This window comes from Sphingomonas sp. GW822-FHT03G08, from assembly GCF_058801135.1.
The window spans coordinates 966,352-1,078,210 of sequence record NZ_JBXAMZ010000001.1; the positions used below are offsets into that span (position 1 = coordinate 966,352).

111 protein-coding genes, 1 tRNA gene, 1 other RNA gene and 1 riboswitch (2 of these 114 running past the window's edge) are annotated in these 111,859 nt (G+C 66.7%); of the genes, 53 read left to right on the forward strand and 60 right to left on the reverse strand.

Annotated elements, in window-relative coordinates:
• Positions 1–214, forward strand: partial view of a hypothetical protein gene (locus tag AC1RJ5_RS04190; RefSeq protein WP_269574968.1) — the 3' end only. 395 nt of this gene lie to the left of the window's left edge; only the last 214 of its 609 coding nucleotides appear in the window; the start codon falls outside the window, past its left edge; it ends in the stop codon at positions 212–214.
• Between the two features lie 51 nt (positions 215–265).
• Here AC1RJ5_RS04190 and AC1RJ5_RS04195 read toward each other — a convergent pair whose 3' ends face one another.
• Positions 266–1,462 carry an exo-beta-N-acetylmuramidase NamZ family protein gene (locus AC1RJ5_RS04195; protein ID WP_269574967.1) on the reverse strand — a complete coding sequence of 399 codons (1,197 nt, stop codon included), beginning with the start codon at positions 1,460–1,462 and terminating at the stop codon, positions 266–268.
• 116 nt (positions 1,463–1,578) lie between these two features.
• On the reverse strand, positions 1,579–2,115 hold the full coding sequence (locus tag AC1RJ5_RS04200) for a DOMON-like domain-containing protein (RefSeq protein ID WP_493111879.1): 537 nt from the start codon (positions 2,113–2,115) through the stop codon (positions 1,579–1,581).
• 51 nt (positions 2,116–2,166) lie between these two features.
• On the opposite strand from AC1RJ5_RS04200, the gene AC1RJ5_RS04205 reads away from it, so the two are divergent.
• Positions 2,167–3,021 carry a DMT family transporter gene (locus tag AC1RJ5_RS04205; RefSeq protein WP_493111881.1) on the forward strand — a complete coding sequence of 285 codons (855 nt, stop codon included), beginning with the start codon at positions 2,167–2,169 and terminating at the stop codon, positions 3,019–3,021.
• A gap of 112 nt (positions 3,022–3,133) precedes the next feature.
• Here the strand turns inward: AC1RJ5_RS04205 and AC1RJ5_RS04210 are convergent, their stop codons facing one another.
• On the reverse strand, positions 3,134–3,880 hold the full coding sequence (locus tag AC1RJ5_RS04210) for a glucose 1-dehydrogenase (RefSeq protein ID WP_493111883.1): 747 nt from the start codon (positions 3,878–3,880) through the stop codon (positions 3,134–3,136).
• 104 nt (positions 3,881–3,984) lie between these two features.
• Between AC1RJ5_RS04210 and AC1RJ5_RS04215 the strand changes: the two genes are divergently transcribed.
• The 3 genes from AC1RJ5_RS04215 (at position 3,985) to AC1RJ5_RS04225 (ending at position 6,021) form a co-directional block, all read left to right on the forward strand.
• Complete coding sequence (locus AC1RJ5_RS04215; protein WP_269574963.1) at positions 3,985–4,332, forward strand: ArsR/SmtB family transcription factor; 348 nt, start codon at positions 3,985–3,987, stop codon at positions 4,330–4,332.
• Positions 4,333–4,366: 34 nt separating this feature from the next.
• Positions 4,367–5,593: a tyrosine--tRNA ligase gene (tyrS, locus tag AC1RJ5_RS04220; protein ID WP_269574962.1), complete on the forward strand. Its 1,227-nt coding sequence runs from the start codon at positions 4,367–4,369 to the stop codon at positions 5,591–5,593.
• Positions 5,594–5,700: 107 nt separating this feature from the next.
• Complete coding sequence (locus tag AC1RJ5_RS04225; protein WP_184167193.1) at positions 5,701–6,021, forward strand: PilZ domain-containing protein; 321 nt, start codon at positions 5,701–5,703, stop codon at positions 6,019–6,021.
• 35 nt (positions 6,022–6,056) lie between these two features.
• Here the strand turns inward: AC1RJ5_RS04225 and recG are convergent, their stop codons facing one another.
• Together recG and AC1RJ5_RS04235 are read right to left on the reverse strand one after the other, a co-directional pair.
• Positions 6,057–8,114, reverse strand: coding sequence for an ATP-dependent DNA helicase RecG (recG, locus tag AC1RJ5_RS04230; protein ID WP_493111886.1), 2,058 nt, complete (start codon positions 8,112–8,114; stop codon positions 6,057–6,059).
• Positions 8,115–8,415: 301 nt separating this feature from the next.
• The gene (locus tag AC1RJ5_RS04235) at positions 8,416–8,634 is read right to left on the reverse strand and encodes a hypothetical protein (RefSeq protein ID WP_184167199.1); all 219 of its coding nucleotides are present in this window, start codon (positions 8,632–8,634) and stop codon (positions 8,416–8,418) included.
• Between the two features lie 192 nt (positions 8,635–8,826).
• On the opposite strand from AC1RJ5_RS04235, the gene AC1RJ5_RS04240 reads away from it, so the two are divergent.
• From AC1RJ5_RS04240 to AC1RJ5_RS04255, 4 genes are all read left to right on the forward strand, one after another.
• Complete coding sequence (locus AC1RJ5_RS04240) at positions 8,827–9,093, forward strand: FAD assembly factor SdhE (RefSeq protein WP_184167202.1); 267 nt, start codon at positions 8,827–8,829, stop codon at positions 9,091–9,093.
• Between the two features lie 98 nt (positions 9,094–9,191).
• Complete coding sequence (gene mfd / locus AC1RJ5_RS04245; RefSeq protein ID WP_493111889.1) at positions 9,192–12,647, forward strand: transcription-repair coupling factor; 3,456 nt, start codon at positions 9,192–9,194, stop codon at positions 12,645–12,647.
• Positions 12,648–12,740: 93 nt separating this feature from the next.
• Entirely contained in the window at positions 12,741–14,246 is a 1,506-nt protein-coding gene (locus tag AC1RJ5_RS04250) for a protoglobin domain-containing protein (protein WP_493111891.1), read from the forward strand.
• A 401-nt stretch (positions 14,247–14,647) separates the two neighbouring features.
• A complete protein-coding gene (locus AC1RJ5_RS04255; RefSeq protein ID WP_269574959.1) occupies positions 14,648–15,019 on the forward strand; it encodes a hypothetical protein in 372 nt (123 codons plus the stop codon).
• A gap of 255 nt (positions 15,020–15,274) precedes the next feature.
• Here the strand turns inward: AC1RJ5_RS04255 and AC1RJ5_RS04260 are convergent, their stop codons facing one another.
• Together AC1RJ5_RS04260 and AC1RJ5_RS04265 are read right to left on the reverse strand one after the other, a co-directional pair.
• Positions 15,275–15,661, reverse strand: a complete 387-nt coding sequence (locus AC1RJ5_RS04260) for a hypothetical protein (protein ID WP_269574958.1) — start codon at positions 15,659–15,661, stop codon at positions 15,275–15,277.
• Positions 15,658–17,640, reverse strand: a complete 1,983-nt coding sequence (locus AC1RJ5_RS04265) for a putative bifunctional diguanylate cyclase/phosphodiesterase (protein ID WP_184167214.1) — start codon at positions 17,638–17,640, stop codon at positions 15,658–15,660. Before AC1RJ5_RS04265 ends, AC1RJ5_RS04260 begins: the two co-directional genes overlap by 4 nt.
• Positions 17,641–17,681: 41 nt before the next feature.
• On the opposite strand from AC1RJ5_RS04265, the gene moaA reads away from it, so the two are divergent.
• The 3 genes from moaA (at position 17,682) to AC1RJ5_RS04280 (ending at position 19,612) form a co-directional block, all read left to right on the forward strand.
• Positions 17,682–18,698, forward strand: coding sequence for a GTP 3',8-cyclase MoaA (gene moaA / locus AC1RJ5_RS04270; RefSeq protein ID WP_493111894.1), 1,017 nt, complete (start codon positions 17,682–17,684; stop codon positions 18,696–18,698).
• Entirely contained in the window at positions 18,695–19,465 is a 771-nt protein-coding gene (locus AC1RJ5_RS04275; RefSeq protein ID WP_184167221.1) for an NAD kinase, read from the forward strand. Before moaA ends, AC1RJ5_RS04275 begins: the two co-directional genes overlap by 4 nt.
• A gap of 72 nt (positions 19,466–19,537) precedes the next feature.
• Positions 19,538–19,612: transfer RNA gene (locus AC1RJ5_RS04280), tRNA-Asn, on the forward strand.
• Between the two features lie 175 nt (positions 19,613–19,787).
• Here the strand turns inward: AC1RJ5_RS04280 and AC1RJ5_RS04285 are convergent.
• Positions 19,788–20,432 carry a sensor histidine kinase gene (locus AC1RJ5_RS04285; protein WP_493111896.1) on the reverse strand — a complete coding sequence of 215 codons (645 nt, stop codon included), beginning with the start codon at positions 20,430–20,432 and terminating at the stop codon, positions 19,788–19,790.
• A 349-nt stretch (positions 20,433–20,781) separates the two neighbouring features.
• On the opposite strand from AC1RJ5_RS04285, the gene AC1RJ5_RS04290 reads away from it, so the two are divergent.
• From AC1RJ5_RS04290 to AC1RJ5_RS04305, 4 genes are all read left to right on the forward strand, one after another.
• A complete protein-coding gene (locus tag AC1RJ5_RS04290; protein WP_493111898.1) occupies positions 20,782–21,864 on the forward strand; it encodes an AraC family transcriptional regulator ligand-binding domain-containing protein in 1,083 nt (360 codons plus the stop codon).
• Between the two features lie 57 nt (positions 21,865–21,921).
• Complete coding sequence (locus AC1RJ5_RS04295) at positions 21,922–22,938, forward strand: adenosine deaminase (RefSeq protein ID WP_184167230.1); 1,017 nt, start codon at positions 21,922–21,924, stop codon at positions 22,936–22,938.
• 32 nt (positions 22,939–22,970) lie between these two features.
• On the forward strand, positions 22,971–23,447 hold the full coding sequence (locus tag AC1RJ5_RS04300; protein ID WP_493114636.1) for a phosphoribosyltransferase: 477 nt from the start codon (positions 22,971–22,973) through the stop codon (positions 23,445–23,447).
• Between the two features lie 123 nt (positions 23,448–23,570).
• Positions 23,571–24,182: a CC0125/CC1285 family lipoprotein gene (locus AC1RJ5_RS04305; RefSeq protein ID WP_184167233.1), complete on the forward strand. Its 612-nt coding sequence runs from the start codon at positions 23,571–23,573 to the stop codon at positions 24,180–24,182.
• Between the two features lie 523 nt (positions 24,183–24,705).
• Here the strand turns inward: AC1RJ5_RS04305 and secA are convergent.
• The 5 genes from secA to AC1RJ5_RS04330 form a co-directional block, all read right to left on the reverse strand.
• A complete protein-coding gene (secA, locus tag AC1RJ5_RS04310; protein WP_269574954.1) occupies positions 24,706–27,447 on the reverse strand; it encodes a preprotein translocase subunit SecA in 2,742 nt (913 codons plus the stop codon).
• Positions 27,448–27,565: 118 nt separating this feature from the next.
• The gene (locus AC1RJ5_RS04315; protein ID WP_269574953.1) at positions 27,566–27,826 is read right to left on the reverse strand and encodes a hypothetical protein; all 261 of its coding nucleotides are present in this window, start codon (positions 27,824–27,826) and stop codon (positions 27,566–27,568) included.
• Positions 27,827–27,947: 121 nt separating this feature from the next.
• The gene (locus tag AC1RJ5_RS04320; RefSeq protein WP_269574952.1) at positions 27,948–28,721 is read right to left on the reverse strand and encodes a TylF/MycF/NovP-related O-methyltransferase; all 774 of its coding nucleotides are present in this window, start codon (positions 28,719–28,721) and stop codon (positions 27,948–27,950) included.
• 56 nt (positions 28,722–28,777) lie between these two features.
• Positions 28,778–29,074, reverse strand: coding sequence for a hypothetical protein (locus tag AC1RJ5_RS04325; RefSeq protein WP_342251424.1), 297 nt, complete (start codon positions 29,072–29,074; stop codon positions 28,778–28,780).
• A 115-nt stretch (positions 29,075–29,189) separates the two neighbouring features.
• Positions 29,190–29,822, reverse strand: a complete 633-nt coding sequence (locus AC1RJ5_RS04330; protein WP_269574950.1) for an energy transducer TonB — start codon at positions 29,820–29,822, stop codon at positions 29,190–29,192.
• A 73-nt stretch (positions 29,823–29,895) separates the two neighbouring features.
• On the opposite strand from AC1RJ5_RS04330, the gene argJ reads away from it, so the two are divergent.
• Positions 29,896–31,122, forward strand: a complete 1,227-nt coding sequence (gene argJ, locus AC1RJ5_RS04335; protein ID WP_342251122.1) for a bifunctional glutamate N-acetyltransferase/amino-acid acetyltransferase ArgJ — start codon at positions 29,896–29,898, stop codon at positions 31,120–31,122.
• Between the two features lie 47 nt (positions 31,123–31,169).
• Here the strand turns inward: argJ and trxA are convergent, their stop codons facing one another.
• From trxA to ahcY, 9 genes are all read right to left on the reverse strand, one after another.
• Positions 31,170–31,490 carry a thioredoxin gene (gene trxA / locus AC1RJ5_RS04340; RefSeq protein WP_184167254.1) on the reverse strand — a complete coding sequence of 107 codons (321 nt, stop codon included), beginning with the start codon at positions 31,488–31,490 and terminating at the stop codon, positions 31,170–31,172.
• A 54-nt stretch (positions 31,491–31,544) separates the two neighbouring features.
• Positions 31,545–34,985, reverse strand: a complete 3,441-nt coding sequence (gene addA / locus AC1RJ5_RS04345; RefSeq protein WP_493111903.1) for a double-strand break repair helicase AddA — start codon at positions 34,983–34,985, stop codon at positions 31,545–31,547.
• Between the two features lie 149 nt (positions 34,986–35,134).
• Positions 35,135–38,068 carry a double-strand break repair protein AddB gene (gene addB / locus AC1RJ5_RS04350; RefSeq protein WP_493111905.1) on the reverse strand — a complete coding sequence of 978 codons (2,934 nt, stop codon included), beginning with the start codon at positions 38,066–38,068 and terminating at the stop codon, positions 35,135–35,137.
• A gap of 188 nt (positions 38,069–38,256) precedes the next feature.
• Positions 38,257–39,018: a nucleotidyltransferase family protein gene (locus AC1RJ5_RS04355; protein ID WP_493111907.1), complete on the reverse strand. Its 762-nt coding sequence runs from the start codon at positions 39,016–39,018 to the stop codon at positions 38,257–38,259.
• Entirely contained in the window at positions 39,015–39,995 is a 981-nt protein-coding gene (locus AC1RJ5_RS04360) for an aminoglycoside phosphotransferase family protein (protein ID WP_493114638.1), read from the reverse strand. The genes AC1RJ5_RS04355 and AC1RJ5_RS04360 overlap by 4 nt, the downstream gene beginning before the upstream one ends.
• Positions 39,992–40,435: a tRNA (adenosine(37)-N6)-threonylcarbamoyltransferase complex ATPase subunit type 1 TsaE gene (tsaE, locus tag AC1RJ5_RS04365; protein WP_493111908.1), complete on the reverse strand. Its 444-nt coding sequence runs from the start codon at positions 40,433–40,435 to the stop codon at positions 39,992–39,994. The genes AC1RJ5_RS04360 and tsaE overlap by 4 nt, the downstream gene beginning before the upstream one ends.
• Positions 40,432–42,771 carry a PAS domain-containing sensor histidine kinase gene (locus tag AC1RJ5_RS04370; RefSeq protein WP_342251118.1) on the reverse strand — a complete coding sequence of 780 codons (2,340 nt, stop codon included), beginning with the start codon at positions 42,769–42,771 and terminating at the stop codon, positions 40,432–40,434. Before AC1RJ5_RS04370 ends, tsaE begins: the two co-directional genes overlap by 4 nt.
• Positions 42,772–42,885: 114 nt before the next feature.
• Positions 42,886–45,876, reverse strand: a complete 2,991-nt coding sequence (locus AC1RJ5_RS04375; RefSeq protein ID WP_269574943.1) for a TonB-dependent receptor plug domain-containing protein — start codon at positions 45,874–45,876, stop codon at positions 42,886–42,888.
• Between the two features lie 230 nt (positions 45,877–46,106).
• Positions 46,107–47,510, reverse strand: coding sequence for an adenosylhomocysteinase (gene ahcY / locus AC1RJ5_RS04380; protein ID WP_184167277.1), 1,404 nt, complete (start codon positions 47,508–47,510; stop codon positions 46,107–46,109).
• Positions 47,511–47,676: 166 nt separating this feature from the next.
• Here ahcY and AC1RJ5_RS04385 point away from each other — a divergent pair, with 166 nt between their 5' ends.
• From AC1RJ5_RS04385 to AC1RJ5_RS04395, 3 genes are all read left to right on the forward strand, one after another.
• Positions 47,677–48,198, forward strand: coding sequence for a WG repeat-containing protein (locus tag AC1RJ5_RS04385; RefSeq protein WP_493111910.1), 522 nt, complete (start codon positions 47,677–47,679; stop codon positions 48,196–48,198).
• Between the two features lie 178 nt (positions 48,199–48,376).
• A riboswitch (cobalamin riboswitch) is annotated at positions 48,377–48,577 on the forward strand.
• 113 nt (positions 48,578–48,690) lie between these two features.
• Positions 48,691–50,991, forward strand: a complete 2,301-nt coding sequence (metE, locus tag AC1RJ5_RS04390; RefSeq protein ID WP_493114640.1) for a 5-methyltetrahydropteroyltriglutamate--homocysteine S-methyltransferase — start codon at positions 48,691–48,693, stop codon at positions 50,989–50,991.
• A gap of 140 nt (positions 50,992–51,131) precedes the next feature.
• The gene (locus AC1RJ5_RS04395; RefSeq protein ID WP_269574941.1) at positions 51,132–51,653 is read left to right on the forward strand and encodes a hypothetical protein; all 522 of its coding nucleotides are present in this window, start codon (positions 51,132–51,134) and stop codon (positions 51,651–51,653) included.
• Positions 51,654–51,657: 4 nt separating this feature from the next.
• On the opposite strand, the gene AC1RJ5_RS04400 is transcribed toward AC1RJ5_RS04395, so the two are convergent.
• Entirely contained in the window at positions 51,658–52,218 is a 561-nt protein-coding gene (locus AC1RJ5_RS04400; RefSeq protein ID WP_269574940.1) for a YqgE/AlgH family protein, read from the reverse strand.
• A gap of 97 nt (positions 52,219–52,315) precedes the next feature.
• On the opposite strand from AC1RJ5_RS04400, the gene AC1RJ5_RS04405 reads away from it, so the two are divergent.
• The 4 genes from AC1RJ5_RS04405 (at position 52,316) to AC1RJ5_RS04420 (ending at position 54,934) form a co-directional block, all read left to right on the forward strand.
• A complete protein-coding gene (locus tag AC1RJ5_RS04405; protein WP_493111913.1) occupies positions 52,316–52,798 on the forward strand; it encodes a peroxiredoxin in 483 nt (160 codons plus the stop codon).
• A 104-nt stretch (positions 52,799–52,902) separates the two neighbouring features.
• Positions 52,903–53,157, forward strand: coding sequence for a hypothetical protein (locus tag AC1RJ5_RS04410; RefSeq protein WP_269574939.1), 255 nt, complete (start codon positions 52,903–52,905; stop codon positions 53,155–53,157).
• Positions 53,158–53,258: 101 nt separating this feature from the next.
• Positions 53,259–54,704 carry an AMP nucleosidase gene (locus AC1RJ5_RS04415; protein ID WP_269574938.1) on the forward strand — a complete coding sequence of 482 codons (1,446 nt, stop codon included), beginning with the start codon at positions 53,259–53,261 and terminating at the stop codon, positions 54,702–54,704.
• Between the two features lie 95 nt (positions 54,705–54,799).
• Positions 54,800–54,934 carry a hypothetical protein gene (locus AC1RJ5_RS04420; protein WP_260396061.1) on the forward strand — a complete coding sequence of 45 codons (135 nt, stop codon included), beginning with the start codon at positions 54,800–54,802 and terminating at the stop codon, positions 54,932–54,934.
• A gap of 54 nt (positions 54,935–54,988) precedes the next feature.
• Here AC1RJ5_RS04420 and AC1RJ5_RS04425 read toward each other — a convergent pair whose 3' ends face one another.
• From AC1RJ5_RS04425 to AC1RJ5_RS04440, 4 genes are all read right to left on the reverse strand, one after another.
• On the reverse strand, positions 54,989–55,795 hold the full coding sequence (locus tag AC1RJ5_RS04425) for an SIMPL domain-containing protein (RefSeq protein ID WP_493111916.1): 807 nt from the start codon (positions 55,793–55,795) through the stop codon (positions 54,989–54,991).
• Between the two features lie 68 nt (positions 55,796–55,863).
• Entirely contained in the window at positions 55,864–57,678 is a 1,815-nt protein-coding gene (locus AC1RJ5_RS04430) for a M2 family metallopeptidase (RefSeq protein WP_493111918.1), read from the reverse strand.
• Positions 57,679–57,735: 57 nt separating this feature from the next.
• Complete coding sequence (locus tag AC1RJ5_RS04435; RefSeq protein WP_269574935.1) at positions 57,736–58,500, reverse strand: alpha/beta fold hydrolase; 765 nt, start codon at positions 58,498–58,500, stop codon at positions 57,736–57,738.
• On the reverse strand, positions 58,481–58,924 hold the full coding sequence (locus AC1RJ5_RS04440; protein WP_269574934.1) for a GFA family protein: 444 nt from the start codon (positions 58,922–58,924) through the stop codon (positions 58,481–58,483). The genes AC1RJ5_RS04435 and AC1RJ5_RS04440 overlap by 20 nt, the downstream gene beginning before the upstream one ends.
• Positions 58,925–59,114: 190 nt before the next feature.
• On the opposite strand from AC1RJ5_RS04440, the gene AC1RJ5_RS04445 reads away from it, so the two are divergent.
• The 3 genes from AC1RJ5_RS04445 (at position 59,115) to AC1RJ5_RS04455 (ending at position 62,260) form a co-directional block, all read left to right on the forward strand.
• Entirely contained in the window at positions 59,115–59,537 is a 423-nt protein-coding gene (locus AC1RJ5_RS04445; protein WP_269574933.1) for a MarR family winged helix-turn-helix transcriptional regulator, read from the forward strand.
• Entirely contained in the window at positions 59,530–60,639 is a 1,110-nt protein-coding gene (locus tag AC1RJ5_RS04450) for an HlyD family secretion protein (RefSeq protein ID WP_493111921.1), read from the forward strand. Before AC1RJ5_RS04445 ends, AC1RJ5_RS04450 begins: the two co-directional genes overlap by 8 nt.
• A 124-nt stretch (positions 60,640–60,763) precedes the next feature.
• Positions 60,764–62,260, forward strand: coding sequence for a DHA2 family efflux MFS transporter permease subunit (locus AC1RJ5_RS04455; protein WP_493111923.1), 1,497 nt, complete (start codon positions 60,764–60,766; stop codon positions 62,258–62,260).
• On the opposite strand, the gene AC1RJ5_RS04460 is transcribed toward AC1RJ5_RS04455, so the two are convergent.
• Positions 62,184–63,530 (reverse strand): DUF418 domain-containing protein, encoded by a 1,347-nt coding sequence (locus tag AC1RJ5_RS04460; protein WP_493111925.1) that lies wholly within the window; start codon positions 63,528–63,530, stop codon positions 62,184–62,186. The genes AC1RJ5_RS04455 and AC1RJ5_RS04460 overlap by 77 nt on opposite strands.
• Before the next feature lie 160 nt (positions 63,531–63,690).
• On the opposite strand from AC1RJ5_RS04460, the gene AC1RJ5_RS04465 reads away from it, so the two are divergent.
• Both AC1RJ5_RS04465 and AC1RJ5_RS04470 read left to right on the forward strand, forming a co-directional pair.
• Positions 63,691–64,341, forward strand: coding sequence for a hypothetical protein (locus AC1RJ5_RS04465; RefSeq protein WP_493111927.1), 651 nt, complete (start codon positions 63,691–63,693; stop codon positions 64,339–64,341).
• Between the two features lie 140 nt (positions 64,342–64,481).
• Positions 64,482–66,320 (forward strand): methyl-accepting chemotaxis protein, encoded by a 1,839-nt coding sequence (locus AC1RJ5_RS04470; RefSeq protein ID WP_493111929.1) that lies wholly within the window; start codon positions 64,482–64,484, stop codon positions 66,318–66,320.
• Positions 66,321–66,402: 82 nt separating this feature from the next.
• Here the strand turns inward: AC1RJ5_RS04470 and AC1RJ5_RS04475 are convergent, their stop codons facing one another.
• Entirely contained in the window at positions 66,403–66,855 is a 453-nt protein-coding gene (locus tag AC1RJ5_RS04475) for a GFA family protein (protein ID WP_342250582.1), read from the reverse strand.
• 4 nt (positions 66,856–66,859) lie between these two features.
• Positions 66,860–67,885, reverse strand: coding sequence for an aspartate-semialdehyde dehydrogenase (locus AC1RJ5_RS04480; protein WP_269574926.1), 1,026 nt, complete (start codon positions 67,883–67,885; stop codon positions 66,860–66,862).
• Positions 67,886–68,045: 160 nt separating this feature from the next.
• On the opposite strand from AC1RJ5_RS04480, the gene AC1RJ5_RS04485 reads away from it, so the two are divergent.
• Positions 68,046–69,479: a patatin-like phospholipase family protein gene (locus AC1RJ5_RS04485; protein WP_493111932.1), complete on the forward strand. Its 1,434-nt coding sequence runs from the start codon at positions 68,046–68,048 to the stop codon at positions 69,477–69,479.
• Here the strand turns inward: AC1RJ5_RS04485 and AC1RJ5_RS04490 are convergent.
• From AC1RJ5_RS04490 to soxR, 3 genes are all read right to left on the reverse strand, one after another.
• Positions 69,476–70,807 carry a DUF418 domain-containing protein gene (locus tag AC1RJ5_RS04490; protein ID WP_493111934.1) on the reverse strand — a complete coding sequence of 444 codons (1,332 nt, stop codon included), beginning with the start codon at positions 70,805–70,807 and terminating at the stop codon, positions 69,476–69,478. The genes AC1RJ5_RS04485 and AC1RJ5_RS04490 overlap by 4 nt on opposite strands.
• 245 nt (positions 70,808–71,052) lie before the next feature.
• The gene (locus AC1RJ5_RS04495; RefSeq protein WP_493111936.1) at positions 71,053–73,272 is read right to left on the reverse strand and encodes a S9 family peptidase; all 2,220 of its coding nucleotides are present in this window, start codon (positions 73,270–73,272) and stop codon (positions 71,053–71,055) included.
• A gap of 101 nt (positions 73,273–73,373) precedes the next feature.
• A complete protein-coding gene (gene soxR / locus AC1RJ5_RS04500; protein ID WP_184167326.1) occupies positions 73,374–73,841 on the reverse strand; it encodes a redox-sensitive transcriptional activator SoxR in 468 nt (155 codons plus the stop codon).
• A gap of 79 nt (positions 73,842–73,920) precedes the next feature.
• Between soxR and AC1RJ5_RS04505 the strand changes: the two genes are divergently transcribed.
• Positions 73,921–74,298, forward strand: a complete 378-nt coding sequence (locus AC1RJ5_RS04505) for a VOC family protein (protein WP_342250577.1) — start codon at positions 73,921–73,923, stop codon at positions 74,296–74,298.
• A gap of 82 nt (positions 74,299–74,380) precedes the next feature.
• Positions 74,381–74,833, forward strand: a complete 453-nt coding sequence (locus AC1RJ5_RS04510; protein WP_493111939.1) for a ferritin-like domain-containing protein — start codon at positions 74,381–74,383, stop codon at positions 74,831–74,833.
• Here the strand turns inward: AC1RJ5_RS04510 and AC1RJ5_RS04515 are convergent.
• Complete coding sequence (locus tag AC1RJ5_RS04515) at positions 74,830–75,411, reverse strand: CGNR zinc finger domain-containing protein (RefSeq protein WP_493111941.1); 582 nt, start codon at positions 75,409–75,411, stop codon at positions 74,830–74,832. The two genes, AC1RJ5_RS04510 and AC1RJ5_RS04515, sit on opposite strands and share 4 nt — an antisense overlap.
• A gap of 86 nt (positions 75,412–75,497) precedes the next feature.
• Here AC1RJ5_RS04515 and AC1RJ5_RS04520 point away from each other — a divergent pair, with 86 nt between their 5' ends.
• Positions 75,498–76,016, forward strand: a complete 519-nt coding sequence (locus AC1RJ5_RS04520) for a lipocalin-like domain-containing protein (protein WP_342250574.1) — start codon at positions 75,498–75,500, stop codon at positions 76,014–76,016.
• A 148-nt stretch (positions 76,017–76,164) separates the two neighbouring features.
• Here AC1RJ5_RS04520 and rplS read toward each other — a convergent pair whose 3' ends face one another.
• Positions 76,165–76,554, reverse strand: coding sequence for a 50S ribosomal protein L19 (rplS, locus tag AC1RJ5_RS04525; protein WP_184167341.1), 390 nt, complete (start codon positions 76,552–76,554; stop codon positions 76,165–76,167).
• Positions 76,551–77,288: a tRNA (guanosine(37)-N1)-methyltransferase TrmD gene (trmD, locus tag AC1RJ5_RS04530; RefSeq protein ID WP_493111943.1), complete on the reverse strand. Its 738-nt coding sequence runs from the start codon at positions 77,286–77,288 to the stop codon at positions 76,551–76,553. The genes rplS and trmD overlap by 4 nt, the downstream gene beginning before the upstream one ends.
• 34 nt (positions 77,289–77,322) lie before the next feature.
• On the opposite strand from trmD, the gene AC1RJ5_RS04535 reads away from it, so the two are divergent.
• Positions 77,323–78,225: an NAD(P)/FAD-dependent oxidoreductase gene (locus AC1RJ5_RS04535; protein ID WP_342250572.1), complete on the forward strand. Its 903-nt coding sequence runs from the start codon at positions 77,323–77,325 to the stop codon at positions 78,223–78,225.
• Here the strand turns inward: AC1RJ5_RS04535 and AC1RJ5_RS04540 are convergent.
• The 7 genes from AC1RJ5_RS04540 to ffh form a co-directional block, all read right to left on the reverse strand.
• Positions 78,222–79,052, reverse strand: a complete 831-nt coding sequence (locus AC1RJ5_RS04540; protein ID WP_493111945.1) for a TIGR04222 domain-containing membrane protein — start codon at positions 79,050–79,052, stop codon at positions 78,222–78,224. The two genes, AC1RJ5_RS04535 and AC1RJ5_RS04540, sit on opposite strands and share 4 nt — an antisense overlap.
• A gap of 6 nt (positions 79,053–79,058) precedes the next feature.
• Positions 79,059–79,637: a glycine-rich domain-containing protein gene (locus tag AC1RJ5_RS04545; protein WP_342250570.1), complete on the reverse strand. Its 579-nt coding sequence runs from the start codon at positions 79,635–79,637 to the stop codon at positions 79,059–79,061.
• 33 nt (positions 79,638–79,670) lie between these two features.
• Positions 79,671–81,140, reverse strand: coding sequence for a serine hydrolase domain-containing protein (locus AC1RJ5_RS04550; protein ID WP_493111947.1), 1,470 nt, complete (start codon positions 81,138–81,140; stop codon positions 79,671–79,673).
• 152 nt (positions 81,141–81,292) lie between these two features.
• Positions 81,293–82,018, reverse strand: coding sequence for a metallophosphoesterase family protein (locus tag AC1RJ5_RS04555; RefSeq protein WP_493111949.1), 726 nt, complete (start codon positions 82,016–82,018; stop codon positions 81,293–81,295).
• A complete protein-coding gene (rimM, locus tag AC1RJ5_RS04560) occupies positions 82,015–82,506 on the reverse strand; it encodes a ribosome maturation factor RimM (protein ID WP_493111951.1) in 492 nt (163 codons plus the stop codon). The genes AC1RJ5_RS04555 and rimM overlap by 4 nt, the downstream gene beginning before the upstream one ends.
• A gap of 3 nt (positions 82,507–82,509) precedes the next feature.
• Entirely contained in the window at positions 82,510–83,037 is a 528-nt protein-coding gene (gene rpsP, locus AC1RJ5_RS04565) for a 30S ribosomal protein S16 (protein ID WP_269574910.1), read from the reverse strand.
• Positions 83,038–83,126: 89 nt separating this feature from the next.
• Positions 83,127–84,623: a signal recognition particle protein gene (gene ffh / locus AC1RJ5_RS04570; protein ID WP_493111953.1), complete on the reverse strand. Its 1,497-nt coding sequence runs from the start codon at positions 84,621–84,623 to the stop codon at positions 83,127–83,129.
• A 267-nt stretch (positions 84,624–84,890) separates the two neighbouring features.
• Here ffh and AC1RJ5_RS04575 point away from each other — a divergent pair, with 267 nt between their 5' ends.
• A complete protein-coding gene (locus AC1RJ5_RS04575; RefSeq protein ID WP_493111956.1) occupies positions 84,891–86,519 on the forward strand; it encodes a putative bifunctional diguanylate cyclase/phosphodiesterase in 1,629 nt (542 codons plus the stop codon).
• A gap of 115 nt (positions 86,520–86,634) precedes the next feature.
• On the opposite strand, the gene AC1RJ5_RS04580 is transcribed toward AC1RJ5_RS04575, so the two are convergent.
• Positions 86,635–87,210, reverse strand: a complete 576-nt coding sequence (locus tag AC1RJ5_RS04580; RefSeq protein WP_269574908.1) for a DUF924 family protein — start codon at positions 87,208–87,210, stop codon at positions 86,635–86,637.
• Between AC1RJ5_RS04580 and mtaB the strand changes: the two genes are divergently transcribed.
• Genes mtaB through AC1RJ5_RS04600 form a run of 4 tightly spaced genes read left to right on the forward strand, consistent with a single transcriptional unit; the run spans position 87,211 to position 91,719 of the window.
• Positions 87,211–88,428 carry a tRNA (N(6)-L-threonylcarbamoyladenosine(37)-C(2))-methylthiotransferase MtaB gene (gene mtaB / locus AC1RJ5_RS04585; RefSeq protein ID WP_342250566.1) on the forward strand — a complete coding sequence of 406 codons (1,218 nt, stop codon included), beginning with the start codon at positions 87,211–87,213 and terminating at the stop codon, positions 88,426–88,428. It begins immediately after the preceding gene.
• Positions 88,425–89,360, forward strand: coding sequence for a signal recognition particle-docking protein FtsY (ftsY, locus tag AC1RJ5_RS04590; protein WP_184167379.1), 936 nt, complete (start codon positions 88,425–88,427; stop codon positions 89,358–89,360). The genes mtaB and ftsY overlap by 4 nt, the downstream gene beginning before the upstream one ends.
• A complete protein-coding gene (gene ispZ / locus AC1RJ5_RS04595) occupies positions 89,353–89,967 on the forward strand; it encodes a septation protein IspZ (RefSeq protein WP_493111959.1) in 615 nt (204 codons plus the stop codon). Before ftsY ends, ispZ begins: the two co-directional genes overlap by 8 nt.
• A 6-nt stretch (positions 89,968–89,973) precedes the next feature.
• On the forward strand, positions 89,974–91,719 hold the full coding sequence (locus AC1RJ5_RS04600) for a chloride channel protein (RefSeq protein ID WP_493111961.1): 1,746 nt from the start codon (positions 89,974–89,976) through the stop codon (positions 91,717–91,719).
• Between the two features lie 52 nt (positions 91,720–91,771).
• On the opposite strand, the gene AC1RJ5_RS04605 is transcribed toward AC1RJ5_RS04600, so the two are convergent.
• Entirely contained in the window at positions 91,772–92,119 is a 348-nt protein-coding gene (locus tag AC1RJ5_RS04605) for a hypothetical protein (protein WP_493111963.1), read from the reverse strand.
• 195 nt (positions 92,120–92,314) lie between these two features.
• On the opposite strand from AC1RJ5_RS04605, the gene AC1RJ5_RS04610 reads away from it, so the two are divergent.
• Positions 92,315–92,827, forward strand: coding sequence for a hypothetical protein (locus AC1RJ5_RS04610; protein WP_493111965.1), 513 nt, complete (start codon positions 92,315–92,317; stop codon positions 92,825–92,827).
• A gap of 64 nt (positions 92,828–92,891) precedes the next feature.
• Here AC1RJ5_RS04610 and AC1RJ5_RS04615 read toward each other — a convergent pair whose 3' ends face one another.
• A complete protein-coding gene (locus AC1RJ5_RS04615; protein ID WP_184167385.1) occupies positions 92,892–93,515 on the reverse strand; it encodes a superoxide dismutase in 624 nt (207 codons plus the stop codon).
• A 293-nt stretch (positions 93,516–93,808) separates the two neighbouring features.
• Complete coding sequence (gene pspF / locus AC1RJ5_RS04620; RefSeq protein ID WP_342250561.1) at positions 93,809–94,849, reverse strand: phage shock protein operon transcriptional activator; 1,041 nt, start codon at positions 94,847–94,849, stop codon at positions 93,809–93,811.
• Between the two features lie 394 nt (positions 94,850–95,243).
• Here pspF and pspA point away from each other — a divergent pair, with 394 nt between their 5' ends.
• The 10 genes from pspA (at position 95,244) to AC1RJ5_RS04670 (ending at position 98,822) form a co-directional block, all read left to right on the forward strand.
• Positions 95,244–95,912, forward strand: a complete 669-nt coding sequence (pspA, locus tag AC1RJ5_RS04625; RefSeq protein ID WP_184167390.1) for a phage shock protein PspA — start codon at positions 95,244–95,246, stop codon at positions 95,910–95,912.
• A 3-nt stretch (positions 95,913–95,915) separates the two neighbouring features.
• On the forward strand, positions 95,916–96,188 hold the full coding sequence (gene pspB, locus AC1RJ5_RS04630; RefSeq protein ID WP_183994719.1) for an envelope stress response membrane protein PspB: 273 nt from the start codon (positions 95,916–95,918) through the stop codon (positions 96,186–96,188).
• On the forward strand, positions 96,188–96,565 hold the full coding sequence (gene pspC / locus AC1RJ5_RS04635) for an envelope stress response membrane protein PspC (protein ID WP_184168326.1): 378 nt from the start codon (positions 96,188–96,190) through the stop codon (positions 96,563–96,565). Before pspB ends, pspC begins: the two co-directional genes overlap by 1 nt.
• A gap of 34 nt (positions 96,566–96,599) precedes the next feature.
• On the forward strand, positions 96,600–96,911 hold the full coding sequence (locus AC1RJ5_RS04640) for a hypothetical protein (protein ID WP_446745996.1): 312 nt from the start codon (positions 96,600–96,602) through the stop codon (positions 96,909–96,911).
• An 11-nt stretch (positions 96,912–96,922) separates the two neighbouring features.
• Complete coding sequence (locus tag AC1RJ5_RS04645) at positions 96,923–97,237, forward strand: hypothetical protein (RefSeq protein WP_269574901.1); 315 nt, start codon at positions 96,923–96,925, stop codon at positions 97,235–97,237.
• Between the two features lie 11 nt (positions 97,238–97,248).
• The gene (locus AC1RJ5_RS04650) at positions 97,249–97,521 is read left to right on the forward strand and encodes a hypothetical protein (protein WP_269574900.1); all 273 of its coding nucleotides are present in this window, start codon (positions 97,249–97,251) and stop codon (positions 97,519–97,521) included.
• Between the two features lie 50 nt (positions 97,522–97,571).
• Positions 97,572–97,697 (forward strand): hypothetical protein, encoded by a 126-nt coding sequence (locus tag AC1RJ5_RS04655; protein WP_260396066.1) that lies wholly within the window; start codon positions 97,572–97,574, stop codon positions 97,695–97,697.
• Between the two features lie 31 nt (positions 97,698–97,728).
• Positions 97,729–98,001: a hypothetical protein gene (locus AC1RJ5_RS04660; RefSeq protein WP_269574899.1), complete on the forward strand. Its 273-nt coding sequence runs from the start codon at positions 97,729–97,731 to the stop codon at positions 97,999–98,001.
• A 23-nt stretch (positions 98,002–98,024) separates the two neighbouring features.
• On the forward strand, positions 98,025–98,270 hold the full coding sequence (locus tag AC1RJ5_RS04665; protein WP_269574898.1) for a hypothetical protein: 246 nt from the start codon (positions 98,025–98,027) through the stop codon (positions 98,268–98,270).
• A gap of 141 nt (positions 98,271–98,411) precedes the next feature.
• On the forward strand, positions 98,412–98,822 hold the full coding sequence (locus AC1RJ5_RS04670; protein ID WP_269574897.1) for a SufE family protein: 411 nt from the start codon (positions 98,412–98,414) through the stop codon (positions 98,820–98,822).
• Positions 98,823–99,136: 314 nt separating this feature from the next.
• On the opposite strand, the gene AC1RJ5_RS04675 is transcribed toward AC1RJ5_RS04670, so the two are convergent.
• From AC1RJ5_RS04675 to AC1RJ5_RS04720, 10 genes are all read right to left on the reverse strand, one after another.
• Positions 99,137–99,445 carry a (2Fe-2S) ferredoxin domain-containing protein gene (locus AC1RJ5_RS04675; RefSeq protein ID WP_493111970.1) on the reverse strand — a complete coding sequence of 103 codons (309 nt, stop codon included), beginning with the start codon at positions 99,443–99,445 and terminating at the stop codon, positions 99,137–99,139.
• Complete coding sequence (locus AC1RJ5_RS04680; protein WP_184167410.1) at positions 99,442–99,978, reverse strand: J domain-containing protein; 537 nt, start codon at positions 99,976–99,978, stop codon at positions 99,442–99,444. The genes AC1RJ5_RS04675 and AC1RJ5_RS04680 overlap by 4 nt, the downstream gene beginning before the upstream one ends.
• A 66-nt stretch (positions 99,979–100,044) precedes the next feature.
• Positions 100,045–100,409: RNase P RNA component class A (rnpB, locus tag AC1RJ5_RS04685), an RNA gene on the reverse strand.
• A 49-nt stretch (positions 100,410–100,458) separates the two neighbouring features.
• On the reverse strand, positions 100,459–100,686 hold the full coding sequence (locus tag AC1RJ5_RS04690) for a hypothetical protein (protein ID WP_493111973.1): 228 nt from the start codon (positions 100,684–100,686) through the stop codon (positions 100,459–100,461).
• A 141-nt stretch (positions 100,687–100,827) separates the two neighbouring features.
• Positions 100,828–101,529, reverse strand: coding sequence for an N-acetylmuramoyl-L-alanine amidase (locus AC1RJ5_RS04695; protein ID WP_493111975.1), 702 nt, complete (start codon positions 101,527–101,529; stop codon positions 100,828–100,830).
• 34 nt (positions 101,530–101,563) lie between these two features.
• Complete coding sequence (locus AC1RJ5_RS04700; RefSeq protein ID WP_184167418.1) at positions 101,564–102,409, reverse strand: CheR family methyltransferase; 846 nt, start codon at positions 102,407–102,409, stop codon at positions 101,564–101,566.
• Positions 102,406–103,437 (reverse strand): chemotaxis-specific protein-glutamate methyltransferase CheB, encoded by a 1,032-nt coding sequence (gene cheB / locus AC1RJ5_RS04705; RefSeq protein WP_269576425.1) that lies wholly within the window; start codon positions 103,435–103,437, stop codon positions 102,406–102,408. Before cheB ends, AC1RJ5_RS04700 begins: the two co-directional genes overlap by 4 nt.
• A gap of 131 nt (positions 103,438–103,568) precedes the next feature.
• A complete protein-coding gene (locus AC1RJ5_RS04710) occupies positions 103,569–103,934 on the reverse strand; it encodes a response regulator (protein ID WP_086129096.1) in 366 nt (121 codons plus the stop codon).
• 83 nt (positions 103,935–104,017) lie between these two features.
• Entirely contained in the window at positions 104,018–104,443 is a 426-nt protein-coding gene (locus tag AC1RJ5_RS04715) for a chemotaxis protein CheW (RefSeq protein ID WP_184167421.1), read from the reverse strand.
• Positions 104,443–106,767, reverse strand: a complete 2,325-nt coding sequence (locus AC1RJ5_RS04720; protein WP_269574893.1) for a chemotaxis protein CheA — start codon at positions 106,765–106,767, stop codon at positions 104,443–104,445. The genes AC1RJ5_RS04715 and AC1RJ5_RS04720 overlap by 1 nt, the downstream gene beginning before the upstream one ends.
• Positions 106,768–106,888: 121 nt before the next feature.
• Here AC1RJ5_RS04720 and AC1RJ5_RS04725 point away from each other — a divergent pair, with 121 nt between their 5' ends.
• Positions 106,889–107,329 (forward strand): hypothetical protein, encoded by a 441-nt coding sequence (locus AC1RJ5_RS04725; protein WP_493111978.1) that lies wholly within the window; start codon positions 106,889–106,891, stop codon positions 107,327–107,329.
• Between the two features lie 12 nt (positions 107,330–107,341).
• Here AC1RJ5_RS04725 and AC1RJ5_RS04730 read toward each other — a convergent pair whose 3' ends face one another.
• Together AC1RJ5_RS04730 and AC1RJ5_RS04735 are read right to left on the reverse strand one after the other, a co-directional pair.
• Entirely contained in the window at positions 107,342–108,412 is a 1,071-nt protein-coding gene (locus AC1RJ5_RS04730; RefSeq protein WP_493111980.1) for a serine hydrolase domain-containing protein, read from the reverse strand.
• A gap of 79 nt (positions 108,413–108,491) precedes the next feature.
• Positions 108,492–109,136 carry a histidine phosphotransferase family protein gene (locus tag AC1RJ5_RS04735; protein WP_184167433.1) on the reverse strand — a complete coding sequence of 215 codons (645 nt, stop codon included), beginning with the start codon at positions 109,134–109,136 and terminating at the stop codon, positions 108,492–108,494.
• Between the two features lie 145 nt (positions 109,137–109,281).
• On the opposite strand from AC1RJ5_RS04735, the gene AC1RJ5_RS04740 reads away from it, so the two are divergent.
• Entirely contained in the window at positions 109,282–110,556 is a 1,275-nt protein-coding gene (locus AC1RJ5_RS04740) for a serine hydrolase domain-containing protein (protein WP_342250555.1), read from the forward strand.
• 2 nt (positions 110,557–110,558) lie between these two features.
• Here AC1RJ5_RS04740 and AC1RJ5_RS04745 read toward each other — a convergent pair whose 3' ends face one another.
• Positions 110,559–110,705, reverse strand: coding sequence for a lmo0937 family membrane protein (locus AC1RJ5_RS04745; protein ID WP_269574889.1), 147 nt, complete (start codon positions 110,703–110,705; stop codon positions 110,559–110,561).
• Positions 110,706–110,853: 148 nt separating this feature from the next.
• Between AC1RJ5_RS04745 and AC1RJ5_RS04750 the strand changes: the two genes are divergently transcribed.
• On the forward strand, positions 110,854–111,859 hold the 5' portion of the coding sequence (locus AC1RJ5_RS04750) for a PAS domain-containing sensor histidine kinase (RefSeq protein ID WP_493111983.1). The gene runs 977 nt beyond the window's last position; 1,006 of the gene's 1,983 nt are visible here — the first part of the coding sequence; the start codon lies at positions 110,854–110,856; its stop codon lies beyond the right edge, outside the window.

The following is a 111,859-nucleotide window of genomic DNA, read 5'->3' on the forward strand; positions in this document are numbered from 1 at the left end:
GGGCGGCCTGATCGTCGATCAGGGCACAACCAACTTCCAGCTCGCGCTCAACAACGAGACCTTTGGCGGCGATCCCGATTACGGGAACTCCAAGTATTTCGCGATGCAATATGAGGTCAACGGCGTCACCGCCTATATCGGCGGCGCGGAAGGCCAGACCCTGTCGCTGGGCCTGATCCCGGCGATCGCAAAGGCGGAACTGGCGGACGCCTGACGGAATTCCGGCGGGTGGTGTTCTCCCTCCCGCCCGCCGGAACCCGTTCGTTCAATAGAGCAGGTGCGGCCGTCGTGCCTCGATCCAGGCAGCCTCGTCGGGCAGCGTCCGCGCGTCGAGATCGCCGGGCTCCGCCGCTGAGTCGTCCACCCATTCGCGCAGGTCAGTGCCGCCGTTGATGACGTCGATCGCCAACTTGTCGAACACATATTCGTACGGGAAATCGCGCCACAGCGGATAATCCCCATAGAGCTTGCGGATCGCCTTGAAGCCCAGCGCCTGCAGCCGCCACGGTCGGAACGCCTGATGGTCATAGGCAGCACCCTCGGCATGGATGAACACGCCCGAGCAAAGCTGCCCCACATGCTTGTGAAACGTCGGCTGGAACCAGAAATCGCGCAGCGTGCATCCCGCCAGCCATTGCGGCGCCAGCGTGTACATGGCGACGATCAGCTTCTTCGCGTCGATATCGGGCGCACCGAACAACTCGAGCGGGCGCGTGGTGCCCCGGCCTTCGGAGAGCAATGTGCCTTCCAGCATCACCGTGCCGGCATAGGCACGCGCCATGTTGACGTTGGCAGCATTGGGGCTCGGATTGATCCAGGGGCGTTCGATCGGCCAGCCGAAGCCGGGCGCGGCGTCGGGCTGCCAGCCTTCCATCTCGATCACCCGATAGTCGACATCGAGGTTGAACTGCCGGATGAACCAATGGCCCATCTCGCCCAGCGTCATGCCGTGGCGCATCGGCATCGGCCCGGCGCCGACGAAGCTCTCCCAGCCTGGAAGCAGCGTCGTGCCCTCCACCGGGCGGCCGGCGGGATTGGGGCGATCGAGCACCCACACGCCCTTGCCATGCTCCGCTGCGGCTTCGAGCACATAGAGCAGCGTGGTGACGAAGGTGTAGATACGGCAACCCACGTCCTGCAGGTCGATCAGGATCGTGTCGAACGTGCCCATCGACTGACCGGTCGGGCGGCGGACCTCGCCATAGAGGCTGAACACCGGCATCCCGTACGTCGGGTCGGTATAGTCCGGCGACTCCATCATATTGTCCTGCAGGTCGCCGCGCACCCCGTGCTGCGGACCGAACACCGCCGAGACGTTGAGCCCGGTCGCGACCAGCGCATCGAGCGAGTGCGTCAGATCCTCCGTCACCGAGGCGGGATGGGCGAGCAGCGCGATGCGCTTGCCTTCGAGGGGGCGACGAAGCTCAGGGTCGGCGAGCAGCCGGTCGATGCCGAATTTCATGCGCTGCTGGATGCGGGGAGTTCGAGCATGACGCAAGCCGGATCGTCGCCCGCTCTCATCGGTTTAGCTTGCTATCCTATAGGGAGAGCGCAACTGGCCCTGCCGCCTGCGCTCCGTCAGAAGGCGCTCGCCTGCGCCTGTGCCGGCAATTCCACCACAAATCCCGCCTCGGCATGGAAGTCCGGCTTTCCAGGGCCATGCTCGGAGGACCAATAGGATTTGGTTCCGTCGCATTCCTCGATCACCGCGGTGATCGCCAGCTGCCACGGGCCTTCGAGCGGCAATTCCACCTCCGCCGCCATCACGCCGCCGGACATCCAGGTGCCTCGCGGGCTGCTAACCGGAGCATCGGCCATGCCTTCGCGGTAGCCGGTGAAGCTGTATGCCGCCCAATCGCCCGAGGGCGCGAAATTGAGCTCGAGATACCCCTCGCCCTCCCCGCGCACGAACGCTTCAAAGCAGGTCGACTTCCACAGTTCGTCGCGCCGCGCCGTCGCCTCCGCGGCCGGCGGAAGCACCAGCTGGTCCAGCGGGCCGAAGACGAAATAGCGCAGGCCCAGCAGCTGCGGGGCAAAACGCGTCACCTTCACTTCGATGCGATCGACCGCACTCGGGAAATCGGGATGCGGGTAAAGTGGAACGCGAAGGTGCATGGTGACCTGGTGGCGGTTTGTACGCGCGCGAAGATGCGTTACGGGCCGCGCGTGTCCAGTCCTTTCTACCAGTCCCGCACCGGTGTCTTCCTGCTCGCCACGCTTTGCTGCGTGCTCTGGGGCAGCGCCTATCCCGCGATCAAGAACGGCTATGCACTGTTCGGCATCGCCAGGGCGGATACCGCCGCGCAGCTGCTGTTCGCCGGCTATCGCTTCGTCCTGGCGGGTACGATCCTGCTCGCTTTCGCTGCGGCAACCGGCAAGCGGGTTTTTGCCCTGAGCGCAGGCCAGTGGCGCCAGGTAGCGCTGCTCGGCCTCACCCAGACCGGCATCCAGTACGTGTTCTTCTATGTCGGCCTCGCCAATGCGTCGGGCGTGAAGTCGTCGATCATGAACGCCACCGGGGTGTTCTTCAGCGTGGTGATCGCCCATTTCCTCTATGCCGACGACCGGCTGAGCAGCCGCAAGGCGCTGGGCTGCCTGGTCGGATTCCTCGGCGTGGTAGTGGTCAACCTGGGCGGCAACGGCCGTCTCGACTTCGATTTCAGCCTGCTGGGCGAGGGCTTCGTCATCATCGCAGCCTTCGTCCTCGCCGCCGCCTCGATCTATGGCAAGCGCATCTCGCGCGACATGGATCCGCTGGTGATGACCGGCTGGCAGCTCGGCATCGGCGGTCTGATCCTCACTTCGGTCGGCCTTGGCGGCAACGGCCATATCGCCACACCCAGCCTGCCTGCGGCCGCGCTGCTGCTGTATCTGGCGCTGTTGTCCTCGGTCGCCTTCGCGCTGTGGAGCCTGCTGCTCAAGCACAATCCCGTCGGCCTGATCGCCGCGTTCAACTTCCTGATCCCGGTGTTCGGCGTCGCGCTGTCCGCGGTCTTCCTCGGTGAATCGCTGCTCCACTAGAGCTATCTCGCCGCGCTGCTGCTGGTCTGCGCCGGCATCTGGATGGTGACGCGACCATCTGCGCCGAAGCCGGTTGCGGGATGAGGCCGGGTCGCCCCATCCCGCCCCAAGCTCAGCGCAGGCCGCCGCTGGCGGTCAGCTTCTCGCCGGTCAGCCAGCGCGCATCGTCCGAAGCCAGGAACACGGCGATCGCGGCGATGTCGTCCGGATAGCCGACGCGGCCGAGCGGGGTCTGGCCGATGATCGCGTCGAAGAATTCCGAACCGACAAAGCCCGCGGCATGGGTGCCCTCGGTCTCGACCACGCCCGGGTTGATCGCGTTGACGCGGATCTTGCGCGGACCGAGCTCATTGGCGAGCACGCCGGTGATCGCGTCCACCGCGCCCTTGGTGCCCGTGTAGACTGCGGACTCCGCCGGGAAGAGGCTGGTGACCGCTGACGAGATGTTGATCACGCTTGCGCCCTCGCCGAGATGCTTAGCCGCCGCCTGGGTGGTGAGCAGCACGCCGAGCACGTTCACGTCGAAGGTGCGGCGATAGAGTTCCTCGGTCGTCGCATCGAGCGAGGCGAATTCATAGACGCCCGAATTGTTGACCAGCACGTCGAGCCGGCCGAATTCCCTGATCGCAGCATCGACCAGCGCCTGCGCCTGGTCGGCCCTGGCGACATCGGCCTGCACGGCGATCGCCTTGCCGCCGGCATCGGTGATGTCGCGCACCACCGCATCGGCGCCGGCCTTGCTCGACGCATAGTTGACCACCACGGCGGCGCCTTCCGCCGCCAGCGACTTGGCGATGCCGGCACCGATGCCCTTGGATGCTCCGGTAACGATCGCGACCTTGTCTGCGAGCTTCGACATGACTGAAATTCTCCATGGGCCGGTCGCCGATATGGCCCCATACTCCCATAGTTCAGGATTTCGGAACTGTTGAACCAAGCTTCAAGAGCCCCTAGATAGAATTCATGCGACCCCTGTTTCACCCTTCGATCGAAGACGTGTCGGTGGAGGCGATCCTCCACGCGCTGTCCGATCCCACGCGCGCGGCGATCTTCGCCCAGGTCGCCGGCCAGGGGTGCGTCCAGGGCTGCTCGACCTTCGCCAGGGTCGGCGATCGCGACATCCCCAAGTCCTCGCTGTCCCAGCATTTCAAGGTGCTGCGCGACGCCGGGCTGATCCATTCGGAGCGCCAGGGCGTCGAGATGCGCAACACGACGCGCTGCGGCGAAGTCGACGCCCGCTTCCCCGGCCTGCTCGCCGCAATTCTCAGCGCGTATGCCGGCAACAAGGACTGCGATACGTCCAAGGCATGACAGGGCCGCTCGGCTCGGCTATGCGGCCCGCATTATGACCGAATTCAAGTCCGATCTGCTCCGCCTGCTCTCCGAACGTGGCTATATCCACCAGGTCACCGACCCGGAGGCGCTCGACGCCCTTGCGACGAAGCAGATCGTCCCCGGCTATATCGGCTTCGACCCGACCGCGCCGTCGCTGCACGTCGGCAGCCTCGTCCAGATCATGCTGCTGCGCCGCCTCCAGCAGGCCGGCCACAAGCCGATCGTGCTGATGGGCGGCGGCACCGGCAAGATCGGCGATCCCTCGTTCAAGGACGAGGCGCGCAAGCTGATGACCGACGAGGTGATCCAGCAGAACGTCGCCTCGATCAAGACCGTGTTCGAGAAATTCCTCACCTTCGGCGACGGCCCCACCGACGCAGTGATGGTCGACAATGCCGAGTGGCTCGACAAGCTCGAATACATCCCGTTCCTGCGCGATATCGGCCGGCATTTCTCGGTCAACCGCATGCTCAGCTTCGACTCGGTCAAGCTGCGCCTCGACCGCGAGCAGTCGCTGTCGTTCCTCGAGTTCAACTACATGATCCTCCAGGGCTATGACTTCCTGGAACTGTCGCGCCGCGCCGCGTGCCGCCTGCAGATGGGCGGGTCGGACCAGTGGGGCAACATCGTCAACGGCATCGAACTCGCCCGCCGCGTCGATGGCACCGAGGTCTACGGCGTCACCACCCCGCTGATCACCACGGCGGACGGCGGCAAGATGGGCAAGACCATGTCGGGCGCCGTCTGGCTCAACGACGACCAGCTCTCGGCGTTCGATTACTGGCAGTTCTGGCGCAACACCGACGACCGCGACGTCGGCCGCTTCCTGCGCCTGTTCACCGACCTGCCGCTCGAAGAGATCGCCCGCCTCGAGGCACTTGAGGGCGCCGGCATCAACGAAGCCAAGAAGGTCCTCGCCAACGAAGCCACCGCCATGTGCCGCGGCCGCGCCGCAGCCGATGAAGCCGCCGAGACCGCCCGCAAGGTGTTCGAGGAAGGCTCGGCCGGCGGTTCGCTCCCGACCTTCGCGGTCGAGGGTACCGGCATCAACGTGGTCGACGCCCTGATCGCGCTCGAGCTCTGCGCCTCCAAGGGCGAGGCCCGCCGCAAGATCGCCGAGGGCGCGATCCGCGTAGACGACCAGGTGGTAAGCGACCCGGCCTATGACATCCCGGTGACGAGCCAGGTCAAGCTCAGCTTCGGCAAGAAGAAGCACGGCCTGCTCGTACCTGCGTAACCTTCCGGATGCTCCGATAAGTCGGTGTTAAGCAGCTTCGTTGCAATGAGATTCACGCGGTAACAGTATCACCGCAACCGTACCTCAAGCGTTTTGTGAGGCGTGGCGTGAGTTTTGGATCGAACCTGGCTTATTCGGAGCCCCGGCGGGAAGGACGCGAAGACGTCTACTACCGCGCGCGCGCGTTCGGTCCCGACGCGAAGCAGCTGAATTTCATCATCGTCAACATCTCGCCGCACGGCCTGATGGCGCGCTGCGAAGACGAGTTCCAGACCGGCGACCGCATCCGCGTGGTCCTGCCGCATGCCGGCACGGTGGTGGCGGAAGTCCGCTGGGCGCTGGGCGGCCGCATTGGCTGCCAGTTCGAGCGCGCGATCGACCTCGCCAGCTATTACGAGCTGATCTCGGTGATGGTGAAAGCGAAGTAGGTTCCCATTCCCCTTCCTTCCAGGGAGGGGAGAATTTACCCCGCCCGCAACAGGCTCACCGCAGCATCCCGCTCGAACAGGTACAGCGCCACCCTCGCCGCCTCCCCGCGCGGCGATCGTAGCGCCCGGTCCTGGTCCTCCAGCAGCCGCGCATCGCCATTCGCTGCCGCGATCAAGGTCGCCAGGCTCTCCGGCGTCGCCAGCCGAAAGGTCTGCTCGCCCGACTGGCGCGTGCCGAGGATCTCGCCCGCGCCGCGCAGTTCGAGGTCGCGCTCGGCGATCAGGAAGCCGTCGGTGGTGTCGCGCATCAGCGCCAATCTCGCCCGCGACGTCTCGCTGAGCTTGTCGCCGCGCAGCAGGATGCAGTGCGACTGCCCCCCGCCCCGCCCGACGCGTCCGCGCAGCTGGTGGAGCTGGGCGAGGCCGAACCGGTCCGCCGCCTCGATCACGATCAGCGTCGCATTGGGGACGTCCACGCCGACCTCGATCACCGTCGTCGCGACCAGCACGCCCAGCTCGCCGCTGGCGAAGCGCGCCATCACCGCGTCCTTCTCCGGTCCCTTCATCCGGCCGTGGACCAGCCCGACCTTGGCGCCGAACTTGGCGGTGAGCGTCGCCGCGCGATGCTCGGCCGCGGCGAGATCGGTCTTCTCGCTTTCCTCGACCAGCGGGCACACCCAATAGGCCTGCTTGCCCGCCTCCAGGTGCCGCCCCAGCCCGGCAACGACCGCGTCCAATTTGTCCTCGGCGATCACCGTGGTCTGGATCGGCTGGCGGCCCGGCGGCATCTCGTCGAGCCGGCTCACATCCATCTCGCCATGCGAAGCGAGCTGCAGCGTGCGCGGGATCGGCGTCGCGGTCATCACCAGCAGATGGGGCGGCACCTGCGCCTTGGCCTGGAGCATCAGCCGCTCGGCCACACCGAAGCGGTGCTGCTCGTCCACCACCACCAGCCCCAGGTCGCGATACGTCACGCCCTGCTGGAAGATCGCATGGGTGCCGACCAGGATGTCGATCTCGCCCGCGGCGAGCCCCATCAGCGTCGCCTCGCGCGCCTTGCCCTTGTCGCGCCCGGTCAGGATCGCGATCCGCACATCGAGCCCGGCGAGCATCCGCGACAGATTCTCGTAATGCTGCCGCGCCAGGATCTCGGTCGGCGCCAGCATCGCGCCCTGCGCCCCCGCCTCGGCGGCGATCAGCAGCGCCATCGTCGCGACCAGCGTCTTGCCCGCGCCGACATCGCCCTGGAGCAGGCGAAGCATCGGCTGGCTCTGCGCCATGTCGCCCTCGATCTCGCGGATCGTCCGCGATTGGGCGCCGGTCGGCGTGTACGGCAGCTGGAGCCTGTCGCGCAGCCGCCCGTCCCCCTGCAGCGAGCGCCCGCGCTTGGCTCGTGCCTCGCCGCGCACCAGCATCAATGCGAGCTGGTTGGCGAACACCTCGTCATAGGCGAGCCGCTCGCGCGCCTTGGCGTCGGCCGGATCGGCATGGATGCGGGTCAGCGCTTCCTTCCAGCCCGGCCATTGGTGCCGCTCCTTCAGGCTCGGCTCGATCCATTCGGGCAGGTCGGGCGCGCGCTCGATCGCCTGGGCGGCCATCGCCGCGATACGCTTCGAGGTGATGCCTTCCGAACAGGGATAGACCGCCTCGCGCCCGCCGCCCTCGGCCTCTTCGGGCACGACGACCTCGGGGTGCACGATCTGCAATTCCTGGCCATATTGGTCGAGCCGGCCGGACACCCAGCGCTTCTCGTTGAGCGGCAGCAGCTTCTTCGCCCAGCCCGAATTGCCGCCGAAAAAGACCAGGCTGACGAAATTGCCATGCGTGTCGACCGCCTGCACCCGGGCGGGCGAGCGCGGGCTGCTGCCGAAGCGATAATTGGCTGCGGTCAGCTCGATCGCGATGATCCGGCCGACATCGGACGCCATCAGCTCGTCGCGCGGGATACGGTCGATGAAACCGGTCGGCAGATGGAAGGCGACATCGACCACCCGCGCCAGCCCGAGCCGCTCCAGCGGCTTGGCGAGCGCGGCGCCAATGCCCTTCAGCGCCGTGACTTCGGCGAAAAGCGGATTGAGAATGTCGGGCCGCATTGGCCCCGACCTAATCGCTGCAACGGCGCGCCGCTAGGGGGCGATATGAGCCAGCCGGGCATTCGGGATGCAAAGCCCGAACCTGGGTCGGGAACGCATGTTCTTATCGTCATCCCCGCGAAGGCGGGAATCCATTCTGGCTGCCCGAAGTCAGTCCCATTGCCCGCAATGGCAATGGATCCCCGCCTTCGCGGGGATGACGGGAGCAATTCCGAAGACTCGTGCAGGCTCTATGGCCAGCCTTAAATCCAGAGCTGGTCCCCGGCCTTCGCCGGGCAACCGAAATGGAAAATCTAGCGCCTCACGCCGCGTTGCGCGCCGGCGCGATCGCCTGGCCGGCCGCCTCGATCGCGGCATGGACTTCGTTGACGGTCGATCCGACCACCACTTCATGCGCGCCGTCGAACGAGAGTACGCCCACATCGTCGCCCGCCATGTTGATCGTCGCCACGGTACGAACCTCGGCGATGTTCACGAGGATCGGATCGCCATTGATCGACTTCAGCATCACGAAACGCATTTGGAACTACCCCTACCCAATGTATCCCCCATCATAGGAAGATCGCCGGCCAATCGGGCTGCAATCGCCCGATAATGGCGCGATTAAGTTGTGGACTGGCGTTTCGCCCCCCACCGACCTATCTGCACATCCCTATTCCCCTCGCCGACTGCGCCGTTTCGCGCTGCCGGCCATTTGCCGTTGAGGACCCGCATGGACCGCGAAATCCGTCTCAAGCGCCTGCACTTCCGCGCATGGCACCGCGGCGTGAAGGAAGCCGACCTGCTGATCGGCGGCTTTTTCGACAAGCATGGCGCCAGCTGGAGCGATGCCGAGATGGACCTGTTCGAGGAACTGCTCGAGGAGCAGGACGTCGACATCATGGCCTGGGCGATGGGCGTCGAGCCTGCCCCCGAACGCTTCGCCGGCACGTTGATGACCGCGCTCAAGGAACTGAACTACGTGCCGATCAGCGAGTAGCCGTCATCCCGGCGAAAAGCCGGGATCTCGTGCGGCTCCTTCCCCGCGCCTTCGCCTGAGATCCCGGCTTTCGCCGGGATGACGAACCAAGAGCCAAGATGCCCGACCTCAAGACCATCCTCTCCGCGCAAAAGCCCCTCACTCTCTCGGGCGCTCCCGCCGGCTTCCTTCCCTGGATGCTGGCCGATCTGGCGCGCACCGGGCGGATGGCCGTGTTCGTTGCGCCCGACGAATCCGCGATGCGCGCCGTGGCCGGCACCGCGCCCTATTTCGCGCCCGAGCTTGAGGTCCTGAGCTTCCCCGCCTGGGATTGTCTTCCCTATGACCGCGCCAGCCCAACGCTGCGCGTCATGGCCGAACGCCTCGCCACGCTTCACGCGCTGCAGAGCAAGAGCGACAAGCCGCGCCTGCTCGTCACCACCGTCAACGCCGTCACCCAGCGCACGCTCACGCCCTTCCGCATCCGCCAGCTCGTCGCCCGCCTCGCCCCCGGCGAGCGCATCGGCTTGGACAAGCTCGCGGTACTGCTCCAGGCGAACGGCTATGTCCGCGTCGACACGGTGAACGATTCCGGCGAGTTCGCGGTGCGCGGCGGCCTGGTCGATCTCTTCCCCTCGGGCGCCGAACAGGCACTCCGCCTCGATTTCTTCGGCGACGAGATCGAGAGCGTCCGCACCTTCGATCCGTCGGACCAGCGCACCACCGGGCGGGTCGATGGCTTCACCCTGCTGCCCGCATCCGAAGCCCTGCTCGACGAGGAATCGGTCAAGCGCTTCCGCACCCGGTACCGCGAAAAGTTCGGCGCCACCGCCACCGGCGATCCGCTCTACCAGGCGATCAGCGACGGCCGCCGCCTCGCCGGCATGGAGCATTGGCTGCCGCTGTTCGAGGATCGCCTAGAGACCCTGTTCGAGCATCTCCCCGACGATGCGATCCTGATCCGCGACGCGGGCGATGCCGGCGCCGCCGAAGCCCGGTTCGAAGCGATCGCCGACTATCAGTCGAACCGCGTCCGCGCCCAGTCGGCCGACCCGGGCAGCTATCGCCCGCTCGCAGCCGATGCGCTCTACCTGGTCGCCAGCGAATGGGAGAAGCGCCTTGCCGACTGGCCGGCGCACACCGCCACGCCCTTCCACGAGCCCGAAAGCGCTACCGTCCTCGACTTCAACGTCGATGGCCCGCGCGATTTCGCGCCCGAACGCGCCGCCGGCACCAATGTCTATGAGGCGGTGGTCGAGCACATCGCCAAGCTGCGCAAGGCGGGCAGGAAGCCGATCCTCGCCAGCTATTCGGGCGGCGCCCGCGAGCGCCTGACCGGGCTGCTCGCCGATCACGGGCTTAAGACCGCGCGCAAGGCGGACAGCTGGCATGAGGCGATGGGCATCGCCGACAGCGCCGTCGCAATGATCGTGCTGCCGCTCGATCACGGCTTCGCCGCGCCCGACGTGTCGGTACTGACCGAGCAGGATATGCTCGGCGACCGTCTCGTCCGCCGCTCGAAGCGCCGCAAGTCGACCGACGCGTTCCTCAACGAGCTGGCGACGCTCTCGCCGGGCGACCTGGTCGTGCACGTCGATCACGGCATTGGCCGCTATGAGGGGCTCACCCAGATCCCGGTGCAGAAGGCGCCGCACGACTGCGTCGCGCTCACCTATGCCGGCGGCGACAAGCTTTACGTCCCGGTCGAGAATCTCGAGGTCCTGAGCCGCTACGGCGCGGGCGAAGAGGGCGCGACGCTCGACAAGCTGGGCGGCGAGGCGTGGCAACGGCGCAAGAGCCGGATGAAGGAGCGGATCCGCGAGATCGCGGGCGAGCTCATCGCCACCGCGGCCAAGCGCGCCACCCGCCCCGCCGAAGTCGCCGAGCCCGATGCCGGCGGCTACCCCGCATTCGTCGACCGCTTCCCCTATGAGGAGACCGACGACCAGGACCGCGCGATCGGCGACGTGCTCGAGGATCTCGCGGCCGGCCGCCCGATGGACCGGCTCATCGTCGGCGATGTCGGCTTCGGCAAGACCGAGGTCGCGCTGCGCGCCGCCTTCGTCGCGGCAATGGCCGGGATGCAGGTCGCGGTGGTCTGCCCGACCACGTTGCTCGCCCGCCAGCACTTCAACAACTTCACCCAGCGTTTCGAGGGCTTCCCGATCAAGGTCGGCCGCCTCTCGCGCCTGGTCGGCGCAAACGAGATGAAGGCGACCAAGGACGGCGCGGCGGACGGCACGATCGACATCGTCGTCGGCACCCACGCAGTGCTCGCCAAGAATGTCGAGTTCAAGCGGCTCGGCCTGGTCATCGTCGACGAGGAGCAGCGCTTCGGCGTCACCCACAAGGAGCGGCTGAAGGCTATGAAGGCGGACGTCCATGTCCTCACCCTCACCGCCACCCCGATCCCGCGCACCCTGCAGATGGCGATGTCCGGCCTGCGCGAGCTGTCGGTGATCCAGACCCCGCCGGTCGATCGCCTCGCGGTGCGCACCTATGTCATGCCCTGGGACCCGGTGGTCCTGCGCGAGGCGCTGCTCCGCGAGCATTATCGCGGCGGCCAGGCCTATTTCGTCACCCCGCGCATCTCCGACCTGCCCGAGATCGAGGAGTTCCTGCGCAACGACGTCCCCGAGATCTCCTATGTCGTCGCCCACGGCCAGATGACGCCGACCGAGGTCGAGGAGCGCATGTCCGCCTTCTACGACCGCAAATACGACCTGCTCGTCTCGACCACGATCATCGAGTCCGGCATCGACATCCCCTCGGCCAACACCCTCATCATCAACCGCGCCGACAAGTTCGGCCTCGCCCAGCTCTACCAGCTGCGCGGCCGCGTCGGGCGCTCCAAGACCCGCGCCTATGCGTACATGACCACCCCCGCCCAGCGGCTGATGACCGAGGCGGCGGAGAAGCGCCTCAAGGTCCTCTCCGACCTGGAGAGCCTGGGCGCCGGTTTCCAGCTCGCGTCGCACGACCTCGACATCCGCGGTGCCGGCAATCTGCTCGGCGACGAGCAGTCCGGCCATATCAAGGAAGTCGGCTACGAGCTCTACCAGTCGATGCTCGAGGAAGCGATCATGGACGCCAAGGCCGGCGGCCTGCGCGACGAGCGCCCGCGCGACCTGTCGCCCCAGATCACCGTCGACGCGCCGATCATGATCCCGGAGGACTATGTCCCCGACCTCGACCTGCGCATGGGCCTCTATCGCCGCCTCAACGACGTCGAGGACCGCGCCGGCATCGAGGCCTTCGCCGCCGAGCTGATCGACCGCTTCGGCAAGCTGCCCGAGGCGACCGAGAACCTGATCACCCTGATCGAGACCAAGCTCAACGCCAAGAAGGCCTGCATCGCCAAGATCGATGTCGGCCCCAAGGGCGCGCTGGTCAGCTTCCACGACGACAAGTTCCCGAACGTCGAGGGCCTGCTCGCCTATGTCGACAAGCTGGAAGGCACCGCGAAGCTGCGCCCGGACATGAAGCTGGTCATCAACCGCGCCTGGGCCACGCCCCAGGCCCGGCTCAACGGCGCGCTCCAGCTCTCGCGCGGACTCGCCAAGGCCGCCGGCTGAATTTTTGATCCGGATCAATATCCTGCGCGCGGCGGCACCGCCCTTGGGTTCGCTCTCCTAGAATAGGGGGGCATCCCAAGGAGAATCCTCGAAGTGACCGATCATCTCTCGTCCCGTCTCGCGTACATGGAGATGGGACCCGCGCAGCGTGCCACGCTTTCCGCCAACAGCACGCTGATCCGCTCGGTAATCGGCAAGGCCCTTGATCGTTTCTACGCCCGTGTCCGCGCCACCCCGGAGACCGCGCGCTTCTTCTCGAACGCCGATCACATGCGCGGCGCCCAGTCGGCCCAGGAAAAGCACTGGGGCCGTATCATGGACGGCAATTTCGACGAGCAATATTATCAGAGCGTCCGCCGCATCGGCGCCACCCATTCGCGCATCGGGCTCGAGCCGCGCTGGTATGTCGGCGGCTATGCGCTGGTGCTGGAGCACCTGATCGAAGCCACGATGGCGCGCACCCCGCTGTGGCGCCGCCTCGTCAATGCCTTCCGCCCCCGCGCCGCCGCCGCCCTGCCCGCCGCGCTGAGCAAGGCCGCCCTGCTCGACATGGAGCTCTCCATCTCGATCTATCTCGAGGAAGAGCAGGTCGCCCGCGAAAAGGCCGTGCAGGCGCTCGACGAGGCGCTGGCCGCGCTCGCCGATGGCGACCTCACCCGCCAGCTCGCCAACATGCCCGCCACCTATGCCTCGCTCGAGCGCAGCTACAACCACACGCTCGCCAAGATGCAGGACATGATCCGCGCGGTCACCGCCGGCTCGCAGCGGATCAACGGCACGATCCACGAGATCGCCCAGGCGTCGGACGACCTCGCCCGCCGCACCCAGGCCAATGCCGCCAGCCTCGAGGAGACCAACGCCGCCGTCTCGCAGATGGACAGCCGCTCGAGCAACACCGCCCGCGCCGCCCAGTCCACCGTCGCCCGCGCCGACCAGGCGATCGCCACCGTCGATGACGGCCGCAGCGTCGCCCATCAGGCGGTCGAGGCGATGAACCGCGTTTCGGAAAGCGCCAAGGGCATCGACACGGTGATCGAGGGTCTCGACAAGATCGCCTTCCAGACCCGCGTCCTCGCGATGAACGCCGCCGTCGAAGCCGGCCGCGCCGGCGAGGCGGGCCGCGGCTTCGCCGTGGTCGCCGACCTGGTCAGCGCGCTCGCGATGCGCGCCGAGGAAGAAGCCGGCCGCGCCCGCGACCAGCTCACCACGACCCAGGCCGAAGTGGTTACCGCGGTGGATGCGGTGATGAAGGTCGATGGCGCGCTCGCCAACATCTCCAGCGATGTCGGCGAAGTCCACGCCCTGCTCGGCACCATGGCGCAGGACAACAAGGCGCAGGCGGTCGCGATCGGCGAAGTCAGCACCGCGATCGGCGCGATGGACCGGGGCACGCAGCAGAACGCCGCGATGGTCGAGGAAACCTCCGCCGCCACCCGCACGCTCGAGCAGGAAGCCGAAACCCTGGCCGAGCTCACCAGCGCCTTCCGCACGGATGCCGCAGCCGCTCCCGCACGCGCGAACGGTCGCCACCCGATCGTCAGCGGCGTGGTGCGCAACCTGCCGGCAGCGGCGGTCTCCGCCCTGCGCGCCCCGAACTGAGACAGGGCAAATCGACCTGTATTTTTGCGTAATTGCGCATGCTGCAACTGCGTTCAGGATGCAGGATGAGATTCTGTCGCTCGGCGTCAGGGCCGAACCTCGGGGGAGGTTTGGCCCCGGTGCGGCTTCTTTGTTTTGAAGCCGACCCGTTTCGGCAGATCTCGTGTTGAACCGATAATCATAAGGCTGCGTATCTGGCCGTGACGGATGTGATTGAATCAGGCGCGCCCCTGAACGGGGCCGCTCGCGAGGAGCTTGGCTTGAGGGAGCCGGACGGTTTCGAGCAACGTCGACTGCTGACCGAAGCGATGGCCCGGCTGTCGCATGCAAGCTCCATTGACGAGCTGGTCACTGTGCTGCGGGATTGCGCGCGCACCATTGCGCGATGCGACGGGGTCACCGTGATCCGTCGCACGGGCAATCGTGTGGCCTATATCGCCGAAGACGCGATGTCCCCGCTCTGGGCAGGCTCGGATTTCCCGATCGAGAATTGCATCTCGGGCCTCGCCATCCTCGAGGCACGCCCGATCCACATTCCCGACATCTACGAGGATGATCGGGTGCCGGTGGACGCCTATCGCCCCACCTTCGTGCGCAGCATGTCGATGTATCCGATCGGGCTGATGGGCCCGAGCATGGCGATGGGCGCCTATTGGAAGGACGCAGGCGCCGCCGATCCGGCGACCAACGCCCTGCTCGCCAGCCTGGCGCGCTATGCCGGCGTCACCCTCAACCGCGTAACCGAAGGCCGCGGCGCGGACCCGGAGGGATAAATCGCGCCGCCGATCCCGATGGACCGGCCTCCCCTTTCCGCCATCTCCCAAGCCGTTCCCCTCACGCCCCGCTCGTCATTTCCTCTCTTCCGCCATTCCGTCTTCCGGCAGTGCCCCCTCCGCCATCCCCGCGAAGGCGGGGATCCATTGTCGCTGAAGGCAATGAGTCCCACCCCGGCCAGCCAGAATGGATCCCCGCCTGCGCGGCGATGACGACAAGAATTCGCAAGGATGGGCAATGGACAGCAGAGCCCCCTATCGGATCTCCAGCACTTCCTCTTCCTCGGCCTCCAGCTCCTCGACCGAGAATTTCTCCCGCTCCATGCTGAATCCGCCGGTGGTGCCTTCGTCGAGCCGCCAGCGCCCATTCGCCTCGGTGCCCTGATCGTCGATCTGGCCCTCGTAGAACACCGCATGGTGCCACCGGCCGCGATATTGCTTCACGAACTGGATCAGCCCGCTGCTCCGCCGCCCGGCAACCGATGCGTTGCGGATGCCGCCCTGCCCGTCCGGCTCGCTGATCGATCCGGAGAACACTCCGCCCGCTTCCTCGAGCACGGCGATGAAGCCATTGTCCTGGTCGCCTCCGGTGCTGGCATAGCGGCCATACCAGACGCCGCTCATCTCGCGCGGATCGCTCATGCCCGGCTCACCAGCTGGGCCAGCGCCGGCACGTCCACCGGACCGGCGCACAGATAGCCCTGGAAATACTGGCAGCCTTCCTTGGCGAGCAGGTCGAGCTGCTCGGCCGTCTCCACGCCCTCGGCGACCACCGACAGCCCCAGCGAGCGCGCCATGTCGATCACCCCGCGCACGACCACCCGGTCACGCGCCGATCCCGTGATGTCCTGGCTCAGCTTGCGGTCGATCTTCAGATAGTCGAGCGGCAGCGCCTTGAGATAGGCCAGGCTCGAATAGCCCGTGCCGAAATCGTCGATCGCCACCCGGCATCCCGCCGCGCGCAGCATGGTGAGCAGCCGCGCCGCCTCCCCCAGGTCGGACATGATTCCGCTCTCGGTGATCTCCACCGTCAGCCGGTTGCGCGGGAAGTTGCTCGCATCGATCCGCCCGAGCAGCGCATCGAGGAACCCCGATCGCGCGACATCCCCGGCAGTGACGTTGATCGACAGCCGCAGCTTGCTCAGCGACATCGGCCAGTTGGCCGCCGCCGCCAGCGCCCGGCGCTGGACATGGTCGGACAGGGTCGCGTCGAGCCCGGCACGCTCCGCGGTCGCGAACAGGGTCTCCGCGCCAAGCTCGCCGAATTCCGGGTGGTTCCAGCGCGCCAGCGCCTCCACGCCGATGATCTGCCCGGTCGCGATCGCCACCTGGGGCTGGAACAGCACGCCGATCTCGCTGCGCTCCAGCGCCCGGTGCAGGCTGTCGACCAGCACGTCGACCGGAGGTGCCCCCTTTTCCAGCGGCACGTCGCCGAGCAGTGCCTCGCTCGCCCGGCGCAGCATCGCGGCGGCGGTGTCTCCCGCCTGGCTCGCCCCGGTCACCAGCCGCGCCCCCAGCGGGGCGATGTCGCCGCCCGCGACGAAGGGCCGGGCCAGCGCATCCTCCAGCCGCGCCGCCGCGGTGCCGATCCGCGCGGCATCCGCATCGTCGCTGGCGACCAGGAATTCCGAACCGCCGATCCGCGCGACGATCGCGCCCTTGCCGAGCGCCTCGCGCGCCACTTCGCCCACCCGGCGCGAGACGCTGCGCAGCAGCTCGTCGCCCACGGTGCGGCCATAGGCGGTGTTGACCGTCTCGAACCGCGTCAGCCCGATCAGCACGATGCCCACCTTGCCGCCCTCGGCCAGCCGGCGGTCGATCCAGCGGCGGGCACTGGGCCCGTCGCGCGCGCCGGTCAGCGCGTCGCGCACCGCCGCATTGGCATCGGGCGCCACGCCCAGCGCCTCGACCAGCGCGTGCAGCCGGTTGGTCTGCGCGTCATATTGCAGGTGCTGCACCACCCGCCCGACGCCGGCCAGGTCGTGCGCGAACGCGGTGGACGGGGTCTCGGCATTGAGGCGGCGCAGCGCGCTGCGTGCCAGCACCCGGTCGGCAAGATCGAGCTTGGCGAAGAAGCTGCGGGTGCCCGGTGCCTCGGGCAGGCCGAGCAGGCTCGCCAGCGCCGGCGTCACCTGGAGCGAGCGCATGCCCGGATCGAAGCGCCAGCCGAGCGGCTCGGCCGGCCCCTTTTCCTGGCCATGCCAGCCCGAGAGCCGCTCGACATGGCGCTGGGCGAAGCGGATCGCATGCGCCATCGCCGCCGAGGACATTGGGCTCGACAGGAAATGCGTCGCGCCGGCGTCGAAGAAATAGCGCATGTGCACCGTGTCGCTCTGCGACACGAGGATCAGCATCGCCGCGCCATGCGCCTCGATCGTCGGGCCCAGGACCTTCGCGGCGTCGAGCCCCTCGGAAAGCGCGCCGCGCGCGTCGATCACCGCGACGGCGGCGCCGCTGCCCAGGAAGCGGCGCTCCAGCGCGTCCGATCGCCGGGCCGCCACGACCCGCCAGCCGCCTCCCGCCGCTGCCGCCGCGACTTCGTCGCGCTGGCGGAAGCTGAGGACGAACACCGGTGCAGCGTCTGCATTGGCGCCTTCGATGACTGTGAAATCTTCAGACATTCCGCCCTCGATAACGCGAACGCTTGCCCACCGCTATCTTCATGCTTACCTGCCTTTACATGGCAGCCGCGTCCGCCTTGATCGATGCCCATGGCCGCGCGATCCAGTATTTGCGGATTTCGGTGACGGATCGCTGCGATCTGCGTTGCCGCTACTGCATGTCGGAGGACATGCGCTTCCTGCCCCGCAGTGAATTGCTGAGCCTCGATGAGCTGGCGCTGATCGCCGATCGCTTCATTGCCCGCGGCGTGCGCAAGATCCGGCTGACCGGCGGCGAGCCGCTGGTGCGCAGCGACACGATCGAGCTGGTCCGCCGCGTCGGGCGGCATCTCGGCCAGGGGCTGGACGAAGTCACGCTGACGACGAACGGCACGCGGCTGGCGGAGCATGCTGCGGCGCTGCGCGATGCCGGGGTGCGCCGGGTCAATGTGAGTCTCGACAGCCGGGATCCCGCGGTTTTCCGCCATGTCACCCGGCATGGGGACGTGGCGAAGGTATTGGCGGGCATTGCCGCGGCGCAGGATGCCGGGCTTGCGGTCAAGCTCAACATGGTCGCGCTCAAGGGGCTGAACGAGGGCGAGGTCGCGCCGATGCTCGCCTGGGCGGTCGAGCGCGGCATGGACCTCACCCTGATCGAGACGATGCCGCTCGGCCAGATCGACGAGGATCGGGTGGATCGCTTCCTGCCGCTGGGCGGGGTGCTCGCCGATCTGCGCGATCGCTTCGATCTCGTGCCCGATACGCATCGCACCGGCGGCCCCGCGCGCTATTGGCGCGTCGCGGGCTCGGACACGCGGCTGGGCCTGATCACCCCGCTCACCGCCAATTTCTGCGACGGCTGCAACCGCGTCCGCCTCGCCACCGACGGAAAGCTCTATATGTGCCTGGGCCACGATGAAGGCGTGGATTTGAAAGCCGCCCTCCGCAGTTCCGAATCCCTCGCCCTGGACGCGGCGATAGATGATTCGCTTCGCCGAAAGCCTGCCCGGCATGATTTCCGCATCGCCGCCGGGGCTGCTCCGGCCACGCGTCGCCACATGAGTGTCACCGGCGGATGAGCCAGTTGCGCGCGCTTTTCGCTTCCCCCACCGAACCCGCCCAGCTCGCCGCGGACGAGTTGCGCGAGGCCTATGAATGGGTGCCGCTGGACCAGGCCGAATCGATCGTCGCCCTGGGTGGCGACGGCTTCATGCTCCAGACCCTCCACACCCTGCTCGAAGGCCGCCGCAACCTGCCGGTGTTCGGCATGAACCTCGGCACGGTCGGCTTCCTGATGAACGACTGGCGCCGTGAAGGGCTGGACGAGCGGCTGGCCCGCGCCAAGCCGTTCAAGGTCAGCCCGCTCAAGATGCACGCGGTCAACACCACAGGTGAGCGATTCGAGCTGCCGGCGATCAACGAAGTCTCGTTCCTGCGCGAGACGCGCCAGACGGCGAAGCTCGAGGTCACGGTCAACGATCGCGTGGTGCTGCCCGAGCTGGTGTGCGACGGCATGCTGATCGCCACGCCTGCGGGCTCGACCGCGTACAACCTCTCGGTCCAGGGACCGATCCTGCCGCTGGGCTCGGGCATGCTGGCGATGACGCCGATCAGCCCCTTCCGTCCCCGGCGCTGGCGCGGGGCCATCCTGCCCGACAAGGCGCGAATCACGATTCGCGTGCTGGAGGCCGACAAGCGCCCGGTCAGCGCGGTCGCGGACCAGCGCGAAGTGCGCGATGTGGCCCGCGTCGATATCGAAATCGACCACCACCGCGACCTCACCTTGCTCTTCGATCCCGAGCATGCGCTCGATGATCGCATTACGATGGAACAATTCGTCGCCTGACCCCTTGCAATCCTCGAAAACCCGCTGCATAGGGCCGCCTCCGCCGCGGTTCACCGCGCGGAAAGATGGTGATCCCTGATAGCTCAGCGGTAGAGCTCTCGACTGTTAATCGAGCGGCCGTAGGTTCGAATCCTACTCAGGGAGCCACCACAAACCCTTCAGAAACAAAGACATTCAGCACCGCAGCGCAATCGCGCATGCGGCTCTTCGCGTTTCCACGCGCCCGAGATCGTTTCCCGATTCCAACGAAAAAGCCCCGCCCGTGAGGGGACGGGCGGGGCTTCAGAGGCCCGGTGGGGGGATGGGCCTCTCGGGGGGTAACTCAGATGAACTCGGGTCCACGCGGCAGGGCGAGAACGAACACGGCGCCCTCCCCCGGCTCGGCAGGTTCGATGGTCAGCGTGCCGTCATGGGCGTCGACGATCGTCTGCGAGATGGCGAGGCCGAGGCCGGTGCCGTCCACCTTGGTGCTGACCATCGGCTCGAACAGATGCTCCTGCACGCCGACGGGAATACCAGGCCCCGTGTCCGCCACGCGGATGCGGACGCGCTCGCCTTCGGTCCAGCTCGAGATCTCGATCTTGCGGACCGGGCTGTTCCACATCGCCTGCGCGGCGTTGAGCAACAGGTTGGAGAGCACCATCTCGATCTGGATGCGATCGGCAAGCACGCAGGTCGATCCCGGATCGAAGCTGCGAACCACCTCGACATCTTCAAGGCACGAAAGCCGGGCGCTGACGGCGTCGAGCATCTCGACCAGGCATTCCGGGCGCACATCGACGCGACCCGTCTTCACGAAGGTGCGCATCCGCAGCACGATGTCCGACGCCCGCGCGGTCTGGGCCGCGGCGTCCTCGATGAAGCCGAGCAGTTCCTCCAGCCCGTGGATGCGCTGGCGGATGACCGAGGCGCAGCCCAGCATATAGTTGCTGGCCGCGGTGAGCGGCTGGGCAAGTTCATGCGCCATTGCCGCTGCCATCGCGCTCATCGCGGTAAGGCGTGCACGTGCGGAAGGATCGCTTGGCGAGCATGGCTCGGGGGGCGAATCATTTGCAGGAAAGCGAACCGAATCGGGCGCTTCAGGCAGCCCATTACCTTCGGCGCCAGCGTTACGCCTGGCGGCCGAAACCCCATCGAACCCCATTTTTTTCTCCGTGCCCCTGGTTTCCTGCCCATGGAAACCGGTGTCCCCGATATTAATACGACAAGCTGCGCCTGACTGCTTTGCATTTCGCGCCAGCTACTTGGCAGTTCACGCCACCAGGCATAGGATTCGCAATGTTCCGGATGCACTCCGGGCATGGGGAGGGTCCTGCATGGCGTCTGCACGTGCGGCCATACTGAGGAACTATGTTTCGGTCGCCCTGGACGTTGGCCTCGATCCTTATCGCATACTTGCCGACACCGGCGTCAGCCCATCACAACTTCGCAATCCTGAGGAAAGACTACCCAGGGGCGCGATCGCCTCGATCCTCGAACGCTCGGCCATCGAGGGGAATTGCCCGCATTTCGCGATGCTTCTCGCCGAACGCCAGGATCTGTCCTCCTTCGGCCCCATAAGCCTGGTGCTGCAGCAGCAGGAAACGCTGGAAGACGCCATCCGCATGCTGGTCCGCTACCAGCACCTGCTCGGCGACCTGCTGACCTTCAACTTCGAGCTCGCCGGCGACAGCGCGCTGGTGCGGACCCAGATCATCAGCAACATCGACTTCGTGCCCCGCCAGGCGCATGAAGCGGTAGGCTCGATCCTGTCGCGCGCCTTCACCGAGATCGGCGGCGAACGGTGGAAGCCGGACTGCCTGCACTTCATGCATGCCGCCCCCCGCTCGCTGGAATTCCATCACCGCATACTGGGCTGTCCGGTGGTCTTCGGGAGCGATGTGAACGGGATCGTCTATAGCCGCGAGGCGCTGCGGGCGCGCAATCCGAGCTACCGCGCCAACCTTGCCGCATACGCCAACAGCTATTTCGAGGCGCAATTCCCTTCGGCCCCGCCACAGAGCCAGACGGACCGCGCCCGCCAGGCGCTCTACCTCCTGCTCGCCTCGGGCAACGCCTCGATCGAGAGCGTGGCGCGCCATCTCAGCGTTTCCCCGCGCACCCTCCAGCGCCGCCTCGAAGCCGAAGGCACCGGGTTCAGCGCGGTGCTGAACGCGGTCCGCAAGGAGCTGGTGGTCCGCCACCTGCTCAACAATGTCCACGCGCTCGCCACCGTCGGCGAGATGCTGGGCTACACGTCGCCGGCCGCGTTCACTCGGTGGTTCAGCTCGGAATTCGGCATGTCGCCCAGCGCGTGGCGACGTTCGAGCAATGACGATCACAAGGATGCCGACCCACCCGACGAAGACGAGTCCGGGCGGGCCGGCCAACAGGGACTGCCCGCACCCCATCCCCTCTGAGGGCAACCGGCGCGCCCTCCCCTTGCGACTCTCTCGCGCGCCTGCGATGTTCCCGCGATGCGAGACCTCGACACTTTCATCGCCGGCCTGCCCAAGGCGGAACTGCACCTTCACATCGAAGGCAGCCTCGAGCCCGAGCAGATGTTCGCCTTTGCCCAGCGCAACAACGTCGCCATCCCCTTCGCCTCGGTGGAGGAAGTGCGCGCGGCCTATGAGTTCTCGAACCTGCAGGACTTCCTCGACATCTATTATGCCGGCGCCGACGTGCTGCGCACCGAGGAGGATTTCCGCGACCTCGCCCTCGCCTATTTCGAGCGCGTCGCGAAGGACGGCGTGGTCCATGCCGAGATCTTCTTCGATCCACAGACCCACACGCACCGCGGCATCCCCTTCGGGGTAGTCGCCAACGGCCTGCTCGCCGGCATGGACGAGGCCGAGAGCCGGCTCGGCATCACCTCGAAGCTGATCCTCTGCTTCCTGCGCCACCTCGACGAGGAAGACGCCTTCAAGACCCTGACCCAGGCCCAGCCCTGGATCGACCGGATCGCCGGCGTGGGCCTCGACTCCTCGGAAGTCGGCCATCCGCCCTCCAAGTTCGAGCGCGTCTTCGCCGCCGCCGCCGCGATGGGCCTCAAGCGCGTCGCCCATGCCGGCGAGGAAGGCCCGCCCGCCTATGTGGAGGAAGCGCTCGACCTTCTCGCGGTTGACCGGCTCGACCATGGCAATCGCAGTCTCGAGGATCCCGCGCTGGTCGCGCGCCTCGCCCGATCGTCGATGACGCTGACGGTATGCCCGCTGTCCAACGTCAAGTTGTGCAACGTCGCTTCGGTCGATGTGCATCCGATCGACCGGATGCTCGAGCTCGGCCTGCGCGCCACGGTCAATTCGGACGACCCGGCCTATTTCGGCGGCTATGTCGCCGACAATTACCGCGCGATCGCGCAGGGCCGCGATCTCAGTCGCCGCGACCTGGTGACGCTGGCGCGCAACTCTTTCCTGGGCTCGTTCCTTTCGGACGACGAAGTCGCCACCCATCTCGCCCGGGTAGACGCCTATGCGGAGGAACACGCTTGAGCATCGTCTTCACCCATTTCACACACGAGGAGATGGTCGCGGGCATCCACGCCATCGCCGGCGAGGCCGAGGCCTGGAACCCCACCCTTCTGGTCGGCATCGGCCGCGGCGGGCTGACGCCGGCGGTATTCCTGTCGCACCGCATGGGCCTGCCGCTGGTCTCGATCGACTATTCGACCAAGATCGCCCAGTTCGGCGAGGAACTGGTATCGGTGCTCGCCCGGCGGACGCGCGACGGCGACCGGCTGCTGTTCGTCGAGGACATCAACGACAGCGGCAAGACGATCGGCGAGCTTCGCGCCGCACTGGCTACCGAGGGCGCGATCGCCAGCCGCATCCGCTTCGCCGTGCTGCTCGACAATATCCGCTCGTCGCAGCAGGTCGATTATCGCTCGCGCCGGATCGACCGTTCGGTCGACAAGGACTGGTTCGTCTTCCCCTGGGAGGCGATGGCCCCGCGCGACACGCTGGCGGAAGACGCCATGGAAGTTCCCGAACGACTCGCGTGAGTTGCCCGTAACCGTTCAGGCGCTGTCAATCGTACTTATGGCACGCTCCGTCGCGGACACATCCCTGTCGGCACGCGTTCGTTCCGTCATAGCAGTGACCAGACCTAACCCTCGGAGAGAAGCATGTTGAGAACTCCCAAGCGCCCCCGGATCGCAGCGCTGGCTCTCATCCTCGCCGGCAGCATCTCGCTGTCCGCCTGTATGACCGCGACCCCCTATCAGCCGGCGACGGGCAACGGCACTGCCGCGCGCAACGGCTATTCGGACACCCAGATCGAAAGCAATCGCTTCCGCGTCAGCTTCGCGGGCAACAGCCTGACGGCGCGCGAGACGGTCGAGCGCTACCTGCTCTATCGGGCGGCGGAGCTCACCCTGCAGCAGGGCTTCGACTATTTCGTGCTCGCGGATCGCGACACCGAGAAGAAGACCGACGTCGTCCGTACGCCGGGCGCATGGGGCGGCCCCGGCTGGGGCGGCGGTCCCTGGGGTTATTGGAGCCCGTCGTGGCGCTTCTATCGCGGCCCGCGCTGGGGCTGGCGCAGCTGGGATCCCTTCTATGACGATCCCTTCTGGCGCGATCGCGACTGGGACTATCGCACCGTCACCCAATATGAGGCCATGGCCGAAGTGGTGATGGGCAAGGGCCCGAAGCCGGCCGACAATGTCCGCGCCTTCGACGCGCACGAAGTGGTCAATCGCCTTGGCCCGTCGATCCAGATGCCGACCGCAAAGTAAGCGGGCACGAAAAAACCTCCCGCCTGCGCGGGAGGGACTTTCGAGAGGGGGGGCCGATCAGCCCTCCCTTTTCTTTTGCCTGAAACCGCGCCCGTTCCAACACCGGCAGCAAGGACGACTCGCGAAAGTACACGAAGTACACGCCAAGAGCCGGTTTCCGCGGCACCGAAGCTGACATACGTCCCGGAGTCGCCGCGCATCACGCAACTTTCCTGCGCGCGCGTGATCCTATTTTTCCAACGGAATCAAAGAGCCGCCGGCCATGAGACCGGCTGCCCGAGCCGAGCCGACGAACTCCTACATTGCAAGGATCGAACCGGCTCCCTGTCCCGCACTTCGTACCCTGCTTCCCCGACGAAGGCCGGGGAACGGGGACATCTGAAAGGCCGCTCGTCCCCAGGAATCGTTATCCCCGCGCAGGCGGGGATCCAGGGTTACAGGCGATGCGCCCTTGGCTCTGGATCCCGCCTTCGCGGGGATGACGGGATTTGGGAGGGCGGACTCAAGGTCCGCCCCAACCGGATCAGGCCACCTGGCCGTGGCAATGCTTGTACTTGCGGCCCGAGCCGCACGGGCACGGCGCGTTGCGGCTGACCAGCCCTTCCCACTGCGCCGGATCGGTGCCGAGATCCTCGGGCGACGGCTGGGGAATCCCCAGCTGCGGCAGCCGCGTGGTGACCAGGCCGGCGGCACCGCCGTCATAGTCATAGGTATCGTCGTCGCCGGTCAGCGGATCGATATGCGTGGTCAGGAAGTCGGGCAGCTGCGGCAGCTCGGGAGCCGGCTCCATGCGGAACTGGGCAAAGGCGAGCGTACGGGTCACGTCCTCGCGGATCTGGCCGAGCATGCGCTCGAACATCGCGAACGCTTCGTGCTTGTACTCGTTGATCGGCGTCTTCTGGGCATAGGCACGCAGATGGACGACCTGGCGGAGCGCATCGAGCATCGCGAGATGCTCCTTCCAGTGGTGGTCGAGATTCTGCAGCAGGATCGACTTCTCGATCTGGCTCCAGGTCTCGGGCTCGAGGTCGGCCGCCTTGGCTTCGACCAGCTGGTCGGCCGCGGTGCGGATGCGCTCCTCGACCATTTCCGGCTCGATCTGCGCTTCGTCGCGGATCCACTGATCGACCGGCGCCTCGACGTTGAGGGTGCCGACCAGCTTCTCCTTGAGCTCCTCGACCTTCCACTGCTCGGGGTAGGAGCCGTGCGGGCAATATTCGCCGACAATGGCGTTGACCGTTTCCGCGCGCATGTCCGCGACGACGTCACCCACCGTCTCGGCATCCATGATGTCCGCGCGCTGCTCGTAGATCACCTTGCGCTGGTCGTTCATCACGTCATCATATTCGACGACCTGCTTGCGGATGTCGTAGTTGCGCGCCTCGACCTTGCGCTGCGCGGTCTCGATCGCCTTGGACAACCACTTCGAGCCGATCGCCTCGCCATCCTCGATATTGTTGCGCATCATCTTGGCGAACAGCGTGTTCGAACCGAAGATGCGCAGCAGATCGTCGTCAAGGCTGAGGTAGAAGCGCGACAGGCCCGGATCGCCCTGGCGACCCGAGCGGCCACGCAGCTGGTTATCGATGCGGCGGCTCTCATGGCGCTCGGTACCGAGCACGAACAGGCCGCCGGCTTCCTTCACCTTCTGCTTCTCGGCATCGATCTCGGCCTTGATCTGCTGGATCGCCGCTTCCTTGGCGGGGCCTTCCTCCATTTCGGAAAGCTCGTCATGGACGCGGAATTCGAGGTTGCCGCCCAGCTGGATGTCGGTACCGCGGCCGGCCATGTTGGTGGCGATGGTCACCGCACCCAGGCGACCCGCCTGCGCGACGATATGCGCTTCATGCTCGTGCTGGCGGGCGTTGAGCACGCTATGCTCCACGCCTTCCTTCTCCAGGAACTCGGAGAGCATCTCGCTCTTCTCGATCGAGACGGTGCCGACCAGCACCGGCTGGCCCTTGGCGGAGTGCAGCTTGATCTTCTTGGCGATCGCCGCGAACTTCTCGTCGAGCGTCTTGTAGAACTCGTCCTCCTCGTCGACGCGCTGCACCGGCAGGTTGGTCGGGATGGTGACGACGTTCATCTTGTAGATGTCGAAGAACTCCGGCGCCTCGGTCGCCGCGGTGCCGGTCATGCCGCCCAGCTTCGGGTACATGCGGAAATAGTTCTGGAAGGTGATCGAGGCGAGCGTCTGGTTCTCGGGCTCGATGTTGACGCCTTCCTTGGCTTCCACCGCCTGGTGCAGGCCGTCCGACCAGCGGCGGCCATCCATCATGCGGCCGGTGAACTCGTCGATGATGACGACCTTGTCGTCCTTCACGATATAGTCGATGTCGCGCTTGAACATCACGTTCGCGCGCAGCGCCTGGTTCAGGTGGTGGACGACCTGGGTGTTCTCGAAGTCATAGAGATTGGCGCCCTGGAGCAGACCGGCGGCCTCGAGCATGCGCTCGACCTTCTCGGTGCCATCCTCGGTCAGCACGATGGTGCGCTGCTTCTCGTCCTTCTCGTAATCCTCGGGCACGAGCTGCTTCACGACCACGTCCACGCCCATATAGAGCTCGGACTTGTCGTCGGTCGGGCCCGAGATGATCAGCGGCGTGCGCGCCTCGTCGATCAGGATCGAGTCGACTTCATCGACGATCGCGAAGTTGAAAGGGCGCTGCGTCATCGACGCGCGATCATATTTCATGTTGTCGCGGAGGTAGTCGAAGCCGAATTCGTTGTTCGTGCCGTAGGTGATGTCCGCGGCATAGGCCTCGCGGCGCTCATGATCCGACAGGTTCGGAATGATCACGCCGGTGGTGAGCCCGAGGAAACGATAGACGCGCCCCATCCAGTCCGCGTCACGCGAAGCGAGATAGTCGTTGACGGTGACGACGTGCACGCCGTCGCCCGGCAGCGCGTTGAGATAGGTGGCGAGCGTGGCGACCAGGGTCTTGCCCTCGCCGGTGCGCATCTCGGCGATCTCGCCGCGGTGGAGCACGATGCCGCCGACCATCTGCACGTCATAGTGGCGCTGGCCGAGCACGCGCTTGGCCGCCTCGCGCACCGTGGCGAAAGCTTCGGGGAGCAGCGCGTCGAGCTTCTCGCCATTGGCGAGGCGCTCGCGGAACTTCACGGTCTGGTTCGCGAGTTCCTCGTCGCTCATCGCCTGCAGCGCGGGCTCGAAGCCGGCGATCTTCTTGACGATACCGTCGAGCGACTTGACGTAGCGATCGTTCGAGGAACCGAACAGGGTCTTGGCAAAACCGCCGAGCATGGATTTTCCAGTCTATGTCTTAAGGTGGTCGGACGGGCGCGCAGGCAATGCGCCAGCGCCCGTTTGGATGCGGAAACGGAAAAGTGCGGCTCCGCGTTTCAGCGGGCCGCAAAAAAGCTCATTCGAGCCGGCGCTCGAAAGGCAGGTGCGACGCGACAAGCGCGGTCTGCACGGCCGCAAGCGGCCTGGCCTTTTCGGGGCGAAGGAGCGGCACTGCGGGTGCCGGCGCAGCGCGGCGGGCCGGAAGCACCGCAGCCTGAGCCGACTGGGCCGCCTGGACCACCGCGATGCCCTGGACCTGCCGGATTCCACCGCGATCGGCCTGACCGATGCCGGTCAGGCTCGCGAGGAAGGCAGTCAGGAGAAGCAGCAGTTCCAAAGCAATCTCTGTGACGTGACTAGCGCCCGCCAGCCAGGCGGGCGCAACACAGACATAGTGACTGCTATGGCATTCGTCTAACTAAAAGCTCGGCCGGACGTGTCGCCACGCCGCTGCCGGGTCACTCGCCCCATACCGCCCAGGCACAATAGGGCTGATGCGGGAAGCGACGCAGGCGCAGATTGCCGATCCCGACGATCTCATCGAGTGCTCGCGTTTCCCCCGGGAAATGCGGGCAATTGAGCTCGTCGAACACGAGCAGGGAACCACGCGTGAGGCGTGGCAGCACCAGCTCGAGCGCGTCGCGGGTCGGCTTGAACACGTCCATGTCGAATATCGCCATGGAGACGACCGCCTGGGGGTTCTTCTCCAGCCAGTCCGGCAGCGTGGCACTCACATCGCCCTTCACCAGCTCATATTTCTGGATCTGCGGGATCGGCGAGAAGCTCTCATGCAGCGAGAGCAGCTCGGCGAGCTGCGCCTCATATCCCTGCGACGTCGAATAATCGCCCGCATTGGAGAAGCCGCCATCCTTGGCGTCGACGCCAACAAAGCCGCTGAACGTGTCGAAGCCGACGATGCGGCGGCTGTGATTGAACGGCTCATACATGCCGCGCAGATTGACGAGCAACGACATGGTCGCGCCCCAGTGCACCCCAAATTCGCAGATGACCCCGGGCACATCGAGGATCTGACGGTAGAGCATGTCCTGATAGAGAATCCGCGAGATTACCTGCCGCTTGAGGAACACCATCGAATGATAGTTCCACTGCGGCCCGAATCCGCCCTCGGCAAAGCGTGCCCTGGCCAGGGCATGGAGCTTCGCGTCGTTATCGGATTCGGTCGCGGCACGCTGCGTGAATTCACCTTCAATTTTCTGAAGCTCGGTATGCATAAATTCTCCCTGCCGCTGCCCCCCCAATTGGACTTCCGCACGGAACTGACTTCACGCTACTTCGCCGGAGCTCCCGTGACGAACTCGACCGCGGCCGAGCGCGATTCCGGTGCCTTGCCCTTCTCGACCGGCAAGGTCAGGCTCTGCACCTGCTGGCAGGCAACCTTGTCGATGCCCGGGCTGCCGCTGGACTGCTCGAGCGTGCACGTCGAAACCGTGCCCTTGCTGGTAAAATCGAGATGAACGATCGGCGCCTTGGTATAGGTGGCCGGAAGTTTCTGCACCGTAATCGTCATGATCGGAGCCGGCGCAGCAGTCTGGCCGGCAAGCGCCAGCAGGGTAGCGAAGATCATTTTTCCCTCTCGATTCTCTTAGGTACCGGTCCCTAGGTACCGGCGCATTGGTAACGGGTACTGGACCTTTGTCTACGCGCTCCTTCGTACCTTCGACACACTTAACCGCGATTGGTCAGGGTGCCTTGGGCACATCGACGGAAACCAGCACCATGCGGGTATCCGGCCGCAGTCCGTCCGGACGGGGATCGGGGCGCACAGCCTGCGCCATCGCCTGGTCGCACGCGACCTTGTCGAGCGGGACGCTGCCGCTGCTGACCTCCGCGCGGCATGAATCCGGCTTGCCTTCGGTGGTGAAATGCACGCGCAGCAAGGCGGGGCGCTCATAACCCGTCGGGATCTTCTTGAGGTTCAGCTCAATGCCGAGCGGCTCGGGCTGCATTTCCTTTATGCGCTTGTCGCTGTCGCCGGGGAACTTCCAGGTGAAGCTGCCCTTGTAGATACTGACGATGGCCACGCCGCTTGCATCGCGGGCCGGCTGAAACTTGCTGCGTGCCAGCAGGACCCCGCAGGTGGTCTGATCTAGCTCTATGAAACCCGATGTCGCGGCGACGCGGCAGTCCGTCACCTTGCCGGTGGCATCCACGCGGAGCAGGAAGCCCGTCGTCCCATTGGCGTGCTGGGCAAATGCCTTTGTGGGATAATCGTCATCGCTCAGCCACCGCAGCGGCGTGATCGGCGTCGGTTTCGGCTCGGCGCTCGCCCCCGCGTCCTGCGCGGCGAGCGCCGTCGCCAGGATCACCGACACACTTGCCCCCAAAACCATTGATCTTTCCCCCCGCTTGCCCGAAGCGGTCGGCAACTTAGCAACAGGTTGGCCCATGTCCATCGAACCTTCCCCGCTCGCGCTGCCCTTCCCCGCCCTGCCGGTGATCCCCGGCGTGACCACGCGCGTGGCGCGGGCGCGCTACAAGAACTGGGACCGCTGCGACCTGACCTTTGTCGAGCTGGCGCCGGGCACGGCGGTGGCAGGCGTGCTGACCAGCAGCAAATGCCCGTCGCCGGAGGTGGAATGGTGCCGCAAGGCGCTGCCGCTGGGCACCGCACGGGCGCTTGTGGTCAATGCCGGCAACTCCAACGCCTTCACCGGCAATCGCGGCCGCGCCGCCGTGGAGGCGATCGCCGCCCGCGCCGCCGCGCATCTCGGCTGCCAGCCCTCCGACGTGTTCGTCGCCTCCACCGGCGTGATCGGCGTGCCGCTGCCGATCGACAAGGCCGAGGCCGGGCTCGACAACGCCTTCACCGCCGAGCCGTGCGGCTGGGAGGACGCCGCCGCGACGATCATGACCACCGACACCTTCGCCAAGGGCGCAGTGACCCGCGCGGTGGTGGGCGGCAAGACCGTGCAGCTGGCGGGGATCATCAAGGGATCGGGCATGATCGCGCCGGACATGGCGACGATGCTCGGCTTCATCTTCACCGATGCGGCGGTCGACCCCGCCTTCCTGCAGACCGCGCTGAGCGACGCCAATGGCAAGAGCTTCTCGTGCATCACCGTGGACGGCGACACCTCGACCAGCGACACCGTGCTGGCCTTCGCCACCGGCAGCGCGGGCAACGCGGTGCTGGCGAGCGACGAGGATGCGGGCGCCGACGCCTTCCGGGCCGCGCTCAAGGACCTTTGCCACCAGCTGGCGCTGCTCGTCGTGCGCGACGGTGAAGGCGCGCAGAAGCTGATCGAGATCACGGTGGAAGGCGCCGAGAGCGACGCGAGCGCCCACCGCATCGCGATGTCGATCGCCAATTCGCCGCTGGTGAAGACCGCGATCGCCGGCGAGGACGCCAATTGGGGTCGCGTGGTGATGGCCGTGGGCAAGGCGGGCGAGCCTGCCGAGCGCGACAAGCTGGCGATCCGCTTCGGGGCCACCCAGGTGGCCCGCGATGGGCTGGCGGTGGAAGGCTATGACGAGGCGCCGGTTGCCGAGCACCTCAAGGGCCGCGAGATCGAAGTCGGGGTCGAGCTCGGGCTGGGCGAAGGCCGCGCCACCGTGTGGACCTGCGACCTGACGCACGGATACATCTCGATCAACGCGGATTACCGCAGCTGATCGGCGGGCTCCCGGTCCAGCTCCTGCCGGACCGGGATGCAATCAGCTCAGAGCTTGCTCTGCACCCACTGCTTGATCGCGCTCTTCGGCATTGCGCCGACCTGGGTGGCGGCCGGCTGGCCGTCCTTGAACAGGATCATCGTGGGGATGCCGCGCACGCCATACTTGGTCGGGGCATCGGGATTCTCGTCGATGTCGATCTTGATGATCTGCACCTGATCGGCCAGCTCCTCGCCGAGTTCCTCGAGCGCGGGGGCGATCATCTTGCAGGGGCCGCACCACTCCGCCCAGAAATCGACGAGCACGGGCTTGCCGGACTCGAGAACGTCGGTTGCGAATGTGGCGTCGGTGGTAGCCTTGGTGGCCATGGAAGAACTCCTGATACGATGTCGGGGTCTAATCTATGATCGACCCGCGCAGGGTCAAGCGCGCAGGGCCAAGCTTTGCTCCGTGGGCACGAAGCCGGGCTTGTGCGCCGCCAGCACCTCCTCGGGCAGCAGATGGAGGACCGGGCCCGCCGCGTAGAGCAACCCGGCCTCGACCGTGCGCCCGGGAAAAATCACCCTGAGCGCAGCGACATAGGCGGCCATCTGGCGGAGGTGATAGGGCGGGATCTCGGCCAGTGTCGCGGGGGCGCGGCGGCCGGTCTTGAAGTCGATCACCCGGACATTCTCCGGCGTGACCACGAGCCGATCGACCGTGCCGGAGACGACCACGCCCTCTCCCACCACGGCCGCGATCGGGGCCTCGCCGAGGGAATCAGGTCCGAAAAGCGCGGCGAAATCGGGGTTCTCGGTGACGCCCAGGGCTGCCGTGACCAGTTCCGCCCTGAGGGCGGCATCGGCCACGCCGCCTGCCCCGGCCAGCCAGCGCTCGGCTGCGGCATGGCGATCCGAAGGGCTAACCGACGGCAATCGCTCGAAAAGCGCATGGAGGAGACGGCCGCGCTCCGCCGCCGCCCTGAGGGCCGGCGTAGGGGGCGGATCGGCGACCGCATCGTCACCCAGCGACGACGGCGCGAGGGGACGCGGCGGGCGGGCTTCCTCGGGCGCCGGGCGGCGGGCCCAGTCGGGGAGCCGCGCCACCTCGGCCGCGACCTCGGCCGGGCGCGGCTTCACCGCCACCGGCGGCTGGGGCTTCAAGCCCTTGAATTCGCGTACTTCTCCCTCGGGCACGCCGAGCGCGTCGAGGGCGGCGGCGCTGGCGGCGTACCAACTCTTTGCCGGGGGCACGCCCTTGGCCATGGGGCCCAAAGCCCCGGCAACGACCAGCTTTTCCTCGGCGCGGGTGGCTGCCACATAGAATAGACGCCAATGTTCACTAAGTTCACGCGCATCGGCCGTTTCGATGACTTCGGCCAGCACGCCGCGCTCAGCGGCGCGGGGCCGGAAGATGGGCAGCTTTCCGGACGCACCAGACGGTTCCCATCCCAGAAAGTCACGCGGGGAGCGCGTGGGATCGACGGTGGCGTCCGCAAGGATGACCAAAGGCGCCTGCAGGCCCTTGGCGCCGTGGGCGGTCATCACCTGTACCGCCGCCTGGGGCTGGGCCGCATCGCGGACGATCTCGACATCGCCACGATCGAACCAGTCGAGGAATCGCTGCAAGGACGGGGTCGCAACCTTTTCGAAATTGAGCGTCGCATTGAGCAGTTCTTCGATCGGATCGCGGGCTTCCTCGCCCAGCCGCCGCAACAGCTTGCGGCGACCATCCAGCGGACCGGAAAGTATTTCTTCCAGAAAGCGATAGGGGGTGGCGATGTCAGCGCGTGCGAGGAGTGCATAGAGCGGCGCGAGGCGCTCCTCGGGCTGGGTTCGACGCAGGTGACGCCAGAGTCCGCCACTGGTGCGGACAGAAGCGTCCATTAGCTCCTCCTGAGTCCAGCCGATCAAGGGGGACACGAGCAGGGAGGCGAGCGACAGATCGTCCTCTGGCTGGAGCGCGAAGCGGATCGCGGCGAGCAGGTCCTGCACCGCCAAAGGCGCATTCAGCCGCAGGCGATCGACGCCGGCCACCGGCACGCCCTCGGCATAGAGCCGCGCGACGATCAGCGAGGCCAGCTCGCCGCGGCGCTTGACCAGGATCATCACATCCTCGGGCTGGAGCGGACGACCCTTGCTCTCCAGCATCATGCCGCCCTGCCACCATTCGCGGACCTGCCGCGCGATGCGCCCGGCCAGCTCGCGCGTGGCATCGCTGACCCATTCCTCCTCGTCCGCCTCGCTGCCGCCCTCGGTGACCGGCGGCCAGAGCGTGACGGTGCCGGGTCCCGGCACTTCGCTGGCATGTTCCTGGCTGTCCGACAGCTCGCCCATGCCGGGCGCGGGCAGCGCGCCGAGCGCGGCATCGACGAATTCGAGCACCGGCCGGGTCGAGCGGAAGCTGTGGGTGAGCGACAGCTCCTCGACTTCCCGGGGCTCGGGCTTGTCCTCGTCGAATTCGTAGTCGGGATCGGCCTCGACCCGCGACAGCGCGAGGAAACGCTCGAAGGCGGCGCGGAAGAAGATCGGATCGGTGCCCTGGAAGCCGAAGATCGCCTGCTTGTAGTCGCCGACGGTGAACAGCGTGCGCATCGTCGTGGCGCGGACGCCCTCGCCGACAAAGAACTCGTCGGCGATCGCGCTGACGATTGCCCATTGCTGGGGATTGGTGTCCTGCGCCTCGTCGATCAGGACATGCTCGGTCGCGGTATCGAGCTTGAAGCGCACCCACTCGCCCATGCCCGGCTCGGCGAGCAGCGCGACCGTGCGGTGGATAAGGTCGTTGAAGTCGACCGCGCCGAGGCGGCGCTTCGCCTGGCCATAGGTCTCGGCATAGACGCGGCCGGCCTCCAGCCCGCGGGCGAGCAGGTCCGCGTACGCCGCCTGGGTCTTCATGCCGAGCAGCTGGCTGCAGCTGTCGAACAGCCGCATGGCGTAGTCGGCGTAAGACGGGTCCTGCGGGGCCTGGCCCTTGCCGAACGAGCGCGGCTCGCCCTTGGCGGTGGCCCAGATCGAATGGAGATCGGCGAGGCTGGCGGCGCGGGCCTCCGGGCTCCTGCCGAGCCAGGCTGCGGCGATGTCGGCGCGCTCGAGCCCCCTGCCCGTGCCCCAATCCGCGTTCATCACGGTGAGCGCGCGCAGGCTGGCGAGGTCGAAGCTGTCGTCGGCGCACCGGCGGGCGATCTCGGCGTCCACGTCTCCGAGCGGCAGGCCAAGGGCTTCGCGCAGATAGGGCTGGATCAGGATCGGCAGTGCGGCAAGCGCTTCGCCTTCGCGGGCGCAGGCCTTGAGGAAATCCTCGGCCTTGCCCTCGCCCAGCCGCAGCGACAGCGCGCCGACCGCATCGACGATCCAGCCGCGCCCATCGCGTTCGGCATCGACCAGCATCTCGGCCAGCGCCTCGCGGGAGAGCACGGCTTCCTCGCGCTGATCGAGCGGACGGAAGCCTGGGACGAGGCCGGCTTCCATCGGGAAGGCGGCGAGCAGCGACTGGCAGAAGCTGTGGATCGTCTGGATACGGATGCCGCCGCCCGGCGCGTCGAGCACCTTGGCGAAGAGCTGGCGGGCCTTTTCGCGGCCCGCAGGCGAGATGTTCTCGCCCAGCGCTTCGAGGTCGGCGGCGAGTTCGGCGTCCGACGCGCGCACCCAGCGGGCGAGCCGACTGGTGATCCGCTCGGACATTTCCGCCGCGCCCGCCTTGGTGAAGGTGAGGCAGAGGATCGCGCCGGGATCGGTGCCGCCGAGCAGCAGCCGCCAGACGCGCGCGGCGAGCACCTGGGTCTTGCCGGTGCCGGCCGAGGCGGAGAGCCAGATATGTCGGCCGGGATCGCTGGCGGCCTTCTGGTTGCCCTTGAGTTTGTGGAGGGGGCGGACTTCAGACATTTTCGGTACCTTCGGTCACCCTCACCCTTCCCATCGCTGGCGCGATGGGCCCCTTCCCGCTCCCAAGGGGAGCGGGAGAGAAATCCCTCTCCCTTTGGGAGAGGGAGGGAGCCGCCAAAGGCGGCGGAAGGGTGAGGCTTGAGCGCAACTCACTCACGGCCATACCATTCGTCCAACCGCATCAGCTGGTCATACTCGGCATAGGGCGCATATTCGGGGTGGAGCTTGGCGGTGAAGGGCTCGTCGCCGGTGAGCCACATCCGCACCGCGTCGGCGAAATGGTGCGCGGCGAGGTCGACGAAATCCTCGACCGGGATCGGCTCCTTCTTCTTGGGATCGACGGGGCTGTCGACATAGCCGAAGCCGCCGGTGCGCGGGGAGCGGGCGAGCGACCAGTACTCAAAGGCACGCGCGATGCCCTCGATGTCGGCAAACCCGCCACGCTCGGCGATCAGGCCGAGCAGACCCAATTGCAGGCTGAACCCGGCGCGGACGGCGCGAGTGCTGGGAGGCTGGCCGGTCTTGTAGTCGATGATCGCGAGGCTGCCATCGGCCAGGCGATCGATGCGATCGAACTTGCCGCGCAGCTTCACCCCTTCGAACTCGATATCGCCGTCGAGCTCGACCGCGAGCACCTTGCGGTCCGGGCTCTCGGCGATCTGGCGGGCGATCCAGTCGATCGCTTCCATCAGGCGCGGCTGCCAGAGCGCGCGCATCATCGGATGGGTGCGCTCATCGACCAGCATCGCCTCGGCGCGGGCACGGAGCCTGGCCGGATCGCAATTATCGAGCTCGAACCATTTCTGAAGAACGTCATGTACTGCCGTGCCCCTCCACGCCGCGCTGGGATCGGCATCGACCGGATCGAGCGGCGCGAGCTTGAGCATGCGGCGGGCGTAAAAGGCATAGGGATCGGCCTTCAACCGATCGACTTCGGTGACCGAGATCGCCTTGGGGCGGGCTTCCACCGGAGGCTTTGGCGCAGGCTGCTTGGCGTACTCATGGATGCCGGGATTGTCGATTGCGCGAACCCAGGCGGCGAGATCGAGCCCGCGATCGAGGCCTCCGGACAGTGCTTCGAGGCGCAGCCAGAAGCGCGAGGCAATCGTCGGCGCGGTGGCGTCGCGACGGGCGCGGGTGAGCAGCACTTCGGGGGCGCCGAGCGCGCCGGCAAGGTCGTGGGCGGCGAGGCCGATGCGGCGTTCGAGGCCCGGCAGGTCGAGCTCGGCGCGGATGCGCGGGGCGAGCCAGGGGTCGGGCGCGGGCAGACTTGGCCAGACGCCTTCGTTGAGGCCCGACAGGATCATCAGGTCGGCGGTCTGCAGGCGCGCTTCGAGCTGGCCGAGAATGGCGAGGCGCGGATGGCCGCCCTGGGGCGGGCGCACCGCGATGCCGTCCATCAGCGTGCGCAGCATCGGGGCGAGCGTTTCGGGGTCGGCGCGCTGGGGGCCGTCCACCGCTTCGCGTTCGAGATCGTCGAGCAGGGTCGCGGCAGCGCGGCCCTCGGCGCGGCTCCATAGCGGATCGCCGCCCAGCGCCTGGGCGGTTTCGCGCAGCGCCGCGAGCAAGGCGGGGATCGGCTGGGTGCCGGCGCCGAATGCGGCTTCGAGTGGGGCGAGCAGCGCCTTGGCGGTCGGCCACCAGGCCTGCGCCGCCTTGCGGATCGGCGCGTCCCTGCCCTCCTGCTCGGCCAGATGGCGATCGATGCCGGCAAGGTCCGGCGCGGGGCGTGGACCACGCAGCGCACGATCGAGCAGGCGGGCGCCTTCCAGCCATTCGGTGCGCGCCTCGGGCATCACCAGCGGATGCTTGAGCAGGGTGAGCAACGGCAGCGGGGCGAAGCGCTGGGCAGCAGCGTCGGCGAGCGCGAGCAGCAAGGTGCCCGGCGGCAGGATCGACAGCGGCTGGCCGGCGGAATCGTCGACGGTGATGCCCCAGCGGGCGCAGTGCGCGGCGACGCGGCGGGCAAGCGCGCGGTCCGGCGTGACCAGCGCGGCGGTGCGCTCGGGGGTCTCCAGCACCTGGCGGAGCGCGAGGGCGATCGCCTGGGCTTCCTCGGCGGGCGTGGCGACTTCGAGGACGCGGACGCCGTCGAGCCGGCGCTCATGCTCGGGGAGCGTGGTCCAGCCATGGGTGAGTTCGGGCGGCTGCATCGCCGAGGCGATCGCCTTGCTGCGCGAGGGCGCGGCGTCATGCTCGCTGGCGAACATCCACGGATCGAACTCGCTGCGGTGGACCGACATCCGCTCCAGCAAGAGTTTCAGGTGGAATTGCGGATGGGTCTCGAGGTTGCGCTTGCGGCGACCGGTGACGGGATCGGGCGCGTGCGGGCCGAGCATGTCCCACTCGGCCTCCGAGATGGCGATGGCGAGATCGGGGAGGACGACCATGCCCTGGGGCAGCCCGGCGACGACGCGCTGGAGCCGGGCGATCGCCGGCGCGCTGGCGGTGATGCCGGCGGCGCAGACAAAACCTTGCGGCGGATTGGCGGTCCAGCGCTTCGCCACCTTGTCGATCAGCCTCCGGCGGCGATCGGCGAGATCGATGCGGCCGAGCCGGGCGAGTTCGCCGGGCCAGCGCTCGAGGACGATGCGGAACAGGTTGAGCGACTTGTCCCAATGGCTCTGCAACTCGCCTTCGAACTTGAGATCGGTCAGGCGGGTGAGCGGGACTTCCTCGATCAGCAGCTGGTCGAGCGTCTCGGCAAGCTCGCCGGCGAGGCGGACGGCTTCGGCGGCGTCGTGGCGGGGTTCGGCCTGCTGGATGAGGCGCGCGAGGATGAGCTGGCGCTGGAGCGGGGTGACCGCGGGAGGCACGGGATCGGGATCGGCGGCGGCATCGAACACCGCTTCGTCGAGCTCGGGATCGCCGACCGCGACGAGGCGGGGCAGCAGCAGGCCGCCGCCGCTGGCGCGGACGAACGCGTCCTGGATCGCCTTCTTGGCGCGGTTGTTGGGGAGCAGGACGAGGCCGCGGGCGAGGCCCATCGGGTCGCTACCGAAGCGCTGAATCAGCCCGTTCGCCAGCGCATCCGCGAAGGCGCGGTGCGGGGGGATGGTGTAGAGGTGGAGGGCGTCGGGCATGGGTTCGGGGAAGCCTAGAGCATCGCCCTTCTATCGTCATCCCCGCGCAGGCGGGGATCCATTGTCGCTGAAGGCAATGGGACTCATTTCGGTCAGCCAGAATGGATCCCCGCCTGCGCGGGGATGACGGAATGTGTTGAGGGGTCGGGATACGGCCTGAGAGCCCGGCGTTCGCCGGGATGACGGGTTTAGACCGTCGCCAGTATCTCTTCGGCTTCCTTGACCGCGCCGGGGGTGCCGACGTCGAACCACAGGCCCTGGTGGACCGTGCCCCACAACCGCCCCTGCTCCATCGCGCGGTTCCAGAACAAATTGGTCGAGAACGGGCCCTCGGGCCAGTCGTGGATCACGCGGGGGTGGATGATCTGGGCGCCGGCGAAGACGAAGGGCGCGAGGCGGCCGGGCTTGCGGCGCTCGGTGATGCGGCCGAGCGGATCGAGGCGGAAATCGCCCATGCCCTTGTGGCTGTATGCGCGCGCCAGGGGCACGAGCAGCAGCAGCGCGTCCATCTTCTCATCGTCCCAGGCGGCGGCGAGCGCGTTGAGGGAGCCGATCGGGCCGTCGACCCAGAGCGTGTCGCTGTTCACCGTGAAGAAGGGCTGGTCGCCGAGCATCTCACGGGCCTGGACGATGCCGCCGCCGGTCTCCATCAGCTGGGCGCGCTCGTCCGAGATCTGGACGTCGATGCCGCCGGCGCGGGCCTTGAGGTGCGCTTCAACCTGGTCGGCGAGGTAGTGGACGTTGACCACGGCGCGCTTGATCCCGGCCTCGCGCAGGTGATCCATCGTATGGTCGAGCAGCGGCTTGCCGGCGACTTCGACCAGCGGCTTTGGGCGCGTGACGGTGAGCGGGCGCATGCGCTTGCCGAGGCCGGCGGCCATCACCATTGCGGTCTCGGGCATGGCGACGTCCGGGTTCGGGCGCAGCGAATAGGTGGCGGAGGGTTTCATGCCTTGGTGAGGGCCAGCGGATCGCCGCGCAGGTCGAGCGGGATATTGGCTTCGAACCAGTCGGCGACCGGCTTGAGCGCGGGGTGCCGGAGGTCGCGGTTGAGATAGGTCCAGACGCGCGGGCACAGGCCCGGATAGCGCGGCTTGCCGTCGCGCTGCCAAAGGCGAGTGAAGATGCCGACGATCTTGGCGTTCCGCTGCGCGCCGAGCACGTGATAGGCGACATCGAACGCGTCGCCGGCGCCGGTGATGCGCTTGTAGCGATCGAGCATCGCGGTCTCGAGGCTTTCGGGCACGTCGCGGCGGGCGTCCTGCAGCAGCGAGACGAGGTCATAGGCGGGATGGCCCGCCAGGGCGTCCTGGAAGTCGAGCAGGCCCAAGGTTTCCGCGCTACCGTCGATCAGCATGAGATTCTCGACATGGTAGTCGCGCAGCACCGTGACAGGCGTGTGACCCGCGAGCACCGGCGCCAGCGCTTCGTCCCAGGCCTTGCGGTATCCGTCGATGTCGACCTCCAGGCCGACCGCGGGGCAATACCATTCGGGGAGCAGGTCCGCCTCGCGGTGATACTCGGCCAGGCTGTAGGGCTTGAGGATGTCCGCGGCCGGGTATTCGGCGAGGCGGATGAGCAGGTCGATCGCCTCCTCGTAGAGGCGCAGCTCGCTCTCGGGCGCGGCGTCGACGGTCTCGCGCATCCGGGCGTCGCCGAAATCCTGGATCAGGACCAGGCCCTCGGTCAGGTCCTCGTGGAGGATCTCCGGCGCGGCGAAGCCGTGGCTGGTCAGCCAGCGGGCGATGTTGATGAAGGGACGCGGATCCTCATGCGGGGGCGGCGCGTCCATCAGGATCGCGGTGCGGTCATGCTCCACCACCCGGAAATAGCGGCGGAACGAGGCGTCGCCGGCGAGCGGGCGGATCTCGGCTCCGCCCCAACCAGCGGCAACAAGGAAGTCGGGCGCCGCGGCGGGCGGATTCATGTCAGAAACCATCGGTCCTTCCATGCCGCCGGCACCTTCGCTGTCAAGACGCGCGCGCCGTCCGGTGCCACATCGAGGGACAACCACAGCGCATCGTGCCATGCTGTCTCGCCCAGCCGCTCGGGCCATTCGACGATCAGCAGCGAATCATAGCGGGCATCGTCGAGGCCCAGTTCCTCGACCTCGGATGGATCGTCGAGCCGGTAGAGATCGACATGGAGCACCGGGAAACGGACCTCGGGCGGCTCATAGGGCTGGACGATCGCGAAGCTGGGCGACGGCGCCTCGCCTTCCAGTCCCAGCGCGGCGAGCAGGCCGCGGGCGATGCTGGTCTTGCCGGCGCCGAGCTGGCCGGAAAGCGCGATGACGTCGCCGGGGCGGGCGAGCCCGGCGAGACGGCGGCCGAGTTCGAGCGACTGATCGAGGCTGGAGAGGATCATCGCCGCGGCAGTTCCACGGTTACCAGCGTCCCCTCACCCGGTTCGGAGATCAGCTCGATCCGCCCGCGATGCGCCTCGACGAACTGCTTCGCCAGCGGCAGGCCCAGGCCCAGCGAGCGCTGGCTGCCGCGGGCGTTGCCGAACTGGGCGAAGCGATCAAAGGCGGTGGCGACCTGCTCGGGGGTCATGCCCGGGCCATTGTCGGAGACGATCACGCGGGCGACGCGGCTGTTGCCGTCGAGATGGAGCAGCACCCTGCCCTGCTCCGGCGTCTGCGAGACGGCGTGGCGCAGCAGATGCTCGATCACCTGGCGGACGCGGCGCGCATCGCCGGTGATCGCACCGGCGGTGCCGGCATTCTCGACCACCAGCTCGATATGCTTGGCCTTGGCCAGCGGCGCGATCGCTTCGGCGGCATTCTGCGCGGCGTGCTCGATATCGACCGGCGCCTTCTCAAGTGGCGAACCTTCGCTCTGGGTGAGATCGAGCACTTCGTCGATCATCGTGCCGAGCCGGTCGACCGAGATCAGGATCGCGTCCGAATATTCCTGCCCGCTCTCCGAAAGCGGGCCGGCGAACCCGCCATTGAGCATCTCGGCAAAGCCCTTGATCGAGGTCAGCGGGGTGCGCAGCTCATAGCTCATGTTGGCGAGGAACGAGGTCTTGACCCGGTCCGCCGCTTCCAGCGCTTCGTTGCGGGCGCTGAGCGCGCGCTCGGCGCGGTGATGATCGGTGGTATCGAGCATCGTCACCAGCGCATTGCCGTCGGGCAGCGGCACCGCGGTCACGTCGAAATGGCGGCCATCGGCAAAGGCGATGCTGGAGCCGCGTGACTGGCGCTCCTGCGCGGCGATGCGGATCAGGTCGCCGATGATGTCAGCGCGAGACGCCTTGACCAGCTTCGGCCCAAAGGCGCGGACCAGCTGCGGCACCTGCGGATGGCTGTCGAGGAAGCTGTCCTCAAAGCCCCAGACCTGGCGGAACTTGCGGTTCCACAGCTGGAGCCGCCCCTTGCCGAACACGGCGACCGCTTCGGCAAGGCTCTCCAGCGTAGCGGTGCGCACCTGCTGCATCTCGCCATGCTCGCGCTGCAGCTCGAACTGCTGGGTCTGGTCCTCGAACAGCAGCAGCAGCCCGCCTTCGGGGAGCGGCTGGGCGACGACGCGCATATGGGTGGCGCCGAGGCTCCAGGTCTCCTCGATCGCATCGGGCGACACGAACCAGTGCGCCCGCTCCGCCCGCCAGGCCGGATAGTCGCGCACTTCCGGCAGGCGATTGGCCTCGCGCATGCGATCGAGCACGCGATCGAATTCGGGGCGATCGGCCAGCCACTCGTTGCGGATCGCGAACATCCGGCGGAACGGCTGGTTGGAGAAGATCAGGCTGCGATCGGCACCGAACTGGGCGACGCCGGCCGAGATCCGATCGAGCATCGCACGCTGGGCAGCGGCGAAGCGCTTGAGACCGCCGCGCGCCTGCTCCAGCTCCTCGATATCGACCGCGAAGCCGGCGACGCCACCGGTGGGCAAGGGCATGTCGTGGAGGCGCAGCATCCGGCGCTTGCCGCCGATCGTGGCGGGCATCGCCGCGGTCTGCGGTTCACCGGTGTCGCGGGCGATCGCGGCATTGGCGAGTGGGCCTCCCAGGCCGACGCCCTCGATCAGCTCGAGCCCGCGCTCGACGACATCCTCGGAATCCTTGCCCTCCACGGCCTCGACATAGGCCGAGTTGACCATGAGCAGGCGAAGGTCGCCGCCGCGATACCACATCGGCATCGGTGCAGCCTCGATCAGCGCGGTGAGCGCGTCGAAGGCGGCGCGCAGCCGGGTAGCCTCGCGCTGGAGGCGGTTGATCTCGTCCTGGCTCTCGGTCGCGTCGAGGAACCAGAGCACGACGCCGCCAGGAGCGTTGACGGTCTGCGGCGCGCGCTCACCGATCACCAGCAGCGCACGTTCCGAGCCGAGCGCACGGACGGAAAGGCTGAACGGCTTGCCGGCCTTTTGCGCGGCCGCGACATGCGCGCCGAGGGCATCGGCATCCTCGGGCAGCAGTCCCGTCCCTGCTCCGGTCAGTTCGTCCAGCTCGCGCGGCAGATCCTGGAAGCCAAGCCAGTCCCCCAGCCGCCGCGACAGCTCGAGCCGGCCATCGGCACGCACCAGCATCGCCTGGGCCGGCGAACCGCTGACCAGCGCGGCGAGCCGGGCATTGGCCTCGGCGATCGAGGTCGCGTCGGCACGGGCACGCAGGCCGGCGAACAGCGCCCAGACGCCGCCGATCACCAGCAACGCCAGCGCCGCGCCCGCGAGCACCGCGGCCGATTGCGTGATGTGGATCAAAGCGCGCCGTTCCGGGGGATCATCTCCGTCCCTTAGGACAGTTTGTCGCCAAACGAAAAGGGCCCGGCATGCCGCCGGGCCCTTCCTTTTTTCGCTTCAGGGCGAAGTTGCCGATCAGAACAGGTTCGGCAGCTTCACCTTGGCGCCGACATAGCCGAAGCGGCCGACGGCGTTGACCGGATAGATGCGCGTGCCGAGTTCGGGCATCTGGCCGAACAGGTTGCGCACGCCGCCATAGATCTGGAAGCGCTGGTCGATATCGTAGCTCAGGTAGATATCGTGCTGCCAACGCTGCTTGAGGTACTTGTATTCCTCCGCGACGATGGTCGGATCGCCGGCCATCTGCTGGTTGGTGTAGCGCGAGGTCTTGTCGAACCACAGGATGCCGTAGTTCGCGGTGAACCCGCCCAGCTGCCAGGTGAGATCGGCGTTGACCGTGTACTTCGGGGCATAGGTCTCGCCGCGCGAGTTGGTCACATCGGCGCCCGGGGTGCCGATGAACTCGAGGCGATCGAGATAGTTGCCGACCACGCTCAGGCTGAAGGTGCCGGCATTGTCGGTCTTCAGGCGGTAGTTGAAGTTCACGTCGAGGCCCGCGGTGCGGAACTGCGCCACGTTCTGCGGCACGACGTTGAAGCTGACGATGTTGCCCGCCGCGGCGTTGCCGGTCGCGCCGTTCTGACGGGTGATGCCCGCGCAGAACGGGTTGCTGAGCGTCGGCTGGTCGACGCAGAGCTCGGCGAGCTGCTGCGAGGTGACCTGGTTGATCGCGTTCTTCAGCTTGATGTCATACCAGTCGGCACGCAGCGACAGGCCCGGGATGAAGCTCGGCTGGAGCACCACGCCGGCGGTCCAGGTCGTCGCCTCTTCCTGCTTCAGGTTCGGGTTGCCGCCGGCGAAGCCCGGCAGGTTGGTCGAGCGCGCGTCGGTATAGGTCGCCGGGTTGGCACCCAGCGAGCTCAGCAGCGCCTGGCAGTTCGCCGCGCGATACTGGGTACCGAACTGGATCTCGGCCGGGAGGCACGGATCGGTGATGAACTCGAAGGTCTGCGAATTGCCCGCATAGAGCTCGCCGATGTTCGGCGCGCGCACCGCCTTCGAATAGGTGCCGTTGAAGGTGATGTCGCGCACCGGCGCGAACTTGCCATCAAGCTTCCAGGTGGTGGTGTGGCCGATCGACGAATAGTCGGAGAAGCGCACCGCGCCGCCCACTTCGAGGCGGTGGACGATGGTGTCGGTGAGCAGCGGCACGTTGAGCTCGCCGAACACTTCCTTCACGTCATATTCGCCGCCATCATTGCTGAGCGAGTTGGCGAAAGTCAGGCCCTGCGCCGCCAGCGGATCGGCGGTGAAGCTGCTCTTTTCCTTGCGATATTCCGCGCCGACCGAGAAGCCGACCTGGCCACCGCCCGGCATGGTGAACAGGCCGCCAAGGTCGCCCGACAGATAGGCGGTGGCGACGTGCTGCTGGATGCGGGCGCGATCGAGCGTGTCGGCCTTGATCCAGTTATAGGCCGCCTGGCTGCCGGCGCCCTCGCCGAACAGGTTGAGCGGCACGCACTCGCCCGGACGGAAGGTGGTCGGCGAGAAGACGTCGCGGCTCGCATAGGGCTGGTCGGGCGTCCAGGCCGGGTTGACGTTGACGCGGCAGGTCGGGCCGTTCGCGCCCTGCACCACGTCGATCGCGGCATAGAAGCGGTCGTCGAGGATGTCGTTCAGGTAGCGGCTCGACACGTCGGTGCGGCCATAGGTGTACGACACTTCGTAGTTGAGGTGGCTGCTCAGGTCGCCCCGCACGCCGAACACGCCACGATAGGTCTCGCGGGTGATGTCCTCACCGCGCTGCCCGAAATCGAAATTGTCGCGGTTCATCAGCACGCCGCCATTGCCGGTGGCGGCGATCAGCGGCCGCAGCGCGGCCGGGATATAGGGGTTATCCTCCGGGATCAGGAGGTAATAGTCGAAGGTCGGCTGGGCGAGCGAATAGCTGTGCGTGCGCGCGTACTTCGCCTCGGCGAAGACCGAGAATGCCGGGCTGACGTCGAAATGCGCGATCGCGTTGACGACATGGCGGCTCACTTCCGGCAGCAGGTCGTTGCCATAGTCGGAGACCAGCGTGCCGCTGCCGCCCTGCTGGAAGGCGGTGCGCACGAACTTGCCCGGATCATAGGGGGTCAGGCCGTTGGCGCCGACAAAATAGTCGGGCAGGCCGTCGAAATCGAGATCGATGCCGCCCTGACGCGCGGTGTCGAAATAGCGGATGTCGTTGAGCGGCACATAGGTGGGCGTGGTGCCGTTCGGGTTGCGATAGAAGCCGACCTGGTTGGTGCCGCTGTAGCGCTGGCGATCGTGCGAATCGAGGCGATCCTCCTCGCCATATTCATAGGCGATGGCGATGTTGCCGCGGCCGTCGGCGAAGTTCTTGCCGGCGGTGATCGAGAACATGCGCTGGCCGGCATCGCCATATTCGGAGATGCCCGCCTGGGCGCGGGCGCTGATGCCCTGGAAGTTCTTCTTCATGATGAAGTTGACGACGCCGCTGACGCCGTCGGCACCGTAGATGGCCGAGGCGCCGCCGGTGAGCACTTCGATGCGCTCGACCAGGTCGTTCGGGATGGTGTTGATGTCGACCGACGCGGTGCCCGGCACGCCCGAGACGTGGCGGCGGCCGTCGACCAGCACCAGCGTGCGCTGGGTGCCGAGATTGCGCAGGTCGAGCAGGTTGAGGCCGGTATAGCCGATGCCGGCGCGGTCACCCGAGTTGTTGCCCGAAGTCGCCGAGCCCTGCAGCGCCGGATAGCCGGTGAGGAAGTCGGTGAGGTTGGTGGTGCCCGATTCCTGGAGCGTCTGGGCGCCCAGGGTCACGACCGGGTTCGGCGTCTCGAAATCCTGGCGGCGGATACGCGAACCGGTGACGACGATGGCGCCTTCCTGCGGCGCGGCCTGATCGGCCTGTTCCGGAACCGCGGCCTGCGCCTCGGCGGGCGCCGGCGTCTGGTCCGCGGTCTGCGCGGCTGCCGGCGTGGCGATCTGGGCTAGAGCAAGAACGGCGACCGACGCGGTAAAGGACAGGCCGCGCCGGGTGAGCGCACAAGAGCTACGCATGATACATCCCCTTTAATAAACTGACCGTGCGACCTCGGAGCCGATTGTTGCCGGCTTTTGTCCCTGACTTTGCCATGACGCGGAAATGCGGGTTTTGGTTGCCTTGCGACAACAGTTTGTTGCGGCGTGTTGCGAGATTACAACAGTACGGCAGTCGGCCCGCGCCAACGAAAAAGGCCGCGCCTCCCGGGGGGGAAGCGCGGCCCTTTCATTCGCCTGACGGCGAAGGATCAGTAGCGATAGTGATCCGGCTTGAACGGACCCTCGACGGTGACGCCGATATAGTCCGCCTGCTTCTGGGTCAGCTTGGTCAGCTTCACGCCGAGCTTGTCGAGGTGCAGCGCCGCGACCTTCTCGTCGAGGTGCTTCGGCAGGACGTACACGTCGTTCTTGTACTCGTCCGACTTGGTCCACAGCTCGATCTGGGCGAGGACCTGGTTGGTGAAGGACGACGACATCACGAACGACGGGTGGCCGGTCGCGTTGCCGAGGTTCACCAGACGGCCCTTCGACAGCACGATGATCTTCTTGCCATCCGGGAACTCGACTTCGTCGACCTGCGGCTTGATCTCGGTCCACTTGAAGTTCGCCAGGCCGGCGATCTCGATCTCGCTGTCGAAGTGGCCGATGTTCGAGACGATCGCCATGTTCTTCATCGCGCGCATGTGGTCGACGGTGAGCACGGCTTCGTTGCCGGTGGCGGTGACGAAGATGTCGGCGCGGGTGGCGGCCTCTTCCATCGTCACGACTTCATAGCCCTCCATCGCCGCCTGCAGCGCGCAGATCGGGTCGATCTCGGTGACCAGAACGCGGGCACCGCCGTTGCGGAGCGACGCGGCCGAACCCTTGCCGACGTCACCGAAGCCGGCGACGCAGGCGACCTTGCCGGCGAGCATCACGTCGGTGGCGCGACGGATCGCGTCGACCAGCGATTCCTTGCAGCCATAGAGGTTGTCGAACTTCGACTTGGTGACGCTGTCGTTGACGTTGATCGCCGGGAACGGGAGCTTGCCCTTCTTCGACAGCTCGTACAGGCGGTGCACGCCGGTGGTGGTCTCTTCCGAGACGCCCTTGATCGTGGCGACGGTCTTGGTGAGGTAGCCCGGACGCTCGGCAAGGAAGCGCTTCAGCGTGGCGACGAAGATCTCTTCCTCTTCGTTCGACGGGGTGAACAGTTCCTCACCCGCCTCGACGCGCGCGCCCCACAGCGCGAACATGGTGGCGTCGCCACCGTCGTCGAGGATCATGTTGCAGGTCTGGTCCTGGCCCCAGTCGAAGATGCGGATGACGTAATCCCAATATTCTTCGAGCGTCTCGCCCTTGACGGCGAAGACGGGGATGCCGGCCTCGGCGATGGCGGCCGCGGCATGGTCCTGGGTCGAGTAGATGTTGCAGGTCGCCCAGCGCAGCTCGGCGCCGAGTTCCTTGAGGGTCTCGATCAGCACGGCGGTCTGAATCGTCATGTGCAGCGAACCGGTGATGCGCGCGCCCTTGAGAGGCTTCGAAGCACCGAACTCGGCGCGGAGCGCCATCAGGCCCGGCATTTCGGTCTCGGCGATCTCGATTTCCTTGCGGCCAAAGGCGGCAAGCGAAAGGTCCTTGATGACATAGTCCTTGTCGAGCACGGTAGCCACGAGCTGTCTCCAGATGTGAATCGGTTACGCGCCGGGAATCACCGGCGGCGGATGCGGGCGCCCTACAGGCTTCGCCCTGGCCGCGCAATCCCGATATAAAGATATCTTTATATGTCACGGCGAGCCGGTCTTTGTGCGAGGCACAGCGCCATGATAGCCTCGCCCCATGCACTGGCTGTTTCTTCCGCTCGTGACGCTCGCGACACCCGCCGAACCGGCTCAGCAGCGCTACCCCCTCCCCTGCTTCTACGCCCCGCGCGGCGGCGAGCTCGACACCTTCCCGGACTGCGCGGCGCAGGACGCCGACGGCACGATCCGGCTGGCGCCGGCGCATCGGATGAAGCTCGACCATGACCGGGATGGACTGGCTACCGTCCATGTCGGCAAGAGCTTCCATTATGTCGCCCGCGACGGCCGCAGCGCGCCGGTGATGGCGATGGACAATGGCGCCGATCCCTTCGTCGACGGGCGTGCACGTTCCGAATGGAACGGCAAGATCGGCTATATCGACCGCGCGCTGCACCTGGTGATCGCGCGGCGATACGACGGGGCGATGCCGTTCGAGAAGGGTGTCGCCGAAGTTTGCATCGGATGCACGCTGACCGGGGACGGCGAGCATCACTGGTACACCGGCGGGCGGTGGCTGCGGGTGGACCGGCTTGGGCGGGAACTGGCTGGGAAGCGGTGATTTCCGCTTCCAATCCTCCGTCACCCTGAACTTGTTTCAGGGTCCAACGCGCCTCGAGCGGTATCGCTGGGGTAGAGGTGGATGCTGAAACAAGTTCAGCATGACGGAATAGAGGCTCTCCCGAAACCATCATATAAAGAATTCTTTATATCACCCTTGACGAACCACCCCGGCAGGCGGATGCTTAAGCGGTCGAGGTTCTTCCGCCGGGCCAAATCCGCGCGGAAGCTAAGACGGGAAGCCGGTGCGATTCCGGCGCTGCCCCCGCAACTGTAAGCGGCGAGCGGCGGTCCAGCATGTCACTGGGGGCAACCCTGGGAAGACGGATCGTCCGCGCTGACCCGTGAGCCAGGAGACCTGCCTTTGACGCGATAACGTCCACCGGCGGGGTGCCCGGTCTGGCCGCCTGCTTGCCGCGGCCGGGCTATTCGTTCGCGGTGCGTGTGCGTGTCCATGCCGGTCTCCCCCGCCCTTCATCGGGGTATGAAGACCATGACCGTCACTGTTGCCACGCTCGGCTTTCCGCGGATCGGTCCGCGACGCGAGCTGAAATTCGCTCTGGAGAAGTTCTGGAGCGGCAAGTCCACCGAAGCCGAACTGCTAGATTCCGCCGCGGGGCTGCGCGCCGCCGCCTGGGCCCGCCAGGCCGCGATCGGAGTCGACTGGCTGCCGTCGAACGACTTCTCCTTCTACGACCATGTGCTCGACACCAGTCTGATGCTGGGCGCGATCCCGGAGCGCTACGGCGTCGCCGCCGGCACCGCCGACCTCGGCACCTATTTCGCGATGGCGCGCGGCACGACCGGGGAGACTGGCGGCTGCGCGCATGGCCATGGCCACACCGCGCAGGAAATGACCAAATGGTTCGACACCAATTATCATTACATGGTGCCCGAGCTGGTCGCCGGGCAGAAGCTCGCCCTCTCCTCCGCCAAAATCGTCGACGAATATCGCGAGGCCAGGGCGCTCGGCTACGAGACGCGGCCGGTGCTACTCGGGCCGGTCACCTGGCTGAGCCTGGCCAAGGGCCGCGATATCGATCCCTTCGATTTCCTCGACGAAGTGCTGGGTCTCTATTCGGCGGTGCTGACCCAGCTGCAGCATGCCGGGGCCGAATGGGTGCAGATCGACGAGCCGATCCTCGTCACCGACCTGAGCGAGCGCCAGCGCGCCGCGATCACCCGCGCCTATGCCAAGCTTCCGCGCCTCGGCCTCAAGATCATGCTCGCCACCTATTTCGGGGCGCTGGAGGACAACCTCACGCTGGCGGTCAACCTGCCGGTGGCCGGGCTGCACCTCGATCTCGTCCGCGCGCCGGACCAGCTCGACAAGATACTGGTCGCTGCGCCCAAGGGACTGCTGCTGTCGCTCGGCGTGATCGACGGACGCAACATCTGGCGGGCCGACCTGGAGAGGCTGCTCGACCGGATCGAGCCGATCGCAGCGACGCGCGACCTGGTGATCGCGCCGTCCTGCTCGCTGCTCCATGTGCCGGTGGACCTGGCGCTGGAGCCGAAGCTCGACGACGAAGTGAAGCAGTGGCTCGCCTTTGCCGTGCAGAAGATCGACGAGCTGGCGACGCTCAAGGACGCGCTCAATGGCGGGCGCGAATGGGTGGCCGCGAAGCTCACCGCATCGGGTGCGGCGGCTGCGGCGCGCAAGGTCTCGCCGCGCATCCACGATCCGAAGGTCGCGGCGCGGATGGCGGCGGTTAGCGCGGCGATGCGCGAGCGGACCTCGCCCTATGCCGAGCGCACCGTGGTGCAGGCGGAGGTCCTCGACCTGCCGCCCTTCCCGACCACCACGATCGGCTCCTTCCCGCAGACCGCCGAAGTGCGCCACGCCCGGGCCGAGCATAATCGCGGCAATCTCGACAGCGCCGCATACGAACAGTTCCTGCGCGAGGAGACCGAGCGGACGATCCGCTGGCAGGAGGAAGCCGGGCTCGACATGCTGGTCCACGGCGAGTTCGAGCGGAACGATATGGTCCAGTATTTCGGCGAGCAGCTCGCCGGCTTCGCCTTCACGGTAAATGGCTGGGTCCAGTCCTATGGCTCGCGCTGCGTGCGGCCGCCGATCCTCTATGGCGATGTCTCGCGGCCTGAGCCGATGACGGTGGAGTGGTGGCGCTATGCGCAGTCGCTCACCGACAAGCCGATGAAGGGCATGCTCACCGGCCCGGTGACGATCCTCAACTGGAGCTTCGTGCGCGACGACCAGCCGCGTTCGGCATCGTGCCAGCAGATCGCGCTGGCGATCCGCGACGAAGTGCTCGACCTGGAAGCGGCTGGCTGCAAGGCGATCCAGATCGACGAAGCGGCGCTGCGCGAGGGCATGCCGCTGCGCCGGCGCGACTGGGATGCCTATCTCGACTGGGCGGTCGATGCCTTCCGCCTGACCGCGGCGGGCGTGGCTGACGCGACGCAGATCCACACCCACATGTGCTATTCGGAGTTCAACGACATCCTGCCGGCGATCGGCGCGATGGATACCGATGTGATCTCGATCGAGACCGCGCGCTCGCAGATGGAGCTGCTCGAGGGCTTCGCCGCCTATCGCTACCCGAGCGCGATCGGGCCGGGCGTGTACGACATCCACGCGCCGCGCGTGCCGACACAGGACGAGATGGTCGAACTGATGAAGCTCGCCCAGGCGCACCTCGCGCCCGAGCAATTGTGGGTGAACCCCGATTGCGGGCTCAAGACCCGCAAATGGGAGGAAGTGAAGCCGGCGATCGACGCGATGGTCGCCGCGGCACGGGCGCTGCGCGTCCGCGTGGCCGAGCCGGCCTGACAATTGGTACCGCCCGGCTGTGGTACGGTCGGGCGGTAACTCCGCCGGAAATGGTGGTACCCCAATTTTTGGGCGGTGACGAAAGCCGCGGGACCGGGCAAATCGTGGCTCGCGTCACAATCCACATTGCGAGTTCACCCATGCTCAGGTTCCTTGCGTCTGCGTTGCTCCTTTCGCTCGCCCCCAGCCTGCCTGCCCTTGCGCAGGACAGCGCCGGCATCATCCGCGATGTCGGCGACCCCGGCGGCGACGCGCGGGCCTGGGCAGCGATGATGCGCAACTATCCCGAGCAGGTGAAGGTCAACTGCTGGAAGCTCGGCTGCATGGTCATCATCAACGAGACCGCGAATTACGACGTGGTCGGCTTCTATGTCGATTCCGCCAGCCCGGGCCGCTCGCCGCGCTGGAGCGACAACCAGATGGGCAATGCGCTGGAGCCGCTGAAGGCGACGCTGCGCTTCAAGAATGGCGGGCCGAAGACCTGCGCGCTGCCGGTACGCTTCGTGCTGCGCCAGCGCGACACGCACGAGAAGATGGACGTCAACACCACCGGCAGCTTCTGCTCGACCCCGCACCAGGACACGGTGGTGCGGATCAAGGTGCTGGAAGGCAAGGTCTATGTCCGCGGCGACGACGAGACGCCGGCGGACCCGACGCACTAGGGCGTCAGGCGGTCCCCGCGCTGTTCGAGAGCAGGCGGGGATCGATGCCGGCGCCGGCAAAGGCGACTGCCCAGCGGTCCTCGGCGTCGATGTCATAGATCAGGTCGGGCGTGCCGGCGGTGTTGAACCAGCCATGGCGCGCCATCTCGCTGTCGAGCTGCCCCTCGCTCCAGCCGGCATAGCCGAGCGCGACCAGATATTTGGCGGGGCCGGTGCCCTCGGCGATCGCCCGCAGCACGTCGATCGTGCCCGACAGCGCCCAGCGGCCGTCGACATCGATCGTGTCCTGTCCGCCCCAGTCGGGCGAATGGAGGACGAAGCCGCGACGCGGCTCGACCGGGCCGCCGAAATGCACCGGCGTGTCGGGCGCGTCGCCCGGCTCGATCTCGAACTGCTTGAGCAGGTCATGGAGGGTCAGCCCCTCGATCGTGTCGCCGATGCCGATGCCGAGCGCCCCCTCATCGTCGTGCGCGCACATCGCGATCACCGCGCGTTCGAAGCGCGGATCGCCGATGCCCGGCATGGCGAGGAGGAACTGGCCGGTGAGGAAAGGTGTCGAGTCCATGCCCGATCAACGTAGCCGCACCACTTCGGCTCCGCACGCTTGAAAATCACCCGCCACAAGCCGATGGAGCGGCACGACTCATTTCCAGGAGAGAAGAATGACCATCCAGGTTGGCGACCGCATTCCCAGCGTAACCTTCGTCAAGGTGACCGAGGCTGGCCCCGACCAGATTTCCTCGGACGACTATTTCGCCGGCCGCAAGGTGGCGATCTTCTCGGTACCGGGTGCCTTCACCCCCACCTGCTCGGCCAAGCACCTGCCGGGCTTTGTCGAAAAGGCCGACGAGATCAAGGCGAAGGGCGTGGACGAGATCGCCTGCACCGCGGTCAACGACGCCTTCGTGATGGGCGCCTGGGGCAAGGCCAGCGGCGTCGAGGGCAAGGTGACGATGCTCGCCGACGGCAATGGCGATTTCCCCAAGGCGCTGGGCCTGACCATGGACGGCTCGAAGTTCGGCATGGGCACGCGCGGACAGCGTTTCTCGATGCTGGTCAATGACGGCGTGGTCGAGCAGCTCAACGTCGAGGCGCCGGGCCAGTTCGAAGTGAGCTCGGCCGAGTATCTTCTCGGCAAGCTGTGAGCCGAGTATCTTCTCGGCAAGCTGTGAGCTGAACACGGCAGCGTAACGGAACCTTGGAAGGCTCGCCGGAGTTGATCTGGCGAGCTTTTCAGAAAGGGACCGACATGGCCGATACCGAAACCGCCAACGCACTTCCCGAGACCGTCGCCGAAGCCAGGGACGAGGCGAAGAGCTTCCTCGCCCAGGCGCAGGAAGCGATCGGCGACGCAGTCGATGCGACCGTCAATGCGGTGAAGGAGCATCCGATCGCCGCGGCCGGCATCGCCGCCGGAGTCGCTGCCGCAGTGGGCGGTGCCGCCTATGCCGCCACCCAGCTGGGCGGCGACAAGGAACCCGCGGCCAAGCCGGCCAAGAAATAAGCCGGAAAAAATTCCTCCCCTATGGGGAGGGCCAGCCTGGGCCGGGGCTTGCCTCGGCCCATGGTCTTGCCAGAGTCATTTTTGGCGCTTAGCCCTGCAAGATGACTCAAGCATCCGACATCGTCGCCGATCTCGAGCGCCTCTACAACGCCTCGGTCGATCGCCTCAAAGCCGCCCTGAACCGCTATATCAGCGAAGGCACGCCGCCGAGCCCGGAAGACCGGACCGACGGCAGCTTCGCCTATCCCGAGCTGCGCGTCACCTATCGCGGCGGCACCGACCGCAACCGCCCCACCCCGCGCCGCTCGTTCGGCCGGCTGGTCGAGGAAGGCGAGTATCGCATCTCGGTCACCCGCCCGGCGATGTTCAGCCGCTACCTGATCGAGCAGCTGACCTTCCTGATCGAGGACTATGACGTCGAGGTCCATGCCGTCACCGGGCGGCAGGAGATCCCCTTCCCCTATGTGCTCGATCCCGGCCACATCGCGGCGATGGACCAGATCTCGGTCACCGAGCTGGGCCGTCACTTCCCGGCGACCGAGCTGGCGCATATCGGCGACGAGATCGCCGACGGGCTGTGGATGTCCTCGGACTCGACTCGGCCGCTCGCGCTGTTCGACGGGCTGCGCACCGATTTCTCGCTCGCCCGCCTGCGCCACTATACCGGCACCCCGGTCGAGCATTTCCAGCAATACATCCTGTTCACCAACTATCACCGCTATGTCGACGAGTTCGTCCGCTGGGCGGTCGACCAGCTCGGTGAGGGCTCGCGCTTCACCGGGGTCTCGGGCGCGGGCGGCCTCCTGGTCGAGGCCGGGGACGATACCGACCGGCTGCTCAACGACACCTCGGCGTGGCGTCGCCACCAGATGCCCGCCTATCACCTGATGGCGAAGGACGGCTCGGGCATCACGCTGGTCAACATCGGCGTCGGCCCGTCCAACGCCAAGACGATCACCGATCACCTCGCGGTGCTGCGCCCCGAGGCCTGGCTGATGATCGGGCATTGCGGCGGCCTGCGCCCGAGCCAGCGGATCGGCGACTATGTCCTCGCCCACGCCTATCTGCGCGACGACCACATCATGGACGACGTGCTGCCGCCGGAGATCCCGATCCCGGCCATCGCCGAAGTCCAGCTCGCCCTCGCCCGCGCCGCCGGTACCATCTCCGGCCAGTCGGGCGACGAGCTCAAGCAGCGGCTGCGCACCGGCACGATCGTCACCACCGACGACCGCAACTGGGAGCTGCGCTACTCGCAATCGGCGCTGCGCTTCTCGCTCAGCCGCGCGGTCGGCATCGACATGGAGAGCGCCACGCTCGCCGCCCAGGGCTATCGCTTCCGCGTGCCCTACGGCACGCTGCTCTGCGTCTCGGACAAGCCGCTCCACGGCGAGCTCAAGCTGCCGGGCCAGGCGAACCTGTTCTACGAGCGCGCGATCGCCGAGCACCTCAAGATCGGCATCGAGACCTGCGAGGAGCTGCGCCGCGAAGGCGCCAAGCTCCACTCCCGCAAGCTGCGCGCGTTCAACGAGCCGCCGTTCCGGTAAGGCTGTCCGCCGTCATCCTTCCTTCGGGTAGGATGACGGGACCGGGCGGACAGCTTATCTCGGCGGTGCGTTCAGCCCTGTTGAGGAGAGTCACCATGATCGACCCCGAGGAACAGCCCGAAGCCGAGGCGCCGCACGCGCACCAGTCCGACGGCACCGACAGCTCAGCCGAATGGGACGCGCAGATCGCCGACGAGGGCATGATCCCCGACAGCGACCCGCCGGCCTGAGCCGCCGCCGCGTCACCGGCAAGGGCCGGGGCGCCACCGCGCCGCGATCCGCGGCTAGGGCGTGAGCGCGAACTCCGCCATGACGCTCGCCTCAACCCGCACGAAGCCGGGCTTGGCGGGTTCCGTCCGCAGGCGATAGGGCGGCGCGCTGGCTTCGAGCATGCGCGCGAGCGCCGGCGGCGTCAGCTGCCCCGCCTCATCGATGAGGACGAGGCGAACCGCCTTCAGGCCGAGCGACGCGGCATAGGCATCCGCGTCTGCCCGTGCGGCGGTGACCGCCCGCGTCTTGGCCTGGCGGCGCGCGGCCGCTTCATCGGCAAGCTTGTATTGTTCTGTACCCAGGCTGATCGTCGAAGCGGCGAGCAACCGGCGCAGCTCCGCAAGCTGGTCGGCATTGGCGAGCGTGACTGTATAGCCGCCCGTGGCATTGGGCCGCCGCACGGGTGGCGGCGGCATGGTGATGCGCGGCGTGGTCACGATCGGCGGCGCCAGGCGCGCGCCGGATGAGGATGCCGGCGGCGGCGGTGGCGGCGGCGGGGCCTTTACGGTCGGCACGGTGAGAATGCTCGTCGTCGGCAGGAGAGCCGTCGGCCTCGGCTCCCGGACAAGCGCGCTCGCCGGCAGGCCGAGCTTCGCGACCGCACGGGCAAGCGCGTCGTAATTGGCCGCCAGGGCAACATCCGCCTCGGCCTGGCTCTCGCCGTCCTTCCAGAAGGTGCCGGTGACCACAATCGAGCTGGCCGGCGCTTCATATTGCCCGGTGCCGACGATCCGCACCCGCACTTCCTGCGATGCCGCGGGCTGCACCGCCGCGACGAAAGGCAGCGCCATCAGCGCTGCGAAAACCAGGCGAATCGACATGAACCCCTCCCTGCGATGCGCATAGCCTAGCGCATCGCAGGGGTAGTGGAATGGCCGTATTTCAAGGCTTACCAGCCCTGGGGCTGGCCCTTGTTCTGCTCGTCGAGCCACTTCTTCAGCGGGGCGAAATATTCCGCCATCGCCTTGCCCGACATCTCGCGCGAGCCGGTGAATTCCTGCAGCGCGTCCGGCCAGGGCTTGGACGCGCCCATCGCCAGCATCTTGTCGAGCTTCGCGCCCACTTCCTTGTTGCCGTAGAAGGAACAGCGATGGAGCGGGCCCTTCCAGCCGGCCTGGTCGCACGCCGCCTTGTAGAACTGGAACTGGAGCACCCGCGCCAGGAAGTAGCGCGTATAGGGCGTGGTCGCCGGGATGTGGAACTTGGCGCCCGGATCGAAGCGGGTCTCGTCGCGCGCCACCGGCGGCACGATGCCCTGATATTGCAGGCGCAGCTTGTCCCAGCCGGCCTGGTAGCCGTTCGTCGGGATCTGGCCCGAGAACACGCCCCAGCGCCACTTGTCGACCAGCAGGCCGAACGGCAGGAACGCCACCTTGTCCATCGCCTGGCGGAGCAACAGGCCGATGTCCTTGTCCGCGCTCGGCACCTGCGACTTGTCGAGCAGGCCGATCTGGACGAGGTAGTCCGGCGTGATCGACAGTGCGATGAAGTCGCCGATCGCCTCGTGGAAGCCGTCATTCGCGCCGTCGAGGTACAGGGTCGACTGCTTGTTGTAGGCGCGCTGATAATAGTTGTGGCCGAGCTCGTGGTGGATGGTCACGAAGTCGTCGGCATTGACCTTGATGCACATCTTGATGCGCAGGTCGTCGACATTGTCGATGTCCCAGGCCGAGGCATGGCAGACGACTTCGCGGTCCGCCGGCTTCACGAACTGCGAGCGCTCCCAGAAGGTGCCCGGCAGCGGCGCGAAGCCGAGCGACGAGTAGAAGCCCTCGCCGGCCTTCACCATCTTGAGATGGTCATAGCCCTTGGCCTTGAGCAGCTCGCCGACGTCATAGCCGACGCTGCCGGCGCCGGCGGGCGCCACAATGTCGTAGATATTGCCCCATTCCTGCGCCCACATGTTGCCGAGCAGGTCGGCGCGGATCGGGCCCTTGGCGGGCTGGACGGCGCTGCCATATTTCTCGTTGAGCTTGCGGCGCACATAGGTGTGCAGCGCGATGTAGAGCGGCTTGAGGTCGTTCCAGATCTTGTCGGTGGTCGCGGCGAAGGCGGCCGGATCCATGTCGTATCCCGAACGCCACATCGCGCCGACATCGTCATAGCCGAGGCCCGTCGCGCCCTTGTTGGCGATGCCGACCAGCTTGGCATAGTCGCCGCGCATCGGCGCGCCGACATTGTCGTTCCAGCTGACCCACATTTCCTTGAGCTTGGCGGGATCGCGCTCCTCGCCCATCGCCGCCTCGATGTCCGATCCGTTGATCGGCTTGCCGTTCAGCGTGCCCTTGCCCGCGCCATAGATGCCGGTGATCTTGGCCGAGAGGCCGGCCAGCTCCTCCGCCGCGCCCGGGGTGGTCGGCGCCGGCAGCACGATCTTGTTGCGGAGCATCGCGAGCTTGCGACTGGTATCATAGTCGAGGCCCGGCACATTGGCATACTTGGCCGCACCCAGCGCGAGATCGACCTGCAGCGACGTGAGCTTGGCGCCCTCGCGCGCGGTCATCGCCTCGGTGTCCTGGTTGATATAGGTGCTGTACACCCAGTCGGCGCGCGCGGCGACGACGCCCTGGGCGCCGAGCTTCGCCTCGGCATCGGCGACGAACGCCTTGGCCTCTGCAGCGGTCGGCGTCTTGTCCTGCGCACCTGCTGGCGCGACGACTAGGGCGGCCGCAAGCGCGAGCGCCGAAATACCGGTACGGATCATGGGAAGGCCCCTCTTATATCTGGATGGGGCCGACGATGGAGATGCGTTCCCGGGCGGTCAAGCCGCGAAGAAATCGGCGATCGCGCGCCCCAGCTCCGGCCGGGTGACGGCGCTCATGTGGTTGCCTGGAATCTCGACGAAGGTGGCGTTGGGCAGCAGGTCGGCAAGTTCATGCGCCGAGCCGTTATGATCGTCCTCCACGCCGGCGACGACCAAGGTCTCCTCGGTCAGCCGGGCGAGATGCGCTTCCTGGGTATCGACAAAGGTGTCGAGCACCGGCAGCAGCGCCAGCGGATCGGCCTTGGAGGTCTTGAGGAAAGCTTCGGTCAGCCATTCGCTCGAGCCGCGCTCGAAGGTCCCGAGATTGGTGAGCACGCGGCGGAAATAAGTGCCGGTGCGCGAGGCGGCGGTGAGGCCCGAAAGCCCCATGCCGGCGAGCATCACCTTGCGCGGCGTGGCGCCGCCGTCGACGATCATCCGCACCGTGGTGCGCGCGCCGAGCGAATAGCCGCCCAGGTCATAGTCGGTGAGGCCCAGATGCTCGACCAGCGCCAGGCCGTCACGCGCGGTCACATCCGGCGGATAGCTGGCGGCATCGTGCGGCGCAGCGCTCATTCCGTGCCCGCGCAGATCGGGCATGATCACCCGGAAGCCCTTCTCCGCGAGCCTGGCGGCATGGCCGTACTTGATCCAGTTGATCTCCGCGGTGGAGGCATAGCCGTGGATCAGCACCGCATCGCGCCCCTCGCCCATCACATGCCAGGCAAGCTCGGCGCCGTCGAAGCTGGTGAAGCGATGCGTTTCAATCGGGAAGTCGGCCAACTTTATCCATCCAGCGTTTGACGAGGCTCGGGTTCTCGTCGGTCCGTGATGCCGGCAGGTGGCTCGTGTCAAGCCACGCCCGGTGCCAGCTTTCGCATCCCGAATGCTCGGTGGGGACGAAACCGTCCGGATCGTCGAAGCTGCCGACAGTCAGGTCGAGCCGGTCATGGCCGTGCGCTTCATAGGTCAGCGGCGTGCCGCACTGGTAGCAGAAGCCGCGCCGGGCGATCGGGGAAGACGGGTAGCGCTCGGGCTCGCGCTCCCAGCGGACATCGGCTTTGGCGACATTCTTGAACGCGATCGAGACGCCGCCGGTGGCGCGCTGGCACATGCGGCAATGGCAGAGATAGGCCTCGTCGTCACGCACCGTCACCGAATAGCGCACCCGGCCGCACTGGCAGCCGCCGGTCATTTCCGTCTCCATGGTCCCTCTCCGTTCGTCGTCTCTGTGTCTCTTCGTCCCCACACGACGTCATCCCCGCGCAGGCGGGGATGACGGAAGGATGATTGCAGCCAACGCAATTGCCGCATCGCACAATGCACTCTGGTTGCAGATTGCAATCTATAAGTGTGCTTATTATGTGCGCGCTATGACGGAGAGTCTTGGATTCCTCTTGAGCGATACCGCTCGCCTGTTGCGCCGCCGTTTCGACGAGCGCGCGCGTAGCAGCGGCGCGAGCGTGGCGCAGTGGCGCGCGCTCAAGATCCTCTCGCGCCAGCCCGGCCTCAACCAGGGCCAGTTGGCCGAGCAGCTCGAAGTCGAGCCGATCACCGCGTGCCGGATGGTCGACCGGCTGGAGGAGGCCGGTTTCGTCGAGCGCCGCCGCGATCCCGCCGATCGCCGCGCCTGGCGGATCCACCTCACCGACAAGGCCGATCCGGTGCTCGACGAGCTCCAGGAGCTGGCCGGGGTGATGATCGAAGACGCGCTTCAGGGGTTGAGCTCCGTGCAGCGTGAAGAACTGGTCGGATCGCTCCAGGCGATCCGCGCGAACCTGAGCAACGTTCAAGAGGGCAAAGAGGCCGCAAATGGCTGACGCAGATCCCAAGATCGAGAAGTCCGAAGAGACCAGGATCACCATCCCGACCGAGGGTACGACCGTGCCCGAGGCGCCGGAGGCACCGGCCAGGCCGAAGCGCGGGCTGCTGCGTCCGCTGCTGATGTTCGGCGTGCCGGCGATCCTGCTCGCTATCGTGGGCTATTTCTACTTCACCGGCGGCCACAGCGTGTCGACCGACAATGCCTATGTGCAGCAGGACAAGAGCTCGGTCTCGACCGACGTCGCCGGGCGCATCGTCTATGTCGGGGTGAAGGAGAACCAGGCGGTCAAGGCGGGCGACGTGCTGTTCCGCATCGATCCCGAGCCCTACAAGATCGCGGTGGCCCAGGCCCAGGCCGCGATCGCCGCGGCGCAGGTGCAGCTCAATACCGACCAGGTGAGCTTCCAGGGCAAGGGCGCCGACATCCAGGCGGCGCAGGACGCGATCCAGAACGCCCAGGAGAATTACGACCGGCAGAACGCGCTGATGAAGCAGGGCTTCACGACACGGGCGAACTTCCAGTCGGCCCAGCATGCGCTCGAGCAGGCACGTGCCCAGCTGCAGAATGCCCAGGCCAGTGCCAATGAGGCGCGGGCCAAGATAGCCACTGGCGCCGCGGTGCCGGGCGAGAACCCGCAAATCGCGGCGGCGCGGGTGCAGCTGAGCAAGGCGCTGCTCGACCTGCAGCGCACCACCGTGGTCGCGCCGGTCAGCGGCGTGGTCAGCCAGACCAAGAGCCTCCAGGTGGGCCAGCAGATGATCACCGGCCTCGCGGCGGTGACGATCGTCTCGGACAAGCCGGCATGGGTCGATGCGAACTTCAAGGAGACCGATCTCAACAAGATGCGGGTCGGCCAGTGCGCGATTGTCGGCTTCGATGCCTATCCGGGCCTCGAGCTGCGAGGGCATGTCGAATCCCTCGGCGCAGGCACCGGCAGCGAATTTTCCGTCCTCCCGGCCCAGAATGCCAACGGCAATTGGGTGAAGGTGACGCAGCGCGTGCCGGTACGCATCGCGATCGACGAGAAGAGCCCGCGCGCGCTGATCGCCGGCATCTCGGCCGACGTAAAGGTCGTGTTCAACGGCCCCTGCAAGTAACATGGCGTCGGCAGCCCCCGGCCGCGCCACCAGGGCGGGTGAGGCGTCTCCCTCTACGCCTCCCCGCCCGCAAGCCGCCCCCCCATCGGGGGGCGGCGCAGCACTGCCCGTAAAGTACAAGGGCTTGCTGACCCTCGGCGTCATGATGGCGACGATCATGCAGATCCTCGACACGACAATCGCCAACGTCGCCATCCCGCACATGCAGGCGTCGCTCGGCGCCACGCGCGACACGATCAACTGGGTGCTGACCAGCTATATCGTCGCCTCGGCCATCGCGATCCCGATCACCGGCTGGCTCTCCGACCGGATCGGCTCGCGCAACCTCTTCCTGATCTCCACCGTCGGCTTCGTCATCGCCTCCGCGATGTGCGGCGCGGCGCAGACGCTGGAGGAGATGGTCGCCTTCCGCATCCTGCAGGGCATCACCGCGGCGTTCCTCAACCCGCTGAGCCAGACGGTGATGCTCGACATCAACAAGCCCGAGGACCAGCCCAAGGCGATGTCGATCTGGGGCATGGGCATCATGGTCGGCCCGATCATGGGCCCGCTGATCGGCGGCTATCTTACCGACAATTTCGACTGGCGCTGGGTGTTCTACGTCAACCTGCCGGTGGGCGTGGTGTGCTTCGCGATCCTCTGGTGGCTCCTCCCCTCGCGACCGATCCGCAAGCGCCAGTTCGACGCATTCGGCTTCTCGCTGCTCGCCATCGCCATCGCCTCGCTCCAGCTGATGCTCGATCGCGGGCAGGACCAGGACTGGTTCTCCTCCACCGAGATCTGGGTCGAGATGCTGGTGTCGATCATCGCCTTCTGGATGTTCTTCGTCCACCTGTTCACCGGCAAGAACCCGATGTTCGAGCGCGAGCTGTGGAAGCATCGCAACCTCGTCACCGGCATCTTCTTCATGATGGTGATCGGCCTGGTGATGATGGCGACGATGGCGCTGCTGCCGCCGATGCTGCAGAGCCTGTACGGCTATTCGGTGTTCGACACCGGCCTGTTGCTGATGCCGCGCGGCGTGGGCGTGATGATCACGATGTTCGCCGGCGCGCAGCTGATCCAGCGCGGCTGGCTCGATCCGCGCTGGTCCGTTGGCATCGGCCTGGCGATCGCGGCGGTCTCGCTGTGGGAGATGTCGGGCTGGACGATCGAGATGGGCAGCACGCCCTTCATCGTCTCGGGCTTCGTCCAGGGCCTGGGCCTTGGCCTGGTGTTCATGCCGCTGAACGGCCTGGCCTTTGCCGGCCTGCCCCCGCATTTCCGCACCGAGGGATCGAGCCTGCTCAACCTGACCCGCAATATCGGTGCGTCGGTGGGCATCTCGGCGGTGAGCGCGATCCTGGCGCAGAATATCCAGCGCAGCCACCAGTATCTGGGCGAGCACGTCACCGCGACGACCATGAACGGCATGGGCTCGCTGATCCAGGGCATGGGCCAGCAGGGCGCGATGATCACCGGCATGATGGACGCCGAAGTGAACCGCCAGGCGGCGATGATCGCCTATCTCAACGACTTCTGGCTGATGGCGATCGTGACCGCGATCAGCGTGCCGCTGGTGGTGCTGCTGCAGAAGCCGGGCGGGAAAGTGGAGAATGATCCGGCTGCGGCGGGGCACTGAGCTCCGCCCGCCGGAAAGGCTGCGGCTTCACATAGGCCAGGCTGCGCCACGCCCATTCGAGCGGGCCGCTGACGAAGTGGCGCATCCATAGATTGGCGAAGGCGACCAGTGCGACGATCCCGATCGTCGAGATCGCCGCCATCTCGGCCCAGCCGAACCGGCCCCACAGGTTGAAACCCCAGGGCGCGAACAGGATGTACATCCCGACGATCTGCTGGAGGAAGTAGAGCGAGAAGGCCATGCGGCCGGGCGCCTTGAACAAGCCCAGCACCGCTGCGCCGCTCCGGCTCTTCACCGCCAGATTGACCAGCGCGAGATGGCCGAGGCCGATCGCCATCCGGGCGAACTCGCCGGTGATCCACAAGCTGCGCGGACCGGGCGAGAAGCTGAGCGTCTCGGCCAGCCCGATCCAGCGCGCGGTGAGCCCGAACCCGTAGCCAGCGACCATCAGCAACAGGTAGAAACGCGCGCTCCTGAGGCCCTGGATCACGCCCCATTTCCACAGCGCGACGCCGATCAGCATCGTGCAAAACGCCTCGAGCACATCCCAGACCAGCCATTCGCTGGCGAGATAGCTCCAGTAGCGCCACGCATTCTTGGCATAGGGGAGCCAACCGCCCTGATGCGCCGCATGCTCGCGGGCGACTGCCTGGACATCGGGCGCATGGGTTTCGAGCTTGCGCCATTCGGTCAGCGCCGCTGCGTCGCCCGCCTCGACCTTCTGCACCAGCTCGGTTCGCGCGACATATTCGCGCGCGCCATATTCGGGGATGCCGAGCCCGGTAAACACCGCCCAGCCGAGCCCCAACACAACCAGCGTCTTTGGCCCCAACGTGCGGAACGGGAACAGGAACAGCGCGGCGAGCGCGTAGATGTGGAGGATATCGCCCGGCCAGAGCAGCACGAACACGTCGAACAGCCCGAACGCCAGCAGCCACAGGTTCCGGCGATAATAGAGGTCGGCGACCGCGACCGGCCCGTCGGGCTCCATCGCCTTGCGCGCCAACACCATCATGCCCGCGCCGAACAGGAATTCGAGCAGGCACCGCTGGGTGCCGGCGAAGAACAGGTTCACCGCCCACCAGGCATCGCGGTCCGCCGCGCTCCAGCCGATCAGCCGGACATCGGCCGAGAAGGTCCAGACGCTGGCGGCCATGTACGGCACATTGATGTAGAATATGCCGAGGATCGCCAGCCCGCGCAGCATGTCGAGCACATCGATGCGGGCCTTGCCCCGCACCGGCGCCAATTCGGCATTGCCCGTTTCCACCACGCGTTGCGACCCACCCCAGAGAAGGGACCGGTCTAACCTGGATCAGTCAATTCCACGTAAATATCGGGCTTCGTCGTGCGCGGGTCGGCGCCGGTCGAAGCAGCTCGCGAATGTCACCGATCGGCGCTATCATCGCACCCTTATGGAGGGGATGCTTATGTTGGGACGCGGACTTGCCCTGGCTTCGGCCGCACTGCTGCTGGGTGCTGCCGGCGCACCTCGCCCTGCCCCCATCGAGCAGCTCGACGTCGCGCTGCACGAACTCACCCCCAATGGCGGCGACTTCACCCTGGCCACCATCCCGGCCGACGAGCGCGGTGTCTTCGCCCGCGCACGGGTGGACCGCATCGAAGTGGATCCCGACGCACTCGCGCTGGTCGAGGACAAGCAGAGTGCCCGTGCGCTCGCCGCGCTGCTGCTCAGCTATTATGCGATGCCCGATCCTGCCCGCGTGACCACCAGCCCGTCGCGCGTCGGCACCATGGCTGCGGCGGCGGGTGCGATCCTGCTTGGCACCAAGGTGATCGATCCGGTCGACAAGAAGGCTTATCGCGACGACGAGCGCGCCCTTCCCGCCCTGCAGCTCGGCTGGTTCCTGCCGCCGCGTGAAGGCCCGGAGGATGGCGCGATCCGCGCATCGCGGATGGTCGCGATGCTCAACAAGGCCGGCGGCTGCTCGGGCCCGCTCGCCGATGTGCTGGACAGTGCCGAGAAGCTCGGCAACCACGAGGCGACCGACCTCGCCCGGCGCGTGCGCAAGGACCTGGGCCGTTCGATCTACCCGCCCGACTATAGCTGCGGCGGCTGATTTCCGCCGCGACGGCACGCGCAACAAATTATTACACTTGCGTAACTTCGCACCCGCAACATGTAACCGTGTAACCGCCCTATAATGATGGAAATTCCGCTTTTTCCTGCGCCATCCTGGCGTGGCCAAACGAGATTTCCATGCGCGACCGAATTGCCAACCTTCCCCTCGCCACCAAGACCACGATCATCACGATCTCCAGCCTGCTGGTGCTCGCGCTCGCCACTTTCGTGCTGAGCGACCGGGTGCTCACCGCCGACGCCGAGCGCGTCGCGGCCGAGCGCCAGGAGACCAACATGCGCGTCGCCTGGAAGGTGCTGAACGACGAAGGCGCCTTCCGCGCCGACGGCACCGATCTCTATGTCGGCGAGCACAAGCTCAACGGCTGGACCCAGCCGGTGGACGAGATCAAGCGGCTGGTCGGCGGCACCGCGACCGTGTTCGCGGGCGACACCCGCATCACCACCAATGTGCTCAAGCCCGATGGCAGCCGCGCGGTCGGCACGCCGCTGGCGGCGGGGCCGGCGAAGGATTCGGTTCTCGGTCAGGGCAAGCCCTATCGCGGCACCGCGGAGATCCTCGGCAAGCAGTTCTTCACCGCTTATGATCCGATCAAGGACGCCAGCGGCAAGGTAGTCGGCGTACTTTATGTCGGCATTCCGCGCAGCGACGTGCTCTCGGCGATCCAGTCGGTCCGCTCGTCGATGGCGATCACCGCAACGCTGATCACGCTGCTGGTCACCGCGATCGGCTTCCTGATCGGCCGCGCGATGTTCCGCCCGCTCGCCCAGATGACCGAGGCGATGGGGCATCTCTCGGCCGGCGACACCGCCGTCACGATCCCGGACCGCCGCAGCGAGGACGAGATCGGCAAGATGGCGCGCGCGCTCGAGCGCTTCCGCGTCGCCGCCAACGACAAGGCCGCCGCCGAAGCCAAGCACCGGCTGGGGGAAATCGAGCGCGAAAAGGCGATGGCGATGCTGGGCGGCGCGCTGGAGCGCGTGGCCGGGGGCGACCTGACCGCCGATGTCGGCAAGGACTTCCCGAGCGACTATGCCGAGCTGGGCGGCAACTATAACGGCGCGCTCTCCAGCCTGCGCGCGCTGATCGGCACGGTGATGGAAAGCACCGGCGCGATCCAGACCGGCTCGATGGAAATCGCCGCCGCGTCGGAGGATCTCGCGCGCCGCACCGAAGGCAATGCCGCGAGCCTGGAAGAGACCTCGGCCGCCGTCACCCAGATGAACCAGCGCCTGCGCGCCACCGCGGATGCCGCGAGCCAGACGGTCACCCGCGCCGATGCGGCGATCGCAGTGGTCGGCTCGGGCCGCGAGACCGCCGATGAGGCAGTGCAGGCGATGAGCCGGGTGAGCGAGAGCGCCAAGGGCATCGACTCGGTTATCGAGGGGCTCGACAAGATCGCGTTCCAGACCCGGGTTCTGGCGATGAACGCGGCCGTCGAGGCGGGCCGTGCCGGCGAGGCGGGCCGCGGTTTCGCGGTGGTTGCCGACCTCGTTTCCGCGCTCGCCATGCGCGCCGAGGAGGAAGCCAAGCGTGCGCGCGACCAGCTGACCGTCACCCAGGCCGAGGTCGAGACTGCCAAGGGCGCGGTAGAGCGCGTCGATGGCGCGCTTTCGGAGATCGTCGATACGGTGGGCGAAGTGCACCAGCTGCTCGGCACGATCGCTTCGGACAACCAGGCCCAGTCGACCGCGATCGGCGAGATCAGCACCGCGATCGGCACGATGGACCAGGCGACCCAGCAGAATGCGGCGATGGTCGAGGAAACCTCGGCGGCGGCGCGGGCGCTGACCGACCAGGTGAGCCGCCTCGATGCGCAGGCCAGCACCTTCCGTATCGACGATGGCGGGCGCCGCCCGGCCGCGGCTTCGGCTCCGCGCGGGTTCAAGCCGCTGGCGAGCACTCGTCCGGCGCCGGCCAAGCCGATCGGCGATGCCGAGGCCTGGGCGAGCTTCTGATCTCCGGTTCCCCGGCGAAAGCCGGGGGCCAGGAACGGCACGGCAGAGAAACCCTGAGCCCCCGGCTTTCGCCGGGGATCCGCTACTCCGCCGCTTCCCGGGGAAACAGCAGCGCCGCGAATTCCGCCATCGGCGCGCTTTCCGGCCATTGCGGGACGTCGTCGGCGATGACGATCCAGGGCTGCTTGCGGCTGGTCCAGATATGCAGGCGCGGGCTGGGCTCGTCGCTGCGGTCGAGCGTGCCTGCACGTACGATCGCCAGGCCCGGCCGGCCGCTGTTCACATTGTAGAGACGCGTGTGGCAGATGCCGCAGGCGAAGTGGCGCGAGATGGCGCCGTTCGAGGTGGGCAGCGTGAAATCCACCACCTCGCCTTCCACGATCGCCAGCGCGGCCTCGCGCACCGGCGCCTGCTCGGCAAAGGCGCTGCCCGAACCCGTCTGGCAGTCGCGGCAATGGCAGCAATAGACGGCCGGCAGGTCGTCCATTGCCAGGGTGTAGCGGACGGCGCCGCAGCGGCAGCCGCCCGCTATCATCCGGTCAGGCCTTCTTGAGGTGACGGCGGCCCAGCAGCTCGGCGATCTGCACCGCGTTGAGCGCGGCGCCCTTGCGGAGATTGTCCGAAACGCACCAGATCGACAGGCCGTTCTCCACCGTCGAATCCTCGCGGACTCGGCTGATGAAGGTGGCATATTCGCCGACGCATTCGATCGGCGTGACGTATCCGCCGTCCTCATGCTTGTCGACGAGCATGATGCCCGGCGCCTCGCGCAGGATGTTCTTGGCCTGCTCGGCCGAGATCTCGTCCTCGAACTCGATGTTGATCGCTTCCGAATGGCCGACGAACACCGGCACGCGCACGCAGGTGGCGGTGACCTTGATCTTCGGATCGAGGATCTTCTTGGTCTCGACGACCATCTTCCACTCTTCCTTGGTCGAGCCGTCGTCCAGGAAGCTGTCGATGTGCGGGATCACGTTGAAGGCGATCTGCTTGGTGAACTTCTTCGGCTCGGCGCTGTCGCCGACGAAGATGTTGCGCGACTGCTCGAACAGCTCGTCCATGCCCGCCTTGCCCGCGCCGGAGACCGACTGGTAGGTCGCGACGACGACGCGCTTGATCTTGGCGGCATCGTGGAGCGGCTTCAACGCCACGACCATCTGCGCGGTCGAGCAGTTCGGGTTGGCGATGATGTTGCGCGCCTTGTAGCCGTCGATCGCTTCCGGATTCACTTCCGGCACGATCAGCGGCACGTCCGGGTCCATGCGGTAGAGCGACGCATTGTCGATCACCGTGCAGCCGGCGGCAGCGAACTTCGGGGCATAGAGCTTCGAGCCCTCCGAGCCGATCGCGAACAGCGCGATATCCCAGCCGGTCGGATCGAAATGCTCGATGTTCTGGACTTTGTAGGTTTTCCCGGTCTCGCCGAAGTCGATAATATCGCCGGTCGAGCGCGACGAGGCCAGCACAGCCAGGTCGTCGATCGGGAATTCCCGCTCGGCCAGGATGTTCAACATTTCGCGCCCGACATTGCCGGTGGCGCCTGCGACGACGACACGGTAGCCCATCACTTACTCCAGGGTGGAAACTGGGGCCGCGCTACGCGCATCCCAGCATATGCGCAAGCAAGCGCTGCTTGTTTCACGCGATGGCTGGGCTTTTTGTCGATTTCACGCAAGACGCGTTTCACGTAACTTTGTTACCGACCCGAAAAGAGTGGAGGGGATGATGCGGCGGATCCTGCTGATCGTGCTGATGGGGCTGAGCCTGGGCAGCTGCGCCTTCAAGGGCGCGCTCAAGCTCGATTGCGCCAATTTCGCCAGCTTCATCCATCCGATCGAGCTGACCCCGCTGGAGCGCCAGATCCGCGCGCTCGACCTGGAGACGCTGCCGCCGGCGGAGCGCGAGCTGGCCAACCGGCTCGCTTCCGCCGAGCTGGCGCGGCTCGCCGCCGATCCTGCTGCCCCCCCTGCCCCCGAACGGCCGGTGCTGCTGCTCTCCGGCGGCGGGCAATGGGGCGCGTTCGGCGTGGGGCTGATGAACCAGCTGGTCGAGAACCGGCAGTTCCCCGATTTCGGGGTGGTGACCGGGGTGAGTACCGGCGCATTGCAATCGCTGTTCGTCGGCGCCGGGCTGGATCGGCAGGATGACGAGGGTGTGGCGATCCGCGCTGCGCTGACCGCGGCCTATTCGCCGGCGAAGGAAAGCGACATCGTCGATCGCGAGGGGCTGCAGGCGATGGCGGCGATCAACGGCGCGCTGGCCAATCTCAAGCCGCTGCGCCGCCGCTTCGAGCAGCGCATCTGCCCGGCGATCTACGATCCCAAATCGCCCCAGGGGCGCGCCGGGGTGTGCATCGTCAGGACGCTGCGCGACAGCAAGACGCGCAAGGTATTGCTCGGGCTGATCGAAGCCAATTCGGGCGAGTTCGGCTATGTCGATGTGCAGGAGCTGCTCGCGCCCTATGGCAACAGCGATGCGGACCTGGCCAGGGCGACCCAGTGCCTGGCGGGCGCAGCGCTGGCATCGGCGGCAGTGCCGGTCTTCTACCAGCAGGTGCGGGTGGACGGGAAGACCTATTATGACGGCGGCGTGCGCCAGTCGGTGTTCCTCGCCTCGGTGGCGGATGCGCAGCGGGTCGCGAGCGAGATCGTCCGCCGGGAGCGCGCGCGCTTGACCGGACGCCAGCCTGAAGCCGCGCCCGCCAAGCCGGGCGAGATCTATGTCATCCGCAACGGCTCCACCTGGCTGCCGCCCGATCAGGATGTGATGCCGGGCTATCCCGCCGAGATCGACAAGAAGGCCGACGCACTGCGCGCCGCCCAGCGCGGGCAGGCGATCATGGTCAACCAGCTCGAGGTCGGCTCGATCGCCGCGCTGCGGCTCGGCCGGCCGGGCGGCGCGATCTGGTTCGTCAGCGCGGACGGTTATCGCAACTACCGGCCGACCTATGACGGCAGCATCACCTGCGGCCCGCTCAAGGAAGCCAAGCGTGGGGCGATGTTCATCCCCGAATTCATGCACTGCATGATGGACTATGGCCGCAACCGCGCCACCGGCGGCGAGCCCTGGATCGACCTGTGCCACTATGACGGCACCGAGACGCGGGCGGTGTGCCGGCGTCCGGACGGGACGATGCCGGGCGCGGTGGGGCGGCGCTAGGCTTCCACCGGACTCGCGCGCCGGAGGAAGGGCTGCCAGCGCAGATAGGCCAGACTGCGCCACAGCCATTCGAGCGGGCCGGTGCTGAAAAAACGCAGCCAGAGATTGGCGAGCAGCAGCTGGCCGCCGATCACCAGCAGCACCGTGCCCGCCAGGTCCGACCAGCTCTGCCGCCCCCACAACCCAAGGCCCCAGGGGGCGTAGAGGATGTAGATCCCAATGATCTGCTGCAGGAAATAGAGCGAGAAGGCGGTTCGTCCCGCTGCCTTGAACGGCCCGAAGATCACCCGCCCTACCCCGCTCTTCACCGCCAGGTTGACCAGCGCGACATGGCCGATCGACACCGCCATCCGGGCGAATTCCTGCGTCATCCACAACAGCTTGGGGCCGGGCACATTGGACAGGAATTCGTGGCCCGCAACCACCCGCATGGCCATGCCGGGGATGTAGCAGGCGAGCATCAGCAGCAGGTAGAAGCGCGCGCTGCGCTCGCCCTGGATCACGCCCCATTTCCATAGCGCGATGCCGATCAGCATCATGCAGAACGCCTCGGCCACGCTCTTCAATATCTCGGGCCAGAGGAACATCTGGTAGAAGCCGATCTGCATCCCGGCATAGGCCAGGAAGCTGCCGCCGTGCCCCTTGGCCTCCATCTCGGCGATGCCCTTGATCTCGTCGCCACCGGTGCGCAGCCGCTCGACCTTCTTGCGCCACTCCTCGAGCGCCTTCTTCTCCGCGGGCGTCACCGGCTGATGCGCGGCAAGCTTCCGCTCGGCGACCTGCACCCGCTCGACCAGCGCCGCACGCTCGACATAGCGCAGCGCGCCGGTGCCTGCCGTGTAGAGCGCAAAGCCCAGGCCGAGCACCACCAGCCATTTCGCGCTCAGCCGGCGGAACGGGAAGAGCAGCAGCGCGGCCAGCGCATAGATGTGGAGGATGTCTCCCGCCCAGAGCAGGATGAACAGATCGAAGATGCCGAAGCCGAGCAGCCAGAGGTTGCGCCGCAGATAGAGGTCGGCGACCGCGACTGGTCCATCGGGCGTCATCGCCACCCGGGCGAAGACCATCAGCCCGGCGCCGAACAGCATTTCGAGCAGGCCGCGCTGCGTACCCTCCAGCACCACCTGGATTCCCCACCAGCTCGCCTGGTCTAGCGGGTCCCAGCCGATCAGGCGCGGATCGCGAAACAGCCTGGAAAGCTGCGCCCCCATGAAGGGGATGTTCATGAAGAAGATGCCGAGGATCGCCAGTCCGCGCAGCATGTCGAGCACGTCGATCCGTGCCTTGCCGCTCACCGGCGCGAACGCCGCCCCTGTCGCATCCGTCATCACTCTTCCCCCCGCCGAAGCGAGGGGAAGGATAGGTCAGCAAGATATCTGCGTCGAGTCGCAGATATTGAGCCAAATCGATATTCGGCCCTCCGTCCCATGCCGTCATGCTGACCTTGTTTCAGCATCCAACGTGCCCGAGGCGATACCGCTCGCGGAAAGTTGGACCCTGAAACAAGTTCAGGGTGACGGAGGAGTTGGCTGGACCGGATCCAACTCCTTACCGACGGCCGTTCACCAGAGGCTTACTTCGCCCCGGTCTTGCGATCGAGGAAGTCGAGGATCGTGTTCCAGAGATGGACGCTGATGCCCGGGCCGCCGACGCGGTGGGTGTGGCCGGGGTAGAACATCATCTCGAACGGCACTTCGGCCTTTTGCAGCGTCGCGGCCATCGCGGTGCTGTTCTCGAACACGACATTGTCGTCGGCCATGCCGTGGATCAGCAGCATCGGATCGGCGATCTTCGCCGCCTCGCCGATATTGTCCGACGCCTTGTACGCCTCGGGCACCTTGTTCGGGTCGCCCATATAGCGCTCGGTATAATGGGTGTCGTACAGCTCCCACTTGGTCACCGGCGCGCCGGCGACCCCCGCGGCGAACACGCCCGGCGCCTTTTCCAGCATCTTGAGCGTCATGTAGCCGCCATAGGACCAGCCATAGGTGACCACCTTGCTCGCATCCACATAGGGAAGCGTCTTCAGGTACTTCGCGCCGGCGACCTGGTCCTCGACCTCGACGGTGCCCATCGCGTGCCAAATCTGGCTCTCGAAATCGACGCCGCGATTGGCCGAGCCGCGATTGTCGAGCTGGAACCAGATATAGCCGCGCGACACGAGATACTGCTGGAGCGCGCCGCCCCAGGCCTTGCTCACCGTCTGCGAATGCGGGCCGCCATAATGCTGGAAGAACACCGGGTATTTCTTGCCCGGCTCGAGCTTGGGCGTGATCATCTCCCAGTTGAGCGTCGAGCCGTCGGCCGCCTTGATCGTGCCGAAGGTCCGCTCGCGATGCTGGGCGAGATAGGCACTATAGGGGTGATCGGGCGCGGTTACCGCGTTCTCGTTGACCCAGGCGATGCGCTTGCCGGTGGCGTCGGCCAGATAGGTCTGGGCGGGCTGTCCGGTGTTCGAGCGCTTGACGATCGCGCGGGTGCCCGAGGGATCCATCGTCGCCTCGTTCCACCAGCCGGCTTCGGTCAGGCGGGTGATCGCCCCGCCCTTCTTGTAATCGACCGAATAGAGGTGCCGTTCGAGCACGCCATCCTTGTTGCCGAGGAAGAAGACGCGGCTTTTGGCCTCGTCCACGCCGACGACATCGGGGGTGACTTCCCAATCACCCTTGGTGATCTGGGCGAACTTGCCCTTGGCGAAGCGGTAGAGATGGCCATGACCGTCGCGCTCCGACCACCAGAGCAGGCTGCCGTCGTCGAGCGGGGTCAGCGCGGTGGACAGGTTCACCCAGCTCTTCGCACGCGCCTTCTCGCTGAACAGCACGGTCGATTTGCCGGTGGCGGGATCGACCTGGAGCAGGTCGAGCACGGTCTGCTCGCGATTCTCGCGCTGGACGTAGAGCGTCTTGCCGTCCTTCGACCAGTCGACGCGGGCAAGGTAGATGTCCTTGTCGGTCCCCAGATCGACGCCGACCTTGTGGTCGCCGTTCGGATCCATGACGTAGAGTTCGACATTGGCATTGGGCGTGCCGGCCTTGGGATAGCGCTGCTGGAACAGCTGCGTGCCCTCGGCGCCGATCGCGGCGCGGGTAACCACGCCCACCGGCGCCTCGTCGAAACGCTCGACGGCGACATAGCGATCGTTCGGTGCCCACCAATAGCCCTTGAACCGAGCCATTTCTTCCTGCGCGACGAACTCGGCCTCGCCCCAATGGACGGTACCGGCGCCATCCTCGGTGATCGGCTTCGGATTGCCGTTCGCTAGGCCCATCACCACCAGGTTCTGGTCCTGCACGTACGAGACATAACCGCCCGCAGGGCTGATCTCGGCATTGAGCTTGGGACCTGCCTTGGCAGGCAGCTTGGCGACGCTGCCATCGAGTCCGGCGCGGTAAAGTTCGCCGTCCAGCGGCACGAGCACCGACTTCCCGTCGGGCGCCCAGTCATAAGCGACGATACCCTTGGTGCCGGCGATGCGGGCCCGCTCGCGCTGCATCTTCTCGGCCTCGGACATCTCGGCGCCGCTGCCGAACTTCTTCGAATCGACGAGCATCCGCCATTCGCCGGTGCGGGTGTCCATCGCCCACAGGTCGAAGCGTTCCTTCTCGTCGGCGCGGTTGCGCAGCAGCGTGAGGAACTTGCCGTCGGGCGAGAGCTTGGCGGCGCGCGGCTGCGGACCGTTCAGATCGGGGCTGGCGAACACGCGTTCGAGCGTGAGGTCCTTGTTCTGCGCCAGCGCTTCATTCGCCATCAGCGGCGCTCCCATCATTGCAAGCCCAACCAAGTATTTCCGCATAAACCCCGATCTCCTTGGGGCCGCGTTATTGCGGGGTACGGGCGCGGGGTAAAGCCGTAGCCCGAAGGAATCTTGCGCTGCCCCGCAACAAAATCACGCGCTCAATCCAGGCCGAGCGCTACCTTGCGCGAGACCAGGATGAAGCGCGGGCCTGCGCCGTTGCGCGCGGCGCGGTCGTCGGGATTGTAGAGCGCACATTTCTTCAGGCTCAGGCAGCCGCAACCGATGCAGCCGTCGAGATCGTCGAGCGTACGCTGGAGCTGGGCGATCTGCACTTCGATCCGCTTGCGAATGCCGCGGCTGATCCGCGCCCAATCCGCACTGGTGGGCGTGCGCCCCTCGGGCAGCTTGCCCAGCTCCTCGGCGATCTGCGGCAAGGTGAGGCCGAGCTGCTGGGCGATCAGCGCGAAGGAGATGCGGCGGATGTCCGATCGCAGGAACCGCCGCTGGTTGCCGCTGGTGCGGATCGGGTGGACGATCCCCTTCCCCTCGTAGAAGCGCACCGCCGACACCGCGATTCCGGTCCGTGCCGCCAGTTCACCGATCGTCAGCAGTTCGTTCCCGCGCACCGCAATTTCCCGCTTGACCTCAACTTAGGTTGAGGTTGTAGCTGCTCGCGGCATGGCATCCAATGAGGAAAGGAAATCCATGTCCCAGCCCTATATCGAGCATGTGAATGTCACCGTGCGCAGTCCCGAGCGCGCCGCGAAATTGCTTGGCGACCTGTTCGACTGGCATGTCCGCTGGGAAGGCCCGGCACGCGACGGCGGGCGCACCATCCATGTCGGCGACGAGCGCACCTATCTCGCGGTCTACACCCCGCCCGAGACGCCCGACCAGGCGACCTTCGAGAAGGGCCGGCCGCTCAACCATGTCGGCATCCTGGTCGATGATCTCGACGAAATCGAACGGCGGGTGGTGAAGGCCGGGCTGATCCCGTTCGCCCATGCCGACTATGATCCTGGGCGGCGCTTCTACTTCCTCGACCATGACGGCACCGAATTCGAGATCGTCAGCTACGCGTAAATGTCTGGCTAACCTTCATTTTCGGCAACCCGCGGGCGGTGCGCGGGGTTCTCTTCGCTACCAGTTTACAAGGAGAGCCCGCGTGACCACCAACCATGACGTGTCCAAGCTCGACGACCTGATCGTCACCACCATCGACAGTGTGCGCGGCTATGAACATTCGGCCAAGCACGCCGATGCCGGCCGCTTCGTCCAGTTCTTCGAGGACATGGCCGACGAGCGCCGCCGGGTGATCGACGCGCTGTCCGCCAAAAGCCGCGAACTGGGCGGCACGCCGGCCGAATATGGCTCGACGGCGGCGACGATCCACCGGCGGGTGGAGGATTTCCGCCGCGTGCTCGGAGGCGGAGATACTGCGATCCTGAGCGAGATCGAGCGTGGCGAGGATTATCTGAAGGAAGAATTCGACCGGGTACTCAAGGACGAGCGCATGTCGCCGGGCGCGATGGGCGTGGTCCGCGAATGCTACACCTCGGTGCTGCGCGGCCACGACACGACGAAGAAGCTTCGCGACCTGCTGCAGGCGGTGGACTAAGCCTCCCCGCCCTGCTTCCGCCGCCGGAACTCGGCGACCTTGGCCTTGTTGCCGCAGCGCTTCATCGAGCACCAGCGGCGCTCGCCGCCGCGCGAAGTATCGAGGAACAGCATCGCGCATCCGTCCGCCTCGCAGCGACGGATGCGCGAGGCCTGATCGCCGCCGAGCAGCAGGGCTGCCTCCCCCGCCAGCGTGGCGAGCAGCGCGGATGTGCCGCCCTGCAACCGTACGCGGCCGTCCTCTCCGATCTGCGGAATAGCAGGCGCCCCGGCGGCCGCGACATTGACCTGGGCGATATCGGCCGGAGTGCCCTCTCCACCAGCCAGCCGCGCGTCGACGATTGCGTGGATCGCCTCGCGGAGTGCTCGCGCCCGCTCCAGATCCCCGGGCGTTGCAGCGAGCGGCGATCCGGCGAAACCCGCCGCGACCAGCCAGCGTGCCAGATCATCGGTCTCGGCGAGCAGCTCGCGCTGCGCCGGCTTCAGACGCCCCGTTACCGTCGCCACCAGATCGAGTGCGGGATGCCCGCCCCGGAAGTGAAAACCGTCGCGCAACTCGCCGTCATGGAATTCCTGCATGCCCATGAAACCCCATTGACAGGTTACGAGTGTCGCCGCAACACACCCTTGTAACCGACTCGACAGGTTACATGGAGGAACAAGAGATGGTGAAACAACTCATCCTCGCCGCCGGCATGGTCGCCGCGGCGGGCAGCGGAGACGCGCGCGTGACAGACGAGGCGTCGAGCCTGGCCGGCACCTGGGTGATGGATTCTGCCTATGAAATCCTCGCCGACGGGCGGCGGGTGACCAATTATGGCGAGCATCCGCTGGGGCTGCTGATCGTCGACTCCGCAGGACGCTACAGCCTGCAGATCTTCCGGCGCGACCGCCCGGCCTTCGCCACCGGCGACAAGGCGCGCGGGACACCCGAGGAGTTCCGCGCCGCAGCGCTGGGATCGAGCACCCATTTCGGCCGCGTCCGCATCGATGCCGCCGCGAAGCAGCTCGTCTTCGATGTCGAGGGCGCTTCCTTCCCGAACTGGGAGGGCCGGCGCCAGGTGCGCGACTATGCGCTGCAGGACGGGCTGCTGCGCTATGCCGTGCCGGCCAGCGCTTCGGGCAACGGGACGACCGCCTATTCCATCTGGCGGCGCGTCCGGGAAGGCGGCGGCGATGGATGATTTCTACGGCCGCGAATGGGTGGAGCATCGACGCGCGCTGTTCGACGCGATCGGTGCGCTTGTCCGCTGGCTATCACGACGCCGGAAATGAAAAAGGGCGCGGTAGCCATCGCCACCGCGCCCTTTTCGTATCCGTGGAAGCCGAAGCTTACTCGGCGGCTGCGACCTCGGTCGGACGCGGATCGCGACGCTCGGCGATACGCGCCGACTTGCCGGTGCGGCCACGCAGGTAATAGAGCTTCGCGCGACGCACGACACCGCGGCGAACCACCTCGATGCTGTCGATGTTCGGCGAATAGAGCGGGAAGACGCGCTCGACGCCCTCACCGAACGAGATCTTGCGGACGGTGAAGCTCGAACCCATGCCCTTGTTGGCACGGGCGATGCACACGCCCTCATAGTTCTGCACGCGGGTGCGCTCGCCTTCGACGACCTTCACGCCGACCTTGAGGGTGTCGCCCGGGCGGAACTCCGGAATCTTCTTCGCCTCGTTGAACTTGGCGATCTGCTCGGCTTCGAGCTTCTGGATCAGGTTCATTTCTTGTCGTCCTGTTTTCGTCGCCGCGCGCCAGAGGGAGGTTGGGCCCGAGCGCCCTCATGGCGCTCCCAAAGGTCCGGCCTCCGTAGCCGTGTGTCGGTCTCGGCACGGCTTCTACGCCAGGCCTCGATCTTCGCATGATCCCCCGATCGCAGCACTTCGGGGATCGTGCGCCCTTCCCATTCAACAGGTCGGGTATATTGCGGATATTCGAGCAGCCCCGTTTCGAAGCTCTCGTCCATGCCGCTGGAAGGCGCGCCCATTACTCCGGGAATGAGGCGAATGCAAGCGTCAAGCATGGTGAGCGCCGCCATCTCGCCGCCGGACAGGATATAGTCGCCGATCGAGACCTGCTCGATCTCGCGCGCTTCGAACAGCCGCTCGTCCATCCCTTCGAACCGGCCGCAGATTACCACTGCGCCAGGGCCCTCTGCGATCTGGCGAACCCGGTCCTGAGTGAGTGGCTTGCCGCGCGGCGTCATGGCGAGGATCGGCCGACCAGGCGCCACGCTGTCGAGCGCGGCGGCGAGCACGTCCACCCGCATCACCATCCCGGCTCCGCCCCCGGCCGGCGTGTCGTCGACCGAGCGATGCTTGTCGGTCGCGAAGTCGCGGATCTGGACGGCTTCCATGCTCCACAGCCCTTCGCGCAGGCCGCGCCCGGCGAGCGATATGCCGAGCGGCCCGGGAAACATCTCGGGGTAAAGCGTTAGAACGGTTGCAGCGAAAGGCATGGGAGCCTTTCCCCTCCGGGAGCGCGATTGGCAAGTGGACGATTGCATCATCATCGGCGGTGGCCCTGCCGGCCTCACCGCGGCGATCTATCTGGCGCGGTTCCATCTCGGCATCCGGCTGTTCGATTGCGGATCGAGCCGGGCGGCGCAGATCCCCTGCACGCGCAACCATGCCGGGTATCCCGAAGGCATCTCGGGCAAGGAGTTGCTCGCCCGCATGCTGGCGCAGGCGGAGAAATATGGCGCAGTGCGCGAACTTGCCGAAGTCGAAGGACTAAGGCTGATCGAGGGCGGATTCGGCGTGCGCGTCGGCGAGCGGGAGCATGCCGCGCGCACCGTGCTGCTCGCGACCGGCGTGGTGAACAACCGGCCGGACATGCCGAACGAGCTGCACGACACGGCGCTGGCCCGCGGACTGCTGCGCTATTGCCCGATCTGCGACGGCTATGAAGTGACCGACAAGCGGGTCGGCGTGATCGGCACCGGCAGCCACGGCATGGCCGAAGCGCTGTTCCTGCGCGGCTACAGCGCGGACGTGACGCTGATCGCTCCGGAAGCACATGCGCTGTCGGACGAGGAAGTGACGCTGCTCGACGAGGCGGGGATCGCCCGGATCGAGGGGCCATGCGGCGGCTATGCGATCGAAGGCGAGCAGATCGCGCTCGATACGGCCGAGGGACGCAAGGACTTCGACACCCTCTACCCCGCGCTGGGATCGGTGATCCGCTCAGGCCTTGCGATCCAGGTCGGCGCGCGGGCGGATGAGAATGGCTGCCTGGAGGTGGACGATCATCAACGCACCAGCGTCCCCGGACTGTTCGCGGCCGGGGACGTGGCACGGGGACTCGACCAGATCAGCCATGCGATGGGTGAGGCCGGCGTCGCCGCCACCACCATCCGCAACCTGCTGGCCGAGCAGAAGCCGATCCGGCGCTAGCTGCCGCACCCGCCGCAGCCGCCACCGCCGCAGCCGCTGCTGCCACCGCCGTCGCCGCCACTGCTGCCACTCCCGCCATCGCCGCCCGAGCTTGCCGCCCGAGCCTGGTGGAAGCCGCCCCAGTCCGAGCCGACCAGCACCACCGTGCCGAACAGCGCCACGCCCAGATCGGCCTCCCCGCCGGCCGGTGCCCGGCGGAGACGTTCATGGCGTTCGCGCGCCTCGGCCAGGACTTCCTGCCCGGCGCGGGTGCGCCGGTCGAGCGCGGCGAAGCGGATGAAGGCCAGGATCGCCGTGAGGACCAGGAAGAGCGTGAGATAGCCGACCGGCCTGCCCCGCGCCTCGCCGATCAGCAGCTTGGTGTAGCTGAAGCCGAGCAGCAGTAAGTAGGGCAAGGTCTGGAAGAAGCGCAGCTGGAGCGCCTCGCCGGTGCCGATCAGCAGCTGGTCGGAAATCAGCCGCTGGCGAATGGCGTCGGCATGCTTGCCGATCGCTCCGGCGACCCGGCCCCAGCTCGAGCTGTCGGGCAGCGCCAGCACGCTGCGTTCCATCGGCGTCGAGCCACCGAGATGGCCGGGCGTGTAGCGATCCTTGCCGTCCATCACGAGCTGACGGCTGGCGAGCAGCCGGGCGGCGACGGTCTCGGCAAGGCGGGTGCTGCCGCCGGCCAGAAAGGCGAGATGGTCGGCATCGATGTTGCGCGGGGTGCGGCCCTCGGGCCGGAGCCAGCGCGCTATGGTGAAACCGGCGATGATGGTGACTACCAGCAGGGCGCCATAGAGGATGAGAAACGGCCCGCCGGTAAGGTCGAAGGGTCCGAGCGACATAAAGTCCTAGCTCCTCAGAAAGGCCCATAGGACCAGCAGGAAGAGCGCCGCAAACGCTACCGGCAGCGCGATCCGGAATGGCCTCCGGGGCACGATAAATGCGTCGCGCGGATGCACGCGGCGCGCTTTGTGGTCCAGCAACAGGCGCCGCCCCGCGTCGGGCCACAGATCCGCGGGCGGCGTGCCGAAGACGTGCTCGTAGCTGCGCAGCGTCTCGGCATATTGGGTGAAGTAGCGATGCCCCTCCTCGCGCCCGCCGGCCGTAGGGCCGTGATGGAGTGGGCGGCCGAGCACCTGGGGGCAGAAGCGCTCCCAGTAATCCCGGGTATAGGTGAGGTGCAGGTGCCAGGCCTGGTCGACCTGGTCCGACGGGGTGACCGGATGCTCCGCCGTCACCGCGAGGAAGCAGAAGCGCTTATACTCCTCGATCACCCGTTCCGCCTCGGCAGGGCTCCAGCCATTCTCGCGCGCCAGCCGCCCGGCGAAGCTGAGCGCCGCGTCCTCGGGGCCGATGCTGTAATGGGAAAGCGCCGTCCAGACCGGGTGGTCGGTAGGGGCTCGAGACAGACCAGGGGCCTTGCTCATCTAAATTCCTACTAACATGGTAGGTTTAATTTGTCAAGGCTTCGGCACGGGTGTGAGCTTCAGCGACTGGATCGTGCTCGGCGTGGTCGGCGCGAGCAGGATCGTGCCGTCGAGCATGCCCTTGTCGCACTGCCAGCGGAACGCGCCGGAGAGCCGGCCGGTGGGATGTGGCGGCTCGCCCTTGCCGGTGCAGGCACCGAGCTGCGTACGAAGTGCGGCGAGGTCACTCCTCCAGTCGGCAGCGGAGCGGTCCATGAGGAAGTTCATCGCCAGCGATGATCGGGCAACCGCCACGTCTCCGGCGGCATAGATCGCGCGTGCGGTATCGAGCGCAGCAGCGAGGTCGGGGCTAAGCGGGGTCTCGGAGAAGGCCAGAGCACCGGCCTTGTCGAGCCCGAACATCGCGTCCCAGGCGATGCCCGCCGCGCCGGTATAGGTGCGGTTGGTGAAGACGAAGATCCCCACCCCCGCCTCCGGCACCAGCAGCATGTGCGATCCATAGCCGGGATAGCCGCCGCCATGGTGCAGCATCATGCCGAGCTCGCAATCCTGCGAGACCCGCAGGCCCTTGCCATAGGCGGTGCCCTGCATGCAGCCGGTCTTGGCGGTGGCGCCGTAGCGCGGCGTCATCCGCACGAAGTTCAGCCCCTGCGCCAGTTCGCGCACCGTGGCACGCTTTACCGGTCCTGCGTCCGGCCCGTCGCGCGGCGGCCAGGCGGAGAGCAGGAAGGCGATCCACTTGGCATAGTCGTTCGCACTAACCTGCAGCCCACCCATCGGACCGAAGGCGCCGTTGCGCATGGTCGGCTCTTCCGTCCACGCCCCCTTCTCGAAGCGATAGCCGATCGCACGCCGCTCGATCGGCCATTCGCTCACTTCGAAGCCACTGGAAGTCATGCCGAGCGGCTTGAGGATCATGCGCTCGACATAGCTGCGATAGGGCATGCCCGAGACGTTCGCGACGATGTGGCCGAGCAGCGCATAGCCGAAGTTCGAATATTCATGTGCCGTATCGGGCACCCGGCTGAAAGGCACACCGGTCTGGAGGAGTCTGGTGAACTCCGCTTCGGGCATCGGCGTCTGGCGATCGCCCCAGGGATCGTCGGTGACGAAGCCGGCGACGTGCGAGAGCAGGTCACGGATCCGGATGCGCGGACTGTCGCTGGTCGGGTATTTCCAGGCACGCATCTCGGGCACATATTTCTCGGCATAGTCGTCGAGCGAAAGCTTGCCTGCATCGCGCAGCGCCAGGATCGAGAGCGCGGTGAAGGCTTTGGTCATCGACGCGATGCGGAACAGCGTATCGGGCGTGACCGGGCGCCTGGTGACGACGTCCTGCACGCCGAAGCCGCGGACATGGACGAGCTTGCCCTCGGCAACGATGCCATAGACCAGGCCGGGCGTCGGCGTGTCGCGCTGGAAGTTCTCGACCTGGCGGTCGATCGCTTCGAACTGCGGCTGCAACGCAGTGGCTTTCGTCTGCGCCGCCGCGGGTGCCGCCAAGCTACAGAATGCGGCTGCGGTGAGTGCGGTGCCGAACCAGTTCATGTGCTTCCCCCGATATTTGCCGGGACGATAGCTGGCCAACCGGGACGCGTCACTCGTGCGCTTGAGCTACATGCTTCCCTGGCGAAAGCCGGGGAGCTGCCAGGGATTCAGCACATCCGTCCCGTCGCCAGTGCGATCGCCCAGTCTGAGCGCCCTTCCACCTCCGCCTTTCGCGCAGCGGCAAGGTGGTCATAGGCGACCGTGTGAAGGCTGATCGCCTCGCCATCGATCACCGCATAACGCGCCAGCGGATCGCCATTCTCGACGCGGTAGGGCCGCGGATGATCGTCGTCATAGGCCTGCAGCCCGACGCTGCCGGGGTTCAGCACGCGGCGCCCATCGGAAAGCGCGAGCAGGCGCGGGACATGGGTATGGCCGCACAGGGTGAGCAAGGCCCCCTGCCCGCCCAGCCGCGCGGTGAGTTCGGCCTCGCTGGCGACACGCAGCGTCTCACCTTCAAGCGTATCGGTGAGCGGAGACACGTCACTTGTCGGCGTGCCGTGGCAGAGGAACATGCCATCCAGCGCCAAAGTCTCGGGCAGGTCCGCCATCCAGGCCAGCGCCTCGGGACCCAGCGCCGCCCTGGTAAAGGCATCGGACGCGTTCATTCGCTCGGGCGGATCGGTGAGGACCTGGCGCTCGTGATTGCCGGCGATGGTCGGCCAGTCGCGCGCCATCAGCCAGGCAGCGGTCTCCGCCGGCCAGAGCGGGCCTGACAATATGTCACCCAGGTTGAGGAAGCGTGTGCAGCCGCGGGCCTCGGCATCGGTGACGGTCGCGATCAGGGCCGGCAAGTTGCCGTGAATGTCGGAAAGGACGGCGATCTTCGTCATTCGACGAAGGCGGTGCTCACCACCAGCCGCTCGGCATCCCATTCGGGCACCGCCGCAACGTTCATCGGCACCATGAAGCGCTTGGCCTTGCCATTCTCGTCGGCTGGCCGTTCGATCTCGATCACGTCGCCCGCGCCGAAATCGTCGATCGCAACGACCTTGCCCAGCACTTCTCCTGCATCGGAGACGGCAGGGAGGCCCAGCAGGTCGACATGATAATATTCGCCCTCGCCCAGCGGGGGCAGTGCCGAGCGCGGCACGCGCAGCTCGGTGCCACGCAGGGCCTCGGCCGCATTGCGGTCAGCAACCTCCGCGAAGCGCGCGATCGTGCCGTTGGGCCCGCCGCGTACCGATTTGAGTGTCAGCGCACCGCCATTGAACTGGCGGTGCGTAGACAGGTCCTCGGCGAAGACCTTCAGGCGGACCTCGCCCGTCACGCCGTGCGCACCAATGACGACGGCAAGCGTGACGGGCTGATCGCTCGACAAGGCTTATGCCTCTGCCGGCGGGGTCTCTTCGGCGGTCGCCTCGGCGACCTGCTCGGCTTCCGCGGTCGGCTCCTCGGTGGCAGCCTCGACCTCGGCCGCGATCACGGCTTCGGCCTCAGCCTGCGTGTCCTCGGCCGGAGCAGCGGCGGCAGCGGCCTCGGCAGCCTTCGCCTCGGCAGCGGCTTCCTCAGCGGCCTTGATCTTCTCGGCACGCTCCTCAGCGCGCTCGACGGCCTTCTCGCCCGGCTTGCCCTTGTTCGGGTTGCTGCGCGCAGCGCGCTCCTTCAGGCCGGCGGCGTCGAGGAAGCGAGCGACACGATCGGTCGGCTGCGCGCCGACGCCCAGCCAGTACTTGGCGCGCTCACCGTCGAGCACGACGCGCTTGGCATCGTCCTTGGCGAGGAGCGGGTTGTAGGTGCCGATCTTCTCGATGAACTTGCCGTCGCGGGGCGAACGGGCGTCCGCAACGACGATGCGGTAGTACGGACGCTTCTTCGAGCCGCCGCGCGACAGACGCAGGGAAATAGCCATTACAATCTTCCTTCTTCGTATTCGTCAGCCCGGCCACGACCGGATCTGCTTTGGTTGCTGCCCCGCCGCCTGACGGCTGGGCGGGGTAATCACTTCTTCTTGAGCAAATTCTCGAAACCGGGCGGGAGCTGCGGTGCGCCGGGGCCACCAAGGCCCGGAAGCCCGCCGCCGGGGCCATCCAGCTTGCCCATCATGTCGCCCAGCCCGGCGCCACCCAGCGCGTTGCCGATGCCGCCCATGCCGCCGCCGGGGCCACCCTTGCCGAGCATGCCCAGCATGCCCTTCAGGCCGCCCATCTTCTTCAGCCGCTTCATCGCGGTCTGCATTTCCATATGCATCTTCAGGAGTTTGTTGACGTCCTGCACGGTCGTCCCCGAACCCTTGGCGATGCGGATCTTGCGCTTGGCGTTGATCAGGTCCGGCTTGGCGCGCTCCTTCGGCGTCATCGAGGTGATCATCGCGTCCATGCGGATCAGCACCTTGTCGCCGCCGACCTGGTCGACCGCTGCCTGCGCCTTCTTCATGCCCGGCATCATGCCGGCGAGCGCACCCAGGCCGCCCATGCGGCGCATCTGGGCAAGCTGGTTGCGCAGGTCGTTCATGTCGAACTGGCCCTTGGCCAGCCGCGCCGCCATCTTCTCGGCGTCTTCCTCCTGGATCGCAGCCGCCGCCTTCTCGACGAGGCTGACGACGTCGCCCATGCCGAGGATGCGGCCGGCAACGCGCTTGGGATGGAAGGGCTCGAGCGCGTCGAGCTTCTCGCCCATACCGGCGAACTTGATCGGCTTGCCGGTGACCGCGCGCATCGACAGCGCCGCGCCGCCACGGGCATCGCCGTCCATGCGGGTGAGGATCACGCCGGTGAGCGGCACCTGCTCGGAGAAGCTCGATGCGACGTTCACGGCGTCCTGACCGGTGAGCGAGTCGACTACGAGCAGGATCTCGTTCGGCGTGGCGATGTCCGCCACCGCCTTCATCTCGTCCATCAGCGCCTGGTCGACGTGCAGTCGGCCGGCGGTATCGAGCATCAGGACGTCATAGCCCTGGAGCTTGGCGGCATTGAGCGCGCGCCTGGCGATCTCGACCGGCTGCTGGCCGGCGACGATCGGCAGCGTCGAGACCTCGGTCTGGGTACCCAGCACCGCGAGCTGCTCCTGCGCGGCCGGACGGTTCACGTCCAGCGACGCCATCACCACCTTCTTGCCCTGGCTCTTGAGCAGCCTGGACAGCTTGGCGGTGGTGGTCGTCTTGCCCGAGCCCTGGAGACCCACGAGCATGATGACGGCGGGCGGAGTGACGGCGATGTTGAGCTCGGCCGTGTCCGGACCGAGCATGTCCACGAGCGTGTCGTGGACGATCTTGACCACCTGCTGGCCCGGCGTGACCGAGCGGAGCACTTCGTGGCCGATCGCCTGTTCGGTCGCCTTCTCGACGAAGTCGCGCGCCACCGGAAGCGCGACATCGGCCTCCAGCAGGGCGATCCGCACTTCGCGCATGGCGGTGCGGACATCGGCTTCGGTCAGCGCGCCACGACCACGCAGGCGATCGAATACGCCACCCAGCCGTTCGCTCAGACTTTCGAACATGAACCCAGACACTCCAATTCCCGACCGCGAATCACCAAACGCAAAACACGCCGGCGGACGAAACCTCGTCGGCCGGCGTCACCCCTTGGGGTGGCAAATGTCTCGCGTTCAAAGAGAACGGTCGCGGCGGCCCCTACCCGATCCGCCCGCGCGAGGCAAGCCCGGGGCACGGGCGCAAAATATTGCACGAAGGTGTCACGGGCTTAACCCGTTCTATACCCTGGCCATGAGAAAACGCCCCGATCACAGTTGGGGATCGTCGCCGGCATGCCGCTGGACTTCGAAGAACAAGCCGTATCGCAAAGCGCCCAGCGCCCGAACCTGCTTTCGGGCGCGATCAGCGTTGCCGCGATCCTTTTGTTCGTCGGCATCGGCAGCGCGGTGCTGTCCAAGACGCTGCAATTCTATTTCGAAGGCGGCGAGCCGGCGGACCGCACGCTGGTCATCGCGCTGCTGCTCAACGTCGCGCTGATCCTGTTCGGCTGGCGTCGCCACAACGAGCTCAGCCAGGAAGTGCTGATCCGCACCGCCGCCGAGGAACGCGCCCAGCAGCTCGCCAATCGCGACCCGCTGACCGGCTTCCTCAACCGCCGCAGCCTCGCCGAGGAAGGCGCGGCGATGTTCGTCCGGGCCCAGCGCCGCCGCAAGGCGATGGCGATGCTGATGCTCGACCTCGATCACTTCAAGACGATCAACGACATGCACGGCCATGCCGTGGGCGACGCGCTGCTCCGCGCCGTCGCCGCCGAAATCGCGCACGTCATGCCGCCGATCGCGCTCACCGCGCGGCTGGGCGGCGACGAGTTCGCCTGCGGCTTCCTGTTCGATCCCACCGAGCCCACCGTCGTCGAGCGCATTGCCGAGCGGCTGGTCAGCCGCATGGCCCAGCCCTTCGAAGCCGAGGGACTGCGCCTGCACATCTCCTGCTCGCTCGGCATCGCCCGCTCCGACTTCGACTGCGCGAGCATCGACGCGCTGATGCGCTCGGCCGACATCGCGATGTATGCGGCCAAGAAATCGGGCCGCAACCGCTATGCCTGGTTCGATCATTCGATGGAACGCGAGCTCCAGATCCGCAACGAGCTGGAAAATGGCCTGCGCACCGCGATCCCGCGCGGCGAGATCGTCCCCTATTTCGAGCAGCAGATCAACCTCAGCACCAACCGCCTGCACGGCTTCGAGGTGCTGGCGCGCTGGGAGCATCCGCAGCGCGGGCTGATCAGCCCCGAGCTTTTCATCCCGATCGCGGAGGAGACCGGCATGATCGCCGACCTCTCGCTGTCGATCATGCGCCAGGCCTTCCTCGCCGCGCGCGACTGGGATCCCTCGCTCACCCTGTCGATCAACATCTCACCCTGGCAGCTGCGCGACGCCTGGCTGGCGCAGAAGATCATCAAGGTGCTGGCCGAGACCGGCTTCCCGGCGAGCCGGCTGGAAGTGGAGATCACCGAGAGCGCGCTGTTCGACAATCTCGCACTGGCGCAGTCGATCGTCGGCAGCCTCAAGAACCAGGGCGCCCGGCTGGCGCTCGACGATTTCGGCACCGGCTATTCGTCGCTGGCCCACCTGCGCGCCCTGCCCTTCGACCGGATCAAGATCGACAAGAGCTTCATCATCTCGCTCAACTCGAGCGCGGATTCGGCAGCGATCGTCAACGCGATCATCAGCCTGGGCGAGAGCCTGAACCTGCCAATCACCGCCGAGGGCGTGGAAGACGCCGCGATCGAGGAGCGGCTGCGGGCCGCCGGATGCGCCAAGGCGCAGGGCTGGTATTATGGCAAGCCGCTCTCGGTGAGCGGCGTGCGGCGATTGCTCGCCGAGCGCCGCCTGATCCACCCGGGCAGCGGCTCGGGCACGCCGGAAGCGCCGGATTCGGGGCAGAGGCTGGCGGGCTGAGCCCGGTTAGTCATGCTGAACTTGTTTCAGCATCTAGGGAGCCGCATGGGATAGTGACCGTGGAGCGCTGGACCCTGAAGCACGTTCAGGGTGACGGTTGATATTTTGCGGCGCCCTACCAGCCCGAACCCTCCTCGCTGAGAAACGCCCGCTCTTCCGCGGTCGATTCCCGCCCCAGCACGGCATTCCGGCTGGGAAAGCGCCCGAACCTGGCGATCACCTCCGCATGCTTCTGCGCGAAATCGAGAATGTACGCGTCGCCCAGCGAGCCGAACTTCTCGACGCTCAGCGCCTGCATCGCCGGGTCCTCGGCATGCTCGAGCGGCAGGTAAAGAAACTGGCGCTCCTCCGCCGTCATCGCCACCTCCCAGCCTCGGTTGATCGCCTCCAGCGCCAGCTGCAGGGCCAGCGGATCGGCGGCATAGGCCTCGGCGCTGTCGCGGTGGAGGTTGCGGCTGAACTGGTCGAGCAGGATGATCGCCGCGAGCACGGTTTCGGGATCGTCGCGCCAGCCCGCCGCACCCGATCCCAGCACGAGATCGCGCAACGGGCCGAAGCGCGCCTTGATCTCCGCATCGAGCTTTTCCGAGCGGGCGAAATGCTGCTCGGGCGTTAGCGCGAACCAGAAGCCCGTCACTTCGCGGGCCTTCGCGTGGACATCCAGGGTCGCTGCGCCTAGATCACCGGTCAAATGTCATCCCCTCACGTCATCAGCCTGGGCTGCCGACTCAACCTCGCCGAGAGCGAAACGATCCGCGCGCTGCTGACGGATCGTGACACTGTCGTGATCAACAGTTGCGCGGTGACCAACGAGGCCGTCAAGCAGACGCGCCAGGCGATCCGGCGCGCGCGCCGCGAGCGGCCGGGCGCCGAGCTGGTGGTGACGGGCTGCGCGGCGCAGATCGATCCCCAGGCCTTTGCCGCGATGCCCGAGGTCGACCGGGTGATCGGCAATGCCGAGAAGCTGGATGGCAAAGCCTGGGCCGCCCCCGAGCCGGTGCTGGTGCAGGACATCATGGCGGTGCGGGAGACCGCGCCGCATCTCGCCGCGAGCTTCTCCACCCATGCCCGCGCGTTCGTCGAGGTGCAGAATGGCTGCGACCATCGCTGCACCTTCTGCGCGATCCCCTATGGCCGCGGCAACAGCCGCTCGGTGCCCGCCGGCGCCGTGATCGACCGCGTCGCCCAGCTTGCCGAAAGCCATGCCGAGGTCGTGCTGACCGGCGTGGACCTGACCAGCTACGGCCCCGACCTGCCCGGCACCCCGAGCCTGGGCCAGCTCGTCGAGCGCATCCTGACGCACGTTCCCGGGCTACAGCGCCTGCGGCTTTCCTCGCTCGACGGGATCGAAGTCGACGACCGGTTGTTTGCCCTGCTCACCGGGGAGCCACGCCTGATGCCGCACGTCCATCTCTCGCTGCAGGCGGGCGACGACATGATCCTGAAGCGCATGAAGCGCCGCCACAGCCGCGCCCAGTCGGTCGCGCTGGCCGAGCAGCTGCGCGCTGCCCGACCGGACATCGCGATCGGCGCCGACCTGATCGCCGGCTTCCCGACCGAAACCGAGGAAATGTTCGAGAACACCCTGGCGCTGGTCGCGGAGTGCGACATCGTCCACGCGCACATCTTCCCCTATTCGCCCCGCGCCGGCACCCCCGCGGCCAGGATGCCACTGGTCGAGCCCGAAGTGGTGAAGGCCCGCGCCGCCCGCCTGCGCGCCGAAGCCGCACGCGTCAGGGACAATTGGCTGCAAAGCCTGGTAGGCAGCACCCAACAAGTGCTGGTAGAGCGCCCCGGAGAGCGGGGCCATGCCGGCAATTTCGCCGAGGTTCGCCTCGCCCCCCATGAAGTCGGAGAGATTGTGAGCGTCAAGATCGTGGATGTCCGGGACGGGAAGCTGATCGCATGAGCGGCCCCAGCTGGCACGAGCGCCTTCTCGGCGGCTTCCGCAAGACTTCCGACCGGCTGATCGGCAACCTCGCCGGCCTCGGTCTGGCCCGGCTCGACGACGCGACGCTGGACGAGATCGAGGAAGCGCTGATCGCCTCGGACCTCGGCCCCGCCACTGCCGCGCGCGTGCGTCAGCGGCTCGCCGACGGCCAGTTCGAGCGCAACATGGAGGAGCTGGGCATCCGCCTCATCGTGGCCGACGAAGTCGCCAAGGCATTGGAGCCGGTCGCGAAGAAGCTGGAGATCGAGGCTTTCCCGCGTCCGCAGGTGATCCTGGTCATCGGCGTCAACGGATCGGGCAAGACCACGACGATCGCCAAGCTTGCCAACCTGCTGATGGAGCAGGATTATTCGGTGATGCTCGCCGCAGGTGACACGTTCCGCGCCGCTGCGATCGGCCAGCTTCGCACCTGGGCGGAGCGGATCGGCGTGCCGATCGTCTCGGGCGCCGAGGGCGGCGATGCCGCCGGCATCGTGTTCGAGGCAGTGAAGAAGGCGACCGAGATCGGCACCGACGTGCTGATCGTCGATACCGCCGGCCGCCTGCAGAACAAGACCGAGCTGATGGACGAGCTGGCCAAGATCCGCCGCGTGCTCGGCCGCCTCAATCCGGCGGCGCCGCACGACGTGGTACTGGTGCTCGATGCCACCACCGGCCAGAACGCGCTCAACCAGATCGAAGTGTTCAAGGAAGTCGCCGGGGTCACCGGGCTGGTGATGACCAAGCTCGACGGCACCGCACGCGGCGGCGTGCTGGTCGCGGCAGCGGAGAAATACGGCCTGCCGATCCATGCGATCGGCGTAGGCGAGAAGGTGGACGATCTGCGTCCGTTCAATGCGCAGGAAGTGGCGCGCATCATCGCGGGCGTGGAGGAGCTTACCAATGGCTGAGAAACAGGCCGCCTCGCCCGGCGTTCGGATGCTGATCGATTACGGCCCGCTCGCGGTGTTCTTCGGCGTCAATGCGATCGCCCAGGGCCCGGTGCTCGCCCGCGTGTTCGCGGCGACCGTGGCATTTATGGTCGCGATGGCGGCGGCGATCGCGCTGAGCTGGTGGAAGACCCGTCACGTCTCGCCGATGCTGTGGATCACCGCCGCGTTCGTACTGCTGTTCGGCGGGCTCACCCTCTATTTCCATGACCAGACCTTCATCCAGATCAAGCCGACGATCATCTATGCGATGTTCGCCGTGGTGCTCGGCTACGGCGTGATCGCCGACAAGCCGCTGCTCCAGATGCTGCTCGAACAGGCCTATCCCGGGCTTTCGGCGCGCGGCTGGCGGCTTCTGACGATCAACTGGGCGCTGTTCTTCCTCGCCGCCGCGGTGGTCAACGAAGTCGTCCGCCACTTCGTCAGCTGGGACCAGTGGGTATTCTTCAAGACCTGGATCATGATTCCGGTCACGCTCGTATTCGCGATGCTCAACATCCCGCTGCTGCTCAAGCACGGCCTGCAGCTCGAGAAGCCCGAGGAGGCGCCGATCCCGCCACAGGAGTAAGCGGCGGTGTCGAGCAACCTCTATCGCGCAGTGCGCGCCACCAACTGGCTGCGGCGCCAGGTGCGCACCAATTCGCTGTGGTTCCTTGCGCTCTCGATGCTCGTCGGGATTGGTGCGGGCGCCAGCGCGATCGCGCTCGGCCAGCTCGCCCGCGGCACCCAGCGGCTGTTGTTCGGCCTGGCACAGGGCGAGCATCTGAGCGCCGCCAGTCAGATCGAGCCCTGGCGCCTGGTCTCCCTGCCCGTCGGCGGCGCACTGCTCGGGCTGGTCCTGTGGTTCCTGCGCCGACGCAAGGCGGTCGACATCGTCGAAGCCAATGCGCTGCACGGCGGCCGCATCCCGGCGCGCGACACCGCCACCGTGGTCGGCACGACCCTGCTCTCCAACAGCTTCGGCGCCTCGGTGGGGCTTGAGGCCGCCTATGCCCAGGCAGGCGGTGGCCTCGCCTCGCTGCTCGGCCAGAAGGTAAAGCTGCGCCGTGGCGACCTGCGCACGTTGATGGCCGCCGGCGCGGGCGCGGCGGTGAGCGCGGCGTTCGGCGCACCGCTAACCGGCGCCTTCTACGCTTTCGAAGTCGTGCTCGGCGCCTATAGCCCGGCCACGGTTGCCCCGGTGATGCTCGCCGCACTGTCCGCCGCAGTGCTGGCACGAGGGCTTGGCATGACGCCCTATGTGATCGCGGCGGGCGGCATGCATCCGATCGGGACCGCCGACTATATCCTCTACGGGGTGCTGGGCGTACTCTGCGCCGGGCTCGGCATCGTCCTGATGCGACTGGTCTCGCTGGTCGAGCACGCGGTGCATCGCTCGAAGCTGCCGATGCACTGGGCGCCGCTGGTCGGCGGGCTGCTGCTGGTGCCGCTGGCGATGATCTCGCCCCAGGCGCTGTCCGGCGGTCACGGCGCACTCAACCTCAACCTGATGGCCGAAGTGACGATCGCCGGCCTCGCCCTGACGATCCTGCTCAAGATGCTCGCCTCGGCGATATCGCTCGGTTTCGGCTTTCGCGGCGGCCTGTTCTTCGCCTCGCTGTTCCTCGGCTCACTGGTCGGGCGGCTCTACCAGGTGATGCTCGCACAGGTGCCCGGCCTGCACGTGCTGGCGCCCGACGATGCCACCGTGGTCGGCATGGCGGCGCTTGCCGTCGCCGTGGTCGGTGGGCCGATGACGATGTCGCTGCTGGTCCTCGAAGTGACCCATGATTTCAGCATCACCGGCGTCGCGCTCGCCGCCACGCTGATTGCCTCGACCGTGGCGCGCTCGACCTTCGGCTATAATTTCTCCACCTGGCGCCTCCACCTGCGCGGCGAGACGCTGCGCAGCGGCCGCGACGTGGGCTGGATGCGCGCGCTCACCGCCGTCCAGATGATGCGCCGCGACGTGCCGCAGATACCCGCCTATTCGAGCGTCTCCGCCTTTCGCGAGCGCTTCCCGCTCGGCTCGACAACGCGGGTCGTGCTGCTCGACGTGAAGGGCAGCTATGCCGGCATCGTCGAGACCGCTGCCGCCTGGTCGCCCGAAGTCGAACCGGTCGCCGAAATCGGCACCCTCGCCCGCCTGCCCCAGGCGAAGCTGTCACCGGAAATAGGGATCGGTGAGGTACTGGAGATGTTCGACCGCGTCGCGGCGGACGATCTCGCCGTGGTCGATCGCGAAGGCAATGTCATCGGCCTGATCACCGAGCGCCACGCCCGCCGCCGCTATGCCGAGGAACTGGAGCGCTCCCAGCGGGAATTGTACGGCGAGGCTTGAGGCCTCCCTGCTTCGTCATCCCCGCGCAGGCGGGGATGACGAAGCAGGGAGGCTATTTCCGTTGGCCGGACCGTTTGGCCACGACATCATTCCGCAGGGCCTCACGCCGCGCGAACAACTCCGCCTCCTCGGATGGGCTCAACCCGCCAGCGGCAAACCGCTCCTCCAGCGTATCGATCTGATAGGCCTCACGCCGCAACTGCTTCGCCTCGCGCCGCGTAAGCTGCCCGCCGCTCCGCCCATCCCGAATATCGCTACGAATCTTGGCGGTCTCAGCCGCACTCCGGTCCTGGCTCATCGAACCACCCGAAGGCCCCTTCAGGCTCGGCCCTCCCCAGATCTGCGCGGAGGCAGGAGCGGCAAGCAGCAGCACAGGGGCAAGGATCAGATAGCGACGCATGAGGCTTCTCCCGTTCCCGACACGATCGACGGCGCAAGTTGAATGCCGGGTGAATGCCCGGGAAACCGTGATAAACCATGTCCTTATCCGTTGCGTTGCCGATACGGCATAGCTCTCGCCAGTAAAGTTCTATGCATATCCATGCATATATCCCTATGCGCGCCGCCATCTTCCACGGATCGGGAACTGAACACCATGCGGTTACTCGCCCTTGGCATGCTGCTGGCGATGTCGACGCCGGCCGCCGCCCATGCCCAGGACAATTCGCAGCAGATGCGCGACATGGTCGCCCAGATGCGCGCCACCGCGGCACAGATGAAAGGGCAGCTTCCGCCCGAGGACATCGCCGAGATGCTGCGCTCGGCCGACGAGATCGAGAAGGGCATCAAGGACGGCGCCTATGCCGCCCCCGCCCCGGCCGCTCCCGATCTCACCGCCCGTATCGCCGCCGCGCACCAGGGCAAGCTCGACTGGCTGATGGGAGAGCCCGCCTGCGTTGGTTATATGTGGGAGAATTGGCGGACCTTCCGTCTCCAGTCCGGTGATCGAGACGCCCAGCGCGACCTGCTCTGCCGCAAGGCCTTCTCGAACTATGAGGACTATTTCCTCACCACCCGCAACGGCGGCGATCGCGCCCATGCGATGCGGGCGCTGGCCGCGTACGACAAGGCAGCGCAGGAGGCGGTCGACTTCTTCGAGCGCAAATAGGCCGGCAAATGAAAAGGGGCGCCCGATCGCTCGGACGCCCCTTTCTGAACGCTTGTCGCGAAGATCAGCTGTCCTGGTCAGCCCGGCCCACGCCGGCGCCGTCGAGATTCTGCGACACGAAGTCCCAGTTGATGATGTTCGCGGTGATCGTCTCGAGATACTTCGGACGCAGGTTGCGATAGTCGATGTAATAGGCATGCTCCCACACGTCGATCGTGAGCAGCGGCTTCATGCCCTCATAGACCACCGGCGTATCGGCGTCGTGCAGCGAGGTGACCTTGAGCTGGTCGCCGTCGAGCACCAGCCAGCCCCAGCCGTTCGAGAAGTGCGCGGTCGATTCAGCGACCAGCTTCTTCACGAGCTCGTCGGTCGAACCGTACTGCGAAGCGATCAGCTCGGCGAGCTTGCCGCTCGGCGCGGTCTTCTCGCCGGTCAGGCCCTGCCAGAAGAAGCTGTGGTTCCAGATCTGGGCCGAGTTGTTGAACAGGCCCTTGTCGCCGGTTTCCTTGGCGTGCGCGATCACTTCGCTGAGCTTGCGGCCCTCGAGGCCCTTCTCGGCGATGAAGCCGTTGGTCTTGTCGACATAGGCCTTGTGATGCTTGCCGTGGTGAAACTCGAGCGTCTCGGCCGACATGTGCGGCGCCAGCGCGTCCTTGTCGAAGGGAAGCGGGGGAAGTTCGAAGGCCATTTGGTCTCTCCAGGTTCACCAGGGGGTTCACCCGGGCAACGAACCGCCGGGCGATGCGGTCCCTCCCCTAACCCGCAAAATTCATCGCTGTCGCGGAAAAATCGTTGCGTCGCGCAAATGAAAATTTCGATCGGGCGCGATCGGCAGAATTACTATTGCAAACGCTAATCAATAGCTTGATTTTCGTACGTAATATTTACTCCGTCATCCCCGCGAAAGCGGGATCCAGAGTCACACAGGACGTCGCTTTGTTATCCTGAATCCCCGCCTTCGCGGGGTTGACGAAGGGGAAATTACCCGCCCACCTGCAGCAGTTCATGCCGCTTCAGCGCGTGGCGCAGCTGGTCATAGGTAAGCCCCAGCGCCTCCGCCGTCGCCCGCTGGTTGAAGCGGTGATCGGCGAGCGCGCGCTGGAGCAGCTCCTTCTCGAACCGCGCCACCCGACCCTTGAAATCGGTCGCGCCCGAAAGTGCCGCCGGCTGCTCCTCGAGCACCACCGGCGCCGCCGCCGCCGCGACAGGCGTTGTCGCGCTCGAAGCGCTCCCCTGCATCGTGCGCAGGCGATAGGGCGACTGGAAGGGGTCGATCTCGATCGCGTCGATCGGCCCGTCCTGTTCCCAGCGATAGACCGCACGCTCGACGACGTTGCGCAGCTCGCGGACATTGCCGGGCCAGTCGTAATTGGTGAGGATGTCGAGCGCGTGCGGTCCCCAGCCCGGCCAGTCGACCCAGCCGATCTCGCTCGCCATGCGCCGGCCGTAGAAATCCGCCAGCACCTCCACGTCCCCGCCCCGGTGCCGAAGCGGCGGCAGGGTGACCACCTCGAAGCTCAGTCGGTCGAGCAGATCGGCGCGGAAACTACCCTTGTTGACCCGCTCGGGCAGATGCTCGTTGGTCGCCGCCACGATGCGGACATCGACCGTCACCGGCCGCGACGATCCGATCCGGGTGATTTCGCCATATTCAACCGCGCGCAGCAGCCGCTCCTGCGCGCCCATCGACAGCGTGCCCAATTCGTCAAGGAACAAGGTACCGCGATGCGCTTCCTCGAAGCGGCCGATCCGCGCCTTGGTCGCACCGGTAAAGGCGCCGGCCTCATGGCCGAACAGCTCGGCCTCGATCAGCGTCTCGGGCAGCGCCGCGCAGTTCATCGTCACCAGCGGCTGGTCCCAGCGCGGGGACAGGCGGTGGAGACGCTCGGCGACCAGTTCCTTGCCGGTACCGCGCTCGCCGATCACCAGCACCGGGCGATCGAGCGCGGCGGCGCGACTGGCACGCTCCAGCGCATCAAGGAATGCCGAGGATTGGCCGATGACCTGGGTTATGCGCTCCATGCCAAATCCTTGGTGTATTTTCCCAACACTTGGCAAGTTAAATCCGCCACCTGAATGCCTTATGAACGGCAAAAACGGCAGATTTCTGCGGTTTTCGGAAATTGGCACGCCCCCTGCAAAGCATATGGCAAGCCCGCTGACGGGCCTGGATAAACACCAAGGTTCAGGGAAACAGGAACATGAACGCCAACGCCGCCTACTACCGCAACGCCTTCTTCTCGGTGGCACTTTCGGTAGCCGCCAGCCTGATCATCATGGTCGGCACGGCCGGCCTGGTGACGGCCTAAGAACAGGGTCTCCCGCTCGCTTCCCCTCGCGAGCGGAAACCTGACGGGAGGGGTCACCCCCTAGACCCCTCCCGCCGGGAAACAGAACACGAAGGAGTAACGACGAAATGGGTATCTTCTCTCGAACCCGCGACATCATTGCCGCCAACGTCACCGACCTGCTCGACAAGGCGGAAGATCCCGCGAAGATGATCCGCATGATCATCCTCGAGATGGAGGAAACGCTGGTCGAGGTCCGCGCTTCCGCGGCCCGCACCATCGCGGACCAGAAGGAAATGCGCCGCCACATCGCCAAGCTGGAAAAGCTCCAGGAGAGCTGGACCGAGAAGGCGGAGCTGGCGCTCTCCAAGGGCCGCGAGGACCTGGCCAAGGCCGCGCTCGTCGAAAAGCAGAAGGCCGCCGACATGTGCGACCAGCTGAACGAGGAGATTGCAGTGCTCGACGAAGCGCTCAAGGCTTCGGAAGAGGACATCAACAAGCTCCAGACCAAGCTGCGCGAGGCCCGCGCCCGCCAGAACTCGATCGTCACGCGGCTGGAAAGCGCCAGCAACCGGGTGCGCCTGCGCGAGATCACCAACGGCTCGCGGGTGCAGGATGCCTTCTCGCGCTTCGATGTCCTCGAGCGCCGGGTAGACTTCGCCGAGGGCCGCGCGGAAGCAGCCGGCCTGGGCGCCGCGCCCAAGACGCTCGACGAGGAAATCGCCGAACTCCGCTCGTCGGAGAAGGTGGATGCCGAGCTCGAGGCCCTGAAGGCCCGCCTCAACAAGGGAGCCTAAGCGATGGAGGAAGTCTTCCTTCCGATCGTCATCGTCGGAATGCTCTTCATCGGGCTCCCCTGGGTGATCATGCACTATATCACCAAGTGGAAGCAGTCCGGGACGATCACCAACGAGGACGAGAAGCTGCTCGACGAGCTGCACTACACTGCACGCCTGCTTGAGGAGCGCCTGCTCACTGTCGAGCGGATCATCGCCGCCGACAACCCCGATTTCCGCCCTGTCCGCGACGCCCGTCCGGAACAGAGCCCCTACGACATCTCGCGGAGGAACTGATCATGTCGAGCCGCACGAAATTCTACCTCGACAAGGCAAATGGCAAGTGGCTGGGCGTCTGCTCGGGGCTGGCCGACTACACCGGGATCGACGTCATCTGGCTTCGCCTCGGCATGGTGCTGGTCACCTTCAGCACCTTCCCGATGGGCCTGATCGCCTACATGCTGATCGCCTGGCTGGCCCCGGCAAAGCCCTACGGGCTCTACCAGGGCCCTGAGGAAGCCAAGTTCTGGCAGGGTGTCCGCTCGAACCCGACGCGCTCGACCGCCGAGGTCCGCTCGAAGTTCCGCGACATCGATCGCCGCCTGGCCGATATCGAGATGTACTATACGAGCCGCAACACCCGGCTCGCCGATGAGATCGACAGCCTGCGCTGAGCCAATCGCCAGGTAAGTCCACAGGGAGGAAGACATGAGGGAGTTGAGTTGGCTGGTACCGGTGCTGATCGTCGCTGCGGTGATGGCATCGGGAGCCTTCAAGACCTGGGTCCGTGCCAAGCATGGCTACCCGCTCGAGGACGAGGAAGGCCGCCGCGGGCGCCGGAGCTTCCGGGGCCAGAGCCGCGAGGACCTGGAGGCCGATCGCAAGATCGCACTCCTCTCGACCGAGAATGAGCGTCTGACCGGCCAGATCAGCCGCCTCGAAGAGCGGATCGCAGTGCTCGAGCGGATCGCCACCGATCCCGCCGAGCGGGTCGCCCGCGAGATCGACAGCCTGCGCTGAGGAGTGACGAGATGAGCTTTCCCTTCGCAGCCTTCGCCCCGGTAGCCCTGATCGTCGGTGCTCTGGTGGTCGCAGGATGGGTGTTCACCACCTGGCTCCGCATCAAGCATGGCTATCCGCTCGACGGGGCCTGGGGCCAGGCGGTCTATCCGAAGAATGACGACGCGGCGATGGAGCGGATCAAGCTCCTGAGCCAGGAGAACGCCCAGCTCCGTGCCGAACTGGGCTCGATCAAGGACCGGCTCGCCAATGTCGAGCGGATCGTGACCGACAGCTCGCACATGCTCGATCGCGAGATCGAGAGCCTGCGCGGGCCGAGCAACTGAGGAGATAGACGATGGAAATCAGCCCCATTCTCATCCCCATCCTGGGTATCCTGTGCGGCATGGTCGCCATCTTCGGCGGCGTCTTCCTCAAGCCCTGGTTCGCGCTGCAGCAGCGCAAGATGGAGCTCGAGGCGCAGATGGTCGCCGAGAAGGCAGCCCAGTACGCCGCCCAGACCGAGAGGCTCGAGCAGCGGGTCCGGGTGCTGGAACGCATCGTCACCGACAAGGGCGTCGATCTCGCCAACGAGATCGAGCAGCTGCGGGATGCCCCCCCGCTGAATTGAAAGTTCCCACGCGGCGCCGACAAGGGCCGCCAGTAAGAGGAAAGTCCGAAATGATTGCCATCGTGATGCTCGCAGTGCTGACGGCACTGTGCGGGGGCGGTATTGTCCTCGCCGAAATGCGGGACCGCCCTGTTCGCCGCGCCGCGCGGCTGGCCAAGGCCAACCAGCAGAACTGATCGATCAAAGCGCGTTTGAAGGAGTAGTGGAATGAACCCGTTCGAGATGGTTGTCGCGATTATCGTGATCGTCACGATCGGCAGCGTGCTCAAGGCGCGCTACGGCATCCACAAGGACAAGGACGGCAACGAGGTCTATCGCGGCAACAATGCCGACGCAGCCTCGGTCGCCGAGAATGCCCGGCTCCGCGACGAGGTCCGTGCGCTCAAGGAGCGCGTCCAGGTCCTCGAGCGCGTGGTTACCGACACCGAAGGCAGCGTCCGTCTCGACCGCGAGATCGAATCGCTGCGCGACAAGAACTGACGTCAGACCAAGGGAGGCATGACGTGACCCAGGATCCGACTCTCTACCTTACCCTCGCCGTCTCCGGTCTCGCCGGGATCGCCATGATCACCACCGCCGGGCTCTCGGGCTGGCGCGGCTGGCTGGCCCTGAAGCGCCAGGAGCTCGATGCCCATCACGGCCCCGAAGTGGCGACGGCAATGCCGACCGCGGCCTCGCGGATCGAGATCGCCGATCTCAAGGAGCGCATCCGCAAGCTCGAAGCGATCGCGGCGGGCGTGGATTTGTGAGCTGCCCCAACGAAGTCCCGTCATGCTGAACTTGTTTCAGCATCCAACTCTCCCCCCGCACATCGCCCATGGAGAGTCGGACCCTGAAACAAGTTCAGGGTGACGGTGGAATAAAGGCGAGGCCGCGCTATAGCGCCCTGCATGACCAGCCTCGCCGACCTGCAGGACGAATATGCGTTCCTCGAAGCCGATGACCGCTACCGCCTGTTGATCGATCTGGGCCGCGGACTCGAGGAGATGCCCGAAGCGCTCAAGACCGATGCGACCCTGGTCCGCGGTTGTTCGGCCTCCGTCTGGGTCTATCCCACAAGGCGCGACGACGGCACGCTCCACTTCCTCGCCGATTCCAACGCGGCGATCACCAAGGGCATCATCGCACTGGTGCTGCTTACGGTGCAGGACAAGGCCCCGGCCGAGATCCTGGCGACCGATATCGAAAGCGCCCTCGCCCCGTTCGACCTGAAGAACCAGCTCAGCTCGAATCGCACCCAGGGCATCCCCAACATGATCGCCCTGGTGCGCGAAACCGCGCGGCGCTACGCGGCAGGCTGAGCAATCCTATTCTTTCCTCGGCGAAGGCCAAGGCCGTCCTGGACCCCGGCCTTCGCCGGGGAAAGACGAGCCGGTCACCAACCTGCCCCACCCCACCCTTGCAATGTAGGATTTCGCCTGCTGGGCTGGCGCAGCCGGCCCCATGGCCAGCCGCTCTTTGACCCTGTCGGAAGAATAGGATCACGCACGCGCAACAAGGTTGCGAGATGCGCGGCATTCCCGAGAAATTAGGGAGAATAAGCCCGGCTGGAACCCGTTCTTGGCCTGTACTTCGTGTACTTTGGCGAGTCGTCGCCCCTTCGATGTTGGAAGGCTCAGCCGCGCTTGAGGCCCAGTTCCCCGGCCACGCCGTCGAGATCGGCACCCTTTGGCACCAGCAGCCATTCGCCCGGCCCGCCGGCGTCGATCACCGTCACCGCGCCGCGCGGGCAGACGCCCATGCACTTCACCTCGACGATCCCCGCCTCGGCCTTGCGACCCTTCTTCAGGCCGAGATGCTTGCGCAATGCCTTGGCGAGCGATTGCCTGCCTTTCGGCCCGAAGCCGCCGTCCAGCTTCTTCGAGCATTTGGCGCAGACCAGGACGGCATGTTCCCAGTTGGAATGGACGCGAAGCTTGCTCAATCGCCCTTCCAGGTGCGCCGCTCCTCGGCGGCCTTGAGCACGTCGTATGCAGCCTGGATCGCCTGGAAACGCTTGGCGGCCTCGGCATCCCCGGGCTTCACATCGGGATGATTGACCTTGGCGAGCCGGCGCCATGCGAGGCGCACCGCCTCGAAATCGCTATCGACTTCGAGCTCGAGCACTTCCAGGGCGCGGATTTCGTCGCGCGAACGGCTGCCGTCGCCGGGTCCGGCCCAGCCATTGTACTTCGCCTCGGCAAAGCCCGAGGCATCGCGGCGCTCATCGGCTTCGCGCTTGGCGGCTTCCTCGGCGGTAAGGCCCGCGAAATAGTCCCAGTTGCGGTTGTACTCGGCGGCGTGCGTCTCGCAGAAATACCAGCGCTCGCGGCTGTTCGGCGATTTGGGCGCGGGCCGGTCGCCGGGCTGGTCGCAGCCATGGCGATCGCACATCCGCACCTGCACGGCCTCACGCTCGGCGCCATAGGCGCGCCAGCGCGGAAAGCCCCAGTCGGAAGAACGTGTCGATCGTGCCATCCCGCCCAGATAGACACTCGGCCCGCAGGCGCAAGCGGGTGCGCGCCTGGCGCCGTCCCGTAAAATGATGCCAGAGGATCTATAAGCCGGGTTCTGTCCTCGCCTTTCGGCGATGTGCGACCATTCCTCTAGGCGACGGATTGCTCCGCCGCTCCAGCAACCAACCCGGGCGACGGGCCGGAACCAGGCCCATATGCCGCCCCTATTCGGTCTTGCTCCCGGTGGGGTTTACCATGCCGCTTCCGTTACCGGTCGCGCGGTGCGCTCTTGCCGCACCCTTTCACCCTTGCTGGCCCCGAAGGACTTAGCGGTCTGCTCTCTGTGGCACTTTCCCTGGGGTCGCCCCCGCCGGGCATTACCCGGCACCGTGTTTCCGTGGAGCCCGGACTTTCCTCGCGTGCTTGCGCACCCGCGGCCGCCCGATCCTCTGGCGGTGCCCCGTCTAGCGCCGCCGCACGCAACTGCAAGTGTTCAGGCGCCTTATTCCGGGTCGACGGTGCGCATCGCGGTGCCCCAGGCCATCACTTCCACCTTCCAGGTGACATTCAGCCCGGACGCCAATGCGATCTTGCGATAGTCCGATCCCATGCCCACCACATCGTCGGCACCGCGCACCTCCGCGATCCGCCGGACCGCGTCGGTCGCCTCGCTGACGGTCGGAATGTTCACGGACGAGGGCACTTCGCCCTTGGCATCGGCGCGTGCCACGCCGGAAAGATAGGCCTGGACCGGACCCAGGGATGTCGAACCGATATTGCTCAAGGCGAAAACCTCCGCCTTCCTATAGATCATCCTATACTTGCGGAGTTCCGCATGAATTTAGTGCACGGCTGCGTAACCAAATCCGGCTCAGTCATCGCCCTGCGGCTTGGGCAGGAGCAAGGCGAGCAGGAGGCAGCGGCACTCCATGTCGATCTCGCCATCGATCAGCTCGGGACGGAAGCGGCGCTGGAAGGCGGTGACCGCTGCGGTCTCGTCGCTCACGTCATAGCCGAAGCGCTCGAGCGCCATGATGAAGCCGGCATCGGGCCAGCCCGGATCGAGCAGGTTCCTGGTCGGCCGCGGCAGCGCCAGGCGCAGCCGGGCCAGCGCGTGCCAGTTGAACAGCTCGCCCGGATCCTGCTTGCGCGCCGGCGCGACGTCGGAATGGCCGACGACGTTGCCGCGGGTGATCGCGTAGCGTTCCTTGATCTCGGCGACGAGCGGGATCACCGAGCCCATCTGCTCGGCCGAAAAGGGGCGATAGCCATGTTCATGGCCGGGATTGACGATCTCGATGCCGACCGAGGCCGAATTGACGTCGGTGATCCCGCGCCAGTGCGAGCGGCCAGCATGCCAGGCGCGCTTGTCCTCGGGAACCAGCCGGATGATGCTGCCGTCCTCGTCGACCATGTAGTGGGCCGAAACCTTGGCGGCAGGGTCGCGCATCCGCTCCAGTGCGGCCTCGGCGCTTTCCATGCCGGTATAATGCAGCACGATCATGGTGACCGGGAGCGCACGCTCGTCGAAATTCGGCGAAGGCGCATCGAGGAAGACCAGGCCGGTATGCATCGTCGCCGACGCTACCCCTGCTTGGCCATGGCGATCAAGCCGTTGCGAGCAACGTCCCAGGTGCCTCGACCCGGCGATAGAAGCCGCGATACTTCTCGCACGGGGTGAAATGGTCGGTCTGGCCGATCACCGTCTCGCCCGCACCAAGCGCGAGCAGGCCGCCCGGACGGATCGCCGAAGCCAGTGTGTCGAACACCTTGCGCCGCACCGCGACCGAGAAATAGAGCATCACGTTGCGGCACAGGATGATGTCGAAGCATCCCGCCGGCGCCGCATCGAGCGTAAGATTGTGCTGGCGAAACTGCAGCTTGCGGACCAGCTCGGGCTTGGCGACCCAATCGGCGTTCACCGAATCGAACCAGGTCATCATCCGGCGCACCGGCAGGCCGCGCTGGATCTCGAACTGCGAGAAGCGGCCGCTGCGGGCACGCGCCAGCGCCGCCGGCGAAACGTCGGTCGCCACGATCTCCGGATCGGGCATTTCCCGCTCGGAAAAGAGCATGGCGAGGCTCAGCGGCTCCTGCCCGGTCGAGCAGCCGGCGGACCAGATGCGCAGCCGGCGGTGACCGGCCTCGGCCTGCATCGCCTGCGCGGCATCGGCGATCATGTCGAGCACCGCCACGTCGCGGAAGAAGCTGGTTTCCTGGTTGAGCAGCGCATCGACCACCTGGTCGGCCAGCTCCCCGGTCCGCGCCGCAATGAGCTGGGCGACGAGCTCGTCGAGGCTGCCCAGACCGCGTTCCCGCAGGATCGGCTTGAGCGCGGTCTCGATCCGCCAGGTGCGGTTCGCTGCGATCTGCTGGCCGGCGCGCTGCTCGAGCAGCGCCGCGATCATGTTCATCGCGCCTGCCGAGGCGATCGGCGTGCTGCCCGGGATCATGCGCCGCCTCCGCCGCGCGCGATCAGCCGGCCGATCTCGTCCGGCGGCAGGATCGCGCTGACCCGGCCGGCATTGGCGACGGCGCCGGGCATGCCCCACACCACCGAGCTTGCCCGGTCCTGCGCCAGCACCTTGGCACCGGCGTCGATCAGGTCCTTGGCGCCTTCGCAGCCATCGCGGCCCATGCCGCTCAGCACCACGCCGAGCGCGCGGGCGCCGAACACTTCCGCGACGCTCTCGAACATCGGGTCGACCGAGGGCATGCAGCCGCTCGAGGCCTTTTCATGGGTCAGGCGGATCGCCGCGCCATCGGACATGCGGACCACGCGCATATGGGCATCGCCCGGCGCCACGATGATCCGGCCGGGCCGGATGCGCATGCGATCGGTCGCGACCTCACAGGGGCGGCCGCCGAGCACGGCGAGCTGCGTCGCGAAATAGCTCATGAACGAGACGGGCAGATGCTGGGTCACCAGGATCGGCACGCGGAAACTGGCCGGGATCGCGCGGAGCAGCTGGCTGAGCGCGTGGATGCCGCCGGTGGAGGCGCCGATCGCGACCAGGTCGAAATTCTCCGGGGCCTGGACCGGAAACTGGTAATGCGGGTGATGCGCCACTGCGGCCGGCTCGGCATGGCTGTGGTGCGCAGTGCCGGCAAGCGGAAGATGGGCCGGTTCGGGAAGCGACTGCACATGCGCCTCGAGCAGGCGCGAAAGCCGCTCCTCCAGCACTTCGGCGAAGCGGCCGCCGAATGCGCCGATTCCGGGCTTCACCAGCGTGTCCGCCGCGCCCAGCGCCAGCGCCTGCACGGTCACCGCCGCGCCCTGCTCGGCCGCCGAGGAAACGATCAGCACCTTGGCGCCCTTGCCCGCCGCGATCACGTCGGGCAGCGCGGTGATGCCGTCGATGCCCGGCATCTCGATGTCGAGCAGGATGATGTCGACGCTGTTGGTCTTCAGATAGTCGAGCGCGGCCCGCACATCGCTATAGGCGGCGGCAACGCGAAAGCGGCGCGTGCCTTCCACCATGCGCCCCAGCACCGAGCGTGCGACGACCGAGTCATCGACGATCAGCACCTGCGCCGGCCCGGCGGTGGTGCCGCTGAACCCGGTTTCCGCAAGAGTTGCGTGCGCCACCTTGGGCTCCTTGGCTGCGCCGCTTACGCGACGCCGACGATCTGCAGCTTGCTTTCCAGCGTCTCGCGGTCGAACGGCTTCATGACATATTCGTCGGCGCCGGCCTCGATGGCGGCGCGGATATAGGCCATGCCGTTCTCGGTAGTGCAGAACACCACCTTGGGGCGCTGCGGAAGCCCGGAATCCTTGAGCGCGCGCAGGAAGTCCATGCCGCTCATCACGGGCATGTTCCAGTCGAGCAGGATCACGTCCGGCGGGGTCTGGAGGCAGGAGTCCAGCGCCTCGCGGCCGTCACCAGCCTCGCGCACTTCGAAGTCGAGCGTTTCCAGGATGTGCCGGGCGACCTTCCGGATCACCTTGGAGTCATCGACTACCAGACAAGTCTTCATTTTCCCCTGTTCCCCGCTTTCAGGTGTCTAGGTTGGGAGTGGACAGTGCACGAAAGATGTGAGTGCGACGTTAATCTTGCGAACTAATTGATCCCGGCATGACCGGGGACGAGGCTGGCGAGATCGATCGCGAGGATCGGTTCGCCGTCGCGCTCGACGATCCCCCGCCCCGCCCCGCGCCAGGCGGGATCGAGCGTGACGCCATGCGCGAGCGGCAGCAGGTCGAACGGCGCGACATCGTCGAGCGCATCGACCAGCATCGCGTAATGATGCCCCTCGACATGGGTGATCACCGCACGGCGCGCCGGGCTGCCGCCCGCCATGCCGAGCGCCGACTGGGTATCGACCACCGTCACCACGCGGCTGCGCAGCGCGGCAAGCCCGCGGACATGCTGCGAGGCGCGCGGCACCGCCGTCACCTCGCCGATATCCACCACCGACTCGACCTGTTCGGAGTCGATCGCCACGGCACGCCCGGCAATCTGGGCGATGAGATAGAGATGCGACATCAGCGACCTGCCTTGCCGGAAACCCGGGCTTCGAGCGCGGAAAGCAGTCCCGCCCTGTCATATCTATAGACGCTATCGTCGCCCAGGCCGCCCGAAGCGCGCTTCTTTCTCAGCCGGACAACCGGCGCGGGGCTGCCCATGGCGCCCTGGTTCTCCTCGGTGGAGAGCACCACGGCCGGCGTCTCGCCCGGCGCCAGGCGCAGCGCGACGCGGTATCCCGAGGCTTCCAGCAGCGGCTTCACGAACGATGCCATCCAGCCGTCATTGTCGCCCGAGATCAGGCAAAGCGGCGGCGCATCCTCGACTTCGCGCTCGGCATGCTCGTCGAAGATCCACAGCATGTCGACCAGTTCGATCTGCTCGCCATCGACCAGCACGACGCCGGCGATCGGCCCCGGTTCGCGGGCCGGCGCGATCTCTTCGGGCAGCAGCACGATGTCGGCGGCTTCCTCGATCGCATAGCTGACTTCGTTGGTGCCGTCCTTGAGGCGCAGCACATTGATCCGCCCGAGCCCGTCCAGGTCGCCATGCGCGGCGAGCGGCAGGATGCGCTCGTCGATGGTCACCCGGAATCGGCCGGCGGCGAAGCGGACATTGGCGGCATCGACCTGCTCGACGCGGTCGACCGCCGCGAGCGGCACCGCCCGGCGCACGCCGTCGAGATCGCGGAACAGCAGCGCCGGCAGGCCCTGCGCGACTTCCACTTCTTCCTCTTCCTCGAACAGCTGCTGACTGTCGCGGCTGAAGTCCAGGCTCGCCGCCTTGGCCATGCCGGCGCAATCGAGCAGCAGCATCGGCAGGCCCGAGTCGGGCAAAGTCTGGCCGGCATAGAGGCCGGTGGACATGACGGCGGGCGAGGCCGGCTTGATGACCAGTTCCTCATTGTCGAGCACCGTATCGACGGCGAGCGCATAGCTCCCCTCGCTCACGCTGACGATCGCGAGCATCTGCCCGCCCTCATCGCGCGCGGTGGTTGCCGGCAGGCCGAGCATGTCGGCGAGATGGATCAGCGGCATGCGGCGCTCGCGCACCGTGGCGACCGGCGATCCGCCGATCGTGTCGACCCGGATCGCATCGCCGCGCTCGGTGACGATCTCCTCGATCGACTGGCGCGGGATCGCGAAGCGCTGGCCATCGACGCCGACTACGATCGTCGAGATGATCGACAGGGTCAGCGGCACATGGATGGCGAGGCGCAGGCCCTTGCCCGGATTGCTGTCGAGCTCGACGCGACCGCCGATCTGCTCGATCGCCGCGCGCACCACGTCCATGCCGACGCCGCGTCCGGAGACTTCGCTCACCACGTCCTTGGACGACAAGCCCGGCTCGAACACCAGGTCGAGCTTCGCCCGGTTCGACAGGCTGCGCAGCTTGGCTTCGTCGCGCCCCTGCGCGACCAGCTTCTGGATCAGCCGCTCGGTATCGATGCCGCGGCCGTCGTCCGCGATCTCGATGATGATCTGGTTGCCCGACTGGCGCGCCGAGACCGACAGGCGGCCATTCTCGCGCTTGCCGCCGGCGCGGCGCTCGGCCGGCGCCTCGATGCCATGGTCGATCGAATTGCGGATGATGTGGACCAGCGGGTCGCGCATCACTTCGATCATCTCGCGGTCGAGCTCGACGTCCGAGCCCTCGACCTGGAGCATCACCGACTTGCCCAGCCCCGCCGCCGTGTCGCGCACCATGCGCGGCAGCGCGGAGAACAGCGCGTCGATCTTCTGCATGCGCGTGCGCGTCACCGTATCGCGCATCTCGCCGACGGTGAGCGACAGGCGCTCGAGCGCCGCCTCGATCGCGGGATCGACTTCGCCCTGGCGCAGCCGCCGGGCCAGCTCGTTGCGAGCGAGCACCATATCCGACATGCCGGACATCATCCGGTCGAGCAGGTCGACGTTCAGGCGCACGCTGCGTGCCGGAGCACGGCTGACGATCGGGCCGGCATGGGCGATTTCCTCGGCGCCCTCGGCAAGCGCGGCGATCAGCAGTTCGTCGCCGCTGTCATCCAGCCCGGTGCCCGATTCGATGGCTTCGACCAGCTCGCCGATCCGGTCGACCACCGCGAGCACGGCATTGACCAGCGCGCGATCCGGCGCGCGCTTGCCGTCGCGGACCTGTGCCAGCACGTCCTCGGCGGCATGGCTGAGGCGACCGAGACGCGGCAGGTCGAGGAAGCCGCAGCTCCCCTTCACGGTGTGCACGAAGCGGAAAATGGCGTCGAGGCGTGCGCGATCGGCGGGATGCGCTTCCCACGCGACGATCTCGCCCGAAAGCGCTTCGAGCGTTTCTCGCGTCTCGGCGATGAATTCCTGCAGCAGGTCGTCCATGGGGCCCCGGAAAGCAAATTTGCGGGGGTCTTGTGCGGGATGGGTGGTTAAAAGGGCGTTAGCTGCTCCGACGAAAGACGCCGGCTTGCGCACCGCGATCGTCCATGGAACCCTGTCCTGCATGGACGGTACGCGCGCTTTCACGAAATCAGCCGGAGCATTCGCCAATTGCGAGAAAGCACCCGACTATGCCGAGCTGACTCCGCTGCGGATACCGGCAGGCTGGAGCATCGGCTGGAACCAGCTCCACCGCGACAAGCGCGTGGAGGACGGCGATTTTGGCGGCTCCAGCGTGTTCTACGCCACGAACCCCGGCAGGCGCTTCGTGATCGACGTGGAATTCCGGCCTGAGCATAACCCCGACGGCCATTTCGAGCTAACGGTGCAATATCAACCCTGGCCACGCGATGCACGCGGCAGGCGCCAGAACGATGCCCCTTTCGCGTTCGACGCCAATGCAAAGCTGATGCACAGCATCGAAACGCGCTCCTATGCCGAGTTGATCGAACAGCTCGAAACCTGGCTGGCGCGCTGCACGATCTGGTCGGTCGAGGGCAACTGACTTGAACCGGGCCTAACGGGCTTCTTCTCCGGCATAGCTGACATCGAGCAGCGCCGTGCCGAGGTCGCCGAGCTTCTGATAGTCATAGCTCCCGTTGGTGAGGACGATTACCGTGTGCCCGTCGGCAAGCACGCGGCGCGCGAGCATCCGGAAGCCGCCGTTCGAGCCATCCTCCCACGCCGCCTCGCGGTCCCTCCCCCCGATCTTCTCGATCCGCACCCGGCCACCCAGCGCATAATGCTGGTCGGGCATCAGCGTGGTCGTCAGCGCCTTGCGCGAGGCCGGGCTGAGAAATCTGCCGTCCAGCACCGCGTTCATCAGCACCAGCAGATCGGGCGCGCTGGTATAGAAACCGCCAGCCATCGCCATGAAATCGGGCACCGGGTTGGGCTTGCGCACCGGCTCGGGGACAAGCGCCGCATAGCCCTGCGCCATGCCCCGCACCGCGCCGGAATCGCCGCGATAGACGCCACTGTCCTTAAGCCCCAGCGGCCGGACCAGCAGCTGCTCGACCAGGGCGGCATAGGGCTTGCCGCTGATGCGCTCGGCAACGGCCTTTGCGATCAGCCAGTTGGAGTGCGAATAGTCCCATTCGGTGCCGGGCGCGAAAGCCAGGTCGCCGCTTGCGTAGCGCCGTACGGCCGCCATCTGCTCCATCTCGATGCCGCGCGTGGCGGGATCCTTGCGCGCCGCCTGGATATCGTTGGGCACGCCGCTCGAATGGCTCATCAGCCGCCGGAGCGTCAGCCGGGCACCGGTATCGGCGCGATAGTCGGGCAGGTAGCGGGTTATCGGTGCATCGAGGTCGAGCCTGCCCTGATCGACCAGCTTGAGGATCACGATCGAAGCGACCCATTTGGAAACCGATCCGGTCTCGAACCGCGTATTCGCCAGCATCGGCACACCATTCGCGGCATCCGCCCGGCCGATCCCTTCGACGAAGCGGACCTGCTTGCCGGTGCCGACCAGCGCGACGCCGTTGAAGCCATCGCTGGCATCGACCAGGTCATGATAGGATTGCGCGGTACAGGGCGTCGCCACGCCAAGCGCCAGCACCGTCCCCGCGATCTTCAAGCCCCGCATACGCCACTCCCATGCCCGCGAACCTCGCAAGCATGTCATGGCGATGCGGATCGTTCAACTACAACTGTAGTCGAATATCTCAGGCGACGCGGAAGCTCGCCCCGAACAGCAGCACCTCTGCATCCGGCGGGCTGACCTGGAGCACGCCGCCGCCCTGGGTCACCAGTGCATGGACAAGATAGGCCGCCGCCGCGCGCGGGGTGATCGGCACATCGTCCTTGCCGCCGGCCAGCGCGCTGCGCAGCTCGGGATCGAGCACGATGCGCGGGCCGTCGGCGCGCACCACGATCTCGATATTCCCGTCGACGATCTCGGCGCCGATATCGAGCTGACCGCCGCGGATCAGTGCGTCGCCGCCGATCAGCGACAGGTTCATCAGCACCTTGATCGCCTGCTTGGGGAGGACAGGATCCTCGACCATCCAGCCGACATTGACGCGGTGGTTCTCGCCGAACAGCCCTTCGATCGCCGCCTGCGCCTCGCGCGTATCCACCGTCTCGCCGAAACCACCGGCCGCGCCGAAGGCCAGGCGGAAGAACTTCAGCTTGTTGGCACTCGCCTTGGCGCTCTCGTTGAGCAGTTCCAGGCAGCGCGCGCGCATCTCGGGATCATGCTCGTCGGCGAGCAGCTCCAGCCCATTGTTGAGCGCCCCCACCGGGCTCAGCAAATCGTGGCAGAGCCGCGAGCAGAGCAGGCTGGCGAAGTCGGTCGGGCTGATGTTCAAGATGAAGGCTCCCCGCAAGGTCGAACCTCTTTGGCGCAGGGCGCGCCATGCTGCAAGCGCGTGCCTGACACGCGACCAAGGTCGTAGCTGTACGCACCACCCGGGTAACGCTACCACCGACGGAAAATAGAATGTGGGAGAGCATATGCGACAGGTCCTGCCCATCCTCGCCGCGCTGCTGGTCGTGCAGCCCCTGCCCGCCCTGGCGCAGGAGAAACCGGCCGCCACGGCGACGTTCCGGATCGACAAGGCGCGCATCGATCGCGCGCTCGCCGATATGGTGGCCAGCGGCCGCGCCACCGGCGTCGAGGCGCTGGTCTGGAAGGATGGGCGCGAAGTCTATTTCGGCGCCACCGGTCTGGCCGATCGCGAGGCGAACCGGCCGTTCAGCCGCGACACGCTGGTGCAGATTTATTCGATGACCAAGCCGGTCACCGGCGTCGCTCTGATGCAGCTCTGGGAACAGGGCAGGTTCGGGCTCGACGATCCCCTTTCCCGCTATCTCCCCGAATTCGCGACGATGCTCGTGCAGGACGGCACCGATGCGCAGGGCCAGCCGGTCTGGCGCCCCTCGAAGCGTCCGGTAACCGTCCGCGACGTGCTTCGCCATACGGCTGGCTTCGCCTATGGCGATGGCCCGAGCAACGCGGAGAAGGCCTTTGCCGCCGCCGATCCGCTTGGCCTCGATCATGATCTGGCCGAGTTCGGGCACCGCCTCGCGCACACGCCGCTGATCTTCGAACCCGGCAGCGAATGGCGATACAGCTCGGCGGTCGATGTGCAGGCGCTGCTCGTCGAGAAGCTCTCCGGCCAGAAGTTCGAGGACTATGTCCGCGAGCACATTCTCCAGCCGCTCGGCATCAAGGAAGCGGCCTGGACCCAGCCGATGGAGCGGCTCGATCGCTTTGCCGCGACCTATATCCTCGGCGCCGACAAGAAGCTCAGCCGCGAGCCCGACGCCATCACCCGCCAGCGCAATTTCCCCAAGCCGGCGATGACCATGGGCGGTGCCGGAATCGTCGCGCCGATCGACGATTACATGCGCTTCGCCCGCATGTTGCTCGGCCAGGGCAGCCTTGACGGCGTGCGCATCCTAAAGCCCGCCACCGTGCGTCTGATGGCCACCAACCAGCTCGATCCCCGGATAAAGGAGCGGAGCTGGCTACCCGGAAAGGGCAATGTCGGCTTCGGCTTCGATTTCGCGGTGCGCGTGGGCCAGCCGCTGACGCCTGACGAGCAGCGCGGTGCGGTCGGCGAGTTCTTCTGGGACGGCGCGGCCTCCACCCTGTTCTGGGTCGATCCCGCCAACAAGCTGGCGGCCGTGTTCTTCGTCCAGACCAAGCCCTTCCAGGTCTCGCTCCACCGCGACTTCCGCAAGGCAGTCTACGGTGAAGCGTATCTCGGGCCGCCCGGGGACTAGGGCTAGACGACCCTGCGGCCCGTGAAGAGCTGGATCAGGCCGACCACGATGGCGATCACCAACAGCAGATGGATGATCCCACCGGCGACGTGGAAGGTGAAGCCCAGCAGCCACAAGACCAGCAGGATGACAACGACGGTCCAAAGCATCGGCACGCTCTCCATTTAGAGTTTTCCCATCAACGGGTTGCGCGAGCGAAACGTTCCAGCGACCTGCGGTTTTTCCGGATTACGCCAGTTTGGCTGCTTCCTGCTATGACGGGCCCGGACGGGCATGGGCCCGGCATCCGGAAGGATCATGGTAGGCAGGGCCGCACAAAGACAGGCTGAGACGTTATCCGGGGGCCGCTGGGCGGCTCTCGGCGCGTCACGCCTGCCCGCCTGGCTCGCCGGGATCAGCTGCCTGATCCTGTCGCTGCCCACGATCGGCTGGCTGCTCGGCATTCCGGTGCTGCGCGGGTTCGGCGATCCGAACTATGCGGTCGCGCCGCTCGTTGCGTTCATCGGCTGCAGCGTGACGCTTGCCACCTTCCTGGTGGTGATCGGCCAACCCAGGCTGGCGCGGATCGCCCTGATCCCCGCGGGTCTGCTGCTCGGCCTTGCGGTGGTGCAGTATCTGACCGGCGCGTTCGCCCTGGAGCGGCTGTTCTTCTACGACACCGTCTTGCGGATGGGCGTGCGCAACCACGGCGTTCTTCCCGGTGGAACCGCCGCGATGCAGACCGCTGGTGCGCTGGCTGCACTGGGCGTCACTTCGAACCGGCGCATCCACCAGATCATCGGCGTCATCCTCGCCAGTGCGACGATCGCGCTTACCCTGCTGGCGACCGCCGCGTTGCTCGCCGCGGGCGGCGCCACGCCCGGGTTTCTCGGGCGCTCGGCGATCTCGACCATGCTGGCGCTCGCCCCCGCCACCGCGCTGATCCTCTACGCGATGCGCCGCCAGCCCGGCGAGCGAAGCTGGTCGCTGCTGTCGCAGCTGGCGCCCGCGATCATCATCCTCCCGGTCATCCCGTCCCTGCTCGGCTTCGTCACCGTCCAGTCCGGGCTGCTCGGCTTCAATGCGGCGCAGTTCCTGGTTCTCACTCTCGACGTGGTGATCCTCGCCTGGGTGCTGGCCCGCGCGGTCCGCCATTCCGAGGCGCAGAGCCGCGCGCTCGCGATCCGCGAGGCGAAGCTTAGCGCGGTGCTGGCGATGGTGCCCGACGCGGTGGTGCTGATCAACGAAAGCGGCACGATCCTCGATTTCAGCAAGGCAGCCGAGAAGCTGTGGGGCTATTCGGCGGACGAAGTGGTCGGCCAGC

Coding starts and splice junctions, on each gene's coding strand:
- AC1RJ5_RS04745 (WP_269574889.1), bottom strand. CDS start 110,705: ATGCTTTGGACCGTCGTTGTCATCCTGCTGGTCTTGTGGCTGCTGGGC.
- AC1RJ5_RS04265 (WP_184167214.1), bottom strand. CDS start 17,640: ATGTCTGAAGATTTCACAGTCATCGAAGGCGCCAATGCAGACGCTGCA.
- pspB (WP_183994719.1), top strand. CDS start 95,916: ATGGAGGAAGTCTTCCTTCCGATCGTCATCGTCGGAATGCTCTTCATC.
- rpsP (WP_269574910.1), bottom strand. CDS start 83,037: ATGGCTATTTCCCTGCGTCTGTCGCGCGGCGGCTCGAAGAAGCGTCCG.
- AC1RJ5_RS04375 (WP_269574943.1), bottom strand. CDS start 45,876: ATGCGTAGCTCTTGTGCGCTCACCCGGCGCGGCCTGTCCTTTACCGCG.
- cheB (WP_269576425.1), bottom strand. CDS start 103,437: ATGGTGGAAGGCACGCGCCGCTTTCGCGTTGCCGCCGCCTATAGCGAT.
- AC1RJ5_RS04325 (WP_342251424.1), bottom strand. CDS start 29,074: ATGATCTTCGCTACCCTGCTGGCGCTTGCCGGCCAGACTGCTGCGCCG.
- AC1RJ5_RS04720 (WP_269574893.1), bottom strand. CDS start 106,767: ATGGACGACCTGCTGCAGGAATTCATCGCCGAGACGCGAGAAACGCTC.
- AC1RJ5_RS04465 (WP_493111927.1), top strand. CDS start 63,691: ATGTTGGGACGCGGACTTGCCCTGGCTTCGGCCGCACTGCTGCTGGGT.
- AC1RJ5_RS04520 (WP_342250574.1), top strand. CDS start 75,498: ATGGTGAAACAACTCATCCTCGCCGCCGGCATGGTCGCCGCGGCGGGC.
- AC1RJ5_RS04430 (WP_493111918.1), bottom strand. CDS start 57,678: ATGATCCGTACCGGTATTTCGGCGCTCGCGCTTGCGGCCGCCCTAGTC.
- AC1RJ5_RS04400 (WP_269574940.1), bottom strand. CDS start 52,218: ATGGACTCGACACCTTTCCTCACCGGCCAGTTCCTCCTCGCCATGCCG.
- AC1RJ5_RS04680 (WP_184167410.1), bottom strand. CDS start 99,978: ATGGCACGATCGACACGTTCTTCCGACTGGGGCTTTCCGCGCTGGCGC.
- AC1RJ5_RS04645 (WP_269574901.1), top strand. CDS start 96,923: ATGAGCTTTCCCTTCGCAGCCTTCGCCCCGGTAGCCCTGATCGTCGGT.
- AC1RJ5_RS04710 (WP_086129096.1), bottom strand. CDS start 103,934: ATGAAGACTTGTCTGGTAGTCGATGACTCCAAGGTGATCCGGAAGGTC.
- AC1RJ5_RS04575 (WP_493111956.1), top strand. CDS start 84,891: ATGCCGCTGGACTTCGAAGAACAAGCCGTATCGCAAAGCGCCCAGCGC.
- AC1RJ5_RS04540 (WP_493111945.1), bottom strand. CDS start 79,052: ATGTCGCTCGGACCCTTCGACCTTACCGGCGGGCCGTTTCTCATCCTC.
- AC1RJ5_RS04545 (WP_342250570.1), bottom strand. CDS start 79,637: ATGAGCAAGGCCCCTGGTCTGTCTCGAGCCCCTACCGACCACCCGGTC.
- AC1RJ5_RS04420 (WP_260396061.1), top strand. CDS start 54,800: ATGATCGACCCCGAGGAACAGCCCGAAGCCGAGGCGCCGCACGCGCAC.
- AC1RJ5_RS04275 (WP_184167221.1), top strand. CDS start 18,695: ATGAGCCAGTTGCGCGCGCTTTTCGCTTCCCCCACCGAACCCGCCCAG.
- AC1RJ5_RS04320 (WP_269574952.1), bottom strand. CDS start 28,721: ATGCATACCGAGCTTCAGAAAATTGAAGGTGAATTCACGCAGCGTGCC.
- AC1RJ5_RS04470 (WP_493111929.1), top strand. CDS start 64,482: ATGCGCGACCGAATTGCCAACCTTCCCCTCGCCACCAAGACCACGATC.
- AC1RJ5_RS04295 (WP_184167230.1), top strand. CDS start 21,922: ATGCGAGACCTCGACACTTTCATCGCCGGCCTGCCCAAGGCGGAACTG.
- AC1RJ5_RS04260 (WP_269574958.1), bottom strand. CDS start 15,661: ATGAGCGATCCGCGCGAGATGAGCGGCGTCTGGTATGGCCGCTATGCC.
- ftsY (WP_184167379.1), top strand. CDS start 88,425: ATGAGCGGCCCCAGCTGGCACGAGCGCCTTCTCGGCGGCTTCCGCAAG.
- trxA (WP_184167254.1), bottom strand. CDS start 31,490: ATGGCCACCAAGGCTACCACCGACGCCACATTCGCAACCGACGTTCTC.
- AC1RJ5_RS04215 (WP_269574963.1), top strand. CDS start 3,985: ATGCGACCCCTGTTTCACCCTTCGATCGAAGACGTGTCGGTGGAGGCG.
- AC1RJ5_RS04450 (WP_493111921.1), top strand. CDS start 59,530: ATGGCTGACGCAGATCCCAAGATCGAGAAGTCCGAAGAGACCAGGATC.
- AC1RJ5_RS04515 (WP_493111941.1), bottom strand. CDS start 75,411: ATGCAGGAATTCCATGACGGCGAGTTGCGCGACGGTTTTCACTTCCGG.
- AC1RJ5_RS04610 (WP_493111965.1), top strand. CDS start 92,315: ATGCGGTTACTCGCCCTTGGCATGCTGCTGGCGATGTCGACGCCGGCC.
- tyrS (WP_269574962.1), top strand. CDS start 4,367: ATGACCGAATTCAAGTCCGATCTGCTCCGCCTGCTCTCCGAACGTGGC.
- AC1RJ5_RS04235 (WP_184167199.1), bottom strand. CDS start 8,634: ATGCGTTTCGTGATGCTGAAGTCGATCAATGGCGATCCGATCCTCGTG.
- addA (WP_493111903.1), bottom strand. CDS start 34,985: ATGTCTGAAGTCCGCCCCCTCCACAAACTCAAGGGCAACCAGAAGGCC.
- AC1RJ5_RS04660 (WP_269574899.1), top strand. CDS start 97,729: ATGAACCCGTTCGAGATGGTTGTCGCGATTATCGTGATCGTCACGATC.
- AC1RJ5_RS04640 (WP_446745996.1), top strand. CDS start 96,600: ATGAGGGAGTTGAGTTGGCTGGTACCGGTGCTGATCGTCGCTGCGGTG.
- AC1RJ5_RS04605 (WP_493111963.1), bottom strand. CDS start 92,119: ATGCGTCGCTATCTGATCCTTGCCCCTGTGCTGCTGCTTGCCGCTCCT.
- metE (WP_493114640.1), top strand. CDS start 48,691: ATGACCGTCACTGTTGCCACGCTCGGCTTTCCGCGGATCGGTCCGCGA.
- AC1RJ5_RS04485 (WP_493111932.1), top strand. CDS start 68,046: ATGCGGCGGATCCTGCTGATCGTGCTGATGGGGCTGAGCCTGGGCAGC.
- AC1RJ5_RS04695 (WP_493111975.1), bottom strand. CDS start 101,529: ATGCATACCGGCCTGGTCTTCCTCGATGCGCCTTCGCCGAATTTCGAC.
- AC1RJ5_RS04305 (WP_184167233.1), top strand. CDS start 23,571: ATGTTGAGAACTCCCAAGCGCCCCCGGATCGCAGCGCTGGCTCTCATC.
- addB (WP_493111905.1), bottom strand. CDS start 38,068: ATGCCCGACGCCCTCCACCTCTACACCATCCCCCCGCACCGCGCCTTC.
- AC1RJ5_RS04700 (WP_184167418.1), bottom strand. CDS start 102,409: ATGATCCCGGGCAGCACGCCGATCGCCTCGGCAGGCGCGATGAACATG.
- AC1RJ5_RS04415 (WP_269574938.1), top strand. CDS start 53,259: ATGACTCAAGCATCCGACATCGTCGCCGATCTCGAGCGCCTCTACAAC.
- AC1RJ5_RS04715 (WP_184167421.1), bottom strand. CDS start 104,443: ATGTCGCATCTCTATCTCATCGCCCAGATTGCCGGGCGTGCCGTGGCG.
- AC1RJ5_RS04495 (WP_493111936.1), bottom strand. CDS start 73,272: ATGCGGAAATACTTGGTTGGGCTTGCAATGATGGGAGCGCCGCTGATG.
- AC1RJ5_RS04210 (WP_493111883.1), bottom strand. CDS start 3,880: ATGTCGAAGCTCGCAGACAAGGTCGCGATCGTTACCGGAGCATCCAAG.
- AC1RJ5_RS04730 (WP_493111980.1), bottom strand. CDS start 108,412: ATGCGGGGCTTGAAGATCGCGGGGACGGTGCTGGCGCTTGGCGTGGCG.
- AC1RJ5_RS04655 (WP_260396066.1), top strand. CDS start 97,572: ATGATTGCCATCGTGATGCTCGCAGTGCTGACGGCACTGTGCGGGGGC.
- AC1RJ5_RS04505 (WP_342250577.1), top strand. CDS start 73,921: ATGTCCCAGCCCTATATCGAGCATGTGAATGTCACCGTGCGCAGTCCC.
- AC1RJ5_RS04300 (WP_493114636.1), top strand. CDS start 22,971: ATGGTCGCGGGCATCCACGCCATCGCCGGCGAGGCCGAGGCCTGGAAC.
- ffh (WP_493111953.1), bottom strand. CDS start 84,623: ATGTTCGAAAGTCTGAGCGAACGGCTGGGTGGCGTATTCGATCGCCTG.
- recG (WP_493111886.1), bottom strand. CDS start 8,114: ATGCGGCCCGACATTCTCAATCCGCTTTTCGCCGAAGTCACGGCGCTG.
- AC1RJ5_RS04360 (WP_493114638.1), bottom strand. CDS start 39,995: ATGAATCCGCCCGCCGCGGCGCCCGACTTCCTTGTTGCCGCTGGTTGG.
- AC1RJ5_RS04490 (WP_493111934.1), bottom strand. CDS start 70,807: ATGACGGATGCGACAGGGGCGGCGTTCGCGCCGGTGAGCGGCAAGGCA.
- secA (WP_269574954.1), bottom strand. CDS start 27,447: ATGCTCGGCGGTTTTGCCAAGACCCTGTTCGGTTCCTCGAACGATCGC.
- AC1RJ5_RS04395 (WP_269574941.1), top strand. CDS start 51,132: ATGCTCAGGTTCCTTGCGTCTGCGTTGCTCCTTTCGCTCGCCCCCAGC.
- AC1RJ5_RS04200 (WP_493111879.1), bottom strand. CDS start 2,115: ATGCACCTTCGCGTTCCACTTTACCCGCATCCCGATTTCCCGAGTGCG.
- tsaE (WP_493111908.1), bottom strand. CDS start 40,435: ATGATCCTCTCCAGCCTCGATCAGTCGCTCGAACTCGGCCGCCGTCTC.
- pspF (WP_342250561.1), bottom strand. CDS start 94,849: ATGGAGCGCATAACCCAGGTCATCGGCCAATCCTCGGCATTCCTTGAT.
- mtaB (WP_342250566.1), top strand. CDS start 87,211: ATGTCATCCCCTCACGTCATCAGCCTGGGCTGCCGACTCAACCTCGCC.
- AC1RJ5_RS04475 (WP_342250582.1), bottom strand. CDS start 66,855: ATGATAGCGGGCGGCTGCCGCTGCGGCGCCGTCCGCTACACCCTGGCA.
- AC1RJ5_RS04290 (WP_493111898.1), top strand. CDS start 20,782: ATGGCGTCTGCACGTGCGGCCATACTGAGGAACTATGTTTCGGTCGCC.
- AC1RJ5_RS04425 (WP_493111916.1), bottom strand. CDS start 55,795: ATGTCGATTCGCCTGGTTTTCGCAGCGCTGATGGCGCTGCCTTTCGTC.
- AC1RJ5_RS04240 (WP_184167202.1), top strand. CDS start 8,827: ATGGACCGCGAAATCCGTCTCAAGCGCCTGCACTTCCGCGCATGGCAC.
- AC1RJ5_RS04355 (WP_493111907.1), bottom strand. CDS start 39,018: ATGAAACCCTCCGCCACCTATTCGCTGCGCCCGAACCCGGACGTCGCC.
- AC1RJ5_RS04615 (WP_184167385.1), bottom strand. CDS start 93,515: ATGGCCTTCGAACTTCCCCCGCTTCCCTTCGACAAGGACGCGCTGGCG.
- mfd (WP_493111889.1), top strand. CDS start 9,192: ATGCCCGACCTCAAGACCATCCTCTCCGCGCAAAAGCCCCTCACTCTC.
- pspA (WP_184167390.1), top strand. CDS start 95,244: ATGGGTATCTTCTCTCGAACCCGCGACATCATTGCCGCCAACGTCACC.
- rplS (WP_184167341.1), bottom strand. CDS start 76,554: ATGAACCTGATCCAGAAGCTCGAAGCCGAGCAGATCGCCAAGTTCAAC.
- AC1RJ5_RS04555 (WP_493111949.1), bottom strand. CDS start 82,018: ATGACGAAGATCGCCGTCCTTTCCGACATTCACGGCAACTTGCCGGCC.
- AC1RJ5_RS04725 (WP_493111978.1), top strand. CDS start 106,889: ATGGACGGTACGCGCGCTTTCACGAAATCAGCCGGAGCATTCGCCAAT.
- AC1RJ5_RS04740 (WP_342250555.1), top strand. CDS start 109,282: ATGCGACAGGTCCTGCCCATCCTCGCCGCGCTGCTGGTCGTGCAGCCC.
- argJ (WP_342251122.1), top strand. CDS start 29,896: ATGTCCATCGAACCTTCCCCGCTCGCGCTGCCCTTCCCCGCCCTGCCG.
- AC1RJ5_RS04285 (WP_493111896.1), bottom strand. CDS start 20,432: ATGGCGCATGAACTTGCCCAGCCGCTCACCGCGGCCAGCAACTATATG.
- ispZ (WP_493111959.1), top strand. CDS start 89,353: ATGGCTGAGAAACAGGCCGCCTCGCCCGGCGTTCGGATGCTGATCGAT.
- AC1RJ5_RS04405 (WP_493111913.1), top strand. CDS start 52,316: ATGACCATCCAGGTTGGCGACCGCATTCCCAGCGTAACCTTCGTCAAG.
- AC1RJ5_RS04410 (WP_269574939.1), top strand. CDS start 52,903: ATGGCCGATACCGAAACCGCCAACGCACTTCCCGAGACCGTCGCCGAA.
- AC1RJ5_RS04480 (WP_269574926.1), bottom strand. CDS start 67,885: ATGGGCTACCGTGTCGTCGTCGCAGGCGCCACCGGCAATGTCGGGCGC.
- moaA (WP_493111894.1), top strand. CDS start 17,682: ATGCTTACCTGCCTTTACATGGCAGCCGCGTCCGCCTTGATCGATGCC.
- AC1RJ5_RS04440 (WP_269574934.1), bottom strand. CDS start 58,924: ATGGAGACGGAAATGACCGGCGGCTGCCAGTGCGGCCGGGTGCGCTAT.
- AC1RJ5_RS04650 (WP_269574900.1), top strand. CDS start 97,249: ATGGAAATCAGCCCCATTCTCATCCCCATCCTGGGTATCCTGTGCGGC.
- AC1RJ5_RS04670 (WP_269574897.1), top strand. CDS start 98,412: ATGACCAGCCTCGCCGACCTGCAGGACGAATATGCGTTCCTCGAAGCC.
- AC1RJ5_RS04195 (WP_269574967.1), bottom strand. CDS start 1,462: ATGAAATTCGGCATCGACCGGCTGCTCGCCGACCCTGAGCTTCGTCGC.
- trmD (WP_493111943.1), bottom strand. CDS start 77,288: ATGCCTTTCGCTGCAACCGTTCTAACGCTTTACCCCGAGATGTTTCCC.
- AC1RJ5_RS04385 (WP_493111910.1), top strand. CDS start 47,677: ATGCACTGGCTGTTTCTTCCGCTCGTGACGCTCGCGACACCCGCCGAA.